The 91148-nt window shown below is 40.3% G+C and carries 80 protein-coding genes and 2 pseudogenes; 45 read left to right on the forward strand and 37 right to left on the reverse strand.

What is annotated here, in order from left to right; all coding sequences use genetic code 11:
- The 12 genes and pseudogenes from N3A72_06780 to N3A72_06835 all read right to left on the reverse strand — a co-directional run.
- A partial coding sequence (locus N3A72_06780) for a hypothetical protein (protein ID MCX7919299.1) occupies positions 1 to 546 on the reverse strand: 546 nt, incomplete at its 3' end.
- Between the two features lie 223 nt (positions 547 to 769).
- Complete coding sequence (locus N3A72_06785) at positions 770 to 1969, reverse strand: GspE/PulE family protein (protein MCX7919300.1); 1200 nt, start codon at positions 1967 to 1969, stop codon at positions 770 to 772.
- A 1-nt stretch (position 1970) separates the two neighbouring features.
- Positions 1971 to 3035, reverse strand: coding sequence for a type II secretion system F family protein (locus tag N3A72_06790; protein ID MCX7919301.1), 1065 nt, complete (start codon positions 3033 to 3035; stop codon positions 1971 to 1973).
- Between the two features lie 580 nt (positions 3036 to 3615).
- A pseudogene (locus N3A72_06795) lies at positions 3616 to 3711 on the reverse strand (prepilin-type N-terminal cleavage/methylation domain-containing protein).
- A gap of 59 nt (positions 3712 to 3770) precedes the next feature.
- Positions 3771 to 4076, reverse strand: coding sequence for a hypothetical protein (locus N3A72_06800; protein MCX7919302.1), 306 nt, complete (start codon positions 4074 to 4076; stop codon positions 3771 to 3773).
- A gap of 43 nt (positions 4077 to 4119) precedes the next feature.
- A complete protein-coding gene (locus N3A72_06805) occupies positions 4120 to 4794 on the reverse strand; it encodes a sigma-70 family RNA polymerase sigma factor (GenBank protein MCX7919303.1) in 675 nt (224 codons plus the stop codon).
- A 182-nt stretch (positions 4795 to 4976) separates the two neighbouring features.
- Positions 4977 to 6224, reverse strand: a complete 1248-nt coding sequence (locus N3A72_06810) for a serine hydroxymethyltransferase (GenBank protein ID MCX7919304.1) — start codon at positions 6222 to 6224, stop codon at positions 4977 to 4979.
- A 77-nt stretch (positions 6225 to 6301) separates the two neighbouring features.
- Positions 6302 to 6775 carry a ribose 5-phosphate isomerase B gene (gene rpiB / locus N3A72_06815; protein MCX7919305.1) on the reverse strand — a complete coding sequence of 158 codons (474 nt, stop codon included), beginning with the start codon at positions 6773 to 6775 and terminating at the stop codon, positions 6302 to 6304.
- A gap of 11 nt (positions 6776 to 6786) precedes the next feature.
- Positions 6787 to 7245 carry a low molecular weight protein arginine phosphatase gene (locus tag N3A72_06820; protein MCX7919306.1) on the reverse strand — a complete coding sequence of 153 codons (459 nt, stop codon included), beginning with the start codon at positions 7243 to 7245 and terminating at the stop codon, positions 6787 to 6789.
- Between the two features lie 76 nt (positions 7246 to 7321).
- A complete protein-coding gene (locus N3A72_06825) occupies positions 7322 to 7972 on the reverse strand; it encodes an L-threonylcarbamoyladenylate synthase (protein ID MCX7919307.1) in 651 nt (216 codons plus the stop codon).
- Positions 7973 to 8042: 70 nt separating this feature from the next.
- Positions 8043 to 8702, reverse strand: coding sequence for a hypothetical protein (locus tag N3A72_06830; GenBank protein ID MCX7919308.1), 660 nt, complete (start codon positions 8700 to 8702; stop codon positions 8043 to 8045).
- 82 nt (positions 8703 to 8784) lie between these two features.
- Positions 8785 to 9273, reverse strand: a complete 489-nt coding sequence (locus N3A72_06835) for a DUF2062 domain-containing protein (GenBank protein ID MCX7919309.1) — start codon at positions 9271 to 9273, stop codon at positions 8785 to 8787.
- A gap of 224 nt (positions 9274 to 9497) precedes the next feature.
- Between N3A72_06835 and N3A72_06840 the strand changes: the two genes are divergently transcribed.
- The 17 genes and pseudogenes from N3A72_06840 (at position 9498) to N3A72_06920 (ending at position 23011) form a co-directional block, all read left to right on the forward strand.
- Positions 9498 to 9935, forward strand: coding sequence for a hypothetical protein (locus tag N3A72_06840; GenBank protein MCX7919310.1), 438 nt, complete (start codon positions 9498 to 9500; stop codon positions 9933 to 9935).
- A gap of 172 nt (positions 9936 to 10107) precedes the next feature.
- On the forward strand, positions 10108 to 11466 hold the full coding sequence (gene ffh / locus N3A72_06845) for a signal recognition particle protein (GenBank protein ID MCX7919311.1): 1359 nt from the start codon (positions 10108 to 10110) through the stop codon (positions 11464 to 11466).
- 89 nt (positions 11467 to 11555) lie between these two features.
- Positions 11556 to 11816: pseudogene (gene rpsP, locus N3A72_06850) on the forward strand (30S ribosomal protein S16).
- A 235-nt stretch (positions 11817 to 12051) separates the two neighbouring features.
- A complete protein-coding gene (locus tag N3A72_06855) occupies positions 12052 to 12303 on the forward strand; it encodes a KH domain-containing protein (protein ID MCX7919312.1) in 252 nt (83 codons plus the stop codon).
- Between the two features lie 50 nt (positions 12304 to 12353).
- Positions 12354 to 13100, forward strand: coding sequence for a tRNA (guanosine(37)-N1)-methyltransferase TrmD (gene trmD / locus N3A72_06860; protein MCX7919313.1), 747 nt, complete (start codon positions 12354 to 12356; stop codon positions 13098 to 13100).
- 19 nt (positions 13101 to 13119) lie between these two features.
- On the forward strand, positions 13120 to 13698 hold the full coding sequence (locus tag N3A72_06865) for an RNA methyltransferase (protein ID MCX7919314.1): 579 nt from the start codon (positions 13120 to 13122) through the stop codon (positions 13696 to 13698).
- Positions 13699 to 13781: 83 nt separating this feature from the next.
- Entirely contained in the window at positions 13782 to 14216 is a 435-nt protein-coding gene (gene rplS / locus N3A72_06870) for a 50S ribosomal protein L19 (GenBank protein MCX7919315.1), read from the forward strand.
- Complete coding sequence (locus N3A72_06875; GenBank protein MCX7919316.1) at positions 14152 to 14820, forward strand: ribonuclease HII; 669 nt, start codon at positions 14152 to 14154, stop codon at positions 14818 to 14820. The genes rplS and N3A72_06875 overlap by 65 nt, the downstream gene beginning before the upstream one ends.
- Entirely contained in the window at positions 14805 to 15215 is a 411-nt protein-coding gene (locus tag N3A72_06880) for a YraN family protein (GenBank protein ID MCX7919317.1), read from the forward strand. Before N3A72_06875 ends, N3A72_06880 begins: the two co-directional genes overlap by 16 nt.
- A 22-nt stretch (positions 15216 to 15237) precedes the next feature.
- A complete protein-coding gene (rpsT, locus tag N3A72_06885) occupies positions 15238 to 15513 on the forward strand; it encodes a 30S ribosomal protein S20 (GenBank protein MCX7919318.1) in 276 nt (91 codons plus the stop codon).
- Positions 15514 to 15594: 81 nt separating this feature from the next.
- Complete coding sequence (locus N3A72_06890) at positions 15595 to 16470, forward strand: lysophospholipid acyltransferase family protein (GenBank protein ID MCX7919319.1); 876 nt, start codon at positions 15595 to 15597, stop codon at positions 16468 to 16470.
- A gap of 45 nt (positions 16471 to 16515) precedes the next feature.
- Positions 16516 to 17058 carry an LPS export ABC transporter periplasmic protein LptC gene (gene lptC, locus N3A72_06895; GenBank protein ID MCX7919320.1) on the forward strand — a complete coding sequence of 181 codons (543 nt, stop codon included), beginning with the start codon at positions 16516 to 16518 and terminating at the stop codon, positions 17056 to 17058.
- Entirely contained in the window at positions 17055 to 17588 is a 534-nt protein-coding gene (locus N3A72_06900; GenBank protein ID MCX7919321.1) for a hypothetical protein, read from the forward strand. The genes lptC and N3A72_06900 overlap by 4 nt, the downstream gene beginning before the upstream one ends.
- A 50-nt stretch (positions 17589 to 17638) precedes the next feature.
- Positions 17639 to 18943 carry a tetratricopeptide repeat protein gene (locus N3A72_06905; GenBank protein MCX7919322.1) on the forward strand — a complete coding sequence of 435 codons (1305 nt, stop codon included), beginning with the start codon at positions 17639 to 17641 and terminating at the stop codon, positions 18941 to 18943.
- Positions 18943 to 19488 (forward strand): nucleotide exchange factor GrpE, encoded by a 546-nt coding sequence (locus N3A72_06910; GenBank protein ID MCX7919323.1) that lies wholly within the window; start codon positions 18943 to 18945, stop codon positions 19486 to 19488. The genes N3A72_06905 and N3A72_06910 overlap by 1 nt, the downstream gene beginning before the upstream one ends.
- An 18-nt stretch (positions 19489 to 19506) precedes the next feature.
- The gene (dnaK, locus tag N3A72_06915; protein MCX7919324.1) at positions 19507 to 21261 is read left to right on the forward strand and encodes a molecular chaperone DnaK; all 1755 of its coding nucleotides are present in this window, start codon (positions 19507 to 19509) and stop codon (positions 21259 to 21261) included.
- Between the two features lie 97 nt (positions 21262 to 21358).
- Entirely contained in the window at positions 21359 to 23011 is a 1653-nt protein-coding gene (locus N3A72_06920; protein MCX7919325.1) for a tetratricopeptide repeat protein, read from the forward strand.
- 445 nt (positions 23012 to 23456) lie between these two features.
- Here the strand turns inward: N3A72_06920 and N3A72_06925 are convergent, their stop codons facing one another.
- The 5 genes from N3A72_06925 to N3A72_06945 form a co-directional block, all read right to left on the reverse strand.
- Positions 23457 to 24146 (reverse strand): sugar phosphate nucleotidyltransferase, encoded by a 690-nt coding sequence (locus N3A72_06925; GenBank protein MCX7919326.1) that lies wholly within the window; start codon positions 24144 to 24146, stop codon positions 23457 to 23459.
- A gap of 19 nt (positions 24147 to 24165) precedes the next feature.
- Positions 24166 to 25161 carry a GDP-mannose 4,6-dehydratase gene (locus tag N3A72_06930; protein MCX7919327.1) on the reverse strand — a complete coding sequence of 332 codons (996 nt, stop codon included), beginning with the start codon at positions 25159 to 25161 and terminating at the stop codon, positions 24166 to 24168.
- Between the two features lie 76 nt (positions 25162 to 25237).
- Positions 25238 to 27565 carry a DUF2723 domain-containing protein gene (locus N3A72_06935; protein MCX7919328.1) on the reverse strand — a complete coding sequence of 776 codons (2328 nt, stop codon included), beginning with the start codon at positions 27563 to 27565 and terminating at the stop codon, positions 25238 to 25240.
- Between the two features lie 405 nt (positions 27566 to 27970).
- Positions 27971 to 28513: a replication protein gene (locus N3A72_06940; protein ID MCX7919329.1), complete on the reverse strand. Its 543-nt coding sequence runs from the start codon at positions 28511 to 28513 to the stop codon at positions 27971 to 27973.
- Between the two features lie 31 nt (positions 28514 to 28544).
- Complete coding sequence (locus N3A72_06945) at positions 28545 to 28979, reverse strand: hypothetical protein (GenBank protein ID MCX7919330.1); 435 nt, start codon at positions 28977 to 28979, stop codon at positions 28545 to 28547.
- A 400-nt stretch (positions 28980 to 29379) separates the two neighbouring features.
- On the opposite strand from N3A72_06945, the gene N3A72_06950 reads away from it, so the two are divergent.
- Entirely contained in the window at positions 29380 to 31233 is a 1854-nt protein-coding gene (locus N3A72_06950) for an HD domain-containing protein (GenBank protein ID MCX7919331.1), read from the forward strand.
- A 246-nt stretch (positions 31234 to 31479) separates the two neighbouring features.
- Here N3A72_06950 and uppP read toward each other — a convergent pair whose 3' ends face one another.
- The 4 genes from uppP to nadC all read right to left on the reverse strand — a co-directional run bounded on the left by uppP (position 31480) and on the right by nadC (position 34598).
- On the reverse strand, positions 31480 to 32289 hold the full coding sequence (gene uppP / locus N3A72_06955) for an undecaprenyl-diphosphatase UppP (GenBank protein ID MCX7919332.1): 810 nt from the start codon (positions 32287 to 32289) through the stop codon (positions 31480 to 31482).
- Between the two features lie 147 nt (positions 32290 to 32436).
- A complete protein-coding gene (locus N3A72_06960) occupies positions 32437 to 32757 on the reverse strand; it encodes a septum formation initiator family protein (GenBank protein MCX7919333.1) in 321 nt (106 codons plus the stop codon).
- Positions 32758 to 32871: 114 nt separating this feature from the next.
- A complete protein-coding gene (locus N3A72_06965) occupies positions 32872 to 33663 on the reverse strand; it encodes a biotin--[acetyl-CoA-carboxylase] ligase (GenBank protein MCX7919334.1) in 792 nt (263 codons plus the stop codon).
- A 62-nt stretch (positions 33664 to 33725) separates the two neighbouring features.
- Positions 33726 to 34598: a carboxylating nicotinate-nucleotide diphosphorylase gene (gene nadC, locus N3A72_06970; protein ID MCX7919335.1), complete on the reverse strand. Its 873-nt coding sequence runs from the start codon at positions 34596 to 34598 to the stop codon at positions 33726 to 33728.
- Between the two features lie 207 nt (positions 34599 to 34805).
- Here nadC and pdhA point away from each other — a divergent pair, with 207 nt between their 5' ends.
- From pdhA to N3A72_06985, 3 genes are all read left to right on the forward strand, one after another.
- Positions 34806 to 35780 (forward strand): pyruvate dehydrogenase (acetyl-transferring) E1 component subunit alpha, encoded by a 975-nt coding sequence (gene pdhA / locus N3A72_06975; GenBank protein ID MCX7919336.1) that lies wholly within the window; start codon positions 34806 to 34808, stop codon positions 35778 to 35780.
- Positions 35781 to 35833: 53 nt separating this feature from the next.
- On the forward strand, positions 35834 to 36808 hold the full coding sequence (locus N3A72_06980; protein ID MCX7919337.1) for a pyruvate dehydrogenase complex E1 component subunit beta: 975 nt from the start codon (positions 35834 to 35836) through the stop codon (positions 36806 to 36808).
- A gap of 121 nt (positions 36809 to 36929) precedes the next feature.
- On the forward strand, positions 36930 to 38117 hold the full coding sequence (locus N3A72_06985) for a 2-oxo acid dehydrogenase subunit E2 (protein ID MCX7919338.1): 1188 nt from the start codon (positions 36930 to 36932) through the stop codon (positions 38115 to 38117).
- 448 nt (positions 38118 to 38565) lie between these two features.
- On the opposite strand, the gene N3A72_06990 is transcribed toward N3A72_06985, so the two are convergent.
- The gene (locus N3A72_06990) at positions 38566 to 39336 is read right to left on the reverse strand and encodes a type III pantothenate kinase (protein MCX7919339.1); all 771 of its coding nucleotides are present in this window, start codon (positions 39334 to 39336) and stop codon (positions 38566 to 38568) included.
- 240 nt (positions 39337 to 39576) lie between these two features.
- Between N3A72_06990 and rodA the strand changes: the two genes are divergently transcribed.
- The 7 genes from rodA to N3A72_07025 all read left to right on the forward strand — a co-directional run bounded on the left by rodA (position 39577) and on the right by N3A72_07025 (position 50574).
- On the forward strand, positions 39577 to 40662 hold the full coding sequence (gene rodA / locus N3A72_06995; protein MCX7919340.1) for a rod shape-determining protein RodA: 1086 nt from the start codon (positions 39577 to 39579) through the stop codon (positions 40660 to 40662).
- A 102-nt stretch (positions 40663 to 40764) separates the two neighbouring features.
- The gene (locus N3A72_07000) at positions 40765 to 43416 is read left to right on the forward strand and encodes a TIGR03960 family B12-binding radical SAM protein (GenBank protein MCX7919341.1); all 2652 of its coding nucleotides are present in this window, start codon (positions 40765 to 40767) and stop codon (positions 43414 to 43416) included.
- Positions 43417 to 43476: 60 nt separating this feature from the next.
- Positions 43477 to 45063, forward strand: coding sequence for an Rne/Rng family ribonuclease (locus N3A72_07005; protein MCX7919342.1), 1587 nt, complete (start codon positions 43477 to 43479; stop codon positions 45061 to 45063).
- Between the two features lie 112 nt (positions 45064 to 45175).
- Complete coding sequence (locus N3A72_07010) at positions 45176 to 46342, forward strand: glycosyltransferase family 9 protein (GenBank protein ID MCX7919343.1); 1167 nt, start codon at positions 45176 to 45178, stop codon at positions 46340 to 46342.
- A 54-nt stretch (positions 46343 to 46396) separates the two neighbouring features.
- The gene (locus tag N3A72_07015; protein ID MCX7919344.1) at positions 46397 to 47275 is read left to right on the forward strand and encodes a hypothetical protein; all 879 of its coding nucleotides are present in this window, start codon (positions 46397 to 46399) and stop codon (positions 47273 to 47275) included.
- A 29-nt stretch (positions 47276 to 47304) separates the two neighbouring features.
- Positions 47305 to 49686, forward strand: coding sequence for an extracellular solute-binding protein (locus tag N3A72_07020; protein MCX7919345.1), 2382 nt, complete (start codon positions 47305 to 47307; stop codon positions 49684 to 49686).
- 48 nt (positions 49687 to 49734) lie between these two features.
- A complete protein-coding gene (locus N3A72_07025) occupies positions 49735 to 50574 on the forward strand; it encodes a carbohydrate ABC transporter permease (protein MCX7919346.1) in 840 nt (279 codons plus the stop codon).
- An 86-nt stretch (positions 50575 to 50660) separates the two neighbouring features.
- Here N3A72_07025 and N3A72_07030 read toward each other — a convergent pair whose 3' ends face one another.
- From N3A72_07030 to N3A72_07055, 6 genes are all read right to left on the reverse strand, one after another.
- Positions 50661 to 51788, reverse strand: coding sequence for an ABC transporter permease (locus tag N3A72_07030; GenBank protein MCX7919347.1), 1128 nt, complete (start codon positions 51786 to 51788; stop codon positions 50661 to 50663).
- Between the two features lie 121 nt (positions 51789 to 51909).
- Positions 51910 to 53055 (reverse strand): ABC transporter permease, encoded by a 1146-nt coding sequence (locus tag N3A72_07035; protein MCX7919348.1) that lies wholly within the window; start codon positions 53053 to 53055, stop codon positions 51910 to 51912.
- 186 nt (positions 53056 to 53241) lie between these two features.
- Positions 53242 to 54237, reverse strand: coding sequence for an ABC transporter ATP-binding protein (locus tag N3A72_07040; protein ID MCX7919349.1), 996 nt, complete (start codon positions 54235 to 54237; stop codon positions 53242 to 53244).
- A gap of 62 nt (positions 54238 to 54299) precedes the next feature.
- Positions 54300 to 55226 (reverse strand): ABC transporter ATP-binding protein, encoded by a 927-nt coding sequence (locus N3A72_07045; GenBank protein MCX7919350.1) that lies wholly within the window; start codon positions 55224 to 55226, stop codon positions 54300 to 54302.
- A 56-nt stretch (positions 55227 to 55282) separates the two neighbouring features.
- On the reverse strand, positions 55283 to 56455 hold the full coding sequence (locus N3A72_07050) for an efflux RND transporter periplasmic adaptor subunit (protein MCX7919351.1): 1173 nt from the start codon (positions 56453 to 56455) through the stop codon (positions 55283 to 55285).
- 32 nt (positions 56456 to 56487) lie between these two features.
- Entirely contained in the window at positions 56488 to 57090 is a 603-nt protein-coding gene (locus N3A72_07055; GenBank protein MCX7919352.1) for a TetR family transcriptional regulator, read from the reverse strand.
- A gap of 531 nt (positions 57091 to 57621) precedes the next feature.
- Between N3A72_07055 and N3A72_07060 the strand changes: the two genes are divergently transcribed.
- From N3A72_07060 to N3A72_07085, 6 genes are all read left to right on the forward strand, one after another.
- Complete coding sequence (locus N3A72_07060; GenBank protein MCX7919353.1) at positions 57622 to 58707, forward strand: D-alanine--D-alanine ligase; 1086 nt, start codon at positions 57622 to 57624, stop codon at positions 58705 to 58707.
- A gap of 262 nt (positions 58708 to 58969) precedes the next feature.
- Positions 58970 to 59827 (forward strand): tetratricopeptide repeat protein, encoded by an 858-nt coding sequence (locus N3A72_07065; protein MCX7919354.1) that lies wholly within the window; start codon positions 58970 to 58972, stop codon positions 59825 to 59827.
- A 542-nt stretch (positions 59828 to 60369) separates the two neighbouring features.
- Positions 60370 to 61581, forward strand: a complete 1212-nt coding sequence (locus tag N3A72_07070) for a carbohydrate kinase family protein (protein MCX7919355.1) — start codon at positions 60370 to 60372, stop codon at positions 61579 to 61581.
- Positions 61582 to 61642: 61 nt separating this feature from the next.
- On the forward strand, positions 61643 to 62689 hold the full coding sequence (locus N3A72_07075) for a DUF2961 domain-containing protein (GenBank protein ID MCX7919356.1): 1047 nt from the start codon (positions 61643 to 61645) through the stop codon (positions 62687 to 62689).
- Between the two features lie 74 nt (positions 62690 to 62763).
- A complete protein-coding gene (locus N3A72_07080) occupies positions 62764 to 65280 on the forward strand; it encodes a hypothetical protein (GenBank protein MCX7919357.1) in 2517 nt (838 codons plus the stop codon).
- Between the two features lie 124 nt (positions 65281 to 65404).
- Positions 65405 to 65707, forward strand: a complete 303-nt coding sequence (locus N3A72_07085; protein ID MCX7919358.1) for a hypothetical protein — start codon at positions 65405 to 65407, stop codon at positions 65705 to 65707.
- A 77-nt stretch (positions 65708 to 65784) separates the two neighbouring features.
- On the opposite strand, the gene N3A72_07090 is transcribed toward N3A72_07085, so the two are convergent.
- Together N3A72_07090 and N3A72_07095 are read right to left on the reverse strand one after the other, a co-directional pair.
- Positions 65785 to 66783 (reverse strand): TGS domain-containing protein, encoded by a 999-nt coding sequence (locus N3A72_07090; protein ID MCX7919359.1) that lies wholly within the window; start codon positions 66781 to 66783, stop codon positions 65785 to 65787.
- Positions 66784 to 66867: 84 nt separating this feature from the next.
- Complete coding sequence (locus N3A72_07095; GenBank protein ID MCX7919360.1) at positions 66868 to 69669, reverse strand: DUF4091 domain-containing protein; 2802 nt, start codon at positions 69667 to 69669, stop codon at positions 66868 to 66870.
- Positions 69670 to 69978: 309 nt separating this feature from the next.
- Here N3A72_07095 and efp point away from each other — a divergent pair, with 309 nt between their 5' ends.
- Positions 69979 to 70551: an elongation factor P gene (efp, locus tag N3A72_07100; protein ID MCX7919361.1), complete on the forward strand. Its 573-nt coding sequence runs from the start codon at positions 69979 to 69981 to the stop codon at positions 70549 to 70551.
- A 22-nt stretch (positions 70552 to 70573) separates the two neighbouring features.
- Here the strand turns inward: efp and N3A72_07105 are convergent, their stop codons facing one another.
- The 3 genes from N3A72_07105 to N3A72_07115 all read right to left on the reverse strand — a co-directional run bounded on the left by N3A72_07105 (position 70574) and on the right by N3A72_07115 (position 73172).
- Positions 70574 to 71731 (reverse strand): C40 family peptidase, encoded by a 1158-nt coding sequence (locus tag N3A72_07105; GenBank protein ID MCX7919362.1) that lies wholly within the window; start codon positions 71729 to 71731, stop codon positions 70574 to 70576.
- Positions 71732 to 72340: 609 nt separating this feature from the next.
- Positions 72341 to 72487, reverse strand: a complete 147-nt coding sequence (locus N3A72_07110; protein MCX7919363.1) for a hypothetical protein — start codon at positions 72485 to 72487, stop codon at positions 72341 to 72343.
- Positions 72488 to 72599: 112 nt separating this feature from the next.
- Positions 72600 to 73172, reverse strand: a complete 573-nt coding sequence (locus N3A72_07115; protein ID MCX7919364.1) for a hypothetical protein — start codon at positions 73170 to 73172, stop codon at positions 72600 to 72602.
- A 243-nt stretch (positions 73173 to 73415) separates the two neighbouring features.
- On the opposite strand from N3A72_07115, the gene N3A72_07120 reads away from it, so the two are divergent.
- A complete protein-coding gene (locus N3A72_07120; protein ID MCX7919365.1) occupies positions 73416 to 75422 on the forward strand; it encodes a GAF domain-containing protein in 2007 nt (668 codons plus the stop codon).
- A 66-nt stretch (positions 75423 to 75488) separates the two neighbouring features.
- On the opposite strand, the gene N3A72_07125 is transcribed toward N3A72_07120, so the two are convergent.
- Positions 75489 to 75824: a hypothetical protein gene (locus N3A72_07125; GenBank protein ID MCX7919366.1), complete on the reverse strand. Its 336-nt coding sequence runs from the start codon at positions 75822 to 75824 to the stop codon at positions 75489 to 75491.
- Positions 75825 to 75980: 156 nt separating this feature from the next.
- Between N3A72_07125 and N3A72_07130 the strand changes: the two genes are divergently transcribed.
- From N3A72_07130 to N3A72_07170, 9 genes are all read left to right on the forward strand, one after another.
- Complete coding sequence (locus N3A72_07130; GenBank protein ID MCX7919367.1) at positions 75981 to 76412, forward strand: PilZ domain-containing protein; 432 nt, start codon at positions 75981 to 75983, stop codon at positions 76410 to 76412.
- Positions 76413 to 76512: 100 nt separating this feature from the next.
- Positions 76513 to 76791 carry an integration host factor subunit beta gene (locus N3A72_07135; GenBank protein ID MCX7919368.1) on the forward strand — a complete coding sequence of 93 codons (279 nt, stop codon included), beginning with the start codon at positions 76513 to 76515 and terminating at the stop codon, positions 76789 to 76791.
- Between the two features lie 139 nt (positions 76792 to 76930).
- The gene (locus N3A72_07140; protein ID MCX7919369.1) at positions 76931 to 77836 is read left to right on the forward strand and encodes a peptidylprolyl isomerase; all 906 of its coding nucleotides are present in this window, start codon (positions 76931 to 76933) and stop codon (positions 77834 to 77836) included.
- Positions 77837 to 77907: 71 nt separating this feature from the next.
- The gene (gene pdxA / locus N3A72_07145; protein MCX7919370.1) at positions 77908 to 78864 is read left to right on the forward strand and encodes a 4-hydroxythreonine-4-phosphate dehydrogenase PdxA; all 957 of its coding nucleotides are present in this window, start codon (positions 77908 to 77910) and stop codon (positions 78862 to 78864) included.
- 495 nt (positions 78865 to 79359) lie between these two features.
- On the forward strand, positions 79360 to 81105 hold the full coding sequence (gene gspE / locus N3A72_07150; protein ID MCX7919371.1) for a type II secretion system ATPase GspE: 1746 nt from the start codon (positions 79360 to 79362) through the stop codon (positions 81103 to 81105).
- A 96-nt stretch (positions 81106 to 81201) separates the two neighbouring features.
- Positions 81202 to 82446, forward strand: a complete 1245-nt coding sequence (locus tag N3A72_07155) for a type II secretion system F family protein (GenBank protein MCX7919372.1) — start codon at positions 81202 to 81204, stop codon at positions 82444 to 82446.
- Positions 82447 to 82540: 94 nt separating this feature from the next.
- Positions 82541 to 83089, forward strand: coding sequence for a prepilin-type N-terminal cleavage/methylation domain-containing protein (locus N3A72_07160; protein ID MCX7919373.1), 549 nt, complete (start codon positions 82541 to 82543; stop codon positions 83087 to 83089).
- Positions 83090 to 83165: 76 nt separating this feature from the next.
- A complete protein-coding gene (locus N3A72_07165) occupies positions 83166 to 84245 on the forward strand; it encodes a DUF763 domain-containing protein (protein MCX7919374.1) in 1080 nt (359 codons plus the stop codon).
- 22 nt (positions 84246 to 84267) lie between these two features.
- Entirely contained in the window at positions 84268 to 85239 is a 972-nt protein-coding gene (locus N3A72_07170) for a ketopantoate reductase family protein (GenBank protein MCX7919375.1), read from the forward strand.
- Here N3A72_07170 and uvrC read toward each other — a convergent pair.
- The 3 genes from uvrC to N3A72_07185 all read right to left on the reverse strand — a co-directional run.
- Positions 85225 to 87150 (reverse strand): excinuclease ABC subunit UvrC, encoded by a 1926-nt coding sequence (uvrC, locus tag N3A72_07175; GenBank protein ID MCX7919376.1) that lies wholly within the window; start codon positions 87148 to 87150, stop codon positions 85225 to 85227. The genes N3A72_07170 and uvrC overlap by 15 nt on opposite strands.
- Before the next feature lie 183 nt (positions 87151 to 87333).
- Positions 87334 to 89217: a hypothetical protein gene (locus N3A72_07180; protein MCX7919377.1), complete on the reverse strand. Its 1884-nt coding sequence runs from the start codon at positions 89215 to 89217 to the stop codon at positions 87334 to 87336.
- 154 nt (positions 89218 to 89371) lie between these two features.
- Positions 89372 to 91148: fibronectin type III domain-containing protein (locus N3A72_07185; protein MCX7919378.1), on the reverse strand; the 1777-nt coding region annotated here is incomplete at its 5' end.

Below are 91148 nucleotides of genomic sequence, written 5' to 3' on the forward strand. Positions count from 1 at the left end.
ACATAGAACTATTCCCGTTCCAACGCCAAGCCCGGTAAATATCCCACCACCGAATATTGTTACGAGCCATAACCAAGCGAATTTACTTCTCCGGAACCGATAAAGAAGTAACTCTAATCCAATGAATACAACGGTAACACTAAGCGCAATAAACATTGACCATATTGCATTGAATTCAAATCTACCACTTACCGCTGAACTGAAAATAAGAAATAAGTAATAAATAGTAAATACCGAACCGATACTTGCTGTTACTATCATGCTAATCTTCAAGGCGCGTTCCGGTTTGGTTATTGCGGTTAAAATTATTCCTATTCCAAAACTGACTCCGGCAATAACCCAGAGGATAGAAACCTCATCGGGAACTATTTTAGATTTCAGCATCGAAATTCCCGTAAGGAATATTGCAATTCCAGCCATGAGCAAACCAAGGTCGATACAGAGTTTCGCGATAAATGTTATCTTTTTAAATTTTAGTTTATATAGTAACCAAATTAATAAGCCGTTTCCAGCAAGAAATCCGGCAGTAACTGGAGAGTACATCATAACCACAATAAGAGAAATGGCTATGAATGAGAAAAAAATTAGCCTACTAATTTTAATTTGCCGAAGATATAAACCTATGAGTATTAGCCAGATGATGATTAATACTAAAAATGGTTTTGGATATATCAGAAATGGTCTGCCGAGATAAAATGTACCAAGCTCATTTGCGAGCAGTCCAACTCCCAAAGCTATTAGTAATATTATAAAACCGGTTAACTTCGATTTAGTCATAGATTATCGAGCGTTCGATAACTCGAACGAGTTCTTCTAAGGTAGTTATACCTTGTTTAACCTTTTCGATGCCATCGTCAAGAATATTCTGCATCCCATTATTTCGTGCGGTTTGTTCCAGTTCTTGTGTTGTTGTTTTCGACAACAGTAGCTGACGGATAGATTCGTTCGGAATCAACAATTCGCTTATCGCAGTCCTGCCGAAATAGCCGGTATTCGCACAGGCATCGCATCCTTTACCATGGTATAACTTCATTGAGGTTAAACAATTAAACGCGGGTATATCATTGACCAATTGAGAACGATATTCTTCTTTACATTGTTCACAGATTTTACGAACCAGCCGTTGTGCGAGAATCCCGCTCACTGATGAAGCTAATAGATACGGTTCAATGCCCATCTCTAATAAACGGATATAGACTTCCGTTGCGCGACCAGAATGGACGGTGCTAATTACCAGATGGCCGGTTAATCCTGCAGAAATAGCAATCTGTGCCGTTTCGAAATCCCGGATTTCGCCGACAACGATTACTTCCGGATCTTGTCGAAGAACCGAGCGTAATCCTTCCGCAAAAGTTAACCCGAGTTTCGGTTTAACCTGCGTTTGTGCCGCAAACCCCAAATCGCATTCAACTGGATCTTCGATCGTAAGAATATTTTTCATCTGTTGGTTCTGTTTATGGATATACCGCAATGCGGAATAAATCGTAGTAGTTTTTCCACTTCCAGCGGGACCGGTTAATAAAATCGTACCACGCGGTTGAGTAAACAATTGTTCTAATTGTTTGAGAGTTTGAACTGAGAACCCTAACTCTGCGAGATGCAATTGATGTTGTGCGAAATCGAATAATCGAATAACCGCTTTTTCCCCGTGAATGGTCGGAATAATAGAAACCCGTAAATCATGGTGCGGATTACCGTCATTTTTCCAGACTAACCGCCCGTCGAATGGCGTGTCTCGTAAGTATACCGGAAGTTGTGCTAGAACTTTAATCCGAGCAACTAATTTAATTCCGATATCTAGATTAGTCTGGTTAACCTGATGTAAAACGCCGTCGCGACGATAGAGTATTCGATACCCATTCTGATGCGGTTCTAGATGGATATCACTGGCACGCCAAGCATACGCTTGCGCAATCAATTCATCAACGAGCTGACTTGGTTTTTGGGGTGTATCTTGCAGGTTGAACATGTTATCTAATGAAATTGATTATATTGAATAACGGTAAAAACATTGCGGTAACAAAAAATGCGACCATAATCCCAATGATAATGATTACTAACGGTTCGAATATTGCGGTAGCTACCGCGATACTCGATTCAACTTGCGTATCGTAATAATCCGCTAGATGGTCAAGCGTTGATTCCAGCGTTCCCTTACCTTCGCCCATTGCAATCATCCAAACCATCGTTTGCGGGAATACTTCCGTTCCCGCTAATTTCTGCCCGAATTTTTCTCCTTCTTCAACCTGTTGTTTAACTGCTAAAATCGCTTGTTTAACCGCCTCGTTAAAGCTCGTATCTGCGGTTAATCGCAACGCTTCTGGCAGAGGAACCCCGCCACGAAGGAGACTGCCAAGAGTCCGAGTGAACCGAGCTGCTGCAATTCTGCGCGTAACAATACCGGTTAACGGCAGATTTAATAAGACCCGGTCAATCATAAATTTTCCCTTTCTGGAGCGGATAATCCCAGTTGTATAGTAAAGCATTAGCAATATGATTATTCCAGTTATAAATCCACCGAGATAATAGAAAAATCTTTCACCGATAGTAAGCAGTAACGAACTAATCCAAGGCAAATTTGCGCCAAGTTCCATAAATACCATTTTAAATCGCGGAATAATTCCTATAAACCCAATGAGAATGATATCTAATAAAATTAATATGCCAACTACTGAAGGATAGGCTAATGCGGCGCGAATCCGTTTATTCAGTTTATACGTCCGGTCAAGATAATCCCCAAGCTGGTCTAAGATTTCTTTTAATGCATTTCCCTGTTCACCGGCAGCAATTAATCGGCAGTAGTATTCAGGAAAATATCGGTCGTGTTTCCCTAATGCTTGAGAAAGCGGCGTTCCTTCATCAATCTGTTCTTTAACCTCAGTTAAAGTTCGGCCGAACGCTCGCCCGTTCATTTCTTTCGCCATAACTTCAAGCGTCTGGCTGACCGGTAATTCCATGCTTACCGCTGCAGATAAATGGCGCGTGAATAATATCAATTCATCGTTAACGAACCGTGAACCTTTTGTATTCAGCATAATATTTCCCTTTCTCCGCATTATTTATTCTTATGTAAAGATGGCATTCTTAACAAGTTTCGGTTTTTCGTTTTCCATTCTTCTATTGATTCTACGGGCCGGTTAACCAGATATCTCCGTCGCTCGTGGTTCCATTCGTTGGGTCATAAGAAATATACCTATGCGGTATTGTTAATGTATTATAATCGAGGTCGAAATCCGGTCCTAAACTATTGATAAGATACCAGCTATTCCCACTAAATGGATTTTCTTTCGAAACCTCGCCTTTTTTCGGTGCTAGTTGTAGATAATTGAGATATCCATATCCGCCGAACCGGTTATCTACCGGTAACGGTTTTTTATTCTTAACATCGTAACCTACGAAACGGTTTTCGCGAAGTTCCGGAAACTGGAATTGGTCTTTGGGTAAACTCGTCATATACGCAATCGGTGTCGTTAACGGAATTAAATCTATATCGCTCAATAATCCTTTTGTATGGTTTAGTGGATACGTTGTTCTATCTGCAAAATAACTCTGCAGTGCAAGCATCAGCATTTCCTGTTCAGCTCGAGTGCGCGAAACTTTCGCGCGGGTTCGTGCTGCGAGAAAATTGGGAATAGCTATTGCCGTTAAAATCCCAATTATGCTGGTGACGATGATTAATTCTATCATAGTAAATCCGGTTATTTTCTTCATCCGAACCATACATTATCCTCCTAAACCATTAGTTATCTATCTCATAAACATATTTGGTTTCAGCGATTCGCTTTTCTAAAAAAACGAAATTGATTCGAATCAGAATTTGACGCGAACGATTTGTTTGATTTTCCCAAATGAAAAACCAAAATAGTTATGGTTACGGCACAAACGAACGCGGTTACCCAACTTGGTTGTGAAACCACCATCGTTTTCAACCAAAGGATACATTGGTGCAGATAGTTTGGTTTCGGTTTTTGTGTTAACCGTGCAGTTAATGTGGTATGGAATTTCTGCCAATCAGATTCGGTAGGAAGGTTAACTTCCGCAACTTCTGTTCGAATGTATCCTAGAACATCTTGCATCGTAGATACTTCTTCGCGACATTGCTTGCAGGTCAAGATATGCCTATTGAACTTCAGCAATTTGCTCGGCGTCAATTCCCCAAACAGGTATTCCGGAACCAGGGTTTGATACCAGCGACATCGGCGCATAGGGTAATTCTCCTTTCTGAAGTTTTGCGAGTTCTTTCCGCATTTTTCGTAGCGCATGGAATACATTCGATTTAACGCTTCCTTCTGAGCACGATACCGATTCCGCAATTTCTGATATCGGCATCTCGTAAATAAACCGTAGGATAAATACTAACTGCTGTTGTTTTGGCAATTTTGAAATTGCATACGTTATCTGCTGGTTAAGTTCTTTAGTTTCCATTTGGTTTCGCGGATTCCGACTTAAATTGTGCGTCCTGAGTCCACCAGTTTCATCTGCGTTCTGATTACAATTATTGGCAGTTTGTTTACTCCATTTCCGGTAATTATCTATCGCCTGATTAACTGCAATCCGAATTAACCAAACCCGAAATCGGCTGGTATCATCTAACGTCGCTAATGAAATATATGCTTTAATAAATGCTTCCTGCATAACATCGAGTGCATCTTCCGCATTTCGGACATAATAATATACGATGCGGTATATCTCATTGCGGTATCGGTTAACCAATTCGGAAAAGGCGAGATGGTCGTGTCGGGTTTGACATCTCGTAATCAATTCAGTATCAGAAAGATGAGATAACGTTTGCATGTATATTCCTTTCTGAATACTAGACGAATCAGGACAGGAAAAGGTTTAATGGATAAGCAACAAATCACCTAAGAATAATAAAAAACGAACTCAGAACGGTAGAACGACCGGACTAAAACCCTTCACAACTGCAACTAAGCTTACATTCTAACGTTTTTTCGTTCATCCGTTCTGAGGTCATTTTATAAATTCTTATACAGAGGAAATTTCTGGCAGAGTTGTCTAACTTCGTCTCGAATTTTCGCTAATGCAGGTTCATTCGTTCGATTCTCAATAGCACGGTTAATAAACTCGGCGATTAATTCCATTTCCGGTTCTTTCATTCCGCGCGTGGTTACGGCTGGAGTCCCGATGCGAATCCCACTAGTTATCGTTGGTTTTTGGGTCTCAAACGGGATAGTATTCCGGTTAACGGTTATTCCAGCGACTCCTAATATCGTTTCAGCTTCCCGTCCGGTAATCCCTTTATTCTGCAGATTGACGAGCATAAGATGGGTATCGGTTCCACCGCTCACCAATCGGTATCCCCGCTGGAGTAATCCTTTTGCTAAAGCTTGCGCGTTATGCACGATCTGCTGTTGATATACCTTAAACTCTGGTTGCAGTGCTTCTTTGAATGCGACCGCTTTTGCGGCGATTATATGCATCAGTGGTCCCCCTTGGATACCGGGAAACATCATTTTATCGATTTCTTTCGCATATTTCTCTTTACAGAGGATAAACCCCGCACGAGGGCCTCGTAGTGTTTTATGTGTCGTTGAAGTCACGAAATCAGCATACGGTACTGGGCTTGGATGGAGACCAACTGCAACTAGACCAGCAATATGTGCCATATCTACCATAAAATATGCGCCGACTTCATCAGCAATTGCGCGGAATTTAGCGAAATCAATAATTCGCGGATAAGCGCTAGCTCCTGCTAGAATCAATTTCGGTCGATGTTCTATCGCCAAGGAGCGTACCGCATCATAATCTATGGTTTCGGTGTCGGGTCGAACCCCGTAGGAGACTATTCGAAAAAATTTTCCCGAAAAGTTTACCGGACTCCCGTGGGTTAAATGCCCACCGTGACTAAGTTGCATCGCGAGAATTGTATCGCCGACATTCAGCATCGCAAAATATACCGCCATATTCGCTTGGGAACCGCTATGCGCTTGAACATTCGCGTGTTCTGCATTGAAGAGTTGTTTTGCGCGGTCAATCGCTAATTGTTCCACAATATCAACATATTCGCAGCCACCGTAATATCGTTTCGCAGGATATCCTTCGGCGTATTTATTGGTTAAAACTGAACCCATTGCTTCCAATACTGCGGGACTAACAAAATTCTCTGATGCGATCAATTCTAAATTATTCTGCTGCCGACTGATTTCATCCCGAATCGCTTGCGCTATTTCTGGGTCAACGGCTGGTAAACTGCTTCCAAACATAGTCTCATAACTCCTTTATTGAATAAAAAATCTAATGGTAAGGTAAAAAATAAACCTTTAACAATAAATACTCATTGTTATTTGACATAGTTTGTGTATTCATATTTGGTTTCAATCTGGCGGATTTTATCTATTCTCCGCTGGTGTCGTGCTTCTTCGCTAAACGGCGTGGTAAGCCAAGTTTCTACAATTTTAATCGCTAAATTATGGTCAGTGCCTCTTCCTGCTAGACATAATACATTCGCATTATTATGGGTTCGTGCGGTTATTGCCATTTCGATCGAAGTACATAACGATGCGCGAATCCCTTTAACCTTATTCGCTACGATGCAAATCCCAATTCCTGAACCACAAACCGCTATCCCATAGGTGTATTCTTTCCGAGCAACCGCTTCTGCTACCAAGAGTCCATAATCTGGATAATCAACCGACTCTAGTGAATAACATCCGAAATCGCGATAGGGATAGTTATGTTGCTCTAACCAGATTTTAATTTTTTCTTTCAATTCAAACCCAGCATGGTCTGAACCGAGTGCTATAGATATTGCCATAGTTTAATTCCTCACGTAAAATATTCAGCGACAAAATTTAATAAACATCGTCGAATTTCATCAGCACACCGCCGATATGTTTCGAGCGTTCCGCCAATCGGGTCTTCAATATCCAGATAATTCTTGGTATCAACCGCAAATTCTCGGACTAACCTGACTTTTCCGTTCGCTTCCGGAAACATACTCTCGATATACTCTTTATGATACTGTTCCATTGCCAAAATGATATCGGAATTTTCGATTAACGATACGGTTATTGGACTCGATTTATGACCGGAGATATCTATTCCAAGTTCGCGCATTACTTTAATCGCATTCGCTGACGCAGTAAATCCTGAACCTGCAGATATTCCCGCTGAACGAACCGTGACCCCGGTTATCTGTTTTTCGGCTAGAATCTGTTTGAGCAATCCTTCACCCATCGCACTCCGACAGATATTTGCAGTACACACAATTAACACTGATTTCATAGTAACAGTTACCTGCAATTTCCGTACCGTATTCGTTTTTTATTGAGTCTCAGCGATAACCCGATCGTCTTTGCGGTTAGCAGGGTTCGATGACACCCAGTATTTCCCGCAGTTGCGCTACGGTTATTTCTCCTTCGCGCAACACTTTCGGTGGTTCAGCGGTTAAATCTACCACCGTTGATGGTTTCCCGCTTCCGCAGATGCCAGCGTCAAGAATCAAATCGACGCTATCGCCTAATTCCGCAATGACCGCTTGGGCATCAGTATGACTCGGTTGTTGCGAATGATTTGCGCTCGTACTGGCAAGCGGTATCCCTACCCGCTCGATTAACGATAAAATTAATGCGCTCTGCGGTATCCGAATGCCTACCGTTTCAGTCTGTGCAGTTACTAGCGTTGGTATTGATTTCCCGCATTTGATTATCACCGTTATTGGTCCCGGAGCATAGTTCCGGAATAATTGTATCGCTGAATCTGGCACATTCTCCGAACCGATAACGGCAACAATCTGTTCGATGCTACTAAAAAATACCGGAAGCGGTTTATCAAACGTTCTGCCTTTAATTTCAAAAATTCGTTTCACCGCAGAGTCATCGAAAACTGAACAGACTAATCCGTACACCGTTTCCGTGGGAACAACTACTACTCCATGATTCTGAATCGTTTGCGCCGCAAGTTCTACAATATTCGGATTGGGAGTTAAACAATTAACTTTGATAATCTGCATAGAATTCTCCTAACGACAAAAGAACTTAAGTACAGAAAAAATCAAGCTTATGTCCGCTCGTTTTTCCTAGTTACATTGTTGGTTTTTCCGGCTGTGCAATGAAGGTACTGATTTTAGTAAACAAATAGTCGTAGGTCTGGTTAATCCGTTTTTCTGCAACTTCTAAACTATTTATCGGCAACGGGAATTCGCTGCGTAGTTCGATGAAAAGATACTTCAAATCACGGAACCACGGCTCGATTCGGAAATCAAACGTATCTTCGCCTTTTGGCGAATTAAACCGTAACCCAATTCCAGCAAATGGCCGGTCTAACACCTGCAGTTCTTCCGGTGTAATTTTTAAAAACCGCTGATGGATAAACTCTGAAGCATTGGTCTCTTTATCGCAATCCCATATTCCACGGAGCGTTACCACCTGTAGGAAAAAAACCGGAATAGCATATTTCGCTTGCGTCATTTTTAAAATATCGAGTACTTTCTCTTTATAAATCTGGATATCCGCTTGCAGGTTCTCTTCCTTAAATTGGATTCGATCGCGTAGGATATGGCAGACCGAGATATCCTGCTCCGAGAACACCGCACCGTTCTGAATCAATGCAAACGTCGAATAATGATAGCGTTGATTGACACTACCATACAGTTCCGTCAAGTTCGTTTTATCCATTTTCATTATCGGCGGATACACTGTTTCTAACGCAAAATAGATAGTTCGTAATAATTCAGGATTCATAATAAATGAGCTCCACCACGGAGAACGCCGCAGCCGCTATTGTTTGCATTCTCTGCGTTCTTTACGCTCTCTGCGGTTAGGTTTATGTTTTGTTATGATGCAATTTTTCTAATTTCCGTTTCTGATATATTATAACCAATCTTAAGATAAACCAATAACTCAATGCGGTTCCAATAATCGTTACGATAGTTATCCCAATAAGATAGGGAACGATAACATCTTTTCCAAACCATTCAATGACGCTGCTTTGTTTCATCACGAGAAACGGGTTCTGAAGCCCCTGCCCGAGTAGAAAAACTCCGAGCGTATAACTCACGGCATAAACAAACGGCGAGGTAAACGGGTTCATCACCAGCGTGCCGAGAATTGAAGCGACGCGATTCCGTTTCAAAATCGTGGCTAAAAACGGCGCGAGAATTAACCCTATCCACGGCGTTGGAAATAACCCGATAAACACTCCGATGGCGAACCCGCCAGCAATTTTTTCCGGCGTATCCTTCAGACGCAGGATTTTTAAATAATGGAGTTTAATCCACCGTTTAGGTTGACATTGTAGTTTCGAATATTTCATTTGTTTAATAGATAATATCTCAAAAACCGAGTCAGTGCAAATGGTATTTTTCGTATTTCATGGTCTTGGGATACTCTGGAGTTGAATGAGAATTGAACGGTTCAATTCTCATTGCACTCCCTATGTTCTCCCAAGAGCAAATCATTTTACTTGACAGCGTGCCGAGTTTTCGGGTATGATTTTACGTAAAGATACCTTGCTTGACGGTTGACCCTGGATTCGTTATGCCGAAAGAAACGGAATTATTAAACGATTTGGTGCGGATAAATCTGCTGTTCGATTATTATGGCGAGTTGCTAACCGAGAAGCAGAAACAATTTTTAACCATGCATTATTTTCAAGACCAATCGCTGCCGGAAATTGCCAGTCAGTTTATCAATCCGGAAAATAATAAACCGTTAACCCGTCAAGCGGTATTCGATTCGATTAAACATGCAATAGAATCGCTCGAAGAATATGATCGGAAACTCGGCTGGATTAACGAGGATATCCAACATAAAGAGAAACTGAAAAGGATTTGCGACCAGGTGCATAACCTTGCGCAACGATTGAGAACCGATGATATCATCTACGATACGCATCGGATCGTACAATCGCTTCGTGAAATAGAAGGAGAATTGAAGCAGTTGATCGGCGAATCGGAACCAGAAGAAACCGAATAACCTTATTCCAGCGAAAGACTAACTAATTTTTCTTCGCGGCATTAGCCGCTGGTAGGTAACCTTCAGGTTATTGTTATTTCTTCGAGGTACATAGGATAGGCTAAGTAGAGGGTTCCCCGATTGAAACACGAAACGGAGATAAGCTATATAATGTTTGCTATGTAGGTGAGGTATGTTTGAAAGTCTAACGAATAAACTGGAATCGGTTTTCAAACGATTGCGTGGAACCGTAACGCTGAATGAAAGAAATATCGCGGATGCAATGCGGGAAGTTCGGTTAGCATTGCTAGAAGCGGATGTGAACTTTAAGGTTGTTCGCGATTTCACCGAACGGGTTAAATCTCGCGCAGTCGGTCAGGAAGTTCTGCAGAGTTTAACTCCAGCGCAGCAGGTGATTAAAATCGTTCATGAAGAGTTAATCGCATTAATGGGCGGCAGGACGGAAGTTGGTGCCAGCGGTATTTCGCCATTAAACCTTTACCCAGATAAACTCAATTCCATTATGCTGATAGGACTTCAAGGTTCTGGGAAAACCACTGCCTGCGTTAAACTCGCAAAACATTTCCGCAGTAAAGGGTATCGACCGATGTTAGTTGCAGCGGATATTTATCGTCCGGCAGCGATTAAACAGTTGGAAACGTTAGGGAAACAAATCCAGGTTCCGGTGTTCTCGGTAGGTACTGAGGTTGCTCCGCCGAAAATCGCAAAAACTGCAATTGCATCTGCGCATGAACAGAATTATAATTTGGTTATCATTGATACCGCTGGTCGGTTGCATATTGATACCGAATTAATGCAAGAGTTGCAAGAGATGAAATCTAGTATTTCACCGAATGAAATCTGGTTAGTATGCGATGCAATGACTGGTCAGGATGCGGTGAATGTCGCCCAGCAGTTTCATCAGGAGATTGGAATAACCGGCGTTATTCTGACCAAAGTAGATGGCGATGCGCGCGGTGGCGCAGTGTTATCAATTCGGGCAGTAACCGGAGCGCCAATTCGGTTTGTCGGCGTTGGCGAAAAACTAGACGACCTCGAATATTTCCATCCGGAACGAATGGCATCGCGAATCCTCGGAATGGGCGATGTTCTAACCTTGATTGAAAAAGCGGAAGCGACACTCGATGCGAAAAAAGCTAAGGAGATGGAAGAGAAACTGCGGAAAGCAACGTTTACCTTAGAAGATTTCCGTGAGCAGTTATTATCCGTTCGCAAGATGGGGTCGTTAGAATCGTTATTCAGTATGATTCCGGGAATGGGCAAAATCAGCGACCCGGCATTGATGCAGCAATCGGAACAGGAGTTGAAAAAAATCGAAGCAATCATCAATTCGATGACGCCGGCAGAACGACGTGACCCGCAGATTATCAGCGGGAGTCGCCGGTTACGAATTGCGAAAGGTAGCGGCACTTCGGTGCAGGATATTAACCGGCTATTGAAACAGTACGAACAGATGCGAAAAATGTTTAAACAATTCGCATCCGGTGGAAAACACATGCCGAAATTAGGCAAAATAAAATTCGGGTTTTAAATCTTTACACCAAAATGAATAAAGATGATAAAAAATATTTATGGTACTAGGTACGTCATACTTCGTACTTATAACAGGAGGTGAGCGCTTTGGCAGTAAAAATCAGGTTACGGCGGGTTGGGAAAAAGAAAAAACCGTCATATCGGTTAGTGGTAACTGATTCACGGTCACCGCGTGACGGGCGGTTTATCGAAATTGTCGGCATATATCAGCCGTTAACCAACCCTGCGGTAACAAAAGTAGATACTGAACGGATACTCTACTGGTTAAAAAACGGAGCGAAACCGTCGGATACGGTTCGGAGTATTTTAGTTAAAACCGGCGTGATGAAACAATTTCAGGAAAGTAAATCAGCAAGTAAAAAAGAACCTACGATTGTAGAACCGGCAGCAATTGAACAGAATCAACCAACCGCAACGGCTTAATACTCCTTGGATTGCATAACTTGGCAATCTAAGGTATTATTAAACAAACGGTGGCACTAGAGAGAATACCGAGACAACTTAACTGAAGCAGATTCAGTAGAATCCAAACTTTGATTAAAGTTTCGGATTACGCTAGTAAAAATCGAGACGGAGGTAACGTATGGACGTGAAATTGAAAGATTTAGTTGAATACCTTGCGAAAGCATTGGTTGACCATCCAAACGAAGTTAAAGTCACTGAAGTTGAAGGTGAACAAACCACTATCTATGAACTGAAAGTCGCTCCTGGTGACATTGGGAAAATCATCGGAAAACAAGGGCGTACTGCCCGCTCAATTCGTACCATTCTCTCAGCCGCAGCGGCTAAACAGAAAAAGCGTGCGGTAATGGAAATTATTGAAGAAGGCAAATAGGGTCGGTGTTCAAATCTAGTGCCACCGATGTATTATCCGAATTTCGTTCCATGATGCATATTGATATCCTGACATTGTTCCCTGGCATTTTCACTGGACCGTTGCAGGAAAGTATCCTGAAAATTGCACAGGAAAAAAAGTTGCTATCAATAACCTTAGTCGATATTCGGGAGTTCTGTTCTGATAAACATAAAACTGCAGATGATGAACCGTATGGCGGCGGACCGGGTATGGTAATAAAACCGGAACCGCTGACCGCAGCGATAGAATCGCGATTAGCAAAATATCCGGATGCAGAATTGATTTTTTTATCCCCGCAAGGGAAATTATTTAATCAGCAGCTGGCGCGCGAGTTGGCAAACAAACCCAATTTGGTATTAGTTTGCGGGAGATACGAAGGAATCGACGAACGGGTTAAACAGTTATTCAACCATCAGGAGATTTCGATTGGCGATTATGTATTGACTGGCGGAGAAATCCCGGCATTGGTGATTATCGATGCGGTGAGTAGACTATTGCCCGGGGTAGTAGGCAATCCAGAATCGGTTATTGCGGATTCGTTTTCTGAATGGGCAGGATTTGATTATCCGCATTATACGCGCCCGGCGGTTTTCCGTGGATTAGCTGTTCCCGAAGTATTAACCAGCGGCAATCACGAACGAATTCGGCGCTGGCGCAGAAAACAAGCGCTTAAAAAAACAAGATTAGTTCGTCCTGAGTTAATCAAGGCGGATTTGATGACCGCGGAAGATAAACAGCTCATTGCTGAAATTGAAGCTGAATTAAATGTAAAATAAACTATCATTGATACCATTGATGTCACCTCGGGTTTATGTTGCACTAGTGCATTATCCAGTTCGTAATCGCGAAGGGAAACTGGTTACCACATCAATTACGAACTACGATTTGCATGATATCGCGCGAACCTGTCGAACGTTTGGGATAATAAAGTATTATCTGGTTAACCCACTGGAATCGCAGTTGATGCTCGCGGAACGAATTGCGTTTTACTGGCAACACGGATTAGGTAGTCGGCTTATCCCCGACCGTAAGGAAGCATTCACGCTCGTTCGAGTTAAAGAAACGATTGAACAGGTTATCGCCGAAATTCAGGACGAAGAAGGTAGTAACCCGGTTCTGGTAGGAACGGATGCGCGAGAAATGCCGAATACCATTTCCTATTCAGCGTTACGAGGAGCAATGAATGAATCGTCCCGACCTTATCTGCTTATTTTCGGTACCGGTTGGGGAATAGAACAAACCTGGCTGAATTCTTTGGATTATCGGCTAGAACCGATTCGTGGTACCGTTGATGCATATAATCATTTATCGGTTCGCGCAGCGGTTGCGATAATTTTAGATCGATTATTAGGCGAACGTAAACTGGAGAAGTAGTATAATTCAAAATCTTAACCTAACATATAACCATATAAAACTATAATCTTGGTTTTTCTTAGTAGGAGGGATAACTATTCATTATGAAACCGGTAATAGCACAAATTGAAAAAACGTATCTAAAAAAAGGAAAGTTACCGGAATTTTCACCCGGCGATACCATTCGGGTATATTCAAAAGTGATTGAGGGTGATAAGGAACGTTCGCAAGCGTTTGAAGGAATCGTTATTGCGAAACGTGGTTCCGGATTGCGGGAAACGTTCACGGTTCGGAAAGTATCATTTGGAGTTGGTATCGAACGAACCTTCTTTCTCCATTCCCCGAATGTACAACGAATCCGGTTGGTAAGAAAAGGAAAAGTCCGTCGGGCTAAACTATACTATTTACGCGATTTATCTGGGAAAAAAGCGCGAATCACAGAAAAAATTTCTCAGGAGGTAAAACCGACATCTGATGTCACGGCAACTCCGCCTGCAGTTTCACCACCAAGTGAAACGAAAGAACAGACCACAACCTAACTGCGATTTTGAACAGCAGTATTATAATCAGGGATATCAGCGTATCGCTGGTATCGATGAAGCAGGACGTGGTCCGTTAGCGGGACCGGTGGTAGCGGCGGCGGTCATATTACCGGCTGAATGTTTATTACCGGGAATTAACGATTCGAAAAAATTAACCGCTAAACAACGGGACAAATTATACCAGTTGATTGTTGAACAAGCGGTCAGTGTCGGCGTTGGGATTGTTTCCGAAAAGGTCATTGATGAAATTAATATTCTACAAGCGAGTATTCAAGCGATGCTAATGGCAATAGAAAAATTATCAGTTCAGCCGGAATGCTTGTTAATCGATGCGGTAACCCTACCCGACTGTCCGCTACCGCAACAAGGCATTATTAAAGGAGACCAGAAAAGTGTTTCGATTGCTGCGGCATCAATCGTCGCAAAAGTTGTTCGCGATACTATAATGCACGATTATGAACGGCAGTATCCGAATTATCATTTCGCAAAACATAAAGGATACGCAACGAAACAACATATCGCTGAAATCAAGCAGTTCGGATTATGCGAAATTCATCGGCGCAGTTTTTGTACCGCTTATCTCAGTTGTGGGATACAATAATCGCAAGGTTCAAACGCACATCTGCGGATAACGATAGAATTGCTATCGGTAAATATGGCGAGCACGTAGCAGTGGAACATTTAAAAGAAAAAGGATTTCAAATTATCGCTCGGAATTGGCGATGTTTTTACGGCGAAATCGATATTATCGCGCGAGATAAAACGGAATTAGCTTTTATTGAAGTCAAAACGCGGCGGAATACCTGGACGGAATTTTGGTCGCCGGAATCAGCGGTTGATGAAAATAAACGGCGGCGATTACGGCGATTAGCGCAATGTTATATCGCCCGAAATCGGAATATTGCATTTACCGAAGTGCGATTCGATATTATCAGTGTCGTATTAACGCAACGAGCAAACGTAGATTCAATCACGCATATACCAGATGCGTTTTAAGTTAAAATAATAAGGAGAAGGTATGGCAAAACGACATAAATCAGCGTTAAAACAGTTACGAAAATCACTCAAGAATCGGGAACGTAACCGAAAAATTAAATCGCAGTTACGGAATGCGGTGAAAAAGATTGATGGGTTAGTTGCGGCAAAAGATATCGAAACTGCGAAATCAGTTTTAGCTAAAACTATTCCGATGCTAAATCGTGCCGCAACGAAAGGGATTATCCATAAAAATACTGCTGCGCGGTTAGTATCGCGCTTAACGAAAAGTGTGAATAAACTCGCTGCGTCAGCATGAGAAGTTGTTCCTCAGCTCGATGCATGACATGTAACTGTGTTACAACGGGCTATATTCTCGTTTCAATAGGTTCGGGGTAACATGAAACTGAGTAAAAAAATTAAACATAATGCCGTATATTGGCTGATTATCGGATGTAAAAAACTCGTACAATGGGTTCCGTTAAAGGTAGCTCTGGCTATAAGCAGTATATTCGCTACCATAGGATATTATATGGTAGCGAAAAATCGTAAGCGAATATTAACTAACTTAACGAATATATATTCGTCTCGGTTAAGCAAAAAGGAAATTAAATCATTAGCGCTTGCCACCTATCGACATTGGGCAAAAAGTATTATCGAATTATTGAGTATCGAGCATTGGACTCCGGAACAATTCAATCAAATTATTCAAATTGAAGGGCGCGAAAATCTTGATGCGGTTTGGAATGGACAGCAAGGGTTAGTTTGCGTTCTCGCCCATTATGGTAACTGGGAATTAGCTGGTGCTTATTTCGCTAAAGTCTGGCAAATACCAATCAATGTAGTTGGCAATGTATTATACGATAAAAAAGTTGACCGATTGTTGAACGAGTTGCGGGTAAAAGTAGGTCTGAAAATTTTATCGCGTGGAAATGCATTAAAAGCATCGTTAACTGCTTTGAAACAGAACGAGGTTCTTGCGATTATGGCAGATTACGACGCTGGCGGTAAAACAATGCGATTTCCGTTTTTAGAAAGCTCGATTGATTTTCCGGTAGCGTCGTTATATTTTGCATATCGGAGTAAGGTTCCGGTGTTGCCACTGTTTGTGGTTCGGCAAGATAATAATACACATCGGATTTGTTTTGAAAAGCCATTACAAAAAGGGCAATATCTGGAACCTGAAGCTGACTTCAAACATTTTGTAAGTCAATTTGTATCATTGATAGAAACCTATATCCGCCGTGCACCAACTCAATGGGCTTGGATGGAATAGGAAATATCATAACTTATGTTGCGAAGACTGTCGTGTTTATTGATAATGATATCGATTGATATGCAACTTGCGAGTGGATACGCGATATCTCATGAAATGACGCAAGGTTCAGCATATATAAATACTGAGGGATTGGTTTTGAAAGAGTATCTATCGGGTCAGGAACATCGTTCGCTACGAACGAAACGAGCGATTTTCAATCAAAAGGATAATATTGTAGAATTAATTGAACCGAATTTTTTCCTTTTTAATTCTCAGGGAAAGCCGATGTTAAGTCTCACGGCAGCGAGTAGTCAGGTTGATTTAAAGAATCAGCTTATTCAAATACAGGGTAATGTTCATGTTCGGTTAACCGACCAAACCGATTTTTATACAACCCAATTATTCTGGAATACGCGAGAGAAAACATTTTATACTAATGCGGCAATTAAACTTATTCGCGATAATCATCAAATCGACGGAAAAGGTTTAATTGCCGACGAGGCGTTTGAAAATATACAGATACAACAATTTGCAGCGAAACGAACGCTAAGCGTTCCTGCAACTCATACTACCAAACCGAATCAAGCGATTCAATCGAAAAAATGAATAAGATACGATTTATTTCAGGAATAGTAGCCATTTATATCATGCTAGTTTCTAGCGGGTATCCGCAGAGTTTGTCTGTCTCTACAACGGGGAAGCCTATCTTGAGCACAGACCAGCCGTATGAAATGTATGGCGACAAATTCATCTCTTCAGTGGTCAATAACCAGCGAATTTCAAAATTAATCGGCCATGCGAAATTAGTTCTCAAAAACGATAATATTACGGTTACCGCTACCGAAATCTGGTATCATTCAGATGAGAAAAAAATGCAAGCGTTCAAAAACGTGGTTATCGTGAAAGAAGATGCGGTTAATGGGAAAATCGTTGCGACTGCAGATATGATAGAATATTATGAAATAGCGAAAAAGGTACTATTAACCGGAGCACCCAAAGTGACACAGGAAAAAAATGAAATTAAAGGGGATTCTATCACTATTGAATTTGCTGATACGGGTGCTATAATAGAAATCGAAGGTAATGTTAACGCAATGATTTATCCGAGAACGAAAGAAACTAAATCGGTAGAATAACCAGTGTTTGGTTTTTACCGTTTTCGGAATAGTTTTAGTAAGAGCAAACTATGGCACATGAGTTAATGGATAAAGCTACCGCATATCAAATCTTACAGATTCCTAAAGAAGCGACTGAGGATGAAATTAAACATGCATATATTCAGCTGGTAAAAAAACATCCGCCAGAACTTGACCCGGATAATTTTATTAAAATTCGGAAAGCGTATGAGAATCTGAAAGACCCGGTTAAACGCGCTCGCGAAGATTTATTTACCTTCAACTTCATCCACGACCAATTCCGGTTCAGCGATGAAATGAAACAACCTACCCCACTCCAGCGAATCAATGAAGATATTGACGCATTATCTATGCAGTTAGAATCAGGCGCTGCGGATAGCGAAACCAAAAACCAATTAATTCTCGCGTATGCGAAACGCGCCTACGATTATGTAAAGAAAAAACTCTGGTCTGAAGCAATTCAGGATTGGGAAGCAATACGCAAACTAGATGAAACGAACGAAGATATTGCCCATAACCTGTTTTATGGATATAGCACAATGGGATATTATTATGGAGTGCACGAACGATATCAAGAGGCAATCCAATGTTGGTTAAAAGCTCTTGCCTTACGGGAAAATACCCCTGCCCTCTATCACAATTTAGCGATTGCGTATGATAAAATCGGCGATAAGGAAAATAGTGAAAAATATTGGCGCGAAACCTTGAAACGATGGGAAATGCGACTACGTGAAGACCCGGCGGATGAATATTTAAAAACCTGTATTGTTGAACTACATAAGTTTTTCGGTGGCAGACTGTTAAGTACCTCTCCAGATAAGAAAGCGAATATCGAAGAAGCGATTGCCGAATATCGGGAAGTATTAAAAATTTCACCGGATAATTTCCATGCCCAACTCCAGATAACCACCGCTCTTATGCAAGAGGGAAAATGGAATGAAGCAATTAAAGAACTTAACCAAATGCTTCGAGTTCATCGGGACAATCTTGAGGTACTCAATATGCTCGGCTGGGCATATTTGAATAGCGGGAAAGTAGACGAATCGTTTGCTGTCTGGAATCGTTGCATTGCGCTCGACCCGAAAAACCAAATGGCGAGAGATAATATTATCCGTGGACATTTAACCGTTGGGAAAAAACTACGCGAACGTGGATTATATAACGCAGCCTTAGTTCATTTCAAAAGTGTGTTAAAATATTTACCATCGAAACCGGATATTCATCTAGAAATCGGCAATACCTATGCAATGAAAGGAGATTATCGTTCTGCGGTTGCTTGCTGGCAAACCGTGTTACAGTTAGACCCGAAAAATAAGATTGCGAAGAAAGCAATTGCTGAAACCCGATTCCGCTAATGCATGCATTGAAATTGAAACGAGAACAGTTTGTTATTGACGAACCGAAAGAGCCAGTGATTTCTGAAGACCAGAATTCCCTAACCCAACCGAAATCTTATGGTGATTTAGTCGAAGAAATTTCGGCGTTACTGCGACAACAGCAATCTAAACAAAATAATCAATTTCAGCCGAGTGTTTCCCAGGCAACCGTTGATCCTATCATTGGTCTGGTTGAAGATTTAATTCCTATCCTCGATAGTTTTGAAAGAACCCTTGACTTAGCGAAGAGTTTCAGCGATAATGAGGTATTGTCAAATTGGATGAAAAATATTGAAGCGATATATCGAAAATTAAAACTGATATTATTTCGACTCGGACTCCGTGAAATCGAAAGTATCGGTCAACCAATTGATTATAATAAACATGAAGTAGTAGAATATCAGGAAACGAATGAGGTTCCGGAGAATACTATCATTGCAGAAAAACAACGGGGTTATTCATTCCGGGATAAAGTTATCCGGGATGCTAAAGTTGTTGTAGCGAAAAGAATTGCTCATTCTTAAAAAAAGGGGTATTTATATATGGGTAAGATAATTGGTATCGATTTAGGGACAACCACTTCGTTAATGGCGTTTATGGATAAAGATAAACCAGCGATTATACCGAATAATCTTGGAGAACGGATCACGCCATCGGTTGTCTGTTTTACTAAATCGGGTGAAATTCTTGTTGGGAAAAAAGCGAAAAAAGCTGCTATTATGAATGTCGGCAGAACGATATTTAGTATCAAACGGCATATGGGAACCGATTATCGCGTGAAAATCGATAACAAGTCATATACGCCACAAGAAATTTCGTCTATGATTTTACAGAAGTTGAAACATGATGCGGAAGAATATTTTGGCGAAGAAGTCAATCAGGCGGTGATAACCGTTCCGGCTTATTTTACCGATAAACAGCGCACCGCAACGAAAGATGCGGGCGAAATTGCCGGATTTAATGTTCGGCGGATCATTGATGAACCGACTGCTGCGGCGTTAGCGTATGGGTTGGATAAAGAAGAAGACCAGAAATTGCTCGTGTATGACTTCGGTGGTGGAACGTTTGACGTTTCCGTTATTGAAGTTATCTCTGGCGTATTCCAGGTATTAGCTATTCAGGGGAACACCCATCTCGGTGGCGATGATATCGATAACCGGATTGTGCATTATCTCGTGGAAGAGTTTAAGAAAAAAGAAGGAATAAACCTAGCAGAAGATGAAACTGCAATGTTCCGATTAAAAGAAGCTGCAGAAGAAGCGAAAATTGAATTATCAGAAGTGTTAGAAACCGAAATTATTTTGGATGCGATTGCCACTACCGAAAAAGGTCCCTTAACGTTAACCACGACGTTAACTCGGTCGAAATTAGAATCGTTGATTTACGATATTATTGAGCGAACGATTGAACCGACTCGGCAGGCGATTGAAGATGCGGGATTAACCCCAGCGGAAATCGACCGGGTTATTCTCGTTGGAGGAACAACTCGCATTCCGGCAGTTCAGCGGCTGGTAAAAGAAATCGTGAAAAAAGACCCGCATAAAGATATCGTTCCGGAAGAAGTTGTTGCGTTAGGTGCGGCGGTGCAATCGTTAGTTCTCGCACCGTTAGAAGGAGAATTAGAAGATACGCTAGCAGCGCGATATGGCAAGGAAGCGCCGGTAATCGTCCACTTAACTCCGTTTTCGCTCGGAGTCGGGCTAATCAACGATCAATTTGGCGTGCTTATCGAACGGAATTCAACCTACCCGACTGAAGCGAAAGATATATTTACGACAACGCGCGATTTTCAGGAAGCGATTTCATTCCCGGTGTATGAAGGAGAAAGTCCGATTGCTTCCGAGAATACGTTTCTTGATATGTTGCGAATTGATGGGATAACCCCAGCGCCGCGTGGGGTGCCTCGGATTGAAGTAACGTTCCGCATCAATCCGGATCGGATTCTTGAAGCGAAAGCAGTAGATTTAGCTACCGGAAAAGAAAAACAAATTACGGTTAAGGCTACCGATAGTCGGTTGACCGAAAAAGAGAAACAGCGGATGATTCAAGAAGCGAAAGCGCGTGTTGCCAAGATGCTCAAACAGCAGGTTAAAGAAACCGTGCAACAGGATGCGGAATCGTTAATTTTCCGAGCAGAAAAAGCGATTGCGGAAAGTGATGATTTTCTCGTTGAAGATATCGAAAATGCCATTAAAGAGTTAAAATCTGCGCTCGAAGGAAAAGATACGAGTAAAATCGAGTCGAAAATGGAAGTGTTGAATTCGTTACTGAACCGACTCGGGGAATCCGCTGGTTAACAAGGTTTATGGTGCTCAACCAGAAGTTTTGAAGTTTTGGAGTTGTGGAGGTTAGAACTTCATAATTTCAAAACTGCATAACTTCTTTTTTTATTCTATGCGCTGTCCTGTATGTTCGACAGAAAATCGTGATGACCGAACAGAATGTTATCATTGTCAGAGCGATTTAACGATTCTCCGGACGATAATCAATCGCGCGAAACAACATTACAATAATGCTCTCGAACATGCAGAACGTGGTCGGACTTCTGAAGCCATCGCTGAATTAAAAACAGCGCTTGAATTGAACTCGAGTCATGCGCCATCACATAATGTTCTCGGCACTCTCTATGCGAAAAAAGGGTTATACAAAGAAGCGATTGCCGAGTGGGAACGGGCGTTATCGCTCGACCCGACGTTAAAAAAATCGCATGAGTATATTCAGCAAGCGTTAAAATTTACCCAGAGGTCAAATTTAGCGAAAAGAGTCGCCCAATTAACCAATCTCACGTTTCTACTCGCCGGGTTATTGCTCATCTCGTGCAGTATCATATTGTATTTCTTCTATCTCGATAAGTTATATCAGAAAGGTCAGCACGCGTTCAATAACAACGATTTCCAAAGTGCATATACTATTTTCCATCAAGTAGCAAACAATAACATTTCAACGACGATGACGCAAGGCGCTCGATTAGCGATAGCAAAAATAGATGCACAACTACAAACTGCACTAACGAATATAGAACAGAAACGGTTACTGAAACAATACGAAGACGGCATCGCACTTTGTCTGCGAATGGAAAAAATCTCGTTACCGTCGGTTTGGCAACAGAAATTCAAAGAACAAAAACGGGCATTATTAACCGCGATACTCGAACGTGATTTACCCGGCGCACTTAATGTTTATTATCAAAAAAATGATTTTCAAGCTGCAGTGCAATCTGTCAACCAGCTTAAATCAAAATATCCTGATATTGGCAACTTACCAGAATATATCACTGCAGTAGCAAAACTGCAGAATGATTATTTATCCAAACAGATGCAGAATATCGAGCAACTTCAGCGACAGAAGAAATTTCAATTAGCTATTGAGTTCGCTCAGAGCATTATTAGCACCAACCCGCCAGAAGAATGGAAATTTAAATTGACGCAACTCGTTACCACATTGAAAAAAGAAAAAACGCAATCTGAATTTCAACAAATTCAATCCAGTTATCAAAATAAACGATACGAAATCGCGTATACGCTGTTGACCGCAATTGATGTTGCTGGATTAGACCCACCGCAACAAGTTTGGTTACATAACGAATTGCCCAATATCAAATCCGGATTAATCAAAGCATATTGGAAAGATATGAGCGAGCAGAGCGAATCAATCTTTAGCCAGAATTTAACAGCGGATTCCGCGCAGGGAATCATAAAAAAAGCAGACTTTATCGTTCGTGCTGCGCCGGATGCGCAATTTGCGGATGACGCGTTATATTTTAAAGGATTAGCGCAGGAGCAATTGCGACAATGGAATAATGCGATTGCGAGTTATCTGCAACTCAATAAACAATTCCCGAAAAGTTCTTTGGTACCTGATGCGTTATACCGCATGGGATTCTGCTACGAACAACTGAAACAATCTGATTCCGCACTCGCAACCTATCAGAAACTAATTCAGCTTTATCCTAAAGGGAAATATACCAGTTTAGCAAATGCAAGAATTAAAGCGGTACAGAAGCTATCGAAAGAACTGAAAAGCGGTAGAACTGAAAAACAAAAGTAATCTCACCATTAGAATCCACCATAAATGGCTGGCTACATTCACTCATCCCTTCGAGATTAACAAATAGCCCTGGTAAGGGCGATTGAGATTAGCCCAGCATGAAATGCTGGGGAAGTGGTATGAGAAAAACCGTTAGTCCCGCTCGGAACAGCTGAATACATGATCATTATCGAGACGTGAAATTCAATCGTCCCTAACGGGACTTGCGGATACGGGGTTCACGGGAACCCAGCCATAAATGGCTGGGCTAGTCTCAATCATCCCTAACGGGATTAATAAAATGCTATTCATTTGGCATCCCCAGTAGCTATGAATGGCTGGGCTAGTATAACTCATTCCGTCGTGATTAACAAAATGCCATTCATTTGTGGTATTCTCAGCGGCTAGGGAATGAATGGGATTAGCAAAATGCATGGGATACGGAAGCGGAATCTATTGAACTAATCTACCAATTATTTTCTTCTTTAGTAACTTCGGTGAAATCCTCGATACTCCCGATATCTTTCCAATATTCGGTTATTTCGTAGAGAGAAATCGGTTTATTTTCAGCGATAATACGTTGAATGACCTCGGTTATATCGAGATAATCTTGACCGGAGATATAGTGTAACACCGCTGGACTAATCACATATATCCCTGCGAGAATCTGCAAGTGCAGGTTCGGTTTTTCGGTGATGTGCAATAACTTTCCGTTCTTAATTTCAGCGACACCGAATGGAATTGGGAACGATTGGGTTCGAATAGCAACCGTCATGAAGGAATCGGGGTGGTGGAGATGGTAGTCATAGAGCTGTTTGAAATTCGTTTTCGTTAAAATATCGCCGTTGATTAATAGCGCAGGTTCATCGAGCCAATCCCGCAGTTTTCCCAATCCGCCAGCGGTACCGAGTCGTTGTTCTTCAACCACGTAACGAATGGTTACTCCGAAATTTTTCCCGTCTTGGAAATAAGCGGAAATTAAATCGGATTTATATTCAGTGGTTATCGCAATATCGGAGAATCCGAACCGGTGCAATTGTTCGATAATAATCTGTAGAATCGGTTTCCGCCCGACCGGGAGCAACGGTTTCGGAATTGTATGGGTAAATGGCTGGAGTCGAGTCCCCTGCCCGCCAGCCATAATGATTGCTTTCATAGAAAATAATTACCCTACGTTAGATATTATAGATATTCGCTTTGTATAACGTGATATATTCGCTAATCCATTCGATAGTTTTTTTCAGTCCATCATCGAGACTGGTTTTCGGTTTCCAGCCGGTAGCGTGCATCAATTTCCGTGAATCCGCCATCAGTTCGCCGACTTCACTCGTTGCCGGGCGGATTCGGGTCGCATCGAAAATAATATCAACTTTTTTATCCATCAAGGTAATGATTTTTTCCGCTAAATCGCCGATTGATATCTCGAAGTTACTCCCCGCATTATACACTTCACCAATCGTTTTCTCAGATTCAGCGACGGCAAAAAATGCGTCTATCGTATCTTCGATGTAGGTAAAGTCACGTTTCGGATTCATTGCGCCGAGGAAAATCGTAGTTTGCGTTAACGCTTGCGAGATGATAGTCGGGATAACCGCTCGACCTGATTGCCGTGGTCCGTAGGTGTTAAACGGTCGTAATATGGTTATCGGTAATCCGTATGATTTAACGAAACTTTCAACGATTTTATCTGCACCGATTTTACTTGCCGCATATGGCGATTGCGCTTGCAATGGATGTTGTTCATCTATCGGAACATATTGAGCAGTGCCATAAACTTCACTGCTGGATGCGTGGATGATTCGTTTTGTGCCGAGTTTTTTTGCGCTCAACAGGATATTCGTTGTTCCCAAGATATTCGTTTCGATAACATCTTTCGGGTAGCGATAGGAATACGGAATCGCAATCAGTGCGCCGAGATGAAATACGGTATCTACATCTCGCATTGCGGATTCAACTGCGTCCGGGTTCCGTAAATCGCCGGCGATAATTTCGATTTTCTCCTGTACGAGCGGAGATAGCCATTCTAATGCGCCACGGTCATTGCGCGAGTTATATCGGATAAACGCTTTAACCTTAGCTTTCTTTTCAACTAATTGTTCAACTAAATGACTCCCGATAAACCCGCCAGCGCCAGTGACGAGCACCGGTTTATTTTCCCAATAGGTAGACATATTTCCCTCCATCAATGAACGGAATAACGGAAAGACTTCCGACCATCTTGGCAATTCGAGAGTGGTTTTTCGTTCTTTAGTTTCTCCGTGTATCCGTTACCATTATTTTACCACAAATAACCAGCGGATTCGGTTCTTTTTGACTCGGGATAACTGCGGGAACGTTCTGTTTTTCATCGAATACCGTCATGGTTAAATGATATTCATCTGCCGGAAGGTTCAGCGGAATCATGAACCGATATTGTTCCGTATAAACCGTTCCGGGTTGCCATTGGCTCGTAGAATAGACGCTATAAATCGGGGTAAATTTATATGCGAAAATCGGTTTGGTTGTATATGCGTCGGTATAAATTGTTCCGGCGGTATTTGGGAGCAGTAAGAATCCGCGATAATTGGTATGTGTTTTTTTCTCTGTTTCCCAGAAGAAAGTTACGGTAAAAACATCGCCCGGTTGTAATGGCAGCGAATGCTCGATTAAGCATTGCCGCAGGTAGATAGTTCCATCAAATTGAGCGATATACGTTTTCGGATTTTGGATGGTGAACTTTGGATTGAGCATTTCGTGATTGAGTTTTTCTGGTTTGATTAGCCGATAGAGGAACCCGTCGGATAAAACGATTCGCTCTCGCATCACTGGCAGATTCGGTAAGAAATTACCGACCGGAATAAACGTTCGCCGTTGCGCTAAATACGGATCGTAAAAGGTGATATAGAACTGGTATTTCGGTTCGTTCGGTTCGATAATATTCGCGAACAATCCATCAAGCCAAGCTTTCCGAGATGGATATAACTGGGTAACCAAGCGGAGGTGAAATTCCGGATTCGCAATGAAAAACGTTTGATACCACGGTGAGGTTAAAAAGTTACTCCCGAAGATAATCACGTCCGGGTTGAACTTTTCAACGTATTTTCCATACCACAGTGGGAAGATATCGTTATCGCCTGCAGTCAGAATCACCGCATTTTTTTCGATTGATTGCAAGGTATTTTTCGCATAGTAGTATGCGGTATAATCATTCTTGCGTTTGATGAGCGCATAATGCGAGACTAACGGAATTAAGCAGAGCACAATCGGAACGGTAATCGGCAGAATAGTTAATTGCGGAATATTCTTTTTCAGCCAAGCGCTGAGCGTATATATCCCGAGAGTGAACCATACAATACCGATAAGGTATACCGATAAATAATACGGTTCGATATCCGCAATTTGATAATTGAACACTGCACCGAGCGTTATACTTACGATAATCAGACTTAACCCGAACCAGAATCGGTTCAATCGAAATCCCTGGATTATTCCGATTATTCCTAATCCAACGAACAGACAGCGAACGAGTATCACCAACCAAACGCTGATTATCCCAAACTGGATATTTGCTGGAATCCACTGCTGACCAAGTAACGAGATAAACCGAGTGATATTTTGGGCTAGAATCCCGAGATATACGCTGCCGCTTTCCATTCCTAACCCTGGGCTGGTTGAAAACATCCGGAGTTTAAATTGACCGCCGGTTAAACAGCTCAAGAATCCGCTAAGATTATTCGGTGCATTCCAGTTAATCAGCGGAGTTTGGCTAGCGCGAATCGGAAGATAGAGATAACAGCTCCAGCCCAGCAGAATCAGGAGAAACGCATACAGTATCGGTTTACGTTTTGAACTTTTTACTGTGTATTCTGAATCGTCGCGCTGGCTGTTATTCTGGATATTTCGGGGTATATTCACGCCAAACAAGCAGCGATACGTTATGAAAACAAACGCCGGAAAAAGTAATAAGCTCAAGTAGTGGTGGGCTAGCATCAATCCGTAGGTTAGTGCACTCGCATATAAGAACCGTAGTTCGTAGGTTTTCCACCATTGTAGCCAGAGGAAGAATAATGAAACCGTCAGCAGGATTTGGAGTGTATGCACTTCAGCGATGACAGCATAGTCCCAGAACGTCAGCGAAAACGCAAATAGAAGACTTCCACTGGCTGCAGATAATTGAATGAGGATTGAGGATTGTGGATTGCGATGAGAACCTATTTCAGGTTTCTGCCTGCTGATTTCTGTCCGCTTGCTTTCAATTTCTGGTTGCGGGAGTGTTGGGTTCATTTTCTCAACGATTATGGTTAATAAATCTCGGAGGAAAAAATACAGAACCGCAATACTTAATGCTGCGGCGATTGCGGAAAGTAGGTTCAATCTCCAGCCGATATTTCCTAAGGGAACCGAGGTAGCGAGTTTTCCAAGTAAAGTATAAAACGGATAGCAGGTCGGATGGCCAATTCCAAGCGTATACGCGACTGTGATAAACTCACCGGAATCGCCCCAAGTTACCGTTGGTGCTAACGTTGAGAAATAAACGAGAAACGAGATTAAAAAGAGAGAAACTGCTCCGATGGTATATCTTTGCTTACTATCCATAAGGTTGATATTATAATATACTTTACGAACAATGGAGAAGAGAAAAACCGTTACCCATTAAAAGCTTACCAAACTCATATCCTTGATGATGGTTGATATCTGAATTTTACGAAACGACGTTTCTTTTCGTTATCTTTTGCGAAAATTATCCACATCTAGAACCTCCGAGAACGTATTATGTTGCCTATGTAAACCATTAACCCTAATTAAATCAAACGTTATATCTTGCTAAATAAATAATATTAATTATAGGTTCTCCTATATTCTCTTATTTATTTATTTTTAGAATCGGGTTCCCATGTTGCATAGTAAGGGGTTATCTCAATTGTATGTGTATCCATAAGATATAGGATGTATCTCGCCAAGATATATGGAATGTCTTAGCGAGACACATCTGAACGAAGATTAGAATCCGAACAGGGTATCTTGCGGGTGATGTGTATCCTGGGATCGAGTTTGGCTGGGGTGCGGTTCCGAATTGGGATATTGTCTTCGGCAAGAATCCGGTAAGAAATCACGGCGCCCGTGTTTTCGTTTCATTGCAGTATAGTTGATTTGTTCCAGCAGCCGTTCTTTATCGAGAAACCGTTTAACATTCCATTCTGAAATGTTAGGATTGACGGAAAGTTCATACCATTCAACCGCGCCATTTTTCCGCTGTCGATATGGTTTCCCGTTCAGGATTTTCTTTTCAATGAGTTTGGTTATAACGCGATTAATTCGACTCGGATGAATTGGGATAAACTTACGAATCATTTGCGTGGATATGACCGCAGTTGACAATCCGAATCCGAGCGAATACCGATTAACCAATATGACGAGTTCGCGCTCGATTACCGGCAGATTCGAGACGAGCATCTTCTCATAGACCGGATTCGGCAGGATGGTAAAATTCGCTAATCCATTATTTCCTACACGCTGATTCAGACGTGGTTCTATTTGATTCATAATTATTTATATCCGATAGATACATTCGGTATCATTGAACTACCGAGCGGGTCAATTGCTCTTGACAAAACAGACTTATTCCGGTCATCGGGGTCGGTTTGAGTTTCGCCCGATTCCGATACGCTTGTTTTTCTTCTGGCGATAATAATTTCCACGATTGAACCGCTTGACGGAACTTATTGCGTTGCGCTCGTTGTTTCGTGGTATTTGGGTTCCTCGGCTTCGTATATGGTTTGAGATAGGTTTTCCCGTTGCGGGTAACGAAAATATAATCCCGGAATTTCCCGGACGCTTGCAAACTCCCGAGCGGAAATCCACGTAATACAATTTCATCTACCTGAACTACATACGGGCGACCTAGCGTAGATAACGCTGTTTTAACCGCATATACCGGGTCAGCATGAATTTTTGACTGTTTCTCGAGTTCTTGATAAAATGCTTCAATTGGAAAATGGATATTCACCATGTCGGGTATCCTTAAACTATCAACGGCGCAGTATGAGAATTGAACTGTTCAATTCTCATACTTCTCCGTTATCACACCACTCATAATTATACCATATAAATTTATTATGCTATATATAATATACTATATAAGTAGTTAGTTTGTCAAGGGGTGAATTGTAACTTTAATTTAAAATTTAATATATCTATTTACTGTTTCGTTTTTGTAGTTATATTGACTTGTCTTTGTATTAGGTCATTAGTTGGGTAAAAACCAAAACAGGCGTATATTTTTTTATCCCAAAATTTAATATTACTTTTATAATTTGCAAAAGCGAATTTTTTTAAAATATCTTATCAAAATATGTTAAAATATTTTGTAATCGTTTCCCTAATTATATTTTATCATTTTGTTGTTCGCAATGTTTCGCAAATCGAAAACAAAATGGTTTTATATAAATTTTACCTTACTTGGGCTTATCGGGTACCTTGATTATCTCACCGGACAAGAGATTTGGCTTCTACCCTTGTATTTTATTCCGATTGGACTCGCTGCGTGGTTTTTAAACCTTTGGGCAGGTGTTGCTATTTCAATACTAAGCACTATCATTTGGTTGACAGCAGAATATTCCTATGGAACAGTATATCGCCAAAAAATTTTGGTTTTGAATGCTGGAATTTGGCTGGTTTTATTTCTTGGCATAGCGTATTTATTCACTAAACTCAAAGAAACCCGTATTAAACTGCTTCAAGTATTAAGCGAGCGAACCGAGCAACTCACGGAAGAAATATCTGACCATAAAAAAACACAAGTGGAATTACAATTCGCTGAACAAAAATACCGCAATTTGGTTGAAACCGCACTAACTGGAATATTTCAAACTGAACTTGATGGCACATTTATTTATGCGAATCCTGCGTTAGCAAAAATATTTGAGTTTAACTCGGCACAGGAATTAATTGGCACCAGCGTTCGCGACCGATATAAAAATCCAAATGACCGCATCCGGTTACTCGCTGAACTACAGAAAAATCGGTCGGTAACCGATTTCGAACACGAAGTACTTACCAAAACTGGGAAAACCAAAACACTGTTAGTAAGCGCAACCTTGATTGACCATATCATTTCTGGAATGGTTTTAGATATCACCGAACGCAAACAAGCAGAAGAAAAAATTAAACGGCACATAAAGCAACTTACTGCTTTACGTAATATAGATTTAGCGATTACGGCGAGTCTAGATTTGCGGCTTACTTTGGAAGTAGTGCTTGACCAGGTAACAAGTCAACTCGGTGTTGATGCTAGTTCGATTCTCTTGTTGAATCCGTATAGTCAAACCCTGAATTTTATTGTAGCTCGCGGATTTAACCAGCCACAGGTTTTGCAACGTACAAAACTTAGAATCGGAGAAGGATATGCGGGTCGTGCGGCATTCGAACGGAAAATAATTAACATTGAAAATCTGCAGGAAACACCTGGCGAATTTGCGCAAGCAACAAAATTTCAAGATGAAAAATTTATCAGCTATTATGCAGTTCCGTTAATTGCTAAAGGAAAGGTGAATGGCGTATTAGAATTATTCCATCGCGAGCCACTCAATCCCGAGCAAGATTGGCTTAATTTTCTTGAAATGTTAGCTAGTCAAGCAGCAATCGCGATTGATAATGCGAAGTTGTTTGATGACCTACAAAAGTCAAATATCGAATTGGTAGTAGCATACGATGCTACAATCGAAGGATGGTCAAAAGCGATGGACTTACGGGATAAAGAAACCGAAGGACATACACTCCGGGTTACCGAAATTACTGAACGGCTTGCGCGAAAAATCGGGGTTCCCGATTCGGAAATAGTGCATATTCGGCGTGGCGCTCTGTTACACGATATTGGGAAATTGGGCGTTCCGGACGCTATCTTACACAAACCGGACAAGTTGAATGATGAAGAATGGGCGATCATGAAAAAACATCCGGTCTATGCTTATGAATGGCTCTATCCTATTGTATATCTCCGCCCGGCACTGGATATTCCATATTGTCACCATGAGAAATGGAACGGAACCGGATATCCACGCGGACTGAAAGGAGAATCTATCCCTCTTGCCGCACGGATATTTGCCATAATTGACGTCTGGGATGCACTACGGTCAGATCGTCCATATCGTCCTGCTTTGCCAGAAGAAATAGTTATTGCGTATCTGAACGAACAAGCTGGGATCCACTTTGACCCCAATATCGTCCCCAAATTTATTGAACTCCTTCGCGAACAAGTGGAATAATGATAAATGGAACTGAAACCAAAATGAACGAGCAATTCGCCGATTGAAAGTGCTTTACGGTCATTTTAGAAAATAGCAATTTCTCGGGAGATGTCGACGATTTTACGTTGGCTAAACGCTATAATCAAATTGAAGAAGGATTAACTCGGTTATCATTCGAATTAGCGAAACAAATCGTGCACCAACCGGTTGCTAACAAATAATTATCTCTGTTTTTCTCTGGGTCACAGTGGTAAAGATTTCATTTCACTTTCCGAAGATTAATACAACTAACCAGATTAGGATGCAATAGATGGCGAAGATGGAAAGGCTATTTTTCTGAACATAGCGCAAGAAGTATTTTATCGCGAGATATCCGCTGAACCCAGCGGTGATAAATCCGATAGCAAGAATCAGCAGATAATCCCAGCTAACCTGCATGTGGAGTAAATCGTTCAATTGAACCAATCCGGCACCGAGAATTATCGGAACTGAGAGCAGAAACGAGAATCGCGCCGCGGTCGCCCGATTGAGTCCAGTTAACATACCGACCGCTATGGTTGCGCCTGATCTGGAGATACCCGGCGCAATCGCTAGCGCTTGCGCGAACCCGATAATCACTCCACGCAATAACGTTACTTCCTGCACTGGCATAATCAATCGGTTATTAACATATTCGCTCACGATTAATAGTATCGCGGTAACGAGCAAGAACCACCCTACCAGATGCGGTTTCGCAAACAGCAATTCAAACTTCGATTCGAATAAGTATCCAAGCAATCCGGCAGGAATCGTAGCCACAATAATTATCCAAGCTAACCGGGCATCCGGTTCTGAGCGAAAATTCGGATTGCTTAAACTTCGGATAAACATTATCCCCAGTTTAATGATATCTTTCCAGAAATAGCTCACCACCGCAACCAGCGTTCCTAAATGAACGCCAACATCGAATATCACATCCGGTTCTCCCCAACGCATAAAATAGGGTACTAAAACTAAATGCGCAGAACTGCTAATCGGCAAGAATTCGGTTAGTCCTTGAACCAGCCCGAGAACGATAGCTTGGAACATGCTCATAATAATAAAAAAACCTAATGTCAAATCTCAAAACGCAAATGTCACATAACCTGCTAAACTCACATTTCAAATGCTAGAATAATTTTTGACATTAGGTGTTGTAGGATTCATTTAGCATTGGGATTTGGATATTTGACATTGCAACATCTACTTTTGCGCAGTAGTTGTTGTCGATAGCTTATATACCACTTCGCCAGGTTTTACGAAATTCAGTTCTTCCCTCGCTTCTTTTTCAATCAGGAACGGATCGCCTTGTTCCCACTGCTTTTTTAACCATTTCTTTTCTTCAATTTCCTTAGACAACTGTTGTTGTTTCTGCTGTTCAGATTCCAATTGTTGGTTATACGACCGTAGTTCAAGATATGCACGGAATAATACCGCAAGCGGAATCGCTAATACCGCAAGCCAAAAAAATAATCGCGGCTTAAACGTATGCGGTTGGATTGAAGTATCGTTGTCGTGCTTCATATAAGCGATAATTTAATACTACATTGCGGCAAATGTCAAATGGTATTTCCAGAAGAACTGAAAAACGATAGAATGGAATAACTAAGCGAATAATCATGGTTTGATTTTCTCTGGTTACTCCAGTAACGTTATTTCGCCACTGACAATTTTCCGCACGACGCCACTACTCGACCGAAGTATCAAACTGCCATCTAAATCGATATCCGCAACATATCCGGTCGTTTTCTGGTTCAACCCTTCTACCTGAACCAGTTTCCCGAGTATATCCGAAAGCCGTTTCCATTCCAGCATTGCAGTTCGGGTTCCTTCGTTTAAACAATGCACATAATGTTTTTCAAAATATCGTAGTATCTCAGCCAGCACCATGGCACGAGAGATAGATTTCTCTTTTCCGAGTTCAATCTGCAACGAAGTTGACCGGTTCCGTAACTCTTCCGGAAACTCTTCCTTGGCAATCGAGATATTAACGCCAATACCGACAATCGCAAATTGAATTCGCGCCTGTACGATTTCTAATTCGGTCAGAATCCCCGCAACTTTCTTGCCATGGATGCGGATATCGTTTGGCCACTTGATTGATGCAGGTAAACCGGTAGACTTCCGAATCGCTTCTGCTACCGCAATCGCTGCAATTGCAGTTAATCGCGCAGCGTGGTTCGGTTCCCAATCTGGGCGAAGGATAAGCGAGAATAACAGTGATTTCTTTTTCGGCGAAAACCAGTTCCGATGGTTTCGACCCCGACCCTGCGTCTGCTCTTCAGCGAGAACCAGCGTTCCTTCCGGCGCATTCGATTTCGCTAACTCCAGCGCAATATCGTTCGTTGACCCGACGGTTGCATAATAATGAATCCGACAACCGAATATCTTGGTTGTTAGAGCATCGGCAAATTCTTGTGCTGTTGTCATATACACGATTACCCGGCGTTATGCTTTTAATCGCTGGAATATATGTTCATTAATCTGCGGAATCAATTTGATTGGATTTCTAACGAAATATCGAGCGCAGGCGAAGAATGGGTTAACGCACCTACGGATATCATATCAACGCCGGTTTTAGCAATCGCACGAACGGTTTTTAAGGTTACACCGCCGGAAACTTCAATTAACGCCTGTTCGCGAATCAGGTTAACCGCTTCTTTAATCTTCGGAATCGGCATATTATCCAGCATAATGATATCAACTCTTGCCTTCATCGCTTCTTGAACCTCTTTCAGATTCTTGGTCTCAACTTCAATCAAGAAGTTTTTTTTCTTAACCGATTTCCGAACTCGAGCAACCGCTTCGGTAATACTTCCGGCAATAGCGATATGATTATCTTTAATCAGAATTTGATCGTAGAGTCCAAACCGATGATTATATCCGCCTCCGACGCGAACCGCATATTTCTCGAGCGATCGCAATAACGGGGTCGTTTTCCGGGTATCTAATATTTTCACCGGATACGGGTTAACCGCATCAACATATCTCCGGGTTAGCGTAGCAATTCCAGATAACCGCTGGATGAAATTCAAAAGAACGCGTTCTCGAGAAAGGAGTAGGTTCGCGGGCGATTCAATTTCAGCAATGACCGAGCCCGGCTTCAGTTTCGCTCCGTCGTTGACATAAAACGTATAAGTCGCTTTCTGCCCTAAAATCAACGGTAGCAACGGTAACCCGGCAATGATACCTGCTGATTTCGCAACTAATTGTGCGGTGCAAAGGGTAGTATCAGAAACAATGCTTGATGTGGTTATATCGCCGGAACCAATATCTTCGCTAAGCGCTGCGGCAATTAATCGTTTAACTTCTTTTTGGTTAACCGATTGATTAAATTCAGAAAAATGTGGTATATTACATTCCATAATGATATAATAGTTTACAGCGGAATTAGAACGGTGTAAAGGGAAAACCATGGGAACTGCACAAGCTTGCTTGCGCTTTTAGCCATAGAAGCTGGCTGCTATTAAATTCGAAAGTAAGCTTTCTAAAAGCAAAGCGGTAATAAACTACCGTTCTTTTAAGAAGACGGAGGTAACAGTTATTTTCATCGAGTGAAAATTTCAGGAATTATGAATTCAACCACTTTGTCACCAGAGCAATTAATCCACCTATACGAGCAGATGTTGTTAATCCGCCGGTTTGAAGAGAAATGCGCTGAAATGTATACGCTGCAGAAAATCACCGGATTCTGTCATCTCTATATCGGACAGGAAGCGATTGCCGTCGGCGCAATGAGTGCAATCCGACCGGATGATTATATTCTAACCGCATATCGCGATCACGGTCATGCCTTAGCAAAAGGTTCCGACCCGAAACTGGTCATGGCGGAACTATTCGGGAAATATACTGGTCTCTGCAAAGGGAAAGGCGGGTCGATGCATCTGTTCGATATCGAACATAATATGCTCGGCGGATATGCGATTGTTGCTGGGCATCTGCCGATAGCAACGGGAGTAGCGTTTGCCATTAAATATCTGAAGAAAGACCAAGTTGTGCTCTGTTTCTTCGGAGAAGGCGCAGTGAACGCAGGAGTATTCCACGAATCGCTGAACCTCGCTGAACTCTGGAAACTGCCGATTGTCTATATCTGCGAAAATAACCGATACGGTATGGGAACTCCGGTTGAACGCGCATCGTCTATCTACAATATTGCCCAGAAAGCGTGTGCGTATGAAATGCGGAGAGAACATATTGACGGTATGAACGTATTAGAAGTGCGCGAGCATGTTCTGCAAGCAGTTGAACTCGCTAGAACGAAACAGTTACCATCGTTTATCGAAATGAAAACGTTCCGGTTTATGGGACATTCGATGTCCGACCCAGCGCATGGCCATTACCGAACGAAAGAAGAACTTGAAGAACAAAAGAAACTCGACCCGATTGTTTCATTCCAGAACCGGTTAGTTGAACAGAACATTCTGAATCAAGCGAAAATAGAACAAATCGAACAGCAGGTAGCCCAGCAAGTTGAAGAAGCAGTCGAATTTGCGGAACACAGTCCGTTTCCACCGATAGAATCGGTAGCAACAGATGTCTACATCTGATAAGGTAAAAACGAAGTAATGTTTAACAATTCTATCGTTCTTTAGGTAACGTTATGCCAGAAATTACTTACCGAGAAGCATTAAATCAAGCGATGCGAGAAGAAATGCGGCGTGACCCAATGGTATTTCTTATGGGAGAAGAAGTCGGATTCTATCAAGGGGCGTATAAGGTTTCTAAAGGATTACTTGAAGAATTTGGTCCTAACCGTGTCATTGATACGCCGATAACCGAACCAGCGTTTGCAGGGGTTGGTATCGGTGCTGCGTTAATCGGATTACGCCCAATCATTGAAATGATGACGTTCAATTTTGCGATTCTCGCTCTTGACCAGATTATCAACCATGCAGCGAAAATTACGTATATGTCAGGCGGACAACTGAAAGTCCCGATAGTTTTCCGCGGTCCGGGCGGCGCAGCGCATCAATTAGCAGCACAACATTCGCAAAGTATCGAATCGTTTTTCTGTCATACCCCGGGACTGAAAGTTGTTATGCCAGCAACGCCAAAAGATGCTAAAGGATTGCTCAAATCGGCTATTCGCGATGATAATCCGGTCATTTGCATTGAAGCGGAATTGCTCTATGGAACTAAAGGCGAAGTCCCGGATGGAGAATATCTGATTCCGCTCGGTCAAGCGGAAATTAAACGTGAAGGGAAAGATATAACCTTAATCGCTTGGTCGAAAATGGTTTTGTTAGCATTGCGCGCTGCGGAACAGCTTGAATCGGAAGGAATATCCGTTGAGGTTATCGACCCGAGAACATTACGACCGCTGGATAGCGAAACGCTCGTTACCTCAGTGAAAAAAACTAGCCGAGTAGTCATTGTTGAAGAAGGTTGGCCATTTGCGGGAGTCGGCGCAGAAATCGCATATCAGATATCACAACAAGCGTTCGGATATCTTGATGCACCGATTGAACGGGTTACCAGCCTCGATGTCCCGATGCCATATGCGAAAAACCTTGAACAAGCGGTGTTACCTAACGTCGATAAAATAATAAATAGCATTAAAACGGTTTTAAGATAAAACTAAATCTAACATCCAAAATGCAAAATCCAAATAAATCAATCACTTAATTCTTGAACTGATTGGCTGATTTATTTAATATTAGGGTTTATCATTAGAATTTCCTTACGGAGTAAGTTCTATGGCTAATAAAGTTGTGATGCCGAAATTAAGCGATACGATGGAAGAAGGGGTTATCGTCCAATGGCATAAAAAAGAAGGTGATGTGGTTAGTTCTGGCGATATTCTTGCGGAAATTGAAACGGATAAAGCAATCGTTGAACTGCAATCGTTCGCTAACGGAATCCTGCGGAAAATCCTGGTTCCGGAAGAAGGGAAAGCGCCGGTTGGTAAATTGATTGCAATTATCGGAAAAGCTGATGAAGATATTTCTGCGATTCTCCATGAAGCGGAACAACAGCCTGAATCGAAACCGATTGTATCGGAACCGGTTAGAGAACCGGCAAAGACCGAAGCGGAACAAGGTCAAGGACGCTCAGGAAAAATCATTGCGTCACCACTAGCGAAACGGCTAGCGGAAGAAGCTGGACTTGATTTAACGCTAGTTACCGGCACTGGACCGGACGGGAGAATAACGGAGAAAGATGTTAAACAATATCTTGCGGAACATCGAGCACAACCGGCAATTGATTATACGGAACAAGAATTAAGCCCGATGTGGAAAGCACTCGCACGGAAAATGGTTGAAAGTAAATCGCCAGTTCCGCAATTTTATGTAACCGTTGAAATCGAAATGGACGAAGTGCTGAAAACCAAGCGAGCGATGGCGGAAATAACTCCGCAGGAAAAAGTTACCATTACCGATATTTTGGTTAAAGCGGTAGCGAAAACATTAGAACAGCATCCAGAAATTAATGTTAGCTATGCCAATGGAAACATTCGGACGTATAACCATATTAATGTCGGGATTGCCGTGGCGTTAGATGATGGATTGATTGTTCCAGTTATAAAAGATGCGGATAAAAAACCGTTGCTCCAAATTGCGAAAGAAACGAAAGAATTGATTCAAAAGGCAAAAACGAGAACTATCCACCCGACAGAATATTCTGGTAGTACATTCACCATCTCAAACCTCGGAATGTTTCCGGTATCGCATTTTATTGCAATTGTTCCGCCGCCGGAATCCGCAATTCTCGCTGTCGGAACAATCCAAGCGAAACCGGTAGTTAAAGATGGCCAAATCGTCATTCGTCAGATTATGGCAGTTACCTTATCCTGCGACCATCGAGTTATCGACGGAGCGCGAGCTGCAATTTTCTTGAAAGACCTAAAACAACGGCTCGAACAACCGACGAAAGTGTTTTCTTAAAAAATCATTTTCTATTGCAAAAATTAGCAATAGTGTTTGGTCAATTCCGAAATGATGGGTGATTCTACCCCAGCTATTTATAGCTGACGGGGATACCAAATAGCTTTTGTTAACGCCGAAGGGATGATTGATACTAGCCCAGCCATTCAAGGCTGGGTCGCCTATGCTCCGCCGCAACGAAACTTTACTCACCGCAGAGAACGCTGAGGTCGTGGAGAAAAAATTGATTTCGTTTATAACCAAGAAGAACCTCTGCGCTCTCTACGGTCTCAGCGGTGAAAAGATTCTTTTCATTCAGCCGTCCCGAACAGAGGCTAACAACCGTCAGACTAACTTGTCTCCTAACGCTTCTTGGTGGCCTGCAAAAGCTCTGCTATTGGTTTGTCGTTCAGAAGCGCTCGATTATTCACTGTCTATCATGCAACACTTCAGTTACGTTCAAAATGAACTATTGTTTGTGGAATATTGTATAAAGCCCTTTTAAGGTAAGCAGCGGGTCAACTTTTTGGATAGTTCTTGACGCTGGAGCGATTAACGACGCTAAGCCACCTGTAGCAATTACAAGCGGTAGTTGTGATAACTCTTTTTTCATTCGGTTAACCATTCCGTCAATCAGTTCGTTAAATCCATAATAAAACCCAGATTGCAGGTTCGTAATCGTCGTATTCCCAATCACGGGTAATGCGGTAGCTGTTTTCGTGCGCAACGCTATCAACGGTAATTGCGCAGTTTCCTGATGCAGTGATTCGATAGCAGTCCGTAATCCGATTGTAATCGCTCCGCCGATTATTTCGCCTTTCTCGGAAACAACCGTAAACGTAGTTGCGGTGCCTAAATCAACAATTATTATTGGTAGTTTTTTATAATACTCAATCGCTCCGACAGCGTTCGCAACTCGGTCAACTCCGATACTATCCGGCGGATAATATTTAATCGGGATAATGGTATTCTTTGCAGAAATCGCAATAAACGGTTTCTGATTAACTATCTTTTGACAGAATCGCACAATCCGCTTTGTTTCTTTCGGAACCACTGACCCAATCACCGCTGATTCTATCCGGGAAACATGTATTCTTTTTCGATTTAACCAAGATAATACCGCCCGTTCTAGATTGACTGTTCCAATCTGAAATGAACAAAAATGTTTTGGCGCACTCGTTGGTGTCGAGAATAATGCTATATCAATTTCACTATTTCCAATATCGAATACAATGGTCATAGATACTAAATAGTTTAGACTGTTATGCTGAATTTTGTAAAGTAAAGCACAGACCAATGATTAGTTTTCAGGTATAGAACAAAAAAACGGATATTCAGCTTATTTTGGTATAATATTAGTAACAATATCAAACGGTATCGCCGAAATGGCTCATATCACTTTCTAGCAGTTGAAGTCAATTGCTTTTATTTGGCATTCGGATTTCAGGTTTTAAAATTCTTTTCGAAGAAAAGTTAGTCTATGTGGAAACAACAATTCGCTGAACATATTGATTATCCAACGGTGATTATCGTTGCGCTCTTAGTCTGTATCGGATTAGCGATGATTTATAGCACAACGCATACCTTAAAATCGCCATATACGTATTTTAACAAACAACTCCTATGGGTAATTTTGGCAGTGTTATGGTTAATTATAATCACCGGGATAGATTATAACTTTTTCTATCGGTATGCTTGGTATTTCTATTTGCTTAATATCCTTCTGTTATTAGCTGTTTTCATTACTGGTCACCGAGCGATGGGTGCGGTTCGTTGGTTGAACATTTTAGGGCTAAAATTTCAACCTTCGGAATTATCGAAAATAATCATTATTTTTGCGCTCGGGAGTTACCTGTCAACAATCGGCGAAAATATTAAACAGGTCAAATTTATCATCGGCGCATTAATCATCGTCGGAATACCGATGGGCTTGATTGTCAAACAACCTGATTTAGGAACCGCAATGGTGTTAGTCCCGATATTATTTGTCATGTTATTTTTAGCCGGCGCTAGAATTAAACATCTGGTATCAATAATCGGTATCGGAATTCTAGCATCTCCTTTCTTATATATGACCTTGAAAGAATATCAGAAAAAAAGACTGTTAGTATTTCTTGACCCGGAAAGCGACCCGCTCGGTGCAGGATATAATATCATTCAATCAAAAATTGCTATCGGTTCCGGCGGTCTTTTCGGTAAAGGGTGGCTTCAGGGAACCCAAACCCAACTAGAGTTCATCCCAGAACATCATACGGATTTTATTTTTTCTGCTTTCGCTGAAGAATTCGGGTTCTGCGGTGCAATCGTGTTAATTATTCTGTATGGTCTATTATTGTATCGTCTCTTTTCCTGGATAAAGCTCATTGAAGATAAACAGGGTATGTTAGCCATCGCCGGATTAGCTACCTTGCTTACAGCACATATCTTTATCAATATCGGGATGACAATAGGAATTATGCCGGTTACCGGATTACCGCTGCCGTTTATCAGTTACGGCGGTACCGCATTGCTCACGTTTGCTACCGCAGTCGGATTAGCAATGAACATCCATAAGCGCAGTGTATAACGTGCGAATGCTAAATAGATAATCAGCACATAACGTCATCCTCGTCAAGACGGAAAGAATCTCCGAAGACAGGACGGAATATTTCGATTGGCTTTTAACCATATGAATTCAATTCAAACCATACTGTACAATACCATCCTTCCATTAGTAACCAAACCAGCGCGATATCTCGGAAACGAATATAATGCAATCCATAAAGATTTCAAAAAGGCGGAAGTAAAAGTCGCTTTAGCGTTTCCGGATATCTATGATATTGCGATGTCTCATTTAGGGTTGAAAATTCTCTACGGGATTATCAATCAACAGACGGAATGGCTCGCTGAACGGGTGTTCGCTCCTTGGCCAGATATGGAAACTGAACTACGAAAACATAATATTCCGTTATATTCACTTGAATCGTTAACCCCGATAAATCAGTTTGATATCATCGGGTTTTCGCTCCAGCACGAGTTAACCTATACCAACGTTCTCAATATGCTCGATTTAGCTGGAATCCCGATTTTTGCAAAAGACCGAACGCGAGAGCATCCGCTCATCATCGCTGGCGGACCTTGCTGTTATAATCCTGAGCCGATGAGTGATTTTATTGACGCGTTTGTTATCGGAGACGGAGAAGAAGTTATCGTCGACCTTATTCATTGTTATAGAACTAATAAAATTACAAAACAAACTCGCGAAACCTTATTAGAAACATTAGCTGATATTGAAGGAATCTATGTTCCCAAAATAAATTCAAAATCGAAATTGATCAGACGGCGGTTGGTAGATTTAGAACATGCATATTATCCTACTCAGCAAATTGTTCCGTATATTGAAACGGTACATGACCGGGCGACGATTGAAATCCAACGGGGCTGTACGCGCGGATGCCGTTTCTGTCAAACCGGATATACGACTCGTCCGCGACAGGAACGCTCGATTCCAACGATTCTTCGATTAGCTGAAGAAACATTGAACCATACGGGATATACTGAATTATCTTTGCTTTCATTAAGTGCTACCGATTACTCTAATATTCAAGAACTAATCCACCAACTGATTACTAAATTAGAACCACAAAAAATTTCGTTATCATTACCTTCGCTACGCATTGATACCTTCTCGGTTGAACTCGCCCGGCAGATTCAGAAAATTCGGAAAACCGGATTCACGTTTGCTATAGAAGCGGGTTCGGAACGATTGCGTAATGTTATCAATAAACCGATTTCAGATGCAGAATGCCTGAATACAATTAAACAAGTGTTTGCTACCGGCTGGCAGCTGGTGAAACTATACTTTATCATCGGATTACCGACTGAAACAGACCAAGATATAATCCAATTAATTAATTTAGTCAACCACATCGGGAACCTCGCTAAATCCGCACCAGGAAAACATGCTAAGGTAAACGTAGCACTTGCATCGTTTATTCCAAAACCACATACGCCATTCCAATGGCTCGCTCAACTTCCAATGGAGACGTTAGACCAGCGCATCCGTTGGATTGATAGTCAACTTAATCATTCGCGAATCGAATTGAAATGGCATGACGTTAAACAGAGTTATCTAGAAGCAGTATTCGCTCGTGGTGACCGAAACCTCGGGCGAGTTATTTATACTGCTTGGAAAAAAGGTTGTAAATTCGATAGCTGGTCGGATCAATTTGCGTTTACCACATGGATAGATGCGTTTAACGAATGTACCCTAAATCCGGATGATTATGCGCTTCGAACTTGGAAACTAGATGAACTATTACCCTGGGAAAACATTGATACTGGAGTATCAAAAACATTTTTAAGACAGGAATATATAAAATCTTTAAATATGGATCTAACCCCTGATTGCCGAACCGAACCGTGTAATCGCTGCGGAATAACAGAATCAGGGTTAAAATTCACCTGCAGACACGCTCAATCACCGCTGAATAGAACCGAGTCTATTTTGCTGCAACCGCCAGCTACAACCATAGCTGATAGCAAAAAGAACGTATCTGAAATCGACCGATGGAAAATTAGACTCAAATTTTCGAAAGGTGATCCGGTCAGATTTATATCACATCTCGATCTGATGAAAACATTTATCAGTGCAATGCTTCGTGCGAAATTACCGATTGCCTACTCCCAAGGATTCAATCCGCAACCGCGATTGAGTTTTGCTAATGCGTTACCACTAGGATATACAAGCGTTGCGGAATATTTAGAATGTGAACTAACTTGCTATCTTTCGCCGGAAACATTTCTAACCCGGTTGAGTGCAGTTATCCCAGCAGGAATAACTCTGCTTGATTGCTGGCTTGTCCCGTTTAATGCACCAGCGTTGTCATCGATTATCACTTCAGCTTCGTATCGAATAACGAATCTTCCTCGCGAGATAACTCGAATGCAACTAACTGATCGAATTAAACGAGTATTATCTCAAAAGGAAATTATTGTGCAAAAGGTTCACCCGAATAAAGTAACTCCGATGAATATCCGGCCGTATATCGCTACACTTGATGTGTTTGACCAGACGAATCTATCCGCTGCAGATTCGATTGGTGTGCCGAATAACTCTCCGATAGGCATCAACCTAACGATTAATATCTGCAATCAAAAAACCGCTCGACCAACAGACATTATATCAATTCTACTTGATTTATCTGACGAACGGATTAAACAACTCTATATCGAACGAACCGGATTGTTTTATACACACAACAATCAATTCATTCCACTTGACCGGGTCGGTGAAGAACTCGTATTACGTTTCCGTAAAACTATGCAATTGATTGAATAACAGGTGAGTATACTCCGAGTTATCGAATAATCGCTACGAATTCTGTTATAATATAACATTATGGGACGAAAAAATACCGCTAAATTAAAAGCAGGTTTGCGAATTATCTCCGACCAGAAAAAACGGATTTTAATTACTATCGCACCATACGAGACCCGAGTTGCGTTATTGGAAGGGGCAACGTTAGCGGAATTGTTTATCGAACGTGCTGCTGAACGCGGAATCGTTGGAAATATATATAAAGCGAAAGTAACTAGTGTTCTCCCTGGTATGCAAGCGGCGTTTCTAGATATCGGTTTCGGTAAAAATGCGTTTTTATACGTCTCAGATATTTTTTATGACCAAGAGGAATACGAACGAATTCTTGAATTAGACGAAGAACATACTCGACCGTATATTTCGGAAGATAAGAAAAAAAGACGACGAATATCCGCTCCGGTAACCATAGACGATTTAGTCCGAAAAAATCAGGAGTTATTAATTCAGATTTCTAAAGAACCGATCGGGAGAAAAGGACCACGGGCAACTACCCATATAACCCTGCCAGGACGGTATATTGTTTTAATGCCGACTATTCAACATATCGGGGTATCGCGACGTATCCAATCTGAAGAAGAACGGAACCGATTGAAAGAATTGATTAAAAAAATCGCTCCGCCAGCGATGGGAGTTATTGTTCGAACCGCTGGAGAAGGCAAACGAGAAACCGATTTTGAACGCGATTTACAAATGCTGATGAATTTGTGGAATCGTATTAAACTCCACAGTGAACGAATGGCAGCGCCATCGTTAATCCATCAGGATTTAGGAATTATCTATCGGGTAGTCCGCGATTCTTTTACCGATGATACCGCCGAACTTATCATCGATTCAGAAGAAGAATTTCACCGGATAACCGACTTAATTGAAGTAATTTCACCGGAGCTGCGGAATCGGATTAAACTGTATGAAGGCAGAGAGTTATTATTCGATGCGTATGGAATTGAATCACAAATTGATAGTTTACTGCATCGAAAAGTGTGGTTGAAAAGTGGTGGATATATTTGCATTGATGAAGCGGAAGCACTGGTAGCTATTGATGTCAATACCGGCAAATTTAGCGGTGGGAAAGATTTGGAAGCGACGGTGTTTAAAACTAATATGGAAGCAGCGAAAGAAATTGCAAATCAAATTCGTGCTCGGGCACTCGGTGGATTGATTGTAATTGATTTTATTGATATGCAAAAAAAAGAAAATCAGGAGCGGGTATTTAAAACTTTTACTGAATATTTGAGTAAAGATCGTGAGCGAATTAACGTCCTCGAATTAACTGAACTCGGTCTGGTAGAAATGACACGACGTCGTGTTCGTCAGAGTATTGGCAAAACGTTAACTCAGCCATGCCCGTATTGTAATGGTGATGGCGTGATTTTATCGGAAACAACGATGGCAATTAAAGTTTTACAAGAGTTAAGAAAACTCTGTATGTTTACCAGTAAACCAAATATAACAATTCGAGTACACCCAACCATTGCAAGTAATTTAACTACAGAAATGAATGAAGTAGTGCAGCAGTTACGCAAAACGTATCGGAAGAATATTGTCATTCATCCGGATGAAAAGTTACATTTTGAAAAATATAATATTGAACTACTTGATAGTGAATAATCTGAATAAGTGAGAACATTCAAAATCTGACGGTTTGTTTCAAAAAGGCAATACTTATGTTCGGAATTCTGATATTCGAATTTCGGAATAATTAGTATTACTAAATTTTACTATGTATCATTTTGACTGTCGATATTTTGTTGGTGAAAAACCATGTAAGTTTAAAGTTGTTTGTCAAGGATGTTCTCATTACGCCCCGGTAAGTGAACGGATTCTGATCATTAAACTTGCTGCTATTGGAGATGTCCTGCGCACGACCCCCCTTCTGACCGGATTAAAAAAGAAGTATCCTCGTTCGTTCATAACCTGGTTAACCGATCCCGGTGCAGCAGAACTATTGAACAATATTCCCGAACTTGACCGCCTGTTGAGGTATAACGGAGCGGAAACATTAACTCGTTTACTCGTTGAACGATTTGATATTTTGATTTGTTTGGATAAGGAAGTTCGGGCAACGGGATTAGCAATGCTGGTTAATGCGCAGGATAAAATTGGTTTTGGATTAAATCAGTTTGGAACAATATTCCCATTTGATACTCGCAGCGAATATGCGTTTGAACTTGGGGTGAATGATGAATTGAAATTTCGGTTGAATCGAAAAACCTATCCGGAAATTCTCTATGAAATGGTTGGGTTACCGTACCATAAAGAAGAATATGTATTTCAGCTGGCAGAATCATCCTGGCAAAAAGCTAAAGAAAAAGCTAAACAATGGAAATTCGCTCCGACGGATTTAATCGTCGGATTAAACACTGGCGCTGGTTCAGTGTTCGCAACGAAAAAATGGACGATTTCGGGATTCATAAAGCTTGCGGAATTGATTTATAAAAAATATCAACCAAAGGTTAAACTCCTTCTCCTTGGGGGACCGGAAGAAATCGGACGAAATCAGGAAATCTTGAAAAACAGTAGAGTTCCGCTTATTGATACTGGCACCGATAATAGTTTAACGGATTTTAGCGGACTGATTAACCTATGCGATATCGTTATCACTGCTGACTCTCTAGCAATGCATTTAGCAATCGCGTTGAAGAAACATGTGGTTGCATTGTTCGGACCAACGGTAGCGCAGGAAATAGAATTCTATGGTCGTGGCGAACCGGTTATTGCTCGGGCGGATTGTGCGCCTTGCTATCGACAAAAATGCAATCAATTGATCAGCTGTATGGATCGGCTTGAAGCGAAAACGGTATTTCGTGCTGTTGAAAAAGTAGTGGACAAACTTAATAGGAAGAAGACTCGAAAAACGAAAATGCGGTTGTCTTCGTCTCGGCTTTAGCCGAGAGTGGTACCCAATTTATGGGATATGTTAGCACTGGAGGTTAAGTAGCTTTTGTTATACTCGCATCACTATTTCAAACAGATTATTCTAAACGAAATTAACCAGCGAATTGTTCGGCCAGTGCGGATTCTCAACTTCAACCCAATTGCTGAACATGACTTGATGCAAAAGCTCCAAGTCCAACTGCCGCAACAGATAACTATTATTAATCCATACAACTTGTTTCCTGAATCCATAATCCGAAAGAAAATTGCTGAACTTCAACCGTTGTTCCACACCCAGCCTAAATCTCATATAGTTCTCCTCTATGATTTTAGTCAAACAGAAGTCGGAACTGAAATCATTAGCACATTGAAAACCGACGGTATCTCGGTTAAGATAATCGCCTCACCACCTGAAATAATTAAACTAGCCCGGGAAAATAAAGACTGCGAATTCTATGTAATTGCTGCGGGATATGAACCATTAGCCGCCTTGATTGCCGCAACTATTTTGACCGCAAAACATCAACAATTAACCAATATCCATCTCTTGGCTGAATTATATATTACTTCGGCGATTGTTCCAGTTGTTTATCATCAACTCAACGATGGTGTAGATGGTATGTTTCTGCCCGGTGAACCTGCGGCAATATCAGGATTTAAAATTTATGAAAAGTTAATTCGTCAACTTGCGGTTCCCTGTATTATCGTAGGTAGTGAACCGATCGATATTCTCCAAGCCATATCCATGCTGTTAGCGCAAATTGAACAGAATACGACAAAATTGGAAATCCAATATCGACATGCGATCCGACCAGAGGGAAATCCGATTGCGTGCACCAAATTGGAATCAGTATTTCGTGTGGTTGAAAGTTTTTGGCGCGAGTATGGAACGATACCGGCAAGTCAATTTGTTCTCAAAGATGAATTTGCCCAGTTTCAAGGTTAGGGGTAAGCTCATTGTTTCCGGTGGATACAATGCAAAAAACTAATTTGTTGTATTTAACCCTATTGCTGATACTATCGCTAACACTATTTTCTTTCGCACAGGATAAAACGCGGTTGGTTATCTGGGGATTTCCGGAAGATGAATCCTGGGTAGGCGTCCATGCGCAAGCGAAATATTTCGAAAAACTCCATCCAAATGTTGAAGTTGTTATGGGAGTTCCGGGCGGTCGTGGTGGAATGGATCCGCAGAAATTGATGACCGCTATCGCCGGCGGGACACCGCCAGACTTGATTTGGCAAGATAGATTTGCGGTTGGCAGCTGGGCAGCCCGTGATGCTTTTCTTGCCCTAGATGATTTAATCGCGCGTGATTCTGTTAACCCGAATGAATATTATCCCGCTTGCTGGCAAGAAACGATATATCAAGGACACGTGTATGCCCTACCCTATAACACTGACGCACGCGCTTTATATTACAACAAAGATTTATTCCGTGAAGTTGGACTTGACCCTAATCGCCCACCTAAAGATTGGGATGAATTGGAAGTATATGCAAAAAAACTAACTAAATTCGAGAATGGCAAACCGATTCGTATGGGGTTTATTCCGAATTTTGGCAATTCTTGGTTATATCTCTACGGATGGCAAAATGGTGGCGAGTTTATGAGTCCGGATGGAAAAATCTGTACGCTAAATGACCAAAGAATTGTTGAAGCGTTAGAATGGATGGTTAAAGTTTATGATATGCTTGGCGGTCGAGCGAAAGTCGTTAGCGGTTTCGAAGCTGGTTTTCAAGGACAGATAACGGATGCGTTTAATATTGGCAAAGTTGCAATGAAAATTGATGGCGACTGGTGTTTAGATGGGATAGCTCGGTATGCACCGAACTTGAATTTTGGAGTTGCTCCGCCACCTTCACCGAAAGGTAAACCAATTATCACCTGGTCTGGTGGATTTTCACTTGCAATACCAGTCAGTGCAAAACATCCGGAACTCGCTTGGCAATTCGCAAAATGGATGAACTCAATCGAGGGCAATATTTACGGAGGTAAAATTCAGCAAGAGTTTAACCGAAAGCATGGTAAACCATTTTATATTCCACGAATGTCTGCAAATAAACAAGTCAATCAAGTGCTGTTTTCTACCTTTCTTCCCGATGACCCGAATTATCAATCAGCAATAAAAACATTTCTCGATTTACTTGAAGTTAGTCGATTTCGACCTGTTACTCCAGTCGGTCAATTACTTTGGGACGAACATGTTCGTGCATTCGATGACGCAAGCTATCACATTCGGACTCCAAAGGAAGCATTAGATTTTGGAACTAAAAATGTTCAAAAAGAATTAGATAAAATATTTAAAAAGAAACCATATAAACTTCTGAATGTTCCGATTACTTTAACGATCGTCTTTCTTTTAGTAGGAATGGTATTTTTGTATTTAATAATTCGTTTCCTTATTGCGCTTCCTCGAAATGCTATTGGAAGACAAGAAGCGTTTACTGGGTTATTATTCGCTTCTCCATGGCTCTTGGGATTTTTGATTTTTACTATCGGACCGATAGTTGCAAGTATCATATTTAGTTTTTGCGAATACGACGTACTCCATCCAGCAAAATGGGTCGGATTCGATAACTACCTCAATCTGTTATGGTTCAAAGTTGAGACAAGTAGTGAATCAGCTACCTATACTAAAGTTTTTACAGTGAATGACCCACTCTTCTGGAAAAGTATCTGGAATACCGTTTATATGGCAATTTTTGGGGTACCACTTTCGATGCTCCTCAGTTTATCTATTGCGATGCTCTTAAACACTAACGTTCGCGGCATGACACTATATCGGACTATTTTCTATCTTCCAGCGATTGTTCCGGTAGTAGCAAGTACTATCTTATGGCGTTGGTTTTTAAATCCGCAGACCGGAATAATGAATGTCCTTCTTTCTTATATTGGAATTACCGGACCGAATTGGATTGGTGACCCTCTATGGACGAAACCTGCATTAATTATCATGCTTCTCTGGGGTGCAGGTGGGGGAATGATAATTTGGCTAGCGGGATTGAAAGGTATCCCGGAACAACTCTATGAAGCAGCAGAAATTGACGGCAGCAATTGGTGGCAACGATTCTGGCATATCACCATTCCGATGTTAACCCCGTATATTTTCTTCAATCTGATTATGGGCATTATTGGATATTTTCAAATATTCACGCAAGCATATTTATTGGGTGGACCAGCGGATTCATTATTATTTTATGTATTAAATTTGTTTTTCCAAGCATTTCAATATTTTAAAATGGGATATGCTTGTGCAATGGCATGGATTTTATTTTTGATTATCCTTGGGTTGACTATTGTCCAAATTAAACTTGCCCCACGCTGGGTACATTATGAGCTAGAACGGAAGTTCTAATAAAACGATGCAAATGAAAAACTGATGGTGATTTATCTGTTTAATCCTATGAAACAGAAAGAGATAATTAAACATATCATTTTGCATACCGTATTAATCATCGGTGCAATAATTTTCGCGCTGCCATTCGTGTGGATGCTGGCAACGTCGTTAAAAACTGATTTACAGATTGAAGATGTCAGTTCAATCTATCGCATGCTCGTCCCGAATCCGGTGCAATGGAGTAATTATTATAAAGCATTAACCTATATATCCTTTTTGAAATATCTGTGGAATACAATATATGTAACCATTATGTCAATTATTGGAGTAATTATTTCATGTTCTTTAGTCGCCTATTCTTTTGCGCGACTCCGCTGGCCAGGTCGTGATGCAACGTTTCTTGTTCTCTTAAGCACTATGATGTTACCTGCGCAAGTTACCATGATTCCGATATTTTTGATTTTTACTAAACTTGGGTGGGTTAACACCTTAAAACCACTTTGGGTACCAGCATTTTTAGGCAATGCGTTTTTTATCTTCTTATTACGTCAATTCTTTTTAACCATCCCGACTGATTTAGAAGATGCGGCGAAAATTGATGGCTGTTCGTATTTCTCAATTTTTGTTAGGATTATGCTCCCGTTAATCCGTCCAGCAATTGCCACAGTAGTTATCTTCCAATTTATGGGTGCGTGGAACGATTTTTTAAATCCATTGATTTATATTCATGATAAAGATTTAATGACACTTTCTCTTGGACTTCAATCTTTTTTTAATCTCCACGGCGCTGAATGGAGCAAACTTATGGCAGCATCGACAATGATGACACTTCCGGTCATCCTTCTCTTCTTTTTCGCACAAAAACATTTTATTCAAGGAATAACCTTAACCGGTATTAAAGGATAAAGTAGCTTACCTTCATCAGCTGATATCCAAAATAGAATCGGGGTTTAGTCTTTAACTTGAACCCAATGCAAATTTTGGGGTTATACTTACTCTAGCCGTTTATGGAATCGAAGGATAGCAACGGTAAATAATATGCTACCAATAAGCATGAGCGGAATAACTTGATTCCATAGTTCGGCAAGTCCGATTCCTTTTAAGAAAATTCCACGGATGATAATTAAAAAGTACCGTAACGGAATTAGATAGGTCAAATATTGAATTAAAGTAGGCATAGAGGCAATCGGAAAAACGAAACCAGATAACATTAACGCAGTATTCGTTGAAAAGAATGAAAGCATCATCGCTTGCTGTTGTGTTTTACTCACGGTAGAAATTAACAACCCTAACCCGAGCGTATTTAAAAGAAATACTACGGTCAATATTAACAGCACGAAGAGATTTCCTCGTAGCGGAATCTCAAACCAAAATAATGCTATTGAAAGGATAAAAAATACTTCAATAAACCCGATGATAATGAATGGAATCAGTTTCCCCAACATTAGTTCATAGGATTTAAGCGGGGTTACTATCAATTGTTCAAGTGTCCCTTGTTCTCGCTCTTTAACAATTGCTCCCGAAGTCAAAGAAACCGTAATAATCGTTAAAATAAGGCAGAGTATTCCTGGAACCATATAATTCCGACTTGCTAAATCTTCGTTATACCAGACACGCGTTCGGCAATCAATCGCAGCAAGTTGAGTTAGTCGGATTCCTTTCTTGATAAATCGTTCTGCGATAAACTGTTGATTTTGTGTCCGCATAATTCCATTGATATATCCAATAGCAATATTAGCGGTATTCGAATCGGAACCGTCGATGAGAATTTGAATCGGAACTGTTTCATAGTTAGTTAATTTCTCCATAAAACGATGCGGAATATGAACTGCTACTTTCGCTTTTCCAGAATCGAGATATGCATCGATTTGCTGTGGGCTGGTAACCCGATATTTAATGGTAAAATACCCTGCGTGGGTAAACGAATCGACCACTTGTCGGCTGACAGGGGTATTATCTAAATCGCAGACTACCATTGAGATATGTTTAATATCAGTAGTAATAACATAACCGAACACGATAAGTTGGAAGATGGGTGCAATAAAAATCGGCGGTAAGGATTTTTTATCCCGAAATAATTGGATGAATTCTTTACGAACAATGTGGAGGATTCGATTCATAACTATGTTAATTAATTTTCCGTTTTCAAAATAATCCATCAAAGCCAGATGGTTCTTAGAGCGTTAAATCGGCACTATCGCTTTTATGTAACCAGAATATCATTTGTCTAATTGAATGTATTTAATCCAGTTTTTTCTTAAACCGCTTAGCAGCGATGGATAATAAGACGAACGCAAATAAGATTAAAATAATCGTTTCTTTCCATAATACACTTAGGCCTATTCCTTTCAAGAAAATCCCGCGAACAATAACCAGATAATATCGCGCTGGAACCAGATAGGTTATCGGCTGAATAAACTTCGGCATAGTTTCTATCGGAAATGCAAATCCGGATAATAAAAATGTCGGTAACATAGTCAATAATAATGCAGTTAGCATAGCAGCGGCTTGGTTTGACGCAGTAGCGGAAATGAGCAATCCGACCGCTAATGAAGTTATGAGAAAAACCATCGAAAGGATAAGTAGTAAGGTGATACTTCCATAAATTGGAACTTCAAACCAGAACCGCGCTAAAACCAGAGTTAGCAGAACGTCAAAAAAAGCAATGACAATATACGGTAAAAGTTTCCCGATAATTAACTCTCGTGGTTTTAATGGACTTACCATAAGTTGTTCAATGGTTCCACGTTCACGTTCACGCACAACCGATAATGCTGTAAGTAGCGCACTTGACATCGTCATAATAATCGCAATCAAACCCGGAACGAGAAAATTAATGCTACGTAATTCTGGATTATACCAAACGCGTAACCGATCTTCTATCGGTGGTAACCCTGCGATTATCGATCGCGCTTGTGTTGGAATTCGTTTAAGCATCAGACGATTCGAATACGTTTGGACGATTGCATTGAGATAACTTAAGGTAATAATTGCGGTATTAGAATCAGAACCGTCACATATTGCGTAGAGTATTGCAGGTTTATCTGATTTTAACTTTTTCTCAAAATCCGGCGGAAACCAGAGCACGAGATTAACTTTTCCACGATCAAGCAAATCGTTAATTTCCGTCGGATGGATAAGGTTATATTTCAAACGAAAATACCCAGATTTTTCCAGACTAGTTAAAAGCTCTCGGCTTGCTTGACTTTTATCAAGGTCATACACTGCCGTAACAATATTTTTTACATCATACGATATTCCATATCCATAGAGAAACAACATAATTACTGGCAGCATAATTACGATAAATAACGAGAACGGGTCACGCCAAATATGGATAAATTCTTTTTTCGCAATGGTTATTGTTCTCGGTTGACTTGTCATCATAATAGTTCGGATTAAAACCTAGGTAGATTATATTATTCTCTACGGTTCCGATTTAGACTTATAACTCTATTTGCTTTATTCTATCTAATTCAGCTTAAATTTAACCCTATCTTCAATTGGAGGCACAACGAATAACTCGAAACAGTACTTAATTTTTGATTTTATCTGATGTCTCAAATTAAACAATCACCATTTGTTATCAGTTTTTATTTCCATTGGAACGTTTCCCCTAAATTCTTTCCTTAACTCTTCTCGTTGCGCTTGGTCAACTAAAGATACAAAAATATCTTCTAAGCTTGGTGGAATGTGCGTATAACGAGTAACCGTAATTCCATTCTCTTTCAAGGATGAGATAATGGTATGTTTCATTGCATTGGCATCTTTAGTAACAAAATGAATTAATGAACCATAAAATGTTACATCGGTAATCTCTTTCATTTGTTTTAAGTTCTCAATCGCGCACATCATCGGTTGGGCATCGAGTTCAACTAATTCACCCTGCATATTTTTCTGCTTTAATTCACTCGGGCTCCCTTCAGCAATAAGTTTTCCGCCGTAGATAAATCCAAGTCGGTCGCAATGTTCTGCTTCATCCATATAATGGGTAGTAACCATAATCGTTACCCCTTTTTCAGAGAAAGAATAAATCAAATCCCAGAAGTTGCGCCGCGAAATTGGGTCAACACCGCTGGTCGGCTCATCGAGAAATAACAGTTCTGGTTTGTGCATGATGGCACAAGCAAGAGCTAACCGCTGTTTCCAACCACCAGCAAGATTTCGGGTAAGTTCATTTTTCCGATCAGATAACCCGGATAACGCTAGCATCGAGTTAATTCGTTCATTTTTTTCATGTTCAGGAACAGAATAAATTCCTGCATAAAATAATAGGTTTTCTAGTACGGTTAAATCCTCATATAATGAAAATTTTTGGCTCATATACCCGATGCGTAACCGGATCTGTTCAACATCTTTGACGATATCATAATCGAGCACTTTTCCGGTGCCTGATGTCGGTGCGATTATCCCGCAGAGCATTCGAACCGTAGTAGATTTTCCAGCTCCGTTCGGACCAAGGAATCCATATATTTCACCTTTTTTAATTCGGAGATTAACCTTATCTACGGCAACGAATTTATGAAATGTTTTCGTTAAATTATCGGTATATACCGCATAATCGTTCATAGTTATAATATTTTGGGTTAAGCCCCAACCATATTGTTATATTTTCGGACTATACTTTCGGGCTAAGGATTTTGTTTAATCAAACGAACAAAAATATCCTCTAATGAAGGATTGATTTTTCGAATCGAATTTAACTGGAACTGATTTGTTAGCATTAATTCGGTTACTGCAGATGCCGCCTGTTCGATATCGGTTACTGTCAGATGCAGTTTATCTCCGAAGATAATCACTTCGTTTACTTCGGGAACAGATTTAACAAGTTTAGCGAGTTCACGTAGCGGTTCCGCTTTCACTTCCAGCACGTGCCCGGTATAATTCGATTTCAGATTTTGCGGTGTGTCAATGGCAATCAATTTCCCTTGATGCATAAATCCGACCCGATTGCATAGTTCTGCTTCATCCATATATGGAGTTGAAACAAAAATCGTTATACCCTGTTCATTTAATGTATAGATAATCTTCCAAAACTCGCGACGTGAAACCGGATCAACTCCCGCAGTAGGTTCATCAAGAAACAGGATTTCTGGTTCGTGAATAAGCGTGCAGCATAATGCGAGTTTCTGTTTCATACCACCGGAAAGTTTTTCAGCTAATCGGTTAACAAACGGGGTTAATCGACTGAACTCGAGAAGTTGAGCTGTTTTCTGTTTCCGGCTATTGTGCGGAACCTGATAAAGCTCAGCAAAAAAATCCAGATTCTCGTGCACGGTTAAATCGCCATATAAACTAAACCGTTGTGACATATATCCAACTTTTCGTTTCACGGCTTCAGCATCAGTCTTGACACTAATGCCGGAAACAATCGCATCTCCTTCAGTTATATTCAACAAACCGCAAAGCATTCGAATAGTAGTAGTTTTCCCTGCTCCATCAGGTCCAACGAGTCCATAAATTTCGCCTTTATAAACTTGAAGTGAAAGATTATCTACCGCAGTAAGTTTATCAAATCGTTTGGTAAGTTTTTCAGTTGTTATCGCCCAATCTGGCATATATATTATAGGAAGATGATAGAAGTTAAATAAGAACTGTTGCTAAGCTTTGAGTTCTAACTGCTTAATTTTTCTTTTTCGTCAGCTATGATTATTTCTGCATCTGCTGGCATACCGGGTTTGAGGAGATAGTCCGGATTCAATAACCTGATTTTAACTCCGAAAACCAGATTAACCCGTTCTTTTTTCGTTTGAATATTTTTCGGGGTAAATTCCGCTTGATTTGCAATCTCACTCACTTTTCCCGGAAACTTTTTATTCGGAAATGAATCTACGGAAATAATCGCATCTTGTCCTAACTTGATTTTCCCGATATCCGATTCCGGAACATAAATCCGCAACCAGACATTATCTAAATCGGCAATCGTTACTATTGGACTCCCAACATTTACCAGTTCACCCACTTCTTTATTAACAACTATCACAAATCCCTTTAATGGCGAGCGGATAACGGTATTTTCATATTGCACCTGAACCTGCTCTAGCGTCGCTTGCGCTTGTTTCACTCGCGCTCGAGCAGCTGCGATCGCTTCTGGCCGAGACCCAGCTAACAATAAATCCAGTTGCTTTTGCGCATATTCATATTGTTGTTTCGCCGTCTCTACCTGTTGGGGACGATAACCGGCGAGAAGAAGGTCTAGTTGTGCTTTTGCAGCGTCGCGATAACTTACTGCAGATTCAAATGCGGTTTTCGCTGCATCTCGTTGCTGCGCAGAAATCGCTCCATCTGCAAATAAACTCTGCATTCGTTCCCAATCCTTACTCGCTTGAGCCAGGTTCGCTTCCGCTTGCGACAACGCTGCTTTTGCCGCATCAATTTCCTGCGGTCGCGGACCGGCAACCATATTTTCCCAGTTCGATTTCGCTGCAGCTACATTCGCGCGCGCTTGTTCAATTTCTTCTTTTCGAGCACCAGCAAGCAAATCCGCTAGATTCGATTTCGCTGCTTCAACTGCTGCTTTCGCTTGCGCTACCGCAGCCGATAATTCGGATTCATCAAGTGTTGCAATTAATTGCCCTGGTTCAACAAAATCACCTTCTTTGACTTTCAACGCAACGATTTTTTCCGCAATTTTTGCGCTGATATCAACTTCAGTCGCTTCAATCGTTCCATTACCGGAAATCGTTACTACTCCTGTTTGTCTCGAACACCCTGAAAACAACAGAATTCCGACCGCAACACTGAATTTGATGACATCGAGAAATTTAAAAAATGGCATTCGCTTCATATTGGTTTACCCTCCAAAATAATGGTTGAAATTTAAACATTTTGCTTGTTCTTTAGTGAAGATAAAATGAAATCAATGGTATCCTGAATTGCGATTTCGATAAACGGTTCGTCGTATCGTTCGAGTTTAAACAACCGCTGTAGTATCGGTTGCGCAGTAATAAAATGCGCACAAACGCTAAAAATATGAAATGCCGTTAATTGGATATCTACATTTCTAAATTCACCGGACTTTATTCCTGATTCAAGAATGTTCATTAATGTTCTAGAATTGGATATGATATAAGGAGCCAAGACATTCATCAATCTTTTTTTGCCTAGACTCATTTCCATCAGAACCATGCGCGCTTGATTTGGATTCCGCAATAGCATGGTCATATAACTGCGAATGAATGACGCAAGTTTTTCTGTAGCTGAAACATCTAAGGTTTCCAGTTTTTCAATTTCATTGCGAAGTTTTATTGCGAGGTTAAGTATCATTTCGCGATATAACGCTTCTTTGCCGCCAAAATGATAGGTTATCGCGCCAAGGTTAACTTTCGCTTTCCGAACGATATCGCGAACGGAAACCGCATCATATCCATATTGAGCGAATAACTCGCTAGCAGCTTTCATAATAAGTTGCTTGGTATCCATAATCTAAAAACGTTCCCATATTTTAAAGGATGCAAATAATTCATACGTATGTATGATAACATACAGGGATAATCCTGTCAAGTAAACGCTGACCGACTTTTAAGTTCGCAGTTATGGCTGCAAGTACGATTCTATTATCGGAAGTTGGGGTAGCAAATCCGTTATGGAATAAATCGTCCCCAACCTCAGTTCAGGGTTTATCACCCTTTAGGATTAAAAGATTATTGAGATTAAAATTTGAATAACATATAGATTTTATTTCGGTTTGATAGTGGGGTAATATGAGAATTGAACCGTTCAATTCTCATTCTTGTCCCTAACCTACCCAGAGCAAAGTTACATTTAAGCCATTTTGAGATTGGGAGAAGTAGGTCTTTTCTTGTGTTTATCAGTTTTTATATTTTTTATTACCAAAATGGTATAATTCTTGTTTTCATTTGATTAAATTGGTATTAACAAGTAAAATTTTTAGAAACTGTTTAAAAATATCAACGAAACTGTGAATTTTATACACAAAAAGGATTAAACCGAATGAAAACTAAATTACGTATTGCCGTGTTAATGGGTGGGAAAACCGCAGAACATGAAGTATCATTGAACAGCGGAATGATGGTAGTAAATCATCTCGATAAGCAGAAATATTTGGTTAAACCGGTTATAATCACTAAACAGGGGTTATGGTTAGTTCCAGATAGCTATATTTCAAAACAAAGTAATTTTCAGCATCCGAAAGAACTCATTCATGATATTAAAACTAACCAGGTGACAATTGGAATTGGAATTGATAAACTCTTACATTCCAAAATTGAAGTAGTGTTTCTAGCAATGCATGGACCGTATGGCGAAGATGGAACGATTCAAGGGTTATTAGAATTAGCAGAATTGCCCTATACCGGTTCCGGCGTGCTCGCTTCGAGTCTGGCGATGAATAAAGTTAAAACACTCGAAATGTTGGAATATTGGGGTATCTTAACTCCGAAACGACTCGTTGTTACAGAAGTTAAAGGTCAAAGGTTAGCGGTTAGAAAAATTCAAAACGAAGTGAAAAGAGAACTTGGATATCCCTGCGTGGTGAAACCGAACGAATTAGGGTCAAGTGTTGCAATTCAAATCATCAAACAGCCGAACGACTTAATTCCAGCGATGAAACTTGCATTACAATATGACCGACAGGTTATTGTCGAGCAATACATCTCTGGCAAAGAAGTTACTTGCGCAGTTCTTGGTTGCGGATTTGGTAAAGAACCCATCGCATTACCACCAACCTTAATTATTCCGAAAACCAGCGAGTTTTTCGACTACCAAGCGAAATATACCGCCGGTGCAACGGATGAAATCACCCCTGCTCCACTTAACCGTAATCTGATTAAAAAAGTTCAACGCATCGCAGTTACTGTACATAAAGCGTTATGTTGCGGCAGTATGTCGCGAACCGATATGATAATTAACAAGAATAAAATCTATGTTTTCGAAACTAATACCATCCCCGGCATGACCGCAGTGAGTCTCTATCCGCAAGCAGCGAAAGCTGCAGGAATATCTTTTCCGCAATTGCTGGATAAATTGATTGCGTTAGCGATTGATGAATTCAGGAGTAGAAAGAAAATAAAAACTTAACCGCAGAGAACGCAGAGAAGGCGTAAAATTCGGTAAGAGTCAAACGAAAATACTTAAGCAGTTTTCCTTAAGTTTTTAGACGTTCTATTCTTTGAAATTCTTTCATTAATAAAGACCAAAAGTCTTGTTTTTTCTCACTTAAAAATCTCTCAATTTATTTTAAGATAAATAGGATTTAACCTTGCTAAAATCAATGATTTATGCTATTCTATATATGTAAATAATCAAGTTAAATATGCCTTAAAAATAGGGGGGCAAACCGATGAAAAACCGTTCTATCCAAAAGTCAAAAAAAGTTGATAATTCAGATTTAATTTCAATCCTTTTTCAGCAAGCGGAAGCAGCAGAAAACTTAGGGAATTATCCAGATGCGCTACAAAAATATGAGCAAGTATTAGCACTCGATTCAGAAAACTTGGAAGCGAAAGAAGGGATTATCAATTTAGGATTAGCTGATTCAAGTGGTAAACTTTATACCAAATGTTTTCGATATATTCAGGAGCTGGTGAAACAAGAGCCGGATAATCCACTGTTCTTAACATTTCTCGGTTTTTACCATCACTTTCAAAAAAATAAAGCGTTGCGAAAGAAAGCGCGGGAATACTATGAGCAAGCATTAGATTTGGACCCACTACAAGAACGTGCGTGGCTCGGATTAGGGTATTATTTCACTAAAATCGAAATAGATGTAGAGAAAGCAGCAGAATGTTTCCAATGTGCGATTCAAACCTATATTATCAATCGAGGAGAAGAAACTGGTAATGGAGTGTATCAGCTTAATTCAACCGCGCCGTTAGGTGAAATCTATCTCGAACTCGGAGTATGCTATGTTGAACTAGAGAACTACGATGAGGCAATAGACTGTTTTAAAAATTCGATTCTGATTGATAGAACCCGGTTGCGGGCGTATCGGTATTTAGCGGAAGTATATGAACAGAAAGGCTGGTTGAAACGCGCGCTACAAACCTATCAGAAAATGCTGAAAATTACTCTTAAAGACTTAGCGGAATCTGAAATGGATTGGGCAACCTTCCCGAATGGAATTAAAGATTATTCTACGGATAGAAAGTTCGCGGAAAAAAGAATAAAGAAATTAAAGAAATTAATGAAAATAGATTAAAACTAATTAGCAATTTTTTGTAATATATAAACAAATTTTTATATCGGGCAGCAAGTGGGAAATTGAGACACACAAGATATAACAAGGGATGGCTGCAATTTGAATCTACTTTGGGTAGTATAGTTACAGTAATTATTAAAAGTAGAGCAAGTCAAGGTGATGAATCAGATATACTTAGGGCTTTTATTGAATTTATTTCGAGACATTTTTTAGAAGAAGTAAGAGCAGTTAATATACAATTTGAATAATGTTAATCTCAATAATATCATGATTATATTGACAGAATTACTTCTACATGATTTTAACAGATAGCTAAAAATTAATTTTATTATTCAATTTTGAAAATACCTTATCCTAGAATGTGACTAGAAGCTATCTTACCAATACATTTGCATATATCTATACGTCTTTCTATTGGAACTTACCTATTAATTTTGCAATCTCCATCAAACTTTGATAATATAATTTAAAATAATTTCAAAGTTCAAATTTGAAGACTAAATACTAATCTTAATCTTTTTTATTTAACAGGGATTTAAATTATGCAAAAAAATCGTATTCTTGATACAGTAGTTACTGGTCATATTTGTATCGATATTATTCCTTCATTTCCGAAGTTGGCAGCGAAAACCATGGGACAGATATTCGTTCCTGGGACGCTGGTTAAAATCGGGAAAGCAGCAATTTCAACCGGCGGACCGGTATCGAATACGGGGCTCGCCTTAAAAAAGCTCGGAATAAACGTTGCGTTAATCGCAAAAGTTGCCGATGATTTTTTCGGAAATGCAACCATCGAATTATTGAAACAATCTGGAATGGAAAAAGGAATTCATAAAGTAAAACCGGGAGATGAAGTGAGTTCGTATACTATCGCGCTAGCTCCACCAGGATTCGACCGAATGTTTCTGCATAATCCGGGAACGAATAATACGTTCGGTTATGCGGATATTGATTTCGAGCTGGTTCGACAAGCGAAATTATTCCATCTGGGGTATCCACCAGCGATGCGGAAAATGTATGCAGATAATGGAAAAGAAATGGTAAAAATATTTAAGAAGGTTAAACAGCTTGGAGTAACCACTTCGTTAGATATGTCGTTACCCGACCCAGAATCTGAATCCGGAAAAGCGGATTGGAATAAAATTTTAAAAAATACTCTACCATATATAGATATTTTTCTGCCGAGCGTCGAAGAGACGCTATTTATGCTAGATAAACCGAAATACCTGCAAATTAAAAAACAGGCAAAAGGACAGCAAATGCTGGATAGTATTCCTGCAGAATTATATAGCTGGCTAGCAGAAAAATGTCTTGAATACGGTGCAAAAATCGTCGGTCTCAAATGCGCACATAAAGGATTCTATCTGCGTACTTCGGATGAACAAACTTTATCGAAAATCGGATTCGCGAAACCCAATAATCTTAAAACCTGGGCAAATCGAGAACTCTGGGAACCGAGTTTCCATGTCGAACCGATAGCGAGTGCAACCGGCTCCGGCGATTCAGCTATTGCAGGATTTCTCGCGGCATATTTGCGTGGGAAAACAATTGAAGTGACACTCCGTTACGCCTGCGCGGTCGGCGGAGATAACCTCTATGCGTTAGATGCATTAAGTAGTATCAGAAATTGGCAGGAAACAACGCGGCAGATTCAATCAGGATGGAAGAAGAATAAACTGATAATTAAAACCGCCGGTTGGAAATACGACAACCGAAACCAGCTATGGTATGGTCCGAATGATAGAACATCTTAAATTTAGTATTTTTCATGCTATATTGATGTTAATTATAATAATCAAACATAGGAAAATTGTTGTGAAAAATCTTATTACCTTATTAATTTTTATAACCGTCTGGATAATGATTGTTGTTTTAACTGGTTGTGCGACATTATCAAATCAGGTAGCGGAACCCACGTTATGGCAGAGTCCGTTATCAAGTTTGCCGATAATCTCCGGAGGAGAAACGAAACGAGTAAGTAACGTTGTTCGGCTGGAATCCGGTGCGAAACAGGTTATGGCTGATATCCAAGGTACGGGGATAATCCATCATATATGGCTTACCGCAATGCATAATAGCCAGTTGAGTTTACGGGAATTAGTGCTTCGTGTATATTGGGATAATGAACCGGAGCCAAGTATCGAAGTACCATTAGGTGACTTTTTCGGGGTTGGGTTTGCTAAAGAAAAAGAGTTTAAAAGTCTTCTATTAGAAATGTTTCCTGCTGGCGGTGAGAATCGGCCAGCGTTGAACTGTTATATTCCGATGCCGTTCAGTTACCGAGCGAAACTGGAAATCGAAAATCAAGGAAAACAACCGGTTTCGCTTATGTTCTGGCAGATAAATTATGAGCTGGTTAAAAAACTGCCGCACGATTATGGGCGGTTGCATGCGCAATGGCGACGCGAGAATCCGGTTAAACGTGGTGTACCCTATACTATTCTCGAAGCCAAAGGGGAAGGACGCTATCTCGGAACCGTATTCAATTATCATTTGCTCGAGCCCGGCGCTTGGGTTGAAGGTGGTGACGATTTCTATATTGATGTTGATAATGCTACGACTCCAACTTTGAAAGGAATCGGTGCAGAAGATTATTTCGGGCATGCTTGGGGATTCCGAACCGAAAATAATAGTTTATTCCACGGAACATCTTTTGGTCCGGAAGAACATCGAATGACCGCATATCGGTTCCATATCTTAGACCCGATTCGGTTCAAGAAATCGATCAAAGTTACAATGCGTTGTCACGGTTGGGATGTGCAAGATCGGGCAGATGATTATTCCAGTATCGCGTATTGGTATCAGAAAGAACCGCATTTGCCGTTTCCAGCATTTCCACCACTTGAACAGCGTTTGCCTTAAAATCTAACTAAAGTGAACATAGAAAAAATCGCTGAATTCGCAGTAGAGATATAAATAAGAGAAAGGTTTTGCTAATGTTCAAAAATATTATTATTTTGATTATTCTAGGTTATTCATTATTTTTAAATTTTGGTCATTGTGACCAGTATAAACATGAACCGAATCGATGCCAATTCGGAATTAATGCTTTAAAAACGTTCCATATACCCGATGAATTATATACTACAGTTTCAACGCGGATGGGATATATGCAGGAGCTAGGAGTTAAATGGGATCGGTCAGATTTCTGGTGGCATAAAATTGAACAAAAACAGGGAATATTTGATTTCACGTTCCCAGATACTGCAATTCAATTTTATGAACAAAATGGTATCCAGATGTTTCCGATTCTATGCTATCATTCAAACTGGGCGAACAATGGCGCTGCGCCGGCAACCATTGAAGAACAGGAGTTGTTTGCTCGATATGTTGAACACTGCGTTCGACGATATAAAAATCAAATAACCTATTGGGAATTATGGAATGAACCGAACATTCTCCCATTCTGGAAACCGAATCCGAATGTTGCGGATTATACCGCTTTATTAAAAAAATCATATATCGCGGCCAAAAAAGCTAACCCGAATTGCCAGATTGTTGGTGTCTGTATGGCAGGATATGACCCGGAATTTCTCGAACGACTATATCAGTTAGGAGGTAAAGATTATTTTGACGTGCTCTCATATCATTATTATCGAACTATCCCGCCAGAATATGAAGTACCGAAAGAATTGGACGATATACATAATTTAATGGCTCGTTATAACGATGGAAATAAACGGATTTGGATAACTGAACTCGGTGTATCCAACCATCCGAAATTTGGTGTTCCTGACGATTTACATGCCGCTTATTTAGTTCGGAATCATCTACTCTGTTTCGGCAGTGGATATGTTGATCGAATCTTCCAATTCGATATGATAAATTGGACTGATGATATTAACGCAACTTGGGACGGTATGCTTGGTCTGATGAAAACTAGCGGACAACGGAAACCGGCATATTATGCATATCAAACTATGGTTAACCTGCTTGATGGTGCTAGGATTATCGGGAGAGTTCCTTTCGAAGGAAAAGACGATATTTATGCCTATGTATTTGAAAAAGATAAACAGCTTATTTTCGTTTTCTGGACAATGAAAGGAGAGAAAAAATTCAGGATTAACAACAATAATCGACAGATTACGCTAATAAATTTGTTTGGGGAAAAAAGCATTATCCAAAATCAATCGAACGAACTAGAATTAACCGCAACTGAATTCCCCCAATATCTGCTCAATGCACCTAGTGAACTAATCTTACCTGCGTCTTTCAAGATTACTCCGCATAGTCTTGAATTAGCCCCTGGAGAAGAAACGGAAACGGTTCTCGAAGTTCGCAATCCTTTTCCTCGAACGATTACCGGGAAATTGCTCTGGACAACTAGTCCTGGAATTATTGTTACTCCACAGGTATCGAACGTGATTATCCCTGCAAATACAGTTTATCAGCAGCGAGTAAAAATTAAAACGAATAAGAATATTTCTGAAAATGAATATCAGATTGCCTATCAGTTTGAATCGGAATCAATGTTCAGTAAAACGGTTACTACGATTAAAATTCACCCGGAATTTAACATCAATGTTCGTCCTTTATATGACCGAGAAAAAAAACAATGGAAAATAATTGTACGGATAACAAATCAGCTCAAGAAACCGGTTGTTAACGCAACAATCTATTTCTCGTTAGAGAATGAAAAGACCATCAAATCTCTCGGACAAGTAAGGATAAAAAATCTTAAACCGGGACAACAAGCTGAAACTGTTTTTATGGTGAATGCAGCGACATTGTTTACCATAACCAAACCGTTTCACCTTAAGGTGCAATTTATTCCAAATGAAGTTTGGAGAAAGAAAACGGTTGTTTTCCCATTTGCTATCCATCCAATAGTAGAACAACCGATTCAAATCGATGGAATTTTAACGGAATGGGAGCATATACCTTGTATAGAATTAACTCAAATGCAGCAAGTAGTGCGTGGGAATAAAACTTGGTCATCAAATACACTGAATGGAATAGTTAAACTAGCTTGGTCAAGCTCTGATGTTTATCTCGCGGCGGAAGTCGTTGATATTGACCCAGGATACAATCCTTTTCCAGCAGGTGATTTATGGCGTGGTGACGCAGTTGAACTCTATTTAGGATTCGCTGGACCAGAAGACCAGCGGTATTATAGCGGTTCAGATTACCAAATTGGGTTATCTACCGGAACGGAAACGACACAACCGTTTATTTTCCTTTGGAAAAAAAATATAAAAATAGAGTCTGGGAATATAGCTATATGTCGCTTGCCGAATAAATATTTCCTGGAAGCAAGGATTCCGATATCAGAATTAAATGGTTTTACACCGAAACCGAATTCGGTTATCGGATTCGATGTGGCTATTGATGATTTGAATCGCAACGAATCGATTGATTATGCCCGTCCACCGGAAGGCAGGTCGATGATGTGGCATGGAACGAATATGAATTGGCAGAATCCCAGTAACTGGGGAATTGCTATAATTAAATAAAAGAGTATTTCTTGACAAAGATACTAATTCATAGTTTAATAATACCATAAAAACTTTAGATAAATTCGAAAATTAGTTGTTCAGGTTGCTAAATTGATTTTTCGTGAAAGGTGGATGATTTGCTATGATGACTCCGGAAGAAAAAGGTAGAATTTTATTAGAGTTTGAAGAATGCAAGAAAGAGTTGACGGAACGAAGATTAGAATTAGAAAAAGCTGGCGAAATATTAGGGTTATTCGCTAGTCTTCTACAACGTGAGCCGGAAAGTATCATTCTGCCAAGTCAAGATGAAAAACAATATAATGTCGCTAAAGAAACCGAGCAATATATCAATATTGATTATTTCCGACGAGCAACGCAAGCGATTCGTGCGTTAGTCACCCGATACGAAAGTCTAGAAAAGAAAAAGAGAGAAATCGGATTCTAGTAACAAATCCGATTGTATTTGTTAAACATTTGATGTTATTTTGCGCGATTCGAGATTCGCATTTTCGAAGAATTCACTTAAACATGGATTTCGACAATATCTTTATCTTGCAGAAGATAATGTTTTTCGACATGTTGCCCTTCGAACCGCGTTGATCCCCAAATGCGTGCAGTTTTAAATCGTTCTGCCATTTCATTATGGATTAACTGCGCTAAATCTAAAACTGTGCTTCCTTTAGGTAGAAGAAATGGGTTTTCCAAATCCGGTTTATGACCAGGAACTTTGGTATATACTCGAACTAATTCTAATCCGGTATAAAGCGTTTGTTTGAATATCTCCAAATTCGTCTGGTTTAATGCGGAGATGGAAACATAATCGTATTCCTTTCCAAATAATTCTATGATCAGTTTTTCATTGTATCCTCTAACATCTAAGTCGGATTTATTACCTAATATTAAAGTCCGTTTCGCTAATCCTGCCGATTCTTCTGATATCTGCGAAACGATATGTCTTCCCACAAGTAGAATTTTTATCTTTTCAATCCGGTCAATCACATCTTGTATCTGGTCAAGAACATTCTTATCCCCTAAATCACAGACTATGATAACTGCATCTACTCCACGAATAATATCTGGTATCCACGGTTCCATATAATCTCTGGTTACCGAAGTTGAATCAATTAATTCGATTTTAATATCCTGATATAGCATGATTCCTGGTATAGGATATCGTGTCGCGAAGGGATAGGGAGTAACCTCTGATTTCGCATTGGTTAATGAACAGATAATCTGCGACTTTCCAACATTCGGATACCCTAGCAGAAGCACCTGCGGAACATTTGGGATTCGATCAATATGAAACGTATGCCGATGCGCTTTCGATTTTTTGCCTTCTTGAATTTCATGGGTTAATTTTGATATTTTCGATTTAATTTCGGCTTGAAGTTTTTCGGTTCCTTTATGTTTCGGAATAAGCGCAAGCATTTCACGAAGACAGGTTAGCCGCTCTTGATTATCGCGGGCAGATTGATATTTCCGTTCCGCTTCCTTATATTGGGGAGATAGATTCGCTGGCATACAAAAATAATACACAGAAATTAAGTTAACACAGAGATCAGGAAAATAGAGTTTTCTATCTCTCTTCTTTCTATTTTCAACTAACTACGATTTCTTCAATTTTAGAATCATTTCTGCTATTCTTTCGCGCCAGAGATATACAACCGATTCATCTTTTGTTAATAATACTTCATTGACTGCTTGTTGCAGAATTCCTTTCGCTTCGCGTGCAAGCTTAACCAACATATCGTTTTCTTGTGCAGTGCCCTCCGCTTCTGCTTGTTTAATCAGTTGCTCAAGTATAAAAAGATATTGATAATCTTGCAACCCTTCGCGAAACGCTTCCCATCTTCGGCTAGGTATCGGACCACGGTCACTGGAATAGACGACCCCGTTATCACTATATCCCTCATCACCAACAACATCAAAATCGCTCCACGGGTCACCACGCCAAGAGTTATATGCCCAGAAACATACCCCATCTAGTCCCAGCTGGTAAACGAGCCAGGGTTTCAACCGATAATACTCTAGTACCGGCTGACTAGTCATATTCACCCGACAAGTATAACTCCAAATCGGTTTCCCAGTAGATTTATAATAAGCAAGCAGCGAATCTTTTTCAGATGATTTAAGCAAACTATCCAAATGGGGGATCCAGATATCAACATACGGATTCATTAGTTTCGCTTCTTCTAAATTTTGTGCGCCATTCATCACCCAGCGGACTCTCGGGTCAATATTTCGCAAAAATGGTCCGACTTCAGCAACTTTTTTCGCTAAGTCTCCGGTAGCTTCATCCCAAATCTGCATCGAAAAATCGGTATAATCCAATCCAAGGTCTAGCAAATGTGTGATCCAAGATTTTAACCAGGTTCCAAAAGCTTTTTTCCACGGGTCACTCATATACTCCCAATGATACTTTTTCGCTGCCCAGCGGTCGAATTCACGAACGACTCCGTATGAAAAGATAATTTCATTACCATATTTATGTTTCATAGCAATTGCGGTATCGTGTTTCGAAAAATCAATACTAATAACGTTGCCGGTAGAATCACATATCGGTGGGCAGAGATAGCAAGGAACTAACATTTTATTAATTTTATGGTCAATCAGGTCGCGAATATACGCATCATTTTCAGCATAATCCCAAAGATACGTTGCAATTGGCATTTCTCGAGGAAGCGTTATCGGAAGAACCTTAATAGTTATTTGTACTGTTTTTTGGCTAAACATTCTGTCTTCCAACGGTTTTAAAACGATTTGACCGAAATATTTTCCTGGGGGAATATTATGCGTTTTAATTGAAATCCAGACTTGACCGCTTTTCAAAGACGGTATGTCTATGAAGTGAGCTTCATCCATTGCTGGTAAGGCATCGCCGACAGTCATTCCATTTTTCAATTGCCGATATACCACCCGACGGAAAGTAATATTCTCCATAGGAAATTTCTCAGATTTGCCTTCATCAATTTTGCTCACAAGTTCTCTTAAACATACCCTAGCTTGATATGGCAGAAAGGATAAATTGGTTATATTAAACGCTGCGGAAATATATTCATCTTGCATGGCGAGGAGATCTATTTCTTTTATTTCTTCTGTAGAATAAGGTAACTCATCGGGAAAGAGATTCTCCCAGATACCTTTTTTCCAAACGATAGTTTGATAGTTAGATAACTTCCGATATAGTTCATTCATTTTCTGGGATATCTCTACCCAATCGGAATGAGATATACGCTTTTTCTGTTGATAGGCAGATGCAGATTTTTGTTCCAATTCATCGGTTACAGTTACTACTTCGTGCACTGCATATTGAAGTTCAGTGTGAATACCAGCTGGAATATTCGGATTCTGTAATAATTGACGTAAAAACATGGTTTGTAACCTTAGTTCACCGGCAATTGATTCCGGTTTTAACATCAAGGGGAATACCGTCCGATATACTGCTTCATTCTTTTGGTCAAATAACATTACCTGTATCCCATCTTCATATCCATATAAAGGGAATGAGATACAATGCTGCGTTGTTCCGATAGTAGATAAAGGAATATCTGCAAGAGTAGTATTATCCGTTCTAACAAGTGCTTCAACATGCAAACGATACGAACTATTTCTTATAATCTCTGGAGGAATAAATGTATACGGTAATTCATTATATCCAAACCCTAATTCAAGTTGATTAGGTAACTCTAATTTCGGTACTAATTCTTGAAATTTCAATATTCCTAATCGAATTGGGTTTTTAAACGGACCGGGACAATATGACCAAGAACTATATTCAGCGGTTTCCCGATAGCGATTCCGATAGAAGTTAATTTTCCAATTTGTCATAGTGGGTACGAGAGCTCTCTGCCCACACAATGCCGTAAACGGTATTGCGAGTTCGACTATCCAACTACTATCATCTTTGCCAACCGCAACTTGAGTTCTACTTTCCCATTCTGCGTTTTCCGGGTCTAAACCTATAGCATCATACAGCGCTCCGCCAGCGTTAACGATAATATGCGCTAATTTATCCCAGTTATTATCAGATAAAATAAGCAGTTCAATTGAATCATCTCGCCAAGGAAGTCCGTCGTGTCGAGATTCAGTAATCCGCTGATTTACCATATCTGCTTCATAACAGCGATAAGCGATATACATGCTATGCATATCATACGTCATATATACCCGAGTTTGCTGTGAAGCATAGCCGGTTCCGTCGTTACGGGTAAACCCTGAAACTGAAAAAGTTTCTTGCCAATCACGTAAATCACCATCGAGCACAATAGGATTAGAAGTTCTACCAATCGTTATCAATGGGACTAAACCGTATTTATCATATGGTTCAGCAACGGTAATTGACCGGTTAAAATATACACAAAAAAATAAGACTACATAGAAATAATACCAAAATTTTCTTGTATCCATACCCTTACCTAACAGAATGTAAATATAATATTCCGGTTTATCCTAAGAGATATTTTATTCTCGCTTATTTTACGCAATTATGTCAATAACTGCATGTTCATTGGTTACCAGGTGAGATTGTAGTTTCAATTCATTGAACCAAATTCTTGACGCTATATATTTTTTTTAGGTAAAATTATATGGTATTTTTAATTGACTTAACAGCGATAAAGCTTAACTACCGAGTCCCGATATATATCGGGTTAAATTTTAGTTCAGGGTCTATGCCGATTCGTCTCGGCTAAAAACAACCAAATATTGATTTCAACTATGGCTAATACGATACAAGCTTCATCAATTCGACGTGGGACAATTATTATGTATAATAACGACCCGCATCGGGTGCTTGAGTTTCAGCATCGAACACCGGGTAATCTTCGTGCTTTTGTTCAGGTCAAACTACGGAATTTACGGAACGGAATTTCTACTGAAGCACGATTTTCTGCAACGGAATGGATTGAACGAGCTGACCTTGAAACTCATCCGATGGAATTCTTATATAGCGATAATCAAGGGTATCATTTTATGAATACTGAAACTTATGAACAAGTTGCGTTGGATAGTGAGATTCTCGGTGATGCGATATACTATTTAACACCGAATTTGAAGGTTATGATTGATTTCCTTGATGGAAATCCGATTGCGGTCGAACTACCACCAGCGGTTGAGCTGAAAGTTATCGAAACTGAACCGGAACTTAAAACTGCTACGATAACCAATGTAACTAAACCGGCAAAATTAGAAACCGGATTGGTTATTCAAGTCCCACCATTTATCAATGTCGGTGATATAATTAAAGTTAAACCGGACGAAAATAAATACCTCGAACGAGTTAACCGTTGAATCAGGTTGTTGGAATTTGAATTTACCGTATTATTCTCCTGGCAAGTACAAAACCGGCAGCATGCTTTTCAGCGTAGTTTTTCGATTTTGGATCAAGACTTCCTACTGTTACGACCGGTTCGGTTGCATGGATAAATTCGTTATTGCCTAAATAAATCCCCGTATGGGTAATTCGTCCGCTCCGATTAGCAAAATAGAGTGTATCTCCAGGTTGCAGATTCTCAGTATATCCGCGGAATCCTACCAGCAGACCTACCGCCGATTGCTGGTCTGCATCACGCGGTAGATTAATTCCATTAGCTCGATATACCATTTGGACAAACCCGGAACAATCTATCCCAGCTTTCGTTACCCCACCCCAAACATATTTTGTACCAAGATATTGTTTCGCTGTTTCAAGCAGTTGCTGAATAAACTTGGTTCTTTCCTGTGGGACTCGATAATAATCTAATGGCACTAATATTTTTCTTCCGTCTGGAAGCTGTATTTGGCCAGAATCTGTTAGTGGAAGTGATGCACCAATAGGAATAGTTACCGTAGCTTTTTTATATTCTTTAACAAACAATACTTGCGGCCGGTTTTGCCATTTAACAAACGCTGATTTCGTCATTCGAACAACTCGGCGCTTTTCTACCCAACCGAGATAACCGTTACTCGCTTGTGCATAATAATATTTGCCGGTGGAATCTTCATCTAATAGAAAAATACTATCACCTAAAACTGATTCGGTAACTTGTTCTTTTAATCCGGTCGTTCGACTATAAAAAGGAGCGGCCTTGGTTTTCACTAAAGCAAATGAACGGCTCCCAATTCTTTTTGTCGGAACGACTTCAATGGTATTCTGGATGTTTTGAAATTGTAACGCGGAAATAACCGAAAATAATCCGTCCCGATATTCAGTTAATCCAACCAGCCCGGTTAAAATCGTTTTCCCAGATTCAACTTTTCCTTCAACTTCGAAACAATATATCCTTGAATCATAGACGACCAGAGGTTTATATCGTGCAATATATTCATTAATTTTTTCTGGGGAACCGATTCCGGTCGGTTCAATTCGTTTGATTGCTCGCTCGAGGAATCGTCTACCCCGTTGCGCTGCAGTATCCCCTTCATAAAAAACTATTCCTCGACGGATAACTGCCTTTCCTCGGCTAGGAGTTGTTGGAGTCGTTGATTGCATATCATTGTTTTCCTCCGCAAAAAGTAGCGTTGAACATACACCGGCAATTACTATCAATATCAGTTGTTTTAATAAACACTTTGTACCTTTCATAAAAAAACTGGACTGGTTATCAGATTGGGATATAGTCCCACCTCCTTTTTTTAAGGAGAACGAAATGCCAGTCCAGTATTATTTCTCTCTGCTTAATAATATACGCCTAAAGCGGAAATTTGTCAACTAAAAATGCAAATCGAAATCTTGTAGCGTTCGTAGAAAAATGATAAACGCTACGGTTTGGTTTTGTTTCTATCTCTTTGTTTGAATTTTTATATTCGGATTTTATTCTCTCCTAACGCGAAGGTACATATCGTTCATCCTGATATTCAAGCGTTTTCATTACATTCGGTTTAAGGTTTAACTGCCAGGTGATAATTCCGGAGTGTTCGAGTAGTTTCAGGTTATCAGTATCAAACGTGATAGTTCCATCGTCCGACGCTAGAGTTGGTTTGCCCGGTAGGCGGAGTTTAATGATTATTTGTCCTGCGGTTTTGTCATAATTCCGGAAATGTAATTTACCTTTTACCGTGACTAAATCAACAAAGAAATTATTATTCGGTTCGTAAGCCTTTAATTTCCGGCAATCATTGCACGGTTCGCTATCTGACTTATCTCTTCTTTCGGTGCGACCGCAGCGCCGATGGTTCGAATAACCTGACCGACCGCAATTGGTGCTAAATAATTAGTAGTATGAACGAAATGAGGTACACCAACCACAAAATTGATATCGCAATGGACTAAATGTTCCGCTTCGTTGATTAGTGTCCGCGAAGAGTTAATTCTGCATTTTCTTCATCTATTAATTTTAGGCTATATTCCGGAATCCAGGTTATCCCTTTCCGAAAATATGCCATACCGAGTGTCGTTTTAACAGGGATTTTACCGTTATCTTTAACCACGTGTACCCGAAGTGGCTTCTCGAGAATCTGTAATTTTTAATCCCAGCTAACGGTACTGCATAATTATTCTGCGCTGATTCTAACACAACATAATCACTACCAACGGAAACTAATCGTCCGGCAGCAATTCGGTCAGAACCTTTTTCACGATAGGTTAGCTGAATAGAAAGATATTTACTTGCTTCAAGTCGATTTCGTTTAACGGTAATATCTTTTGCAACATCAACATCGTCAAATTCAACTATCTCTCCCGGTCTACTACCGATAATATCAACCAATTCATCGGTTACATGAGAGAAAATCACAAATGTTCCGAATGCTGCTGGTGGCACCGCATCGGAAACACACCGTCTATCTCGTAGTGTTACTTCTCCTTGCCGTCGGAAAAACCCTAATTCGTTTTTGAAAACGGTAACAGATTTAACCCGCGATTTCCAAAGATGTAAATTATCTTGCCGTTCGCATTCATTAGCGGCAACAGCAGAAATGGTAACGTTACTCACCGCTACTACTAAACTGATAAAAAATAGAGTTTAATTTAGTCGTATCATTGCTAACCTCTTTTCTGAAATACAATTCAAAAGTCATACTACTGATATACAAGAAAATGCAGAATACCATAATGAAACCTAATGGCTAATTTACTTGTGATTTTTACCAAAATGAGTTAAACTACTACACCTGAATAGTGGTTTATATATCAAATTTCAGATTGCGATATTTAAAATTCAATGTAATTGTAAACTATGGCATACCTTATCTGTCAATCGAGCGAAAACCAAGGCAAAATATATCCACTGAATACTAAAGAATTCTTTATTGGCCGAGACACGAACTGCAATATCCGTATCCTCGATACTCGTGTTTCTAGAAACCACTGCAAACTTACAAAATCTCCCCGAGGTATCGAATTGTTCGATTTAAATAGTAAGAACGGCACGTTCGTCAACGGTACGCGGGTTCAATCGAAAATTCTCCGTGATGGTGATATTATTTCTATTGGACATATAAATTTTCTTTTTGTGACCAAATTGAAAAAGAAGAGCGATGAACCGGAGAAAAAATTTGCTACGGTTTTAATTCCAAAAGAATGGTCTGCTGCTGATTCACAGGTTCAAGTACAGTTACCGGCAGAAAAAATTCATGTTCCATTAGATTCCGTGTATCTCCATCAGAAAAAAAGAACTGACCAAGATCGGCTACGGTTAATTTACGATATTGGGCAGATGCTCGTTTCGTTATTAGACCCACAAATCCTGCTCGATAAAATCATGGAAAGTATTTTTACGGTTATCCCAGCTGACCGTGGTTTCATCATGCTTTTGGATGAAGAATCAAAACAAATGAAACCGGTCGCTGTTCGTTCCCGGAAAGGAATCGACCAAACCCAGCCAATGAGTATTAGTCGTAAAATCGTCGATTTGGTTATGCATGACCGAGTTGCAGTAGTCAGTTCTGATGCGACTATCGATCCTCGATTTAAAGCGAGTGATAGTGTCATCGCTCAGGGAGTACGTTCAGCAATGTGTGTTCCTCTACTCTACAAAGAAAAACTCATCGGATTAATCCATGTTGATACTTTTTCTCAACGGAATGCATTTACTGAGGAAGACTTAAAACTTCTAAGTGGTATTGCAAATCAATCAGCAATCGCGCTCGAAAATGCACAGTTATATTCTCGAACCCAGCAACAGATCAAAGAATTATCCGCGTTACTAGAAGTCAGTCGGGCGATTTCCGCGAATTTAAATACAGATATTGTCCTTCAGATGATTATGCGATATAGTTTACATCTGCTTCGCGCTGAAACTGGGTCGATTATGCTTCTTGATGAATCCACCGGTGAATTGAGTATTAAAGCAGCTGTTGGATTAAACGAAGAAATTGTTACCACTGAACGGCGTAAGTTAGGAGAAGGGATAGCCGGATATGTCGCTGCCTCTGCAACCCCGGTCTTACTGCGGAATGGACTACAGGATTCTCAGTTCCGAAATATTAAAAAAAGAGAGTCGGTTAAAGATGCACTCTGTGTTCCACTAACATATCAGGGGAAAGTACTAGGGGTAATAAGTGTAAACAATCGTATTGGAGAGCAGACGTTTCAAGATAAAGATTTAGAATTACTATCAACGTTCGCCGCACAAGCAGCGATTGCAATTCATAACGCTCAACTCTATTCATATTTACGTGAAATTTATGTTAGCACCATTAAAGCATTTGCCGCCGCGATTGAAGCTCGAGATCCATATACTCGGGGTCATTCTGAACGAATTGCACGATTTGCAGTAGCAATCGCCCAAGAATTACAACTTGATTCCGAACAACTAGATATAATCCGCGATGCTAGTTTATTACATGATATCGGAAAAATTGGAGTCCGAGAGAGCATCCTCCAGAAACCAACCTCATTGAACGATGAAGAATATCTCGAAATGCAACGTCATGCCGTGTTGGGAATGCAGATTTTACAATCTATTCCAACCTTAAAACCACTTTTATCAATTATCCATCATCACCAAGAGAAATTCGATGGAACTGGCTATCCGGACAAACTTGCAGGAGAATCTATTCCGCTGGGAGCAAGAATTATTGCAGTCGCTGACGCCTATGAAGCGATGATTTCCGACCGACCATATCGACCGGCTCGAACGATGAAACAGGCAATTAAAGAGTTAAAAAAATATTCTGGAACTCAATTTGACCCCAAAATCGTCTCTACGTTTATCCAAATTCTCGAACGCAACACTCTCTAGAGAATTTTAAATTCCAATCCGCCCGATGTGTATATAAAGCTTGAATTTGGGATTCTGAATTTCATACTATTTCGGCCAACTATCTGGCTCGAGGTCAGTCCCGACTAGCACCCAGCGTTCAGTCAATTCTTCATATCGGCAATCAAAAATAGTACCGGTAGTTGTTTCAATACGATAATATACTGCGCGTTTCCACGGTTTCTCTTGTTCTTCCACTCGCCAGGAAGCGATTGCTCGTAATACGATATATTGTTGTCCACGCCAGAGAAAACTTTTCGGATGTTCGTTATCACGATATCCACAATAGGAATCAAGCGCAATCGGCTCATTCACCGCATATAATTCACCATCTGATTTCAGTGCCGTTTTAATTTCTTTAATAGTTTTTTTCTTTTTTCGCATAATTAATGATACAATATAATAGCAAACAAGATTTATTCTGACTAGTGGTGGAATAACCATGCTGCGCTTGTCAAAACCGTTAAAAAACCGATTAGCAAGAAAATATGCATCTTGGCGATCTCTGCATGGTTTTCACAATAGTATTTCATTTGGATTATGATGGACGACAGTCGGTTTATTGAACGAAGAAAATTTATCCGTATTCCTGCGCGATTTGTAGTTATGATGAAATTAGATATCAATAATTTGAGCGATTATGCGATTGACACTGAAATAATTAACATCAGTGAAGGCGGAATGTTATTAGAACTCCGCGAAACTGAATTGCACGAACCGAGCAGTTCAGCTCATCCTGTTTCGATATATTACCATAATCTACAGCTAGATGGACAATTAATCTGGCTGCAGTTCCGATTGCCAGGTAATCCGCAGGTCATCCAAGCGATAGCGAAACCGGTTTGGAAGAAGATTTCAATTGACTCAAACGGTGCAATATTCCATCTAGGGATACAATATACCCATATACTACCAGAAGCGCAACAAGCCATTAGCCAGTATATCACCTGGCAATTGCAACAGGGATCATAGGGTGTCCGATTTGACAGAAATAATAACTCAGAGATACAATAGCTAATTATTTCTAAAAATCACAATTACGAAACAAAATATTTTTTAGGAGGTAATTTTTATGACAAAAGCAGAAATAGCTGAAAAAGTTCGGGAGAAAATCGGGGGAATATCTTTTCGCGAAGCGTTAACCGCGGTTGACACTATTCTCGATGGAATCAAACAATCTCTTGCAAAAGGTGAAAAAGTGTCAATTGTCGGGTTCGGTACGTTCCGAGTTAAAGAACGACGTTCTCGCCTCGGCAGGAATCCTAAAACCGGTGAACAGATTCAGGTTCCAGGTAAAAAAGTTCCATATTTTAAACCCGGAAAAGAATTTAGAGAAGCCGTTAATAAATAAAGGTAAGTAGCCTATGCGCAGTTCCGAATAGTTTTCTCGGAAAGAATACAATGGAGATAACTCGGCCAGTCCGTAACCGGTTGGGTATGATAGTACGGATTTGGCTGGGTCTTTTATTAAAACCATCTCACATGTTCCCATGAAAAAGGTAGTGTATTTATCAATATTCTTTTGCCTATTTGTATCCGGATATGTTTCTGCAGAAATTGTTGACCGTGTTGTAGCGAAAGTCGGTTCTGAAGTAATATTTTGGTCGGATTTAGAAAAAGCTATTCAGTCAGTCAAACTTCTTGAGAATCCACCCACACAAGAAGAACTGCTCAACCAATTAATCGACCGAGCATTGTTATTGCAAGAAGCAAAACGTCAAAAAATCATTCCGTCGGAACAAATCGTTAAAGCGGAAACGAAACGACAGTTAGCTCGTATTCGGAATGTATATAAAACTGAAGCAGAATTCCAACAGGAACTGAATAAGGTAGGATTGACTCAATCGCTGCTCGAGAAGCAATTTGAACGCCGTGCGCGGGAAGAATTAATGATTCAGCTTTTGATTCGGAAAAAAATGAAACCAGTTACCGATGCTGAGATCGAACAATATACCGTTGCCCACCCCGATATAGCGAAACAGGCGAATCGAGTCCGGCTCCGCCATATCTTTTTTTCCCTAGATACTTCTGCTGGAGAAGCTGCCTGTGCAACCGTACTGGAAAAAGCGAATATCGCATTAAGTAAACTGAAAAGCGGAGAAAAATGGGAAGAAATTGTTAAAGAATATTCTGATGATCAGGATACGCGAATGGATAATGGCGATTTAGGGTTTATTACCCATGGGGATAGTTTTCCTGAAATCGAAGCGGTCGCATTTGAGTTACCGATCGGAAAAATTAGTGACTTGATTAAAACAGAGCTTGGCTATCATATTATTCAAGTTACTGACCGAATGAATATTCGTCAATATTTAGAAAATGAAGCGTTTAATACTACGAAAAAAAATCTTATCAACGAACTGCGACAATCAACGAAAATCGAAATTAAACTATAAAAAATGTACGCTAGCTTCATCCTATACGGATTAAACTCATAAAACGACAGTGTATACTTGCCTCGTAGCTTATGGCTCAATCATTATTACGTATCGGAATAACCTTAGGCGATGCCGCAGGTATTGGTCCTGAAATTATTTTAAAAGCTATAGCAACTCCGGAAATTCAGAATATCTGTGTTCCGCTCGTCATTGGAGATAGACTGATTCTTGAACATACCGCACGGTCGCTGAACCTACCTATACCGGAACATATTCTTGATTTGCATCAGTTCACTTCTCTACCTGAACCGGGGAGAATCTCAGCTGAATGTGGAAAAGCAGCACTTGCATATATTGAGAAAGCGGTTTCATTGTGTTTATCCCGTGAGATGCGAGCGATGGTAACCGCGCCGATTCATAAAGAAGCTATCCATCTTGCCGGTTCCCCTTACCCTGGACATACGGAAATGATTGCAATGTTAACTAATACTAAAGAATATGCCATGATGTTAGTCGGTGATGGATTAAGAGTAATATTAGTAACCATACATATGGGACTCGCTAACGTAAGCAAGGTATTAACTATAGAAAAAATTTTAAAAACTATCCGACTCGCTTATCGGGCAACACAAGAGCTGGGTATAACTATGCCGAAAATTGCTGTTGCTGGATTTAATCCGCATGCAGGAGAACAGGGGTTATTCGGCGATGAAGAACAGACGAAAATTGCGCCAGCAATTGAATTAGCGAAACAGGAACAAATTCCAGTTTTCGGACCGTTTCCTCCAGATACTATTTTCCATCGTGCGCTTAACAATGAATTCGATATTGTGGTTTGTATGTATCATGATCAAGGACTGATACCATTGAAAACCCTTGCGTTTCATACTGGTGTGAATGTTACCATTGGACTACCAATTGTTCGTACTTCGGTTGACCATGGTACCGCCTATGATATTGCGGGGAAAGGCATCGCTAATCCGTTTTCGATGATTGAAGCGATTAAACTTGCTGTCCAACTCGCTACCAACCGGTTTAAATCTTAACCAAAATGCAAACTATTCTACCAGCATTATATTCTAGAAAAATCCTAATATGGAAGAAGATATAGAAATACCGATATTTCAATATTCCCTAATGTCTAATATTGGGATTTGAAAAATGCTTTATTTTGACGGGAAAATAAAAAGTTGTAGTGCACAATACCGCTGAATCTGTTGTTCTTAAAGAAGTTTGATATCCTACTACTTAAATCTATCTGCAGCGAGCTCCGCTAAACAAAAACCTTAGCACGCTACCCTGTTCTAAAAGGTTTGATGTTTTAACCCTACCATAATATATTCAATATGTGATAAAATTTTATAAGTGAGTTTACTTAAGGTGATGTCTGCTTTATTTACTTTGAGAAAGGTATATAAAGTATAGACAACATTGATACAATTGAAACCAAACTTAATTATTTGGCAATCCTGAATTGTCGAAATATATTTCAGACAATTCAGGAATAAAGGCATAGTTAAGTTCAGAGTTTCATAAGTCCTATGATAAGAAAACGGAAAGAATTATTGGGCGAAATGATGATAGATCGGGGATTAATCACCCATGCCCAACTTGAAGAAGGATTACAAATTTCGAAAAAAACCGGGGAACGAATTGGAGAATCGTTGATTAAACTTGGATATGTAACTTCTGAAGAAGTATTAACTACACTCGCACAACAATTAAATCTCCCGTTTATTAAACTTAAAAATTATCAAATTCATCCATCGGTAATTGAGAAAATCCCGGCAAAATTCGTTTTCCATTATAAACTCATTCCGATAAAAGTTGACCATGATAAAATTCATATTGCTACCAGCGACCCGTTGGATATGAAAACAATTGATGATATTCGGTTATTACTCTCATACGATGTCGAAACGGCTATTGCTACTCCAGAAGATATCGCAGAAGCGATTAAAAAATACTATGGTATTGGCGCGGAAACAGTCCAGCGGATGACCGAAGAATCAGCTGCTGAAAAAAAGAAAAAGAAACAAGAAGTTGAGGTTATTGGAGCGGAATTAAACACAGCGGAAGATATTACTGAAATGGCAGAAGATGCATCAATTATCAAATTTGTGAATCAGATATTGGCAGAAGCGTTTGCGAGTCGAGCTACTGATATCCATATCGAACCGTTTGAGAATGAACTCCGCGTTCGATATCGGATTGACGGTATGCTACATGAACAGCCGGTGCCTGCAGTAATCAAGAAATTTCAAGCGGCAATATGTTCTCGAATAAAAATCATGGCAAACATGAACATTGCCGAACGCCGGTTACCGCAAGACGGTCGAATTGAAGTCAAAATGAGCGGGCGAGAATATGATTTACGGGTCTCCACGTTACCTACTGCATTCGGTGAAAGTATTGATATCCGTGTTCTTGACCGTAGTAGTATTTTACTTTCACTAGAACAACTGGGATTATCCCCTGAAGGAGTGCAAAAATTTAACCAGCTCCTCAAAAAACCGCATGGCGTTATTCTGGTTACCGGTCCGACTGGAAGCGGTAAAACAACCACACTCTATGCGTGCTTGAATAAAATTAATTCAATTGATAAGATGATTATTACCATTGAAGACCCGATTGAATATGAACTCTATGGGATCAATCAGATTGAAGTACAGCCAAAAATAGACCTTACTTTTGCACGATGCTTGCGCCATATTCTTCGTCATGACCCTAATGTAATTTTAGTCGGTGAGATTCGTGACCATGAAACCGCAGAAATCGCTATCCGCACCGCATTAACCGGTCATTTAGTGTTTTCAACCTTGCATACTAACGATGCGGCTGGTGCTGTGACCCGATTGTTAGACATGAATATCGAACCGTATTTAGTTGCGTCTTCGGTTGAAGGAATGATTGCGCAACGATTAGTTCGAGTTATTTGTTCCAATTGCAAAAAAGAATATATACCTGATGCCCAAACCCTGTCGCTGATTGATACCGGTCAAGGGACTAAACTACCGGAGTCGACAAAATTATATCGCGGGACTGGCTGTGAATCCTGTCGGTTTACCGGATACAAAGGACGAATAGCGATTTTTGAAATTATCACATTAAACGATAAAATCAAAAGTCTCATTATGCAACGAGCTCCCGCAAATCAAATTAAACTCGCAGCGATGGCTGATGGCATGCGACCGTTACGACAAGATGGATGGCAGAAAGTATTACAAGGAATAACTACCGTGGATGAAGTACTCCGGGTAACACAAGAAGAAGAGTTTACAGAATAATGATGATTGAAAAGATGTAAATGGATATAAAAAATTGACAAGGTTTACATATGGTATGCTACCGTATGTTGTATCTATTTACATCATGTTGTTATTATGGCAAAATTTGTTTATCAAGCTCGAAATACGCAAGCGAAACTAATTGAAGGAACCTTGGAAGCAGAAAATCAATCTCAAGCGATAGAAAAACTACATGCATTAGGCTTATATCCGATTCGGGTACAAGAAGGAATTGGTAGCCATCGATTACTTTCTTCTAAAATTTCCGCATCGTATAAGAAAACAGGTTCCGCTAGATCACTTTGGATAAAATCGAGTGAAATCGCTAATTTCACTCGGCAGTTAGCTGATTTATTAAGTGCTGGGTTAAGCTTAATGAATGCATTGACGGTTCTATCAAATCAGACAGAAAATACGAAACTCCGTGAAATCGTTAAAATGGTAAGAAACGAAGTACAGGGAGGTAGTACCCTTGCTGATGCGATGGCTAAACATCCTAAAGTATTTAATCAGCTTTTTGTTAGTATGGTTCGTGCAGGTGAAATTGGTGGTTTACTTGAAACCGTGCTGGTACGTTTAGCAGATTTTAGTGAGAAAGAAAGTGAAATGCGTGGGAAAATCTTAACCGCAATGGCGTATCCACTGGTTTTAGTTATAGTCGGTACTATTGCGGTCATATTTCTCATAACGTTTATCATACCCCGTTTCGCTGCGATTTTCGAAGAGCTTGGAGTAGCCTTACCGTTACCGACACAAATACTTATGATGATTTCTAGAATAATGCAACAATACTGGTGGATAGTTTTGTTGGGGGGGAGTATTATTGGTATCGCAGTTTATCGGTTTATTAAATCTGCTGAAGGGAAACTACGAGTAAACCAATTACAACTTCGAATTCCGGTATTAGGCACTATTATTCGCAAACGCGAAATTGCACGGTTCGCAAGAACATTCGGTGAGTTACTGAAAAATGGTGTCCCTATCTTAAATGCACTACAAATCTCTGCAGATACTATGACCAATCTGCTAGTCGCCCAGGAGATTCGGAAAATCAGAACCAATATTAGCGAAGGTGAACGGATAGCTGAACCGTTACGCCAGAGCGCTATATTCCCACCAATGGTAGTAAATATGATTGCGGTCGGTGAAGAATCTGGCCATTTAGAAAGTGTGTTAATGAAAATTGCTAATTCCTATGAAGCTGATGTTGACCGGTCGTTGAAAGTATTCACTTCACTACTCGAACCAGCGGTTATCCTCTGTATGGCATGTATTGTGGGATTCATCGCACTCGCTATGCTTCTGCCCGTATTTACGATTAATCTTAACGTCGGAAAATAGAGAGAAACAAGAGGTCAATTATCTGAGGGCAGAAAAACGAATGCTTCCATTGATTTTTTGAACTTCATTTGAATTTTAGATTTTGAGCGTTACAATGCCTATAATGAATGGTTTCACGCTGCTTGAAATTTTAGTAGTATTGGTTATCGTAACATTGATTGTTGGAGCAGCTATCCCTAATTTCCGTGGTGCATTTGAACAATCGCGACTCGAAACAGCTTCTCGAAACTTAGCAACAACGTTAGGTACAGCGCACCACTTATCCGTTATTCACCGGCTAATGTTTCAGGTTAAATTTGATTTAAATAAACAGGAATATCAGATTATACCTGATAGTAGTTTATTGAAAGATGACGATGAATTACCGAATTATGCGCGTCGACATACATTACCCGATGGTGTTAAATTTAATACGATTAACATAAATATTCCCAATGTTTCCGAAGCTGATGACGGCACCATCAAAAGTATAGCATTTTATCCTGATGGAAGCACTGATGGCGCGATTATCTCAATCTCCGATGAGTCTGGCGCTGTGATAACCCTGCAAGTGATGAAAGCTACCGGGTTGATAAAAGTTTCTACTGGACTACCACCAACAACCAATGTAACACCAATGATACCGGCATCAGATACTGATTAAAAGTTAGGCTTTTAAATTTTTCATTTATAATTGCTATTTACCAAAACTAAACTTGAAACAACAAATAATGTAACTTATGCGTACTGGAATCGCTCATCTGCCCCTACACTATGGAAAAACTCCCAGTTGGCTTTTTTCGCGCATGAAATTATTAGCTCGCGAAATTACCATTGCTATCGTAGAAGAGTTTGGTCCGGATGAAATCGTTCGACGTTTATCCGACCCATTCTGGTTTCAAGCGTTTGGTTGTGTTCTCGGATTCGACTGGCATTCCAGTGGAGTTACCACAACGGTCTGCAGCGCTTTGAAAGAAGGACTCAAAGGATTAGAAAACGACCTCGGAGTATATATCACCGGCGGGAAAGGGAGTACTTCTAGAAAAACACCTACTGAAATTAGAATGTTTAGTAATTATATTTCCGTTGATCCAGAACCGCTGATATATGCGAGTAAAATGTCAGCAAAAGTAGATAATACTGCGGTCCAGGATGGATACCAGCTTTACCATCATTCGTTTATTTTTACTCAATCTGGTTTATGGACAGTCGTTCAGCAAGGAATGAATGTATCGAACCGCTATGCACGAAGATACCATTGGTTATCGGAAACGTTTCATGGTACTAACCACCACAGTTTCGTTAACGAACCACATACAGCTGTTTGCTGTGATATACGGGGAGAAACGCTAAATCTAGTTGCACGAGAAAGTGAACCCGCACGCAGGATAACCACGCAAATCGCTTGCGAGCATCCGGAAAAATCAATCCGAGAACTGAAAACAATTCAACGGCTCGATTTACCCAGCCGACATTCGATAGTTCCGGCAGATATAAATCCTGATCGGTTAACCAAGATATTGCTCAGAACCTACGAACAGCAACCGCAAAATTTCGAACAGTTACTTGGTATCGAAGGTGTTGGACCCAAAACCGTTCGTGCATTAAGTTTAATTTCAGAATTAGTCTATGGGATAGCACCCAGTTTTCGCGATCCGGTTCGATATAGTTTCGCTCATGGTGGAAAAGACGGGCATCCCTACCCGGTCGACCGCAATAATTATGATCAATCGATAGCAATCCTTCACCAAGCGCTCAAACAAGCGAAACTTGGTAATCGCGATAAGATGGATGCGTTTAAACGATTACATAGTGTTTAATGTTCACGATTCGGAATAATCTATGAAATTTTTGGTTTTTGGTGCAGGAGCAATTGGTCAAGTTGTAGGTGGATTACTCGCAAAATCCGGAGAATCGGTAACCCTTTATGGTCGCGCAAAATATTTAGATTACATTAAACAAAATGGATTACGGATTACCGGTATTTGGGGTGAGCATCTAATTCAGAGTCTTGATTGTGTAACGGAATTAACCGAATTAGCTAACCACGAATTCGATTATATTTTGCTCACCGTCAAATCGTTTGATACGGAAGGAGCGGTTACGCAATTTGCTCCGTTAGTTACTAAGAATACGTTAGTCGTATCTCTCCAGAATGGTTTAGGAAATTGGGAAATAATCTCTGCAAAACTCGGCAAAGAAAAAGTTGTCGGCGCACGAGTTATTTTTGGTGCTGCAATTCCCGAACCAGGACTAGTAAAAGTAACGGTTTATGCTGAAGAAACTATGCTCGGCCCAATTCAACAAGATATCCCCAATGAAATATACAAAAAGATAGAGCTACTCGTTCAACGATTAACGCAGGCTGGGATTCCCGCGAAATTAACAAAAGAAATTACGGGATATCTCTGGCAGAAAGTTATGTATAATTCCGCATTGAATCCATTATCCGCATTACTCGGTATGACTTACGGAGAAATTGCAGAGAACCGATATGCGCGCACAATTATGGTCCAAGTTATTCAGGAAATATATCTTGTCGCTCAAGCGTATCAAATCAAATTAATTTATTCTGACCCTGAAAAATATTTTGAAAAATTTTTCTCTCACGAAGTTCCATCAACTGCACCTCATCGGTCGTCGATGCTACAAGCAATCGAAGCCGGTAAACGGGTTGATATCGATGCACTGAACGGTGCGATTGTTAAACTTGCGAAACAAAAAAATATTCCCGTTCCTGTTAATGAAATACTTACTTTTCTAATCAAAGCAAAAGAAACAGCGGTTCAAAAAGAAGGATTAAATCGTAATTAAATATTGATAGATTGTTTCAGCCAGTTGTTTACCTATACCGGGTACATGTTGCAAATCATTGACCGTAGCTTTTTTCAATTCCGCAATTGAACCAAAATGACGGAGTAACGCAAGTTTTTTTACTTCTCCAATACCTGGAAGTTCATCGAGAAACGATCGTGCACTTTGTTTTTTGCGTAATTGACGATGGTAAGTTATCGCAAATCGATGTGCTTCATTACGAATCCGTTGAAGGAGATGTAACCCTTTATTATCCCGCGATAAAATAATTGGTTCATTTTGAGTCGGAAGATATATTTCTTCTAAACGTTTAGCTAAACCAATAATCGGTATCGTACATTCCAGGTTATGGTTTTTAAAAACGTGGTTCATTGCCTCTTGTGCAGCATGGAGATGTCCTAATCCACCGTCAATTAAAATCAAATCCGGGTAGAGATACGTTCGTTCGGTTTTTCGTTCGTTATTTCTTTCGTTTTGTTCTTCAAGTAAACGGGTAAATCTTCTTGTAATCACTTCCTGCATCATTGCATAATCGTTAATACCTACAACTCGCTTAATTCGAAACCTGCGATATGCTGATTTCACGGGACGACCATTGTTGAATACCACTAGCGAACCAACCGCATCGGTTCCACCAATATTCGAAATATCAAACGCTTCGATAATTCGCGGATATACGGGAAGATGTAACGCAAATTTTAGGTCAACCAGCGATTGCGGTAGTCTCGCTAATTCTGGTTGTCGCCGGGATAATTCTTCCATTAAGAACAATTGTGCATTTTTAGCTACCGTCAGCAATAATTTCTTTTTATCACCGCGTTGCGGAACCTCAATTGATATTTTCGTTCTACATTTTGAATACAAATCGAACCGACCGTATTCTTTAATTTGACTTAACCATTCAATAAGTTCCGGTTCATCTTCCGGATGCGCGCATAAATAGAGTTCCCTGGGTATCCGATATGCGATGTGATAGTGCTGTTTGAGAAAGGTTGCATATATTTCTGGTATCGATAATCCAGCAACACCTTCTAAGATATATTTTTCTTTTCCGACTAATTTCCCATTTCGAATCACAAACACGGCAACGGCAGCGATTTCCGTATCCGCAGAAACGTTATCAGCGCAGGTAGCAATCGCTACGAAATCGCGTTCCGCTGCTTCGGGAATGTATATTAACTGTTTAAATTGCATGGACTTAATTGCACGAAGTTGGTCTCGTATTTTCGCTGCTTCTTCGAACCGCATGGAATCCGATAATTGCTGCATTTTTTGGTTCAAATGGTATTCAACTTCATTATATTTCCCTTCTAAAAGCATACATATCTGATCGCAAATCAAGCGATAATCTGATTTACTAATATACCCACTACATGGAGCACTACACCGGTTTAAATGGAATTCTAAACATGGTCGAGAACTTGCTTGTTTCCCTTCAACAATTTTGAGCTTACAATTTCGAATCGGGAAAAATGTCCGAAGAAATTGTATTGTTTTCCGCATCGAACTGGAATGGGGAAAAGGACCGTAATATCTATCGTTATCTTGCTGAGGTAACCGAACTACCAACAACCGCGGATAATCTTCACTATAGGTGAATCGTAACCAGGGGTATCGTTTATCATCTTTAATCCGGACATTAAATTTCGGTTTAAACTGTTTGATCAAATTTTGTTCAAGCACCAGGGATTCGAGCTCATTTTGAACCACAATATAATCTAAATCTGTTGCCCGTTCGAGCATCAATACGGTTTTCGACGGTAGATTGCGTTGGCTATAGAAATATGACCGAACCCGGGATTTCAACGAATTCGCTTTTCCAATATAAATCGGTTCATTTCGTTTTCCTTTAAAAATATATACACCGGGTGAATCTGGTAATTGGTCGATTATTTTTTGCCAATTAGTCATAGGTATATTCTATCATAGAGCATCGAAACTAAGGCAATGTAACATTGAAAAATTGATTCAACGAGTTATTGGAATAGGAGGCTGGAATTATGTTTAAACGTAATTGATAGGAAGAAAAACTTACCCAAAGAATACCATGGCATAGAATAGAAAAAAATGATTTTTAACTATTTACCTGATAACTTATTTGATGGTACATCGAAACAGATCTGCTCGGCAGGACACATAAATAGTACCGTCAACATCCATAGCAATTTTATTCACATTTTCTGGAAATTCAACAGAATCAGTTACTTTTCTCGAAATGAGCGAAAATTTTACCAGTCTATTCGCACTACCAAAATAGATATATCCATCACCGGGAGCAATAATTGTACCTGTAACTGCGGGTAATTCTGGATTCAATTTTACGAATTGTTTGTTTTTTGGATTAAAGAGATATAACTGTTTATCAACAGCGAACGCTACCAATCCTGTTTTCACATCAACTACAAGATCATGCACAGTAACAAAATTATTCCTATCAAATTCTTGAGTAAACATTACTTCTCGCGAAGAGATATCCACCATTCCGAACGCTGGATTACCATCCGGATTATTCGGTAAACCATTAGCCATTAATGTCGTTCCAACAAAAATGTATTTATCATTTACCGCAATTCCACTAATATTCATTTGTCCCAATGGATTTTTAATTAATTCTGACTTTCCAGTTATAGGGTCAGTGATAGAAATTGCGCCGCCATATCCCCCATATTTAATCCACCAGCCGCTATATAGTTTGTTATCCGGTCCTATCTTTATCCCAGCATAAGGTCGGATATACTCCGGTCCAAATCTCGCTATTGTTCGTGGATTACCGTTCCACAAATCAAATGGTTTCTCCGGATCATATTCAATCACTTCCCCGCCAGCATAAGCGACTGGATATACTTTCCCTTGATAGAATGTAACATCATATACTTCACCACCGTGACTCGAAACGACATCTGTATTAACATATTTTTTGGTTTTTGTATCCACCCAAAATAATGTCTGCCCGAATTCGGGACCACCCCATATTCGTCCTTTCCCATCAGATTTGAGAAACATTGGCGGACGACCAGCGGTTTCTACTGGAAACGGTCGTATTTCCATTTTTTGATTACCGGGAGTAATGACAAAATATTTCTGACCGATTATCCCAAGGAGTTTCCCCGTGCGACTTGTCGCTCGGACAGAACCAACTAACCGGGAGTCGAGTTCTGCGACTAGCTCTAATGCTGTCATATCTTTTGTATATCGATATATGGTTTGTCCTTGCCGAAGATATAATGTCGTTGCATTGCTTAAACCCGGAAGGATAGACCAATCGAGTGTTTCGTTCGGTGGTTTAGGAAACGGTAATGATTCCAGCAAAGCTAACGTAACTCCATCATACACTTTATTTCGGGTACATAAATACCCTTCCCATATTACTGCGGAACTCAATCCATTTAATTCTTTAGGAACGGGACTAAATTGTTTTGTTTTGGGATCAAAAATAACCGTTACGATTTCTTTTGCAATATAGGTACAGAGAATTCGCCCGTCAGCGGTCGGAAATACGTATCGTAAATACATATTCTCTTTTACCGTTGGAGAATCGAACGTTTCAATTTCATAGCTATCCATATTTAATGCACCGAGTTTAGCGTGCGGATAGGTTCCTCCATAAATCCGTCCATCATTTCCAATGGCAAAATTCCAGATATAACTTTCTCCTGGGAATTTAATACTCTTGATAAACTGCATTCGGTTGAGGTCGAATACTAAAAAATACCCGTCGTAATAAGTTCCAATAACCAACCGATTTCCGGACACCAGTTGTAGCGCCCATGCACCTTCACTAGTTGGAGCGTTGAACACTTGCCCGGTATTGTTTTCGAAATCGATAACGATAAGTTCGATATGCGCTGCTTCACTACTACTACAGAGAACAAACGATTCTTTCCCAGTTTTGGGATCGGTTACCATCAATGTTGATAAAATATTTTTTGCTCGACACGGTTGTCCAAGATACTCGATATTATTAGATTTCGCATGCATAGTGATATTGATACCTAACAGAAGAAAATAGATTAAAGGAGGGAGATAGAATTTCATTAGCATTTTAAATTTAACATTTGCAATGCTAAATTTTTGTATTGTTAAATGAATCCTTTATGAATAATCCGGAGCAACTGATTTATTCCGTTTCAAATCAATGCCGTTTTATATCTAATACATCATAGGTACGCCAATCGTAATCGAGCGCAGTCATTTGTCCAGAAATAACCAGCGTAATATTACAAATGCGTGGAGTGTTCAGTGCACCTGGAGCACTAACCGTGATAATGCCATAGGTTGTCCCAACCGCTAACCCAGAAATATTCACTCCGACTTGAGCTGTTTGCGATCCCGTTTCAATCACACTTCCACTCGTTGGAGAAATCGATAACCAAGTTCGGTTCGTACTTGCAGACCAGCTCATCGTTCCGGTACCATCGTTATAAATGGTCAAGATTTGTGGTGCCGGATTTGGTCCGCCACTAGACGCCGTAAATGTTAATGCGGTCGGACTAATCCGCAGATTCGGTTGCGGATTCACCGTCAGGATAACCGTGCAGTATTGTGGACTGTTTTCTGCACCGGTTCCGGTGATTGTTAAGGTACCGGTATAAGTTCCATAACTTAAACCGGTAATATTTACATTGACCTGGATATTTTGCGGTATCCCTGCAGTAACCACGCTCGATGTCGGTGTTGGTGATAACCAACTCTGATTTGAACCTACAGTAAAACTCATATTTCCGCCCCCATCATTATAGACAGTCAATACTTGCTCCGCTGGATTCGAACCTCCCTGTTGTGCGGAGAAATTTAATGTCGGCAGAGAAATGAGTAATCGCGGCGGGAGAAGGAAACTTAGAATCCGTTGCATAACATTATTGCGGACTGAACTATCGATAATCGTTTCAAACGGAAAACCGAAATTAACTACTTTCGTAGTAGGACTCCAATATTGGATTGCCGCATTTCCACCAGAACCACCAGAATATATCAAACATACACTACTATCACTTATAGTATTTAACTGGTCCGGATAATCAACAAAATAGGTTACTCCGCGACCGGTATCAAATACAAAACTGCTTAATCCATTAAATATCCCATACGCAGAAGCGGTTACGGTATCAGTATTCGAATCATCGCCCGCATATCTCGCTTTTAATGAATTCGAATAGAAGGTGGAATCCGCGCTACCAGCCGTCCTGCCTAAATCCCACCCGATTTCTGAACCGGACACAAATAATCGGCCACCTCCTGCTAAGAAATTAGTCACTCGGGTTTGTTCCGTACTGCTGAACGTTTCATCTGCAGTCGATTCTTTACCGGTAAACCAAACTACAAGTTTATAATTTGATAGATTGATTAATCCACTCGCTACCGCTTCGTTACTTGCAGAATCGAAATAGAATTTCCCATTATTCGCCGTCGTAGCATTCGCTATCGCAATTGCATGCTGTATCGAATAGTTATAACTATTAACTAATTCCATATATTGTCGGTTCGGGTATCCATTGTCACTTCCATAATAAACACTTTTACTCCGAATCGCCGGCATCATCCATCGATCCATTCGGTCAAACCCATCAACAATAAGGATATTCGCCGTACCGGTTGCTCTAACTCGAACCGCTAACGTATTTGTCGGGAACGATTCACCGCCTGCGTTGAGTGCACTAACCCGAAAAAAATATACTTGGTCTGGGGTTAAACCCGAAACGGTTATCGTAGTTGTAGTTGATAGGATTCCATTATCAAATCCATAACCATTTGTACTCTTATAAACTCGATAGCTAGTTGCTAACCCGCCGTAAAGATTGACCGAATCAGTCGTCGGTGCACACCAGGTAAGCTGGACACTTCCTAAACCCGTATTTACTACCCGAAGAGCAGTCGGCGGTTCTGGAAGAAGATTTATCGCAGTATTATCT

It is taken from the genome of bacterium (genome assembly GCA_026416715.1).
Lineage (GTDB): Bacteria > UBP4 > UBA4092 > JAOAEQ01 > JAOAEQ01 > JAOAEQ01.

What these genes read in the sequence shown, in the direction of transcription:
- N3A72_06785 (MCX7919300.1), bottom strand. Translation starts at nt 1,969, where the DNA reads ATGTTCAACCTGCAAGATACACCCCAAAAACCAAGTCAGCTCGTTGAT.
- N3A72_06790 (MCX7919301.1), bottom strand. Translation starts at nt 3,035, where the DNA reads ATGCTGAATACAAAAGGTTCACGGTTCGTTAACGATGAATTGATATTA.
- N3A72_06800 (MCX7919302.1), bottom strand. Translation starts at nt 4,076, where the DNA reads ATGCAAGATGTTCTAGGATACATTCGAACAGAAGTTGCGGAAGTTAAC.
- N3A72_06805 (MCX7919303.1), bottom strand. Translation starts at nt 4,794, where the DNA reads ATGCAAACGTTATCTCATCTTTCTGATACTGAATTGATTACGAGATGT.
- N3A72_06810 (MCX7919304.1), bottom strand. Translation starts at nt 6,224, where the DNA reads ATGTTTGGAAGCAGTTTACCAGCCGTTGACCCAGAAATAGCGCAAGCG.
- rpiB (MCX7919305.1), bottom strand. Translation starts at nt 6,775, where the DNA reads ATGGCAATATCTATAGCACTCGGTTCAGACCATGCTGGGTTTGAATTG.
- N3A72_06820 (MCX7919306.1), bottom strand. Translation starts at nt 7,245, where the DNA reads ATGAAATCAGTGTTAATTGTGTGTACTGCAAATATCTGTCGGAGTGCG.
- N3A72_06825 (MCX7919307.1), bottom strand. Translation starts at nt 7,972, where the DNA reads ATGCAGATTATCAAAGTTAATTGTTTAACTCCCAATCCGAATATTGTA.
- N3A72_06830 (MCX7919308.1), bottom strand. Translation starts at nt 8,702, where the DNA reads ATGAATCCTGAATTATTACGAACTATCTATTTTGCGTTAGAAACAGTG.
- N3A72_06835 (MCX7919309.1), bottom strand. Translation starts at nt 9,273, where the DNA reads ATGAAATATTCGAAACTACAATGTCAACCTAAACGGTGGATTAAACTC.
- N3A72_06840 (MCX7919310.1), top strand. Translation starts at nt 9,498, where the DNA reads ATGCCGAAAGAAACGGAATTATTAAACGATTTGGTGCGGATAAATCTG.
- ffh (MCX7919311.1), top strand. Translation starts at nt 10,108, where the DNA reads ATGTTTGAAAGTCTAACGAATAAACTGGAATCGGTTTTCAAACGATTG.
- N3A72_06855 (MCX7919312.1), top strand. Translation starts at nt 12,052, where the DNA reads ATGGACGTGAAATTGAAAGATTTAGTTGAATACCTTGCGAAAGCATTG.
- trmD (MCX7919313.1), top strand. Translation starts at nt 12,354, where the DNA reads ATGATGCATATTGATATCCTGACATTGTTCCCTGGCATTTTCACTGGA.
- N3A72_06865 (MCX7919314.1), top strand. Translation starts at nt 13,120, where the DNA reads ATGTCACCTCGGGTTTATGTTGCACTAGTGCATTATCCAGTTCGTAAT.
- rplS (MCX7919315.1), top strand. Translation starts at nt 13,782, where the DNA reads ATGAAACCGGTAATAGCACAAATTGAAAAAACGTATCTAAAAAAAGGA.
- N3A72_06875 (MCX7919316.1), top strand. Translation starts at nt 14,152, where the DNA reads ATGTCACGGCAACTCCGCCTGCAGTTTCACCACCAAGTGAAACGAAAG.
- rpsT (MCX7919318.1), top strand. Translation starts at nt 15,238, where the DNA reads ATGGCAAAACGACATAAATCAGCGTTAAAACAGTTACGAAAATCACTC.
- N3A72_06890 (MCX7919319.1), top strand. Translation starts at nt 15,595, where the DNA reads ATGAAACTGAGTAAAAAAATTAAACATAATGCCGTATATTGGCTGATT.
- lptC (MCX7919320.1), top strand. Translation starts at nt 16,516, where the DNA reads ATGATATCGATTGATATGCAACTTGCGAGTGGATACGCGATATCTCAT.
- N3A72_06900 (MCX7919321.1), top strand. Translation starts at nt 17,055, where the DNA reads ATGAATAAGATACGATTTATTTCAGGAATAGTAGCCATTTATATCATG.
- N3A72_06905 (MCX7919322.1), top strand. Translation starts at nt 17,639, where the DNA reads ATGGCACATGAGTTAATGGATAAAGCTACCGCATATCAAATCTTACAG.
- N3A72_06910 (MCX7919323.1), top strand. Translation starts at nt 18,943, where the DNA reads ATGCATGCATTGAAATTGAAACGAGAACAGTTTGTTATTGACGAACCG.
- dnaK (MCX7919324.1), top strand. Translation starts at nt 19,507, where the DNA reads ATGGGTAAGATAATTGGTATCGATTTAGGGACAACCACTTCGTTAATG.
- N3A72_06920 (MCX7919325.1), top strand. Translation starts at nt 21,359, where the DNA reads ATGCGCTGTCCTGTATGTTCGACAGAAAATCGTGATGACCGAACAGAA.
- N3A72_06925 (MCX7919326.1), bottom strand. Translation starts at nt 24,146, where the DNA reads ATGAAAGCAATCATTATGGCTGGCGGGCAGGGGACTCGACTCCAGCCA.
- N3A72_06930 (MCX7919327.1), bottom strand. Translation starts at nt 25,161, where the DNA reads ATGTCTACCTATTGGGAAAATAAACCGGTGCTCGTCACTGGCGCTGGC.
- N3A72_06935 (MCX7919328.1), bottom strand. Translation starts at nt 27,565, where the DNA reads ATGGATAGTAAGCAAAGATATACCATCGGAGCAGTTTCTCTCTTTTTA.
- N3A72_06940 (MCX7919329.1), bottom strand. Translation starts at nt 28,513, where the DNA reads ATGAATCAAATAGAACCACGTCTGAATCAGCGTGTAGGAAATAATGGA.
- N3A72_06945 (MCX7919330.1), bottom strand. Translation starts at nt 28,979, where the DNA reads ATGGTGAATATCCATTTTCCAATTGAAGCATTTTATCAAGAACTCGAG.
- N3A72_06950 (MCX7919331.1), top strand. Translation starts at nt 29,380, where the DNA reads ATGTTTCGCAAATCGAAAACAAAATGGTTTTATATAAATTTTACCTTA.
- uppP (MCX7919332.1), bottom strand. Translation starts at nt 32,289, where the DNA reads ATGAGCATGTTCCAAGCTATCGTTCTCGGGCTGGTTCAAGGACTAACC.
- N3A72_06960 (MCX7919333.1), bottom strand. Translation starts at nt 32,757, where the DNA reads ATGAAGCACGACAACGATACTTCAATCCAACCGCATACGTTTAAGCCG.
- N3A72_06965 (MCX7919334.1), bottom strand. Translation starts at nt 33,663, where the DNA reads ATGACAACAGCACAAGAATTTGCCGATGCTCTAACAACCAAGATATTC.
- nadC (MCX7919335.1), bottom strand. Translation starts at nt 34,598, where the DNA reads ATGGAATGTAATATACCACATTTTTCTGAATTTAATCAATCGGTTAAC.
- pdhA (MCX7919336.1), top strand. Translation starts at nt 34,806, where the DNA reads ATGAATTCAACCACTTTGTCACCAGAGCAATTAATCCACCTATACGAG.
- N3A72_06980 (MCX7919337.1), top strand. Translation starts at nt 35,834, where the DNA reads ATGCCAGAAATTACTTACCGAGAAGCATTAAATCAAGCGATGCGAGAA.
- N3A72_06985 (MCX7919338.1), top strand. Translation starts at nt 36,930, where the DNA reads ATGGCTAATAAAGTTGTGATGCCGAAATTAAGCGATACGATGGAAGAA.
- N3A72_06990 (MCX7919339.1), bottom strand. Translation starts at nt 39,336, where the DNA reads ATGACCATTGTATTCGATATTGGAAATAGTGAAATTGATATAGCATTA.
- rodA (MCX7919340.1), top strand. Translation starts at nt 39,577, where the DNA reads ATGTGGAAACAACAATTCGCTGAACATATTGATTATCCAACGGTGATT.
- N3A72_07000 (MCX7919341.1), top strand. Translation starts at nt 40,765, where the DNA reads ATGAATTCAATTCAAACCATACTGTACAATACCATCCTTCCATTAGTA.
- N3A72_07005 (MCX7919342.1), top strand. Translation starts at nt 43,477, where the DNA reads ATGGGACGAAAAAATACCGCTAAATTAAAAGCAGGTTTGCGAATTATC.
- N3A72_07010 (MCX7919343.1), top strand. Translation starts at nt 45,176, where the DNA reads ATGTATCATTTTGACTGTCGATATTTTGTTGGTGAAAAACCATGTAAG.
- N3A72_07020 (MCX7919345.1), top strand. Translation starts at nt 47,305, where the DNA reads ATGCAAAAAACTAATTTGTTGTATTTAACCCTATTGCTGATACTATCG.
- N3A72_07025 (MCX7919346.1), top strand. Translation starts at nt 49,735, where the DNA reads ATGAAACAGAAAGAGATAATTAAACATATCATTTTGCATACCGTATTA.
- N3A72_07030 (MCX7919347.1), bottom strand. Translation starts at nt 51,788, where the DNA reads ATGAATCGAATCCTCCACATTGTTCGTAAAGAATTCATCCAATTATTT.
- N3A72_07035 (MCX7919348.1), bottom strand. Translation starts at nt 53,055, where the DNA reads ATGATGACAAGTCAACCGAGAACAATAACCATTGCGAAAAAAGAATTT.
- N3A72_07040 (MCX7919349.1), bottom strand. Translation starts at nt 54,237, where the DNA reads ATGAACGATTATGCGGTATATACCGATAATTTAACGAAAACATTTCAT.
- N3A72_07045 (MCX7919350.1), bottom strand. Translation starts at nt 55,226, where the DNA reads ATGCCAGATTGGGCGATAACAACTGAAAAACTTACCAAACGATTTGAT.
- N3A72_07050 (MCX7919351.1), bottom strand. Translation starts at nt 56,455, where the DNA reads ATGAAGCGAATGCCATTTTTTAAATTTCTCGATGTCATCAAATTCAGT.
- N3A72_07055 (MCX7919352.1), bottom strand. Translation starts at nt 57,090, where the DNA reads ATGGATACCAAGCAACTTATTATGAAAGCTGCTAGCGAGTTATTCGCT.
- N3A72_07060 (MCX7919353.1), top strand. Translation starts at nt 57,622, where the DNA reads ATGAAAACTAAATTACGTATTGCCGTGTTAATGGGTGGGAAAACCGCA.
- N3A72_07065 (MCX7919354.1), top strand. Translation starts at nt 58,970, where the DNA reads ATGAAAAACCGTTCTATCCAAAAGTCAAAAAAAGTTGATAATTCAGAT.
- N3A72_07070 (MCX7919355.1), top strand. Translation starts at nt 60,370, where the DNA reads ATGCAAAAAAATCGTATTCTTGATACAGTAGTTACTGGTCATATTTGT.
- N3A72_07080 (MCX7919357.1), top strand. Translation starts at nt 62,764, where the DNA reads ATGTTCAAAAATATTATTATTTTGATTATTCTAGGTTATTCATTATTT.
- N3A72_07085 (MCX7919358.1), top strand. Translation starts at nt 65,405, where the DNA reads ATGATGACTCCGGAAGAAAAAGGTAGAATTTTATTAGAGTTTGAAGAA.
- N3A72_07090 (MCX7919359.1), bottom strand. Translation starts at nt 66,783, where the DNA reads ATGCCAGCGAATCTATCTCCCCAATATAAGGAAGCGGAACGGAAATAT.
- N3A72_07095 (MCX7919360.1), bottom strand. Translation starts at nt 69,669, where the DNA reads ATGGATACAAGAAAATTTTGGTATTATTTCTATGTAGTCTTATTTTTT.
- efp (MCX7919361.1), top strand. Translation starts at nt 69,979, where the DNA reads ATGGCTAATACGATACAAGCTTCATCAATTCGACGTGGGACAATTATT.
- N3A72_07105 (MCX7919362.1), bottom strand. Translation starts at nt 71,731, where the DNA reads ATGCAATCAACGACTCCAACAACTCCTAGCCGAGGAAAGGCAGTTATC.
- N3A72_07120 (MCX7919365.1), top strand. Translation starts at nt 73,416, where the DNA reads ATGGCATACCTTATCTGTCAATCGAGCGAAAACCAAGGCAAAATATAT.
- N3A72_07125 (MCX7919366.1), bottom strand. Translation starts at nt 75,824, where the DNA reads ATGCGAAAAAAGAAAAAAACTATTAAAGAAATTAAAACGGCACTGAAA.
- N3A72_07130 (MCX7919367.1), top strand. Translation starts at nt 75,981, where the DNA reads ATGATGGACGACAGTCGGTTTATTGAACGAAGAAAATTTATCCGTATT.
- N3A72_07135 (MCX7919368.1), top strand. Translation starts at nt 76,513, where the DNA reads ATGACAAAAGCAGAAATAGCTGAAAAAGTTCGGGAGAAAATCGGGGGA.
- N3A72_07140 (MCX7919369.1), top strand. Translation starts at nt 76,931, where the DNA reads ATGAAAAAGGTAGTGTATTTATCAATATTCTTTTGCCTATTTGTATCC.
- pdxA (MCX7919370.1), top strand. Translation starts at nt 77,908, where the DNA reads ATGGCTCAATCATTATTACGTATCGGAATAACCTTAGGCGATGCCGCA.
- gspE (MCX7919371.1), top strand. Translation starts at nt 79,360, where the DNA reads ATGATAAGAAAACGGAAAGAATTATTGGGCGAAATGATGATAGATCGG.
- N3A72_07155 (MCX7919372.1), top strand. Translation starts at nt 81,202, where the DNA reads ATGGCAAAATTTGTTTATCAAGCTCGAAATACGCAAGCGAAACTAATT.
- N3A72_07160 (MCX7919373.1), top strand. Translation starts at nt 82,541, where the DNA reads ATGCCTATAATGAATGGTTTCACGCTGCTTGAAATTTTAGTAGTATTG.
- N3A72_07165 (MCX7919374.1), top strand. Translation starts at nt 83,166, where the DNA reads ATGCGTACTGGAATCGCTCATCTGCCCCTACACTATGGAAAAACTCCC.
- N3A72_07170 (MCX7919375.1), top strand. Translation starts at nt 84,268, where the DNA reads ATGAAATTTTTGGTTTTTGGTGCAGGAGCAATTGGTCAAGTTGTAGGT.
- uvrC (MCX7919376.1), bottom strand. Translation starts at nt 87,150, where the DNA reads ATGACTAATTGGCAAAAAATAATCGACCAATTACCAGATTCACCCGGT.
- N3A72_07180 (MCX7919377.1), bottom strand. Translation starts at nt 89,217, where the DNA reads ATGCATGCGAAATCTAATAATATCGAGTATCTTGGACAACCGTGTCGA.